Annotated in this window: 104 protein-coding genes; 49 read left to right on the top strand and 55 right to left on the bottom strand. The window is 65.7% G+C overall.

What is annotated here, in order from left to right; all coding sequences use genetic code 11:
* Positions 1-161 precede the first annotated feature (161 nt).
* Together NX774_RS21520 and NX774_RS21525 are read left to right on the top strand one after the other, a co-directional pair.
* Positions 162-674, top strand: a complete 513-nt coding sequence (locus tag NX774_RS21520) for a hypothetical protein (protein WP_258824339.1) — start codon at positions 162-164, stop codon at positions 672-674.
* Between the two features lie 134 nt (positions 675-808).
* Positions 809-1,267 carry a hypothetical protein gene (locus tag NX774_RS21525; RefSeq protein WP_258824340.1) on the top strand — a complete coding sequence of 153 codons (459 nt, stop codon included), beginning with the start codon at positions 809-811 and terminating at the stop codon, positions 1,265-1,267.
* Between the two features lie 64 nt (positions 1,268-1,331).
* Here the strand turns inward: NX774_RS21525 and NX774_RS21530 are convergent, their stop codons facing one another.
* Together NX774_RS21530 and NX774_RS21535 are read right to left on the bottom strand one after the other, a co-directional pair.
* Complete coding sequence (locus NX774_RS21530; RefSeq protein WP_258824341.1) at positions 1,332-2,771, bottom strand: DHA2 family efflux MFS transporter permease subunit; 1,440 nt, start codon at positions 2,769-2,771, stop codon at positions 1,332-1,334.
* Positions 2,772-2,867: 96 nt separating this feature from the next.
* A complete protein-coding gene (locus NX774_RS21535) occupies positions 2,868-3,371 on the bottom strand; it encodes an acyloxyacyl hydrolase (RefSeq protein ID WP_258824342.1) in 504 nt (167 codons plus the stop codon).
* 178 nt (positions 3,372-3,549) lie between these two features.
* On the opposite strand from NX774_RS21535, the gene NX774_RS21540 reads away from it, so the two are divergent.
* Entirely contained in the window at positions 3,550-4,449 is a 900-nt protein-coding gene (locus NX774_RS21540) for an NAD(P)-dependent oxidoreductase (protein ID WP_258824343.1), read from the top strand.
* A 132-nt stretch (positions 4,450-4,581) separates the two neighbouring features.
* Here NX774_RS21540 and NX774_RS21545 read toward each other — a convergent pair whose 3' ends face one another.
* A complete protein-coding gene (locus NX774_RS21545; RefSeq protein WP_258824344.1) occupies positions 4,582-5,775 on the bottom strand; it encodes a M20 aminoacylase family protein in 1,194 nt (397 codons plus the stop codon).
* A 151-nt stretch (positions 5,776-5,926) separates the two neighbouring features.
* On the opposite strand from NX774_RS21545, the gene NX774_RS21550 reads away from it, so the two are divergent.
* From NX774_RS21550 to NX774_RS21565, 4 genes are all read left to right on the top strand, one after another.
* Complete coding sequence (locus tag NX774_RS21550) at positions 5,927-8,008, top strand: molybdopterin-containing oxidoreductase family protein (protein WP_258824345.1); 2,082 nt, start codon at positions 5,927-5,929, stop codon at positions 8,006-8,008.
* 7 nt (positions 8,009-8,015) lie between these two features.
* Complete coding sequence (locus NX774_RS21555; protein ID WP_258824346.1) at positions 8,016-9,128, top strand: aminopeptidase; 1,113 nt, start codon at positions 8,016-8,018, stop codon at positions 9,126-9,128.
* A 170-nt stretch (positions 9,129-9,298) separates the two neighbouring features.
* Positions 9,299-10,981 carry a long-chain-fatty-acid--CoA ligase gene (locus tag NX774_RS21560; RefSeq protein WP_258824347.1) on the top strand — a complete coding sequence of 561 codons (1,683 nt, stop codon included), beginning with the start codon at positions 9,299-9,301 and terminating at the stop codon, positions 10,979-10,981.
* Positions 10,982-11,191: 210 nt separating this feature from the next.
* Positions 11,192-12,889, top strand: a complete 1,698-nt coding sequence (locus tag NX774_RS21565; RefSeq protein ID WP_258824348.1) for a long-chain fatty acid--CoA ligase — start codon at positions 11,192-11,194, stop codon at positions 12,887-12,889.
* A gap of 111 nt (positions 12,890-13,000) precedes the next feature.
* On the opposite strand, the gene NX774_RS21570 is transcribed toward NX774_RS21565, so the two are convergent.
* Entirely contained in the window at positions 13,001-14,575 is a 1,575-nt protein-coding gene (locus NX774_RS21570; RefSeq protein WP_258824349.1) for an alkaline phosphatase D family protein, read from the bottom strand.
* A gap of 5 nt (positions 14,576-14,580) precedes the next feature.
* The gene (locus NX774_RS21575) at positions 14,581-15,015 is read right to left on the bottom strand and encodes an acyl-CoA thioesterase (RefSeq protein ID WP_258824350.1); all 435 of its coding nucleotides are present in this window, start codon (positions 15,013-15,015) and stop codon (positions 14,581-14,583) included.
* Positions 15,016-15,077: 62 nt separating this feature from the next.
* On the opposite strand from NX774_RS21575, the gene NX774_RS21580 reads away from it, so the two are divergent.
* Both NX774_RS21580 and kdoO read left to right on the top strand, forming a co-directional pair.
* The gene (locus tag NX774_RS21580) at positions 15,078-16,919 is read left to right on the top strand and encodes an ABCB family ABC transporter ATP-binding protein/permease (protein ID WP_258824351.1); all 1,842 of its coding nucleotides are present in this window, start codon (positions 15,078-15,080) and stop codon (positions 16,917-16,919) included.
* Between the two features lie 77 nt (positions 16,920-16,996).
* Positions 16,997-17,857, top strand: coding sequence for a Kdo hydroxylase KdoO (gene kdoO / locus NX774_RS21585; RefSeq protein ID WP_258824352.1), 861 nt, complete (start codon positions 16,997-16,999; stop codon positions 17,855-17,857).
* Between the two features lie 230 nt (positions 17,858-18,087).
* On the opposite strand, the gene NX774_RS21590 is transcribed toward kdoO, so the two are convergent.
* The 3 genes from NX774_RS21590 to NX774_RS21600 form a co-directional block, all read right to left on the bottom strand.
* A complete protein-coding gene (locus NX774_RS21590) occupies positions 18,088-19,167 on the bottom strand; it encodes a type II asparaginase (RefSeq protein ID WP_258824353.1) in 1,080 nt (359 codons plus the stop codon).
* Positions 19,168-19,211: 44 nt separating this feature from the next.
* Positions 19,212-20,498 carry a metal-dependent hydrolase family protein gene (locus NX774_RS21595; protein ID WP_258824354.1) on the bottom strand — a complete coding sequence of 429 codons (1,287 nt, stop codon included), beginning with the start codon at positions 20,496-20,498 and terminating at the stop codon, positions 19,212-19,214.
* An 87-nt stretch (positions 20,499-20,585) separates the two neighbouring features.
* Positions 20,586-21,872: a dicarboxylate/amino acid:cation symporter gene (locus tag NX774_RS21600; protein WP_258824355.1), complete on the bottom strand. Its 1,287-nt coding sequence runs from the start codon at positions 21,870-21,872 to the stop codon at positions 20,586-20,588.
* Between the two features lie 227 nt (positions 21,873-22,099).
* Between NX774_RS21600 and NX774_RS21605 the strand changes: the two genes are divergently transcribed.
* Positions 22,100-22,825, top strand: coding sequence for an amino acid ABC transporter ATP-binding protein (locus NX774_RS21605; protein ID WP_258824356.1), 726 nt, complete (start codon positions 22,100-22,102; stop codon positions 22,823-22,825).
* 83 nt (positions 22,826-22,908) lie between these two features.
* Here the strand turns inward: NX774_RS21605 and NX774_RS21610 are convergent, their stop codons facing one another.
* Positions 22,909-23,664: a GntR family transcriptional regulator gene (locus NX774_RS21610; RefSeq protein WP_258824357.1), complete on the bottom strand. Its 756-nt coding sequence runs from the start codon at positions 23,662-23,664 to the stop codon at positions 22,909-22,911.
* A gap of 127 nt (positions 23,665-23,791) precedes the next feature.
* Positions 23,792-24,670, bottom strand: coding sequence for a LysR family transcriptional regulator (locus NX774_RS21615; protein WP_258824358.1), 879 nt, complete (start codon positions 24,668-24,670; stop codon positions 23,792-23,794).
* Between the two features lie 105 nt (positions 24,671-24,775).
* On the opposite strand from NX774_RS21615, the gene NX774_RS21620 reads away from it, so the two are divergent.
* From NX774_RS21620 to dctA, 4 genes are all read left to right on the top strand, one after another.
* Positions 24,776-25,798 (top strand): YeiH family protein, encoded by a 1,023-nt coding sequence (locus tag NX774_RS21620; protein ID WP_258824359.1) that lies wholly within the window; start codon positions 24,776-24,778, stop codon positions 25,796-25,798.
* A gap of 99 nt (positions 25,799-25,897) precedes the next feature.
* A complete protein-coding gene (locus NX774_RS21625) occupies positions 25,898-26,179 on the top strand; it encodes a UxaA family hydrolase (protein ID WP_258824360.1) in 282 nt (93 codons plus the stop codon).
* 36 nt (positions 26,180-26,215) lie between these two features.
* A complete protein-coding gene (locus NX774_RS21630; protein ID WP_258824361.1) occupies positions 26,216-27,385 on the top strand; it encodes a UxaA family hydrolase in 1,170 nt (389 codons plus the stop codon).
* Between the two features lie 265 nt (positions 27,386-27,650).
* Positions 27,651-29,000, top strand: a complete 1,350-nt coding sequence (gene dctA, locus NX774_RS21635) for a C4-dicarboxylate transporter DctA (protein WP_258824362.1) — start codon at positions 27,651-27,653, stop codon at positions 28,998-29,000.
* A 76-nt stretch (positions 29,001-29,076) separates the two neighbouring features.
* Here the strand turns inward: dctA and NX774_RS21640 are convergent, their stop codons facing one another.
* The 14 genes from NX774_RS21640 to NX774_RS21705 form a co-directional block, all read right to left on the bottom strand.
* Entirely contained in the window at positions 29,077-29,379 is a 303-nt protein-coding gene (locus tag NX774_RS21640; RefSeq protein WP_258824363.1) for a type II toxin-antitoxin system RelE family toxin, read from the bottom strand.
* Positions 29,369-29,617, bottom strand: coding sequence for a type II toxin-antitoxin system Phd/YefM family antitoxin (locus NX774_RS21645; RefSeq protein ID WP_258824364.1), 249 nt, complete (start codon positions 29,615-29,617; stop codon positions 29,369-29,371). The genes NX774_RS21640 and NX774_RS21645 overlap by 11 nt, the downstream gene beginning before the upstream one ends.
* 147 nt (positions 29,618-29,764) lie before the next feature.
* Entirely contained in the window at positions 29,765-30,502 is a 738-nt protein-coding gene (locus NX774_RS21650; RefSeq protein ID WP_258824365.1) for a sulfite exporter TauE/SafE family protein, read from the bottom strand.
* Between the two features lie 102 nt (positions 30,503-30,604).
* A complete protein-coding gene (locus tag NX774_RS21655) occupies positions 30,605-31,609 on the bottom strand; it encodes an Ldh family oxidoreductase (RefSeq protein ID WP_258824366.1) in 1,005 nt (334 codons plus the stop codon).
* A complete protein-coding gene (locus NX774_RS21660; RefSeq protein ID WP_258824367.1) occupies positions 31,582-32,553 on the bottom strand; it encodes a hydroxyacid dehydrogenase in 972 nt (323 codons plus the stop codon). Before NX774_RS21660 ends, NX774_RS21655 begins: the two co-directional genes overlap by 28 nt.
* A gap of 13 nt (positions 32,554-32,566) precedes the next feature.
* Positions 32,567-33,442, bottom strand: a complete 876-nt coding sequence (locus NX774_RS21665) for an ABC transporter permease (RefSeq protein WP_258824368.1) — start codon at positions 33,440-33,442, stop codon at positions 32,567-32,569.
* The gene (locus NX774_RS21670; RefSeq protein WP_258824518.1) at positions 33,435-34,238 is read right to left on the bottom strand and encodes an ABC transporter ATP-binding protein; all 804 of its coding nucleotides are present in this window, start codon (positions 34,236-34,238) and stop codon (positions 33,435-33,437) included. Before NX774_RS21670 ends, NX774_RS21665 begins: the two co-directional genes overlap by 8 nt.
* Positions 34,239-34,295: 57 nt before the next feature.
* Positions 34,296-35,306 carry an ABC transporter substrate-binding protein gene (locus NX774_RS21675; RefSeq protein ID WP_258824369.1) on the bottom strand — a complete coding sequence of 337 codons (1,011 nt, stop codon included), beginning with the start codon at positions 35,304-35,306 and terminating at the stop codon, positions 34,296-34,298.
* Positions 35,307-35,494: 188 nt separating this feature from the next.
* Positions 35,495-37,234, bottom strand: coding sequence for an L-aspartate oxidase (locus tag NX774_RS21680; protein ID WP_258824370.1), 1,740 nt, complete (start codon positions 37,232-37,234; stop codon positions 35,495-35,497).
* Entirely contained in the window at positions 37,231-37,842 is a 612-nt protein-coding gene (locus NX774_RS21685; protein ID WP_258824371.1) for a fumarate hydratase C-terminal domain-containing protein, read from the bottom strand. Before NX774_RS21685 ends, NX774_RS21680 begins: the two co-directional genes overlap by 4 nt.
* A 4-nt stretch (positions 37,843-37,846) precedes the next feature.
* Positions 37,847-38,722, bottom strand: a complete 876-nt coding sequence (locus NX774_RS21690) for a fumarate hydratase (protein ID WP_258824372.1) — start codon at positions 38,720-38,722, stop codon at positions 37,847-37,849.
* A 13-nt stretch (positions 38,723-38,735) separates the two neighbouring features.
* Positions 38,736-39,104: a succinate dehydrogenase, cytochrome b556 subunit gene (sdhC, locus tag NX774_RS21695; RefSeq protein ID WP_258824373.1), complete on the bottom strand. Its 369-nt coding sequence runs from the start codon at positions 39,102-39,104 to the stop codon at positions 38,736-38,738.
* Positions 39,101-39,442: a succinate dehydrogenase gene (locus NX774_RS21700; protein WP_258824374.1), complete on the bottom strand. Its 342-nt coding sequence runs from the start codon at positions 39,440-39,442 to the stop codon at positions 39,101-39,103. The genes sdhC and NX774_RS21700 overlap by 4 nt, the downstream gene beginning before the upstream one ends.
* On the bottom strand, positions 39,439-40,152 hold the full coding sequence (locus tag NX774_RS21705) for a succinate dehydrogenase/fumarate reductase iron-sulfur subunit (protein WP_258824375.1): 714 nt from the start codon (positions 40,150-40,152) through the stop codon (positions 39,439-39,441). Before NX774_RS21705 ends, NX774_RS21700 begins: the two co-directional genes overlap by 4 nt.
* A 152-nt stretch (positions 40,153-40,304) precedes the next feature.
* Between NX774_RS21705 and NX774_RS21710 the strand changes: the two genes are divergently transcribed.
* On the top strand, positions 40,305-41,207 hold the full coding sequence (locus NX774_RS21710) for a LysR family transcriptional regulator (RefSeq protein WP_258824376.1): 903 nt from the start codon (positions 40,305-40,307) through the stop codon (positions 41,205-41,207).
* A gap of 197 nt (positions 41,208-41,404) precedes the next feature.
* On the opposite strand, the gene NX774_RS21715 is transcribed toward NX774_RS21710, so the two are convergent.
* A complete protein-coding gene (locus NX774_RS21715; protein ID WP_258824377.1) occupies positions 41,405-42,574 on the bottom strand; it encodes a UxaA family hydrolase in 1,170 nt (389 codons plus the stop codon).
* Positions 42,575-42,629: 55 nt separating this feature from the next.
* On the bottom strand, positions 42,630-42,914 hold the full coding sequence (locus NX774_RS21720) for a UxaA family hydrolase (protein WP_258824378.1): 285 nt from the start codon (positions 42,912-42,914) through the stop codon (positions 42,630-42,632).
* 198 nt (positions 42,915-43,112) lie between these two features.
* Between NX774_RS21720 and pyrC the strand changes: the two genes are divergently transcribed.
* From pyrC to NX774_RS21740, 4 genes are all read left to right on the top strand, one after another.
* On the top strand, positions 43,113-44,162 hold the full coding sequence (gene pyrC / locus NX774_RS21725; protein ID WP_258824379.1) for a dihydroorotase: 1,050 nt from the start codon (positions 43,113-43,115) through the stop codon (positions 44,160-44,162).
* Positions 44,163-44,168: 6 nt separating this feature from the next.
* Positions 44,169-44,960, top strand: coding sequence for a DUF3025 domain-containing protein (locus tag NX774_RS21730; RefSeq protein WP_258824380.1), 792 nt, complete (start codon positions 44,169-44,171; stop codon positions 44,958-44,960).
* 11 nt (positions 44,961-44,971) lie between these two features.
* The gene (locus NX774_RS21735) at positions 44,972-45,970 is read left to right on the top strand and encodes a Gfo/Idh/MocA family protein (RefSeq protein ID WP_258824381.1); all 999 of its coding nucleotides are present in this window, start codon (positions 44,972-44,974) and stop codon (positions 45,968-45,970) included.
* 154 nt (positions 45,971-46,124) lie between these two features.
* Entirely contained in the window at positions 46,125-46,394 is a 270-nt protein-coding gene (locus NX774_RS21740) for a hypothetical protein (protein WP_258824382.1), read from the top strand.
* Positions 46,395-46,623: 229 nt separating this feature from the next.
* On the opposite strand, the gene recG is transcribed toward NX774_RS21740, so the two are convergent.
* Positions 46,624-48,684 carry an ATP-dependent DNA helicase RecG gene (gene recG, locus NX774_RS21745; RefSeq protein ID WP_258824519.1) on the bottom strand — a complete coding sequence of 687 codons (2,061 nt, stop codon included), beginning with the start codon at positions 48,682-48,684 and terminating at the stop codon, positions 46,624-46,626.
* A 218-nt stretch (positions 48,685-48,902) separates the two neighbouring features.
* Here recG and queA point away from each other — a divergent pair, with 218 nt between their 5' ends.
* The 5 genes from queA (at position 48,903) to secF (ending at position 54,680) form a co-directional block, all read left to right on the top strand.
* On the top strand, positions 48,903-49,928 hold the full coding sequence (gene queA / locus NX774_RS21750) for a tRNA preQ1(34) S-adenosylmethionine ribosyltransferase-isomerase QueA (RefSeq protein WP_258824383.1): 1,026 nt from the start codon (positions 48,903-48,905) through the stop codon (positions 49,926-49,928).
* A gap of 2 nt (positions 49,929-49,930) precedes the next feature.
* Positions 49,931-51,070, top strand: a complete 1,140-nt coding sequence (gene tgt, locus NX774_RS21755; protein ID WP_258824384.1) for a tRNA guanosine(34) transglycosylase Tgt — start codon at positions 49,931-49,933, stop codon at positions 51,068-51,070.
* A gap of 304 nt (positions 51,071-51,374) precedes the next feature.
* Positions 51,375-51,707, top strand: a complete 333-nt coding sequence (gene yajC / locus NX774_RS21760; RefSeq protein WP_258824385.1) for a preprotein translocase subunit YajC — start codon at positions 51,375-51,377, stop codon at positions 51,705-51,707.
* Positions 51,708-51,764: 57 nt separating this feature from the next.
* Complete coding sequence (secD, locus tag NX774_RS21765) at positions 51,765-53,645, top strand: protein translocase subunit SecD (protein WP_258824386.1); 1,881 nt, start codon at positions 51,765-51,767, stop codon at positions 53,643-53,645.
* Between the two features lie 18 nt (positions 53,646-53,663).
* Positions 53,664-54,680 (top strand): protein translocase subunit SecF, encoded by a 1,017-nt coding sequence (gene secF, locus NX774_RS21770; RefSeq protein WP_258824387.1) that lies wholly within the window; start codon positions 53,664-53,666, stop codon positions 54,678-54,680.
* 449 nt (positions 54,681-55,129) lie between these two features.
* Here secF and NX774_RS21775 read toward each other — a convergent pair whose 3' ends face one another.
* The 4 genes from NX774_RS21775 to NX774_RS21790 all read right to left on the bottom strand — a co-directional run bounded on the left by NX774_RS21775 (position 55,130) and on the right by NX774_RS21790 (position 57,379).
* Positions 55,130-55,651, bottom strand: coding sequence for a DUF4142 domain-containing protein (locus tag NX774_RS21775; protein WP_258824388.1), 522 nt, complete (start codon positions 55,649-55,651; stop codon positions 55,130-55,132).
* Positions 55,652-55,739: 88 nt separating this feature from the next.
* Positions 55,740-56,573 (bottom strand): HDOD domain-containing protein, encoded by an 834-nt coding sequence (locus NX774_RS21780; RefSeq protein ID WP_258824389.1) that lies wholly within the window; start codon positions 56,571-56,573, stop codon positions 55,740-55,742.
* A gap of 69 nt (positions 56,574-56,642) precedes the next feature.
* Positions 56,643-56,924, bottom strand: coding sequence for a hypothetical protein (locus NX774_RS21785; protein ID WP_258824390.1), 282 nt, complete (start codon positions 56,922-56,924; stop codon positions 56,643-56,645).
* Positions 56,921-57,379: a MarR family winged helix-turn-helix transcriptional regulator gene (locus NX774_RS21790; protein ID WP_258824391.1), complete on the bottom strand. Its 459-nt coding sequence runs from the start codon at positions 57,377-57,379 to the stop codon at positions 56,921-56,923. The genes NX774_RS21785 and NX774_RS21790 overlap by 4 nt, the downstream gene beginning before the upstream one ends.
* Positions 57,380-57,478: 99 nt before the next feature.
* On the opposite strand from NX774_RS21790, the gene NX774_RS21795 reads away from it, so the two are divergent.
* The 11 genes from NX774_RS21795 (at position 57,479) to NX774_RS21845 (ending at position 74,198) form a co-directional block, all read left to right on the top strand.
* Positions 57,479-58,381, top strand: a complete 903-nt coding sequence (locus NX774_RS21795) for a DMT family transporter (protein ID WP_258824392.1) — start codon at positions 57,479-57,481, stop codon at positions 58,379-58,381.
* 21 nt (positions 58,382-58,402) lie between these two features.
* The gene (locus tag NX774_RS21800) at positions 58,403-59,344 is read left to right on the top strand and encodes a GlxA family transcriptional regulator (RefSeq protein WP_258824393.1); all 942 of its coding nucleotides are present in this window, start codon (positions 58,403-58,405) and stop codon (positions 59,342-59,344) included.
* 268 nt (positions 59,345-59,612) lie between these two features.
* Positions 59,613-60,857 carry an acetylornithine/succinyldiaminopimelate transaminase gene (locus NX774_RS21805; RefSeq protein ID WP_258824394.1) on the top strand — a complete coding sequence of 415 codons (1,245 nt, stop codon included), beginning with the start codon at positions 59,613-59,615 and terminating at the stop codon, positions 60,855-60,857.
* Positions 60,858-61,019: 162 nt separating this feature from the next.
* Positions 61,020-62,051, top strand: coding sequence for an arginine N-succinyltransferase (locus tag NX774_RS21810; protein WP_258824395.1), 1,032 nt, complete (start codon positions 61,020-61,022; stop codon positions 62,049-62,051).
* Positions 62,052-62,063: 12 nt separating this feature from the next.
* Positions 62,064-63,098, top strand: coding sequence for an arginine N-succinyltransferase (gene astA, locus NX774_RS21815; protein ID WP_258824396.1), 1,035 nt, complete (start codon positions 62,064-62,066; stop codon positions 63,096-63,098).
* On the top strand, positions 63,091-64,560 hold the full coding sequence (gene astD / locus NX774_RS21820) for a succinylglutamate-semialdehyde dehydrogenase (protein ID WP_258824397.1): 1,470 nt from the start codon (positions 63,091-63,093) through the stop codon (positions 64,558-64,560). Before astA ends, astD begins: the two co-directional genes overlap by 8 nt.
* Positions 64,560-65,903, top strand: a complete 1,344-nt coding sequence (gene astB, locus NX774_RS21825; RefSeq protein ID WP_258824398.1) for an N-succinylarginine dihydrolase — start codon at positions 64,560-64,562, stop codon at positions 65,901-65,903. Before astD ends, astB begins: the two co-directional genes overlap by 1 nt.
* Positions 65,904-66,096: 193 nt before the next feature.
* On the top strand, positions 66,097-70,800 hold the full coding sequence (locus NX774_RS21830; protein WP_258824399.1) for an NAD-glutamate dehydrogenase domain-containing protein: 4,704 nt from the start codon (positions 66,097-66,099) through the stop codon (positions 70,798-70,800).
* Positions 70,800-71,801, top strand: coding sequence for a succinylglutamate desuccinylase (locus NX774_RS21835; protein ID WP_258824400.1), 1,002 nt, complete (start codon positions 70,800-70,802; stop codon positions 71,799-71,801). The genes NX774_RS21830 and NX774_RS21835 overlap by 1 nt, the downstream gene beginning before the upstream one ends.
* A 189-nt stretch (positions 71,802-71,990) precedes the next feature.
* The gene (locus NX774_RS21840) at positions 71,991-73,109 is read left to right on the top strand and encodes an NADH:flavin oxidoreductase/NADH oxidase (protein ID WP_258824401.1); all 1,119 of its coding nucleotides are present in this window, start codon (positions 71,991-71,993) and stop codon (positions 73,107-73,109) included.
* Between the two features lie 228 nt (positions 73,110-73,337).
* Positions 73,338-74,198: a head GIN domain-containing protein gene (locus tag NX774_RS21845; protein WP_258824402.1), complete on the top strand. Its 861-nt coding sequence runs from the start codon at positions 73,338-73,340 to the stop codon at positions 74,196-74,198.
* 47 nt (positions 74,199-74,245) lie between these two features.
* Here the strand turns inward: NX774_RS21845 and hmpA are convergent, their stop codons facing one another.
* Positions 74,246-75,439 (bottom strand): NO-inducible flavohemoprotein, encoded by a 1,194-nt coding sequence (gene hmpA, locus NX774_RS21850; RefSeq protein WP_258824403.1) that lies wholly within the window; start codon positions 75,437-75,439, stop codon positions 74,246-74,248.
* 223 nt (positions 75,440-75,662) lie between these two features.
* Between hmpA and NX774_RS21855 the strand changes: the two genes are divergently transcribed.
* The gene (locus NX774_RS21855) at positions 75,663-77,123 is read left to right on the top strand and encodes an APC family permease (protein ID WP_258824404.1); all 1,461 of its coding nucleotides are present in this window, start codon (positions 75,663-75,665) and stop codon (positions 77,121-77,123) included.
* 6 nt (positions 77,124-77,129) lie between these two features.
* On the opposite strand, the gene NX774_RS21860 is transcribed toward NX774_RS21855, so the two are convergent.
* Positions 77,130-77,771, bottom strand: a complete 642-nt coding sequence (locus NX774_RS21860; RefSeq protein ID WP_258824405.1) for an ArsR/SmtB family transcription factor — start codon at positions 77,769-77,771, stop codon at positions 77,130-77,132.
* A 111-nt stretch (positions 77,772-77,882) separates the two neighbouring features.
* Between NX774_RS21860 and NX774_RS21865 the strand changes: the two genes are divergently transcribed.
* Positions 77,883-79,172: an MFS transporter gene (locus tag NX774_RS21865; protein WP_258824406.1), complete on the top strand. Its 1,290-nt coding sequence runs from the start codon at positions 77,883-77,885 to the stop codon at positions 79,170-79,172.
* A 52-nt stretch (positions 79,173-79,224) separates the two neighbouring features.
* On the opposite strand, the gene NX774_RS21870 is transcribed toward NX774_RS21865, so the two are convergent.
* The 8 genes from NX774_RS21870 to NX774_RS21905 all read right to left on the bottom strand — a co-directional run bounded on the left by NX774_RS21870 (position 79,225) and on the right by NX774_RS21905 (position 90,544).
* The gene (locus NX774_RS21870) at positions 79,225-79,545 is read right to left on the bottom strand and encodes a c-type cytochrome (protein ID WP_258824407.1); all 321 of its coding nucleotides are present in this window, start codon (positions 79,543-79,545) and stop codon (positions 79,225-79,227) included.
* A 365-nt stretch (positions 79,546-79,910) separates the two neighbouring features.
* Positions 79,911-80,912, bottom strand: coding sequence for an FAD:protein FMN transferase (locus NX774_RS21875; RefSeq protein WP_258824408.1), 1,002 nt, complete (start codon positions 80,910-80,912; stop codon positions 79,911-79,913).
* Positions 80,913-80,926: 14 nt separating this feature from the next.
* Positions 80,927-81,739, bottom strand: a complete 813-nt coding sequence (locus tag NX774_RS21880; RefSeq protein ID WP_370660467.1) for an ABC transporter permease — start codon at positions 81,737-81,739, stop codon at positions 80,927-80,929.
* Positions 81,735-82,655, bottom strand: coding sequence for an ABC transporter ATP-binding protein (locus NX774_RS21885; RefSeq protein WP_258824410.1), 921 nt, complete (start codon positions 82,653-82,655; stop codon positions 81,735-81,737). Before NX774_RS21885 ends, NX774_RS21880 begins: the two co-directional genes overlap by 5 nt.
* Positions 82,636-83,895 carry a nitrous oxide reductase family maturation protein NosD gene (locus NX774_RS21890; protein WP_258824411.1) on the bottom strand — a complete coding sequence of 420 codons (1,260 nt, stop codon included), beginning with the start codon at positions 83,893-83,895 and terminating at the stop codon, positions 82,636-82,638. Before NX774_RS21890 ends, NX774_RS21885 begins: the two co-directional genes overlap by 20 nt.
* Complete coding sequence (locus NX774_RS21895) at positions 83,892-86,084, bottom strand: 4Fe-4S binding protein (protein ID WP_258824412.1); 2,193 nt, start codon at positions 86,082-86,084, stop codon at positions 83,892-83,894. The genes NX774_RS21890 and NX774_RS21895 overlap by 4 nt, the downstream gene beginning before the upstream one ends.
* Before the next feature lie 15 nt (positions 86,085-86,099).
* Positions 86,100-88,031 carry a TAT-dependent nitrous-oxide reductase gene (gene nosZ, locus NX774_RS21900; RefSeq protein ID WP_258824413.1) on the bottom strand — a complete coding sequence of 644 codons (1,932 nt, stop codon included), beginning with the start codon at positions 88,029-88,031 and terminating at the stop codon, positions 86,100-86,102.
* Between the two features lie 353 nt (positions 88,032-88,384).
* Positions 88,385-90,544 (bottom strand): S46 family peptidase, encoded by a 2,160-nt coding sequence (locus NX774_RS21905; RefSeq protein ID WP_258824414.1) that lies wholly within the window; start codon positions 90,542-90,544, stop codon positions 88,385-88,387.
* 215 nt (positions 90,545-90,759) lie between these two features.
* On the opposite strand from NX774_RS21905, the gene NX774_RS21910 reads away from it, so the two are divergent.
* Genes NX774_RS21910 through NX774_RS21920 form a run of 3 tightly spaced genes read left to right on the top strand, consistent with a single transcriptional unit; the run spans position 90,760 to position 92,325 of the window.
* Complete coding sequence (locus NX774_RS21910; RefSeq protein ID WP_258824415.1) at positions 90,760-91,251, top strand: Hcp family type VI secretion system effector; 492 nt, start codon at positions 90,760-90,762, stop codon at positions 91,249-91,251.
* A 43-nt stretch (positions 91,252-91,294) separates the two neighbouring features.
* Positions 91,295-91,900, top strand: a complete 606-nt coding sequence (locus NX774_RS21915; protein WP_258824416.1) for a peptidoglycan recognition protein family protein — start codon at positions 91,295-91,297, stop codon at positions 91,898-91,900.
* The gene (locus tag NX774_RS21920; RefSeq protein ID WP_258824417.1) at positions 91,894-92,325 is read left to right on the top strand and encodes a hypothetical protein; all 432 of its coding nucleotides are present in this window, start codon (positions 91,894-91,896) and stop codon (positions 92,323-92,325) included. The genes NX774_RS21915 and NX774_RS21920 overlap by 7 nt, the downstream gene beginning before the upstream one ends.
* A gap of 49 nt (positions 92,326-92,374) precedes the next feature.
* Here NX774_RS21920 and cls read toward each other — a convergent pair whose 3' ends face one another.
* Together cls and NX774_RS21930 are read right to left on the bottom strand one after the other, a co-directional pair.
* Positions 92,375-93,625: a cardiolipin synthase gene (gene cls / locus NX774_RS21925; RefSeq protein ID WP_258824418.1), complete on the bottom strand. Its 1,251-nt coding sequence runs from the start codon at positions 93,623-93,625 to the stop codon at positions 92,375-92,377.
* A gap of 80 nt (positions 93,626-93,705) precedes the next feature.
* Positions 93,706-93,975, bottom strand: coding sequence for a GlsB/YeaQ/YmgE family stress response membrane protein (locus NX774_RS21930; RefSeq protein WP_211526581.1), 270 nt, complete (start codon positions 93,973-93,975; stop codon positions 93,706-93,708).
* Positions 93,976-94,251: 276 nt separating this feature from the next.
* Between NX774_RS21930 and NX774_RS21935 the strand changes: the two genes are divergently transcribed.
* Positions 94,252-95,568: a hypothetical protein gene (locus tag NX774_RS21935; RefSeq protein ID WP_258824419.1), complete on the top strand. Its 1,317-nt coding sequence runs from the start codon at positions 94,252-94,254 to the stop codon at positions 95,566-95,568.
* A gap of 125 nt (positions 95,569-95,693) precedes the next feature.
* On the opposite strand, the gene NX774_RS21940 is transcribed toward NX774_RS21935, so the two are convergent.
* From NX774_RS21940 to NX774_RS21950, 3 genes are read right to left on the bottom strand one after another with little or no spacing between them, the layout of a single operon-like run.
* Positions 95,694-96,260, bottom strand: a complete 567-nt coding sequence (locus NX774_RS21940; protein WP_258824420.1) for a YceI family protein — start codon at positions 96,258-96,260, stop codon at positions 95,694-95,696.
* 25 nt (positions 96,261-96,285) lie between these two features.
* Positions 96,286-96,837, bottom strand: coding sequence for a YceI family protein (locus tag NX774_RS21945; protein ID WP_258824421.1), 552 nt, complete (start codon positions 96,835-96,837; stop codon positions 96,286-96,288).
* The gene (locus tag NX774_RS21950; protein ID WP_258824422.1) at positions 96,834-97,382 is read right to left on the bottom strand and encodes a cytochrome b; all 549 of its coding nucleotides are present in this window, start codon (positions 97,380-97,382) and stop codon (positions 96,834-96,836) included. Before NX774_RS21950 ends, NX774_RS21945 begins: the two co-directional genes overlap by 4 nt.
* A gap of 174 nt (positions 97,383-97,556) precedes the next feature.
* Here NX774_RS21950 and NX774_RS21955 point away from each other — a divergent pair, with 174 nt between their 5' ends.
* Positions 97,557-99,509, top strand: a complete 1,953-nt coding sequence (locus NX774_RS21955; protein WP_258824423.1) for a TOL_0244 family TonB-dependent receptor — start codon at positions 97,557-97,559, stop codon at positions 99,507-99,509.
* 138 nt (positions 99,510-99,647) lie between these two features.
* On the opposite strand, the gene purB is transcribed toward NX774_RS21955, so the two are convergent.
* The gene (purB, locus tag NX774_RS21960; protein WP_258824424.1) at positions 99,648-101,024 is read right to left on the bottom strand and encodes an adenylosuccinate lyase; all 1,377 of its coding nucleotides are present in this window, start codon (positions 101,022-101,024) and stop codon (positions 99,648-99,650) included.
* Positions 101,025-101,170: 146 nt separating this feature from the next.
* Here purB and NX774_RS21965 point away from each other — a divergent pair, with 146 nt between their 5' ends.
* Positions 101,171-101,785, top strand: coding sequence for a glutathione S-transferase N-terminal domain-containing protein (locus NX774_RS21965; RefSeq protein WP_258824425.1), 615 nt, complete (start codon positions 101,171-101,173; stop codon positions 101,783-101,785).
* A complete protein-coding gene (locus NX774_RS21970; RefSeq protein WP_258824426.1) occupies positions 101,782-102,690 on the top strand; it encodes a PfkB family carbohydrate kinase in 909 nt (302 codons plus the stop codon). Before NX774_RS21965 ends, NX774_RS21970 begins: the two co-directional genes overlap by 4 nt.
* Positions 102,691-102,697: 7 nt before the next feature.
* Here NX774_RS21970 and bfr read toward each other — a convergent pair whose 3' ends face one another.
* On the bottom strand, positions 102,698-103,171 hold the full coding sequence (gene bfr, locus NX774_RS21975) for a bacterioferritin (RefSeq protein ID WP_258824427.1): 474 nt from the start codon (positions 103,169-103,171) through the stop codon (positions 102,698-102,700).
* Between the two features lie 248 nt (positions 103,172-103,419).
* Positions 103,420-103,635: a (2Fe-2S)-binding protein gene (locus NX774_RS21980; protein WP_258824428.1), complete on the bottom strand. Its 216-nt coding sequence runs from the start codon at positions 103,633-103,635 to the stop codon at positions 103,420-103,422.
* A gap of 206 nt (positions 103,636-103,841) precedes the next feature.
* Here NX774_RS21980 and NX774_RS21985 point away from each other — a divergent pair, with 206 nt between their 5' ends.
* The 3 genes from NX774_RS21985 to NX774_RS21995 are packed head-to-tail and all read left to right on the top strand — an operon-like array spanning position 103,842 to position 106,275.
* A complete protein-coding gene (locus NX774_RS21985) occupies positions 103,842-104,102 on the top strand; it encodes a FeoA family protein (protein ID WP_258824429.1) in 261 nt (86 codons plus the stop codon).
* 3 nt (positions 104,103-104,105) lie between these two features.
* Complete coding sequence (gene feoB / locus NX774_RS21990) at positions 104,106-105,995, top strand: ferrous iron transporter B (protein ID WP_258824430.1); 1,890 nt, start codon at positions 104,106-104,108, stop codon at positions 105,993-105,995.
* Position 105,996: 1 nt separating this feature from the next.
* Positions 105,997-106,275 (top strand): DUF6587 family protein, encoded by a 279-nt coding sequence (locus NX774_RS21995; RefSeq protein ID WP_258824431.1) that lies wholly within the window; start codon positions 105,997-105,999, stop codon positions 106,273-106,275.
* Positions 106,276-106,358: 83 nt separating this feature from the next.
* Here the strand turns inward: NX774_RS21995 and NX774_RS22000 are convergent, their stop codons facing one another.
* The 3 genes from NX774_RS22000 to NX774_RS22010 all read right to left on the bottom strand — a co-directional run bounded on the left by NX774_RS22000 (position 106,359) and on the right by NX774_RS22010 (position 109,716).
* Positions 106,359-106,715: a COG4315 family predicted lipoprotein gene (locus NX774_RS22000; RefSeq protein WP_258824432.1), complete on the bottom strand. Its 357-nt coding sequence runs from the start codon at positions 106,713-106,715 to the stop codon at positions 106,359-106,361.
* Positions 106,716-106,752: 37 nt separating this feature from the next.
* On the bottom strand, positions 106,753-107,628 hold the full coding sequence (locus NX774_RS22005; RefSeq protein ID WP_258824433.1) for a DUF72 domain-containing protein: 876 nt from the start codon (positions 107,626-107,628) through the stop codon (positions 106,753-106,755).
* 183 nt (positions 107,629-107,811) lie between these two features.
* Positions 107,812-109,716, bottom strand: coding sequence for a CocE/NonD family hydrolase (locus NX774_RS22010; protein ID WP_258824434.1), 1,905 nt, complete (start codon positions 109,714-109,716; stop codon positions 107,812-107,814).
* 170 nt (positions 109,717-109,886) lie between these two features.
* Here NX774_RS22010 and NX774_RS22015 point away from each other — a divergent pair, with 170 nt between their 5' ends.
* Both NX774_RS22015 and NX774_RS22020 read left to right on the top strand, forming a co-directional pair.
* On the top strand, positions 109,887-110,660 hold the full coding sequence (locus tag NX774_RS22015) for a 5'-3' exonuclease (RefSeq protein WP_258824435.1): 774 nt from the start codon (positions 109,887-109,889) through the stop codon (positions 110,658-110,660).
* Between the two features lie 15 nt (positions 110,661-110,675).
* Positions 110,676-111,065, top strand: coding sequence for an ANTAR domain-containing response regulator (locus tag NX774_RS22020; RefSeq protein ID WP_258824436.1), 390 nt, complete (start codon positions 110,676-110,678; stop codon positions 111,063-111,065).
* On the opposite strand, the gene NX774_RS22025 is transcribed toward NX774_RS22020, so the two are convergent.
* The 3 genes from NX774_RS22025 to NX774_RS22035 all read right to left on the bottom strand — a co-directional run bounded on the left by NX774_RS22025 (position 111,062) and on the right by NX774_RS22035 (position 113,410).
* Positions 111,062-111,736, bottom strand: a complete 675-nt coding sequence (locus NX774_RS22025) for a hypothetical protein (RefSeq protein WP_258824437.1) — start codon at positions 111,734-111,736, stop codon at positions 111,062-111,064. The two genes, NX774_RS22020 and NX774_RS22025, sit on opposite strands and share 4 nt — an antisense overlap.
* Positions 111,737-111,806: 70 nt before the next feature.
* Positions 111,807-112,910 (bottom strand): tRNA 2-thiouridine(34) synthase MnmA, encoded by a 1,104-nt coding sequence (gene mnmA, locus NX774_RS22030; protein WP_258824438.1) that lies wholly within the window; start codon positions 112,908-112,910, stop codon positions 111,807-111,809.
* Positions 112,907-113,410: an NUDIX hydrolase gene (locus NX774_RS22035; protein WP_258824439.1), complete on the bottom strand. Its 504-nt coding sequence runs from the start codon at positions 113,408-113,410 to the stop codon at positions 112,907-112,909. Before NX774_RS22035 ends, mnmA begins: the two co-directional genes overlap by 4 nt.
* Between the last annotated feature and the right edge of the window lie 70 nt (positions 113,411-113,480).

A 113,480-nucleotide genomic window follows, 5' to 3' on the forward strand; every position in this document is an offset into this window, starting at 1 on the left:
TGGGCTTTTTCGCTTTTGGAAAAGCCCCGTAGCCTGAACGCGCTCGAGATCGCGTTTGGTACCGACGGGGCTTTTTTGTTTTGGGTTTCTTGAACCAGGTTCGTTCTTTGGCGGACCGCTTGGTGCTAGCATTGATCCATTCTTGTTCGCCATCCCAGACTATGCCGCGCACCAAATCACTCACATTCGCCCTGTTCCTGGCCGTCCCGTTGTTCGCATTCGCTGCCGGCCAGCACGAGCATGAGCACGGCCACGGTCACGATCACGGTGCGATGGGCAAGCCCCAACCCATCAAGGTGGAACTCAAGGACGGCAAGAAGTGGCCAACCGATCTGCCGCTGCGCAAGGGCATGAGCACCATTCGCGAGGTCACGGCTACCACGATGGCCAATGCGCATGCGGGCAAGGAAAGCGACGCCCTCTACGCCGACGCGGCCAAGCGCATCGATCGCGAGCTCGCCAAGATCGTGCAGAACTGCAAGCTGGACCCCGACGCGGATGCGCAGTTGCATGTCGTGATCTCGGAGATGATGGCTGCCAGCGGGGTGATGGCGGGCAAGGCACCGGCCAAGCCGCGCATGGACGGATTGCATCGTATGGCCGAGGCCCTGGACGCATACGGTACCCACTTTGCCCACGCCGGTTGGAAGGGCATGGACATTCCGCAGCAATAAGCACGCGCCGCCCGAACAAAAGTCAGTCCCTTCCTACACGGGATTAGTCCTTAGTCCGATAGTCCATGTGCAGCGCCGCCCTCATGATCGTCCGATAGCGTCATGAGGACGCGCCGTTCAGGGAGGATCAGCACATGAGCTCGAAACAGAAGGGCCAAGGACCCAACAAGGCAGGCACCAAGGAGAAGATCGTTCCGGTTGCGGAAGGCAGCCTGCAGTCGCGCTCGCCTGGTGCCGGGCCGGGCAAGCTGGAGGACCGCGATGCCGGCTTGCTGCACGGCTCGCGGCAATCCGAAAACATGCAGTCCCAGGGCGGACAGTACGGTGGCGCCGGATCCCAGCAGTCTGGCTGGAGCGCGCGCCAGCAGGCGCAGCGCATGCAGGCCCGCGCGGAAGAACAACGGCGCGGGGAGAGCCAGCAATCAGGCTACGGCGGGCTGGAGCAGTACCAGCACGCCGGTGCGCAGGAAAGCCGGCAGGCGGAACCGCAAGCGGGCGCTTCCGGTGCGCACAACCGCAAGCCCGGTCTCGACGAGCCGGCGTCCGATTTCACGAGCAAGCCGCACGCACCGGATAAGCCTTCCCGGCGTTAAGGGAAGCGGCATCAGCCCACCGGTGGGGTGGGCTGATCGAGCGATCAAGCCGGCGTGGGCGTCCTTATTGTGCCGCTGACGTTGACTCCTCGTCGGCGCGGCGCTTGGCCCCCTTGCTGATGCTCTCGCCATCGTTGGGCTTCAGGGCCCAGAACACGGCCGACGAAGCGATCGTCAGCACCGACAGCGCGATGAAGGCGTGATGCAGGGCGCTTTCGACCATGGGCTGGTTTGTCTGCGGCACATTGCCCAGAAACCAGGCAGTGATCAGCGTGCCCGCGGCCAGGCCAAAGCTCATGGACAATTGCTGCAATGAGCTGGAAATGGTGCTCGCCATGCTCGTGTCTTTCTGCCCGACGTCCGCATAGGCCAGCGTGTTCATGCTGGAAAACTGCAGCGAGTTGAAAAAGCCCTGCAGCAGGCCGATGGCGATGATGATCGCCGTGGGCGTGCCCGGCCCGACCAGCGCAAACAGGCCGATGGTCAGCCCGATGCACACCGTGTTCACCACCAGCACCTGCCGGTAGCCGAACCGGCCCAGCACGCGCGGCGCGATCAGCTTCATGCCCATGGCCGCCGCAGCGGTGGGCATCATCAGCAGGCCGGAATGCCATGCCGGCAGGCCCAGGCCCACCTGGTACAGCAGCGGCAGCAGGAAAGGCATGCCGCCTACGCCCAGCCGCGTCAAGAAACCGCCGAGCACGGAAATGCGGAAGGTGCGAATGCGCAGCAGCGACAGGCGCAGCAGCGGGTACTTGCGTTGCGCCGCATGCCAGGCATAGGCGCCGAGCAGGGCAATCGACAGCACCAGCATCAGGCCGGCGGTCATCGGGTCGAGCGTGTGCTCGCCAAAGATCTCGAGCAGCCACGACAGGATGGCTGTGCCGCTGCTGAACAGGATCAGGCCAACCACGTCGAGCGGCCGCCGCTCCTGGCCGTGGTAATCCGGCATGTAGCGGTACACGAGGAACAGCGCGGCCAGCCCGACCGGCACGTTGATGAAGAAGATTGCGCGCCACGACACCAGGTGCACGATCACGCCGCCCACCGTCGGCCCCAGCAGCGGGCCGATCAGCGCCGGGATGATCACGAAGTTCATCGCGCCCAGCAGTTCCGATTTGGGAAAGGTGCGCACGATGGTCAGGCGCCCGACCGGCATCATGAGCGCGCCGCCAATGCCCTGCAGCAGGCGCGCGGCCACCATCATCGGCGCGTTGAGCGACAGCCCGCACAACACGGACGCAAACGTGAACAGGGCGATGGCGCTGCCGAACACGCGGCGCGTGCCGAAGCGGTCCGCAATCCAGCCGCTCACGGGGATGCCGACAGCCAGGCTGAGGATGTAGCTGGTGACCACCGACTTCAGGCTCAGCGGCGTGACGTTGAGGCTGGCCGCGATGCTGGGAACGGCGGTATTGACGATGGTGGCGTCGAGCTGCTCCATGAACAGGGCAGTCGCGACCAGCCACGGCAGGTATTTCTTGGCGGTGCTGGAACTATCCAATCGAGATTCTTCCTGTCGGGTGGGCCCGCCAAGCGCGGGCACCAACCCGATTTTCACACAAACCGGAAGAAGCCGATTTCAACCGGACAGCAGGAATTAGAACGGACGCGCCACGCGCAGCACGGCCCAGTTCACACCGCTGTTCGGGTGCTTGATGCCGCCGTTGGAGTAGTGCTGGATGCGCGCGCTGATGTCCCATTTGTTGTCGAGCACATAGCCCACGCCGATGTGGTCGGCGAACTCGTACGCGGTGGACAGGCGGTTGCCGGCGTTGTTGTACAGCTCCGAGAACAGGCTGGCGCCGATGCCGCCCTCCGCGTACCAGCCCAGCTTGTTGTCGTTCTGGTAGCGGAACACCGGCGTCACGCCGATCACCCACAGGTTCTGGTTCTGGCCCGAGACGTGCCGGTAGTCGGTGCCGCGCCAGAAGGCGATGTTGGCGTCCCAGTAGCCGCCCAGGTGGCGGCCGTTCGACGCGAACCACTGCACGTTCCAGTCCTTCTGGACCGCGGCGCGCACCATGCCTACCTGGTCGCCCGCGCCCAGTTCGAGCGAGTACGAATCCAGCCCGTCGCCTGCGAAGCTTGCGTGGGATACCATCAACGCGGCCAATGCCGCCACCGATTTTGCGACTTTACGAATAGAGACCATGGGTTATTTCTTTTCTCGAGTTGACGCCGATGCTGCTGGCTGTGCCAGTTATTGTACTGGTCACGGCGATTCCGCGCTGCGTTCGGCCGGTTGTTAAAATCGTACAGTGACATCTTGTGAGGACACCATGACTTTGCCAACCCTGGCATTTCTCGGCATCGGCCTGATGGGCGGCCCGATGGCGACCCGGCTGGCGCAGGCCGGCTATCCGCTGCGCGCCTGGAACCGCAGCGCGCACAAGGCCGACGCGCTGCGCGGCGCCGGCGCCGAGCCGCATGCCGACCTGGGCCAGGCCGTGCGCGGTGCGGCTATTGTTATCTCCATGCTCGAGGCCGGACCGGCGGTGCGCGACGTGATCGAGGCGGCGCTGCCGTCGCTGCAGCCGGGCGCGCTGTGGATCGACATGAGCTCGACCAGGCAGGACGAGGCGCTGGCGTTCTCGATGCTGCTGCGCGAGCGGCAGGTGCGTTTCATCGACGCGCCGGTGTCGGGCGGCGTGGGCGGTGCGCAAGCGGCTACCCTCGCGATCATGGCCGGCGCCAGCGAAGAGGACTTCGCCGAGGCCGAGCCGGTGCTGCGCGTGATGGGAACGCCGATGCGTGTGGGGCCGGTTGGCAGCGGACAGGTGGCCAAGCTGTGCAACCAGCTCATCGTGGGCGCGACGATCAACATCGTGGCCGAGGCGCTGCTGCTGGCTGAAGCGGCCGGCGCGGACGCGGCGGCAGTGCGCGAGGCGATCCGCGGCGGCTTTGCCGGCAGCCGCATTCTGGAGGTGCACGGACAGCGCATGCTCGACCGCGACTTCATGCCCGGCGGGCAGGTGAAAAGCCAGGTGAAGGATCACCGCAATGTGCTGGCGGCGGCGCACCAGGCCGGCCTGACGCTGCCGTTTGCCGAGCTGGCCGAGCGGCGCTATGCGGCGATCGAGCACGAGCTGGCAAAGGCGGACCACAGTGCGGCGCTGATCGGGCTGGAGCGGGATAATCCGGGGAAGCGGGTAGGGAAAGGCCCCGACAAGTTGCCTTAACCGTCGTTCCGGCGCAAGCCGGAACCCATGCTGAGCGTGAGTCGATGGGGGCGAGGCCACGGCGCGTGTCGGTGAACTCAGCATGGGTCCCGGCCTTCGCCGGGACGACGGGTTGATGCTAAAGGTGGAGGGTCAAGCTACCGGCAGGCTCATCTCCGTCAGGCGCACCCAGTAGCTGGCGCCGATCGGCAGCAGCTGGTCGTTGAAGTCATAGCTCGCGTTGTGCAGCTGGCACGGCCCCAGGCCATGGCCATGCGCGCGGTGTTCGCCTTCGCCGTTGCCGATGAAGACGTAGCAGCCCGGCTTTGCCTGCAGCATGTAGGCAAAGTCTTCCGCGCCCATCGTCGGCTCGACGTTCGTGTCCACGTTCGCTTCGCCCACCACCGCCTTCATCGCCTCGACCGCGAACGCGGTTTCGCGCGCGTGGTTGACCAGCGGCGGGTAATTACGGTCGAACTCGAAGTCGATGCTCGCGTTAAAGCCGGCCGCCACGCCGCCTGCAATCTCCTGCATCCGCTTTTCGATCAGGTCGAGCACGCCGGTGGTAAAGGTGCGCACCGTGCCCACCATCACCGCTTCGTCGGGGATCACGTTGGTGGCGCTGCCCGCGTGGATCTGCGTGATCGACAGCACGGCCGTATCGAGCGGGTTCTTCTCGCGCGAGACGATCGTCTGCCAGGCTTGCGCGATCTGCACCGCCACCATCACCGGGTCGATGCCGCGGTGCGGCTGGGCCGCGTGCGCACCCTTGCCCTTGACGACCACGCGGAACTCGTTGGACGAGGCCATCTGCGGCCCGGCCACCACGCCGAACTGCCCGACCGGGATGCCCGGCCAGTTGTGCATGCCGTACACCGCCTCCATCGGGTATTTGTCGAACAGCCCGTCTTCGATCATGCGCTTGGCGCCGCCGCCGCCTTCCTCGGCCGGCTGGAAAATCAGGTACACAGTGCCGTCGAAGTGGCGATGCTCGGCCAGGTAGCGCGCCGCGCCCAGCAGCATGGCGGTGTGGCCGTCGTGGCCGCAGGCGTGCATCTTGCCGCTGTGGCGCGACGCGTGCCCAAAGGTGTTCAGTTCCTGCATCGGCAGTGCGTCCATGTCCGCGCGCAGGCCGATCGCGCGCGGCGAGTTGCCGTTTTTGATGATGCCGACCACGCCGGTGACGCCCAGGCCGCGCACCACCGGAATGCCCCATTCGGCCAGCCTGGCGGCCACCACGTCAGCGGTGCGCTGCTCTTCGTAGCACAGCTCCGGATGGGCGTGCAGGTCGCGCCGGATGTGCTGTAGTTCTTGCTGAAACGCGAGGATAGGTTCGACCAGTTTCATCCATTGCCTCCAATCTGTTGCGGGCATGCCATGCCATTTGAAAAACTATTGTAAGCCTTCTGGCCAAATCTCATCTACACCCGCCACAAGCGGGGCCGTCTTCGTATAAAGTATTGGTTTACCGACGTTTTTTTCGCTGGAACCCTCCCTCATGACCACCACCGTAGTCCGGGCCGCCTGCCCCCACGATTGCCCCGACACCTGCGCCCTGCTCGTCACCGTGAAAGACGGCGTGGCGACGGAAGTGAAGGGCGATCCGGACCACCCGACCACGGCTGGCGTGCTGTGCACGAAGGTGTCGCGCTATGTGGAGCGCACCTACCATCCCGACCGGCTGCTGCACCCGCTGCGCCGCGTCGGCAAGAAGGGCGAGGGCAAGTTCGAGCGCATCAGCTGGGACGAGGCGCTCGACGAGATCGCACGGCGCCTGTCCGAAATCGCCGCGCGCGACCCGCAGGCCATCGTCCCGTACAGCTACTGCGGCACCATGGGGCTGGTGCAGGGCGAGGCGATGTCTTCCCGCTTTTTCAACAAGCTTGGCGCGTCGCTGCTCGAGCGTACCATCTGCGCCACGGCGGGCTTCACCGGCTACAAGTACACGATCGGCGGCTCCATCGGCACCGATCTCGAACACTTCCAGGACGCGAAGCTGATCCTGATCTGGGGCGGCAACCCGATCGCGTCGAACCTGCATTTCTGGACGCGCGCGCAGGAAGCCAAGCGGCGCGGCGCCAAGCTGATTGCGATCGACCCGTACCGCTCGCTCACCGCCGAGAAGTGCCACCAGCACATCGCGCTGCTGCCGGGTACGGACGCGGCGCTGGCGCTGGGCATGATGCACGTGCTGATCGCGGAAGACCTGCTCGACCACGACTACATCGAGCGCTACACGCTCGGTTTCGAGGCATTGAAGGAACGCGCGGCCGAGTGGACTCCCGAGCGCACCGCCGCCACCTGCGGCATCAGCGTGGACGAGGTGGTGAACCTGGCGCGCGAATACGGCCTGGCGGCGCGCCGCGGCGAGCCGGTGGCGATCCGCCTGAACTACGGCATCCAGCGCGTGCATGGCGGCGGCATGGCGGTGCGTAACGTGACCTGCCTGCCGGCGCTGGTGGGCGCATGGCGTCACGCTGCCGGCGGCGTGCAGTTGTCGACCTCCGGCTCGTTCCCGGCCAACAAACCGGCGCTGCAGCGCCCGGACCTGCTGGCCGGCCGCAAGCCGCGCTCGGTGAACATGGTGCAGATCGGCGACGCGCTGCTGGCCGACGCATCGCCCGGGTTCGGTCCGAAGATCGAAGCGGTGGTGGTGTACAACTCCAATCCGGTCGCGGTGGCGCCCGAGTCGCCCAAGGTGCAGCAGGGCTTTGCGCGCGAGGACCTGTTCACGGTCGTGCTCGAACACTTCGCCACCGACACTGTCGACTATGCCGACATCGTGCTGCCCGCGACCACACAGCTCGAGCATGTGGACGCGCACCTGGCGTACGGCCACCTGTACATGATGGCCAATAACGCCGCGATCGCGCCACTGGGCCAAGCCAAGTCGAACGCCGAGATCTTCCGCCTGCTCGCCGCGCGCATGGGCTTTGACGATCCGCTGTTCCGCGAAACCGACGACGAGCTCGCGGCCCAGGCCTTCGACAAGAGCCACCCGCGCGCCATCCATTTCGATTGGGAGTCGCTCAAGCGCCGCGGCTGGCAAAAGCTCAACATGCCAGAGGCGCCGTTTGCCGAAGGCGGCTTCCCGACCCCGTCGGGCAAGTGCGAGTTCTATTCGAGCGCCATGGCGGCCGACGGACTGGACCCGGTGCCGGCCTACATTGCGCCGTACGAATCGGTCGCCTCCAATCCGGCGCTGGCGGCCAAGTACCCGCTGTCGATGATTTCGCCACCGGCCCGCAACTTCCTCAACTCCACCTTTGTGAACGTGCAGAGCCTGCGCGCCACCGAAGGCGAGCCGCACCTGGACATCCATCCGAACGATGCTGCCGCGCGCGGGATTGCGCACGGCGACATGGCCCGCATCTTCAACGACCGCGGCTCGTTCGTGGCCCGCGCGCGCGTGACCGACAAGGCGCGCGAAGGCCTGGTGGTGGCGCTGTCGGTCTGGTGGAAGAAGCTCGCCAGCGACGGCAGGAACGCCAACGAAGTAACCAGCCAGCACCTGACCGACATGGGGCGCGGGCCGACCTTCTACGACTTACTGGTGCAGGTAGAAAAAGCCGCGCCCTGAATCGACGATGAAACGCTTCAGAATCACCCGACCGCTGCGCACCCTGCTCGTCGCGGGGGCGGCTGCCGGCCTGCTGGCCAGCTGCTCCACGCTGAACTACTACACCCAGGCGGCGCAGGGCCAGCTTGAACTGCTCTCGGACGCGAAGCCGATCGACGACTGGCTGGCCGACCCGGCCACCAATCCCAAGCTGCGCCATCGCCTCGAGACCGCGCGCCAGATCCGCCGCTTCGCGGTGCAGGAGATGGCGCTGCCGGACAATAACAGCTACAAGAACTACGCTGCCCTCAAGCGCCCGTACGTGCTGTGGAACGTGGTGGCCACGCCCGAACTGTCGCTGCAACCGCTGGAGTGGTGCTTCCCGGTGGCCGGATGCGTGAACTACCGCGGCTACTACAGCAAGGCAGACGCGCAGCAGTATGCCAACGAACTGCGCGCGCAGGGCAACGACGTGGAAGTGGGCGGCGTGCCGGCCTACTCGACGCTGGGCTGGTTCAGCGACCCGCTGGTCTCGACCTTCATCAACTATCCCGACGCGGAGCTGGCGCGCCTGATCTTCCATGAGCTCGCGCACCAGATCGTGTACGTGCCGGGCGACTCGCAGTTCAACGAGTCCTTCGCCAGCACGGTCGAGCAGGCCGGCGTGGAGCGCTGGCTGGACCGCTTCGGCAACCCGGCCATGCGCGAGGCCTACGACAAGTACAGCACGCGCAAGCATGACTTCCTGGAGCTGCTGCTCAAGTACCGCAAGGAGCTCGAGCACACCTACAAGTCGCCGGTCAGCGACGGCGCCAAGCGGCAGGCCAAGGCACAGCTGTTCGCGCGCCTGAAGGACGACTACCAGGACCTGAAGGTGCGCTGGGGCGGCTATGCCGGCTACGACAAGTTCTTCGCCGAGCCGCTCTCCAACGCCCACCTGGCCTCGATCGCCACCTACAACGACTTCGTGCCGGCGTTCCGCCACCTGCTGGCGCGCGAAAAGTCCTTCCCGGCGTTCTACCGTGCAGTGCGCCGCATCGCCGACCTCGAGCGCGACGACCGCAACCGCGTGCTCAAGTCCCTTGGCGCGACCCTTCCGGCGCTGCCCGTGCTGCAGCGCACCATCGACGCCTCGCGCTAGAGGACAAACTCCAAACCGGGCAAAAGCGCTTGCACAGCGGCGCTCTGCCCGATAGCATCACAGCAGCAATGGCAAAGCCACAAGGCATCCGTGCGCGCCGCGCGGCTGTCGCTTTGCCTGGCCTGCGTAGCGGCCCCACACGATAACTACATTCGAGACAGAGGCGCCCGATGGATAAAATTTGGCTCAAGTCGTACCCGCCCGGGGTACCGGCTGACATCAATCCCGACCAATACCACTCGCTGGTGCACTTGTTGGAAGAAGCCTTCCAGAAGTACGCCGGACGCAACGCGTACGTCTGCATGGACAAGTTCCTGACCTACGGCGAGCTGGACGCCTACTCGAAGCGCCTGGCCGCCTGGCTGCAAAGCCGCGGCATGGCCAAGGGCGCGCGCGTGGCGATCATGATGCCCAACGTGCTGCAGTATCCGATTGCGCTGGCCGCGATCCTGCGCGCGGGCTATGTGGTGGTCAACGTCAACCCGCTGTACACCGCGCGCGAACTCGAGCACCAGATCCGCGACTCGGGCGCCGAGGCGATCATCGTGCTGGAGAACTTCGCGCACACGGTCGAAGAGGTGCTGGGCAAGACCCAGCTGCGCCACGTGGTCGTGGCCAGCATGGGCGAGATGCTCGGCGGCGTAAAGGGCATGCTGGTCAACTTCGTGGTGCGCAACGTGAAGAAGATGGTGCCCGAGTTCACGATCCCGAACATGGTGCGCTTCAAGGACGCGCTGGCGCAGGGCGCCAGGATGACGTTCACCGCGCAGGACGTGAAGGCCAGCGACATCGCCTTTTTGCAGTACACCGGCGGCACCACCGGCATCTCGAAAGGCGCCACGCTCACGCACCGCAACGTGACCGCCAACGTGCTGCAGATGGAGGAATGGTCCAAGCCGGTGATGACGCGCGAGCCGATCCTCGAGCAATCCACCATCGTGTGCGCGCTGCCGCTGTACCACATCTTCGCGCTCACCGTCTGCGCGCTGTGGGGCATGCGCGCCGGCGCGCTCAACCTCCTGATCCCGAACCCGCGCGACATCCCGGGCTTCATCAAGGAGCTCTCGAAGTACCAGGTCAACATGTTCCCGGCCGTGAATACGCTGTTCAACGCGCTGGCCAACCATCCCGATTTCGCCAAGGTCGATTTCTCGGGCCTGCGACTTTGCAATGGCGGCGGCATGGCGGTGCAGGCCGCCGTCAACGACAAGTGGAAGCAGGTCACGGGCACCCACATCACCGAAGGCTACGGCCTGTCCGAGACCTCGCCGGTGGCCACCGCCAACCGCTGCGACGTGCCGGTCTACACCGGCACCATCGGCCTGCCGCTGCCGTCCACCGAGATTGCGATCCTCGACGACGACGGCAACGAGGTCGCGCTCGGCCAGCCCGGCGAGATCGCGATCCGCGGCCCGCAGGTGATGGCCGGCTACTGGAACCGCCCGGACGAAACGGCCAAGGTCATGACCGGCGACGGCTACTTCAAGTCGGGCGACGTGGGCGTGATGGACGAGAACGGTTACGTCAAGATCGTCGATCGCAAGAAGGATATGATCCTCGTGTCCGGCTTTAACGTGTACCCGAACGAGCTGGAAGCGGTGATCGCGGCGCATGCCGGCGTGCTCGAATGCGCGGTGGTCGGCGTGCCGGACCAGCACTCGGGCGAGGCGGTCAAGGTGTTCGTGGTGCGGCGTGACCCGAACCTGACGGCGGACCAGCTCATGGAGTACTGCAAGCAGCAGCTCACCGGCTACAAGAAACCGAAGTACATCGAATTCCGCGACGAGCTGCCGAAGACGAACGTCGGCAAGATCCTGCGGCGCGCGCTGCGCGAGGAGGCGCAAGCCGCGTAAGCACGCGCGGGAACGGCGGCGCATGGTTGCGTAGGGTGGGCGGGTTTCCCGCCCACGCGTCCAATTGACGCATGCGCAGCCACGTACGGCAGCGACATGAGCGCTGTGATTTGAACGCGTGGGCGGGAGACCCGCCCACCCTACCGGCACCACGCCAGGTGGTACGGTTTTGCAGTTTGTTGGATAGCACAAGAAGAAGGCGAGGCATGAATGGATAGGTTTTGGCTGAAGTGGTATCAGGAGGGCGTGCCGGCGGAGATCGACTGGACGCAGTACCGCTCCCTGACGCACCTGCTGGAAGAGTCCTTCCGCAAGTATGCCGATCGTCCCGCGTATGCCTGCATGGGCAAGACGCTCACCTACGCCGAGGTGGACCGCATGTCGCAGCAGATGGCGGCATGGCTGCAGAACCGCGGATTGAAGCAGGGCGCGCGCGTGGCGATCATGATGCCCAACGTGCTGCAATACCCGATCGCGATGGCGGCCGTGCTGCGCGCGGGCTGCACCATCGTCAACGTCAATCCGCTGTACACGCCGCGCGAGCTGCAGCACCAGCTGGTGGACTCGGGCGCCGAGGCCATCGTCGTGCTCGAGAACTTTGCGCACACGCTGGAACAGGTGATTGCGCACACCAGCGTCAAGCATGTGGTGGTGGCGTCGATGGGCGACCTGCTCGGCACGCTCAAGGGCGCGCTCGTCAACTTCGTGGTGCGCAATGTGAAGAAGATGGTGCCGCGCTACGAGATCGCGGGCGCGGTCGGATTCAACAAGATGCTGGCCGATGCCGCGCGCATGAAGTTCACGCCGGTGCGACTGGGGCACGACGACATCGCCTTCCTGCAGTACACCGGCGGCACCACCGGCATCTCGAAAGGCGCCGTGCTGCTGCACCGGAACGTGATCGCCAACGTGCTGCAGAACGAGGCCTGGCTCAAGCCGACCATGTCGAAGCAGCCCGAGGGGCAGCAGCTGCAGTTCGTGTGTGCGCTGCCGCTGTACCACATCTACGCGCTCACGATCTGCGCGCTGATGGGACAGCGTACCGGCGGCCTGAACCTGCTGATCCCGAACCCGCGCGACATTCCGGGCTTCGTCAAGGAGCTCTCGAAGTACCGCATCAACATCTTCCCGGCCGTGAATACGCTGTACAACGGGCTGCTCCACAATCCGGACTTCGCCAAGCTCGATTTCTCCAGCTTCCTGGTCTGTAACGGCGGCGGCATGGCGGTGCAGAAGGCGGTCGCTGACAAATGGCTGGCGATGACCGGCACGCCGATCGTCGAAGGCTACGGCCTGTCCGAGACCTCGCCGGTGGTCACCGCGAACCGCTGCGACATCAAGGACTTCACCGGCACCATCGGGCTGCCGCTGCCGTCCACCGAAGTGGAGATCCTCGATGACGACGGCAAGGTGCTCCCGTTCGGCCAGGCTGGCGAGATCGCCGTGCGCGGGCCGCAGGTGATGGCGGGGTACTGGCAGCGCGACGACGAAACGGCCAAGGTCATGACTGCGGACGGCTTCTTCAAGACCGGCGACATCGGCGTGATGGACCAGCGCGGCTACACGCGCATCGTCGACCGCAAGAAGGACATGATCCTCGTTTCGGGCTTTAACGTGTACCCGAACGAAGTCGAGGAGGTGGTCGCGGCGCATCCGGGCGTGTTCGAGGTGGCCTGCGTGGGCGTGCCGGACGAGCACTCGGGCGAGGCGGTCAAGCTGTACGTGGTGCGGCGCGATCCGAACCTGACGGCGGAAGAGCTCATGGCATGGTGCAAGCAGGAGCTGACCGGCTACAAGCGGCCCAAGCACATCGAGTTCCGCGATGCGCTGCCGAAGACGAACGTGGGCAAGATCCTGCGGCGCGAGCTGCGCGATGAAAAGCCGGCGGTGCCTGCCGCGAGCCATTAACACCAACCCGTCGTCCCCGCGCAGGCGGGGACCCATAGACCGCGTGACTGGACGCTCAGCATGGGTCCCCGCCTGCGCGGGGACGACGTGCGGGAGTTTGTAGTTGGGTCGTCAGCCAGTCTGCACAAGCCCAGGCCGGCCATCATCGACGCGGAACGTAGCAAGCGGCGCCGCGCCCGACTGCACGTTGCGCACGTCATCCAGCCCCAAGAAGCGCGCATTGGTGGCGCTGGGCGTCACCTCCAGCATCATGTAGCCGCGCTTGTCGCTGCGCCCGTACTTGATGTGCGGGTTGCGCGTCAGGTATTCCAGCGTGCGCGCCTGCGGCCGTGAATTCGACGTCACCGAGGTGCCGCAGAACTCGGTGGCCAGCACCCGGTTCTGCGCCGATTCCGGCCGGCTGAAATCCGCGCGCAGCTCGGTCGCGTAGAACGTGTGCACGTCCCCACCCAGCACCAGCGGATTGGTGGCGCCGCTTTTCACCAGGCTGTCGAGCAGCCGGCGTCGCGCCAGCGGGTAGCCGTCCCAGCCATCGGTCCAGAAGCGCCCGTCCTCGGGCGTGACGATGGGCGCGTAAGTGGTCTGCGCCATCAGCGTTTGCTGCGCCAGGATGTTCCAGCGCGCGCGCGACGTGGCCAGTCCCTGCGCGAGCCAGTCCTCCTGCTCGCCGCCCAGCATCGTGCGCGCGGGATCGCGCAGCTCGGCGCAGGCGCGCGCGTTGACCACGTTCGAGCCGCCACGGCCAGGCTTGGCGCAGGCTTGCGGCGTGCGGTACTGGCGATCGTCCAGCACGTGGAAGCGCGCCAGCCGGCCCCAGTCGTAGCGCTGGTACATGCGCACGCTGGCAAAGCTGCGCGGATCGGGCAGGCGCACCGGCATGTGTTCGTAAAACGCCTGGTAGGCCGCAGCACGGCGGTCCGGGAAGTCAGGCGCCAGCCGCTCGTCGCGCAGGCCGCCGTAATCGTTCGCCACCTCGTGGTCGTCCCAGGTCACGATCCATGGCGCTGCCAAGTGCGCGGCCTGCAGGTCCGGGTCGCTCTTGTACTGCGCGTAGCGCGCCCGGTACTGCTCCAGCGTGAACGATTCGTTGACGCGCTGCGGCTTGTCCGGGTGGCGCAGCTGGAACGGCCCCCATTCGTAAATATAGTCGCCCAAGAACGCCACCAGGTCGGGCGCTTCGCGCACGATGTGCCGGTGCGCGGCATAGCTGCCGTATTCCCAATGCTGGCACGATGCAACCGCGAGCCTGAGCATCGACGGTAGCGCGTCGCGCGCGGGCGCGGTGCGCGTGCGGCCGACCGGGCTGACGGCGTCGCCGTACATGAACCGGTACCAGTACCAGCGGCCGGGTTCGAGACCGCGCGCGTCCACATGCACGCTGTGGGCCAGCTCGGGCGCCGCCACCGCCGTACCCCTGGCCGCGATGCGGCGGAAGTGCTCGTCCTCGGCCACCTCCCAGCGCACCGTGAGCGCGACCGGCGGCATCGACGCCGCGTCAAGCGGGTCGGCCAGCAGGCGCGTCCACAACATCACCGCATTGGGCAGCGGCGAGCCGGAGGCCACGCCAAGGCTGAACGGGTTGGTCCTGGCGGCATCTGCTGGCGCTGCTCGCCCAACGAGGGGCACGGCGAGCGCAGCCGACAGCCGCGCCGACCCCAGCAGCAGAAGGCGCCTGCGCGCGTCCATCGCGCTTACTGCGACATCAGCGATTCGAGCGGCGGCAGCTGGCGCGGCTTGCGGTCCGGCCCGGTGGCGACGTAGGTGAGGGTGGCTTCCGTCACTTTGACCACGTGCGTCTGCAGGCGATTGCGCTCGGCGTACACTTCGACATAGACGGTGATCGAGGTGTTGCCGACCTTGACGATGTCCGCGTAGAACGACAGCAGGTCGCCCACGAACACCGGATGCTTGAACAGGAACGAGTTGACCGCAATGGTGGCGACGCGGCCGTTGGCGCGCCGGGTGGCCGGCAGCGAACCGGCGATGTCGACCTGGGCCATGATCCAGCCGCCGAACACGTCGCCATAGACGTTCGCGTCCGACGGCGCCGGCATCACCCGCAGCACCGGCATTTTGCCCTCCGGCAGTGCATTGACAGGGGCATTCGTATTTTCTGGCGTGGTCATCTTGAATTTCTCTGAAAGGCTACAATCCTTCCGAATTGAACCATAAATCCCAGACACCTGCCATGCGCCGCCATTCCGCACGTTCCGATACCCCGCCGCCGCCAGGCGGTCCGCGCAACGATTGGGCCACCCTCAAGACCTTGTTCCCCTACCTGTGGGTGTACAAGTGGCGCGTGCTGGCCGCGCTCGCCTGCCTGGTCGGCGCCAAGCTGGCCAACGTGGGCGTGCCGCTGGTGCTCAAGAGGCTGATCGATTCGCTCACCATCAGCCCGAACAACCCGCAGGCGCTGCTGGTGCTGCCGCTGGGCGCGCTGGTGGCGTATGGCGCGCTGCGCTTTGCCACCACCTTGTTCACCGAGCTGCGCGAGTTCCTGTTCGCGCGCGTCACCCAGCGCGCGGTGCGCACCATTGCGCTCAAGGTGTTCCGGCACCTGCACTCGCTGTCGCTGCGCTTTCACCTGAACCGCCAGACCGGCGGCATGACGCGCGATATCGAACGCGGCACCCGCGGCGTCAGTTCGCTGGTTTCGTATTCGCTGTTCTCGATCCTGCCAACGCTGGTGGAGATCGCGCTGGTGCTCGGCTACCTGGCCCTGCACTACGACGTCTGGTTCACCGTCATCACGGCGGTGGCGCTGGTGGTGTACATCGCGTTCACGGTCACCGTCACCGAGTGGCGCACGCACTTCAGGCGCACGATGAACGACCTGGACTCGAAGGCGAACACGCGCGCGATCGATTCGCTGATCAACTACGAGACGGTCAAGTACTTCAGCAACGAGGACTACGAGGCGCGGCGCTACGACCAGGGCCTGCAGAAGTACGAGAGCGCCGCCGTACGCTCGCAGACCTCGCTGTCGCTGCTCAACAGCGGCCAGTCGCTCATCATCGCCACCGCCGTCACGCTGATCCTGTGGCGCGCCACGCAGGGCGTGATCGACGGGAAGATGACGCTGGGCGACCTGGTGCTGGTGAACTCGTTCATGATCCAGTTGTACATTCCGCTCAACTTCCTCGGCGTGATCTACCGCGAGATCAAGCAGAGCCTGGCCGACATGGAGCGCCTGTTCTCGCTGCTCGAGCAGAACCGCGAGGTGGCTGACTCGCCCGGCGCCCAGCCGCTGCGCACGCATGGCGCGCGGGTCGCGTTCTCGCACGTCGAGTTCAGCTACGACCCCAAGCGGCAGATCCTGTTCGATGTCGATTTCGCCATCCCGGCCGGCACCACCACCGCCGTGGTCGGCCACAGCGGCTCGGGCAAATCCACGCTGGCGCGGCTGCTGTTCCGCTTTTACGACGTGAACAAGGGCGCCATCAGCATCGACGGCCAGGACATTCGCAGCGTGACGCAGGCATCGCTGCGCGAGCACATCGGCATCGTGCCGCAGGATACGGTGCTGTTCAACGACACGATCGAATACAACATCGCGTACGGCCGCCCGGGCGCCAGCCGCGAAGACATCATCGCGGCGGCGCGGGCCGCGTCGATCCACGATTTCATCGAGACCCTGCCGGACGGCTACGCGACCATGGTGGGCGAACGCGGGCTCAAGCTCTCCGGCGGCGAAAAGCAGCGCGTGGCGATCGCGCGCACGCTGCTCAAGAACCCGGACATCCTGATCTTCGACGAAGCCACCTCGGCGCTCGATTCGAAGTCGGAGCAGGCGATCCAGGAACAGCTCAAGGAGATCGCGAAGAACCGCACCACCCTGGTCATCGCGCACCGGCTGTCCACCGTGGCCGACGCACAGCAGATCATCGTGCTCGACCACGGCCGGATCGTCGAGCGCGGCACGCACCAGTCGCTGCTGGCCGAAGATGGGCTGTACAAGCAGATGTGGGAGCGCCAGCAGGCCCGCAAGGAGGAAGAGCTGGGCTCAGCGCTGGAAGTGGAAGAAGAGTAAAATCTCGTTTGATCGAGATTAACAAATGACCCGGTGGCCTGACCGCGCGGCACCGGGTCCCTGAATAATGGTCTTCCATGGAAAATCAAATTCTAGAGATAGCGGAGCGTCCGCGCGCGGGTGATCCATCGCTGGTCACGGCGCTCGAAGCCGGCAAGGTGCTGTACTTCCCCAACCTGGCCTTTGAGCCTACCGCGGACGAGCTCAAGCTGTTCACCCCGGCCATTCGCGACCCCAAGAGCCGCAACATCAGCCAGGACGCTACCGGCCGGCTGAAAGGCGCCGCCGGCGACGAGGCCACCCAGCAGAGGCTGGCGGCAATGATGCAGCGCTTTCGCGAGCAGGCCGAGGGCCTGTTGGCCACCATGGCGCCGCGCTACATGGAGCACGTACGGCGCGGGCCGGTGAGCTTTCGCCCGTCGGTGGTGGAAACGCGCGAGCAGTCGTGGCGCGCGGACGACCGCAGGCTGCACGTTGACGCGTTCCCGTCGCGCCCCAACCGTGGCGAGCGGCTGCTGCGCGTGTTCGCCAACGTGAACCCCGAGGGTGTGCCGCGGGTGTGGCGCGTGGGCGAGCCGTTCGAGACGGTGGCGCAGCGCTTCCTGCCTCGCGTAAAGCCGTATTCGGCATGGCAGGCGCGGGCGCTCAAGGCGTTCAAGGTGACCAAGTCGCTGCGCAGCGAGTATGACCACCTGATGCTGCAGCTGCATGACGCGATGAAGTCGGACATGGAGTACCAGAAGAACGGGCCGCAGCTGACCATGCCGTTCCCGGCCGGGTCCACCTGGGTGTGCTTCTCGGACCAAACCCCGCATGCGGCCATGTCGGGGCAGTACATGATGGAGCTGACGGCGCAGTTGCCGCCGTCGGAGCAGTACGATCCGGATGCCAGCCCGCTGGCCATCCTCACGCGCATGATGGGGCACGCGCTGGTTTAATCCGGCATCTTCAACCCGTCGTCCCGACGGAAGTCGGGACCCATGCCGAGGTCGATCGCATTGCGGCCTGGTCGCGAACGAAGCAAGCAGTCACTGGCCCAAAAACGTCGTCCCCGCGGAGGCGGGGACCCATAGACCGTATGCGGCAGAGTCGCCATCAACTCTCCTGCCCGCTCAGCATGGGTCCCCGCCTCCGCGGGGACGACGTTCATGCGCTGCCGATTGATCGATCAGTAGGTGTAGAACATCCGCTGGATCTCTTTGGTGTCATGCGTCCTGGTCAGCGCCAGCATCAGCAGGATGCGCGCCTTCTGCGGATTGAGCGTGTCGGACACCACGAAATCGAGCTCGTCGTCATTCGCCTCGCCGTTGCGCGCCACGATGCCCTGGCCCACGCGGCTCGAGCGCACAATGATCACGCCTTTCTTGCGCGCCGCAACCAGCGCCGGCTTGGTGCGCGCCGGCAGGCTGCCGTCGCCGGTGCCCGCGTGGACGATGCCCACGTCGCCCTGCGCCACGAACGCATCCACTGCCGCCGTGCCCACGTTCGCATACGAATACGCCACGTCCACCGCCGGCAGCGCGTTCAGGCTGCCCACGTCGAACTCGGTATCGACCGTGTGCTTGTGGGTCGAGGTGCGATAGAAGTGCGCCTTGCCGCCCACGATGTAGCCCAGCATGCCCAGCTCGGTCGCCTTGAAGGTATCCGCGGTCACGGTATTGGTCTTGGTGACGTCGCGCGCGCCGTTGATCTGGTCGTTCAGCGCGACCAGCACGCCCTTGCCGACCGCTTCCTGGCTGCCGGCCAGTACCACCGCGTTGTACAGGTTGATCGGGCCGTCGGCCGAGATCGCGGTGGACGGGCGCATCGAGCCCACCAGCACCACCGGCTTCTTGCTCTTGACGACCAGGTTCAGGAAGTACGCGGTCTCTTCCAGCGTGTCGGTGCCGTGGGTGATGACGATGCCGTCCACGTTCGGCTGCGCCAGCAGGGCGTTGACGCGCTTGGCAAGCGTGAGCCAGTGCTCGTTGGTCATGCTCTCGCTGGCGATCTGGAACACCTGCTCGCCGCTCACGTTGGCCACCTTCGACAGCTCCGGCACCGCCTTGATCAGCGCCTCGACCCCGACCTTGGCGGCGGTGTAGCCCACGGTGGTGGTGCTGGTGGCGCCGGTGCCCGCGATGGTGCCGCCGGTCGCAAGGATCATCACGTTCGGCAGCTTGGCGTTCTGCGCCTGCGCGCTGGCCGACAGCAGGGCCAGGCACGCGAACAGCACCCACAGGAAGCGGGCGGTTTTTTGGTACAGCATGGGTTTCTCCTTATTTCAGCGGCCGGCCTTGTGGGCCGGCCTGGTTACGGCTTCTTGTAGACGACGCCTTCCTTCATCACGAACTTCACGTGCTGCAGCAGCGCGATGTCGCGCAGCGGGTCGCCCGAGACGGCCACGATATCGGCCGCGTAGCCCGGTTCGACGGCGCCAAGGCGGCCTGCCTGGTTCAGCAGCATGGCGGCGTTCACGGTCGCGGTGCGGATCGCGTCGATCGGCGTGAGGCCGGCTTCCACCAGGTAGGCGAACTCCTTGGCGTTTTCGCCGTGCGGGAACACGCCGGCATCGGTGCCGAACGCCATCTTCACGCCGGCCTTGTAGGCGCGCCCTGCGGTAGCCTGGATCAGCGGGCCGATCGCGGCTGCCTTGGGCTGCACCAGCGGCGAGTAGTAGCCGGGCAGCTTGGCCTTGTCCGCCACATAGCGGCCGGCCGAGATGGTGGGCACGTACCACGCGCCGGTTTTCTTGAACAGTTCGATGGCCTCGTCGTCGATGTAGGTGCCGTGCTCGATCGAGGTGACCCCGGCCCGCAGCGCGCGCTTGATGCCTTCGGCGCCGTGCGCGTGCGCGGCCACGCGAAAGCCGTAGTCCTTGGCCGTGGCGACCACGGCGCGCAGCTCGTCTTCGGTGAACTGGGCGTTTTCGCCGCTGGTCTCTTCCGAGAGCACGCCGCCGGTGGCGGTCACCTTGATCAGGTCCGCGCCTTCCTTGTAGCGTGCGCGTACGGCCTGGCGCGCTTCGTCCGGGCCCGAGATGACGCCGTCGGCCGGGCCGGGCTGGCCGAGCGCGCGCGAGAGCTTGTGCGAGTAGTCGTTGGTCGGGTCGCCGTGGCCGCCCAACGTCGAGATAATGGTGCCGGCGGTGAACATGCGCGGGCCGGGCACATCGCCCTCGGCAATCGCGCGCTTGAGCGAGACGTTCAGGCTATCTTCGCCGCCCACGTCGCGCACGGTGGTAAAGCCGGCCAGCAGCGTGCGCTCGGCGTACTTGACCGAGCGGTAGGCGGAGTCGGCCGGGTTGGCGCTGATCTCGTCGTGCAGGGCCGCCACGCGCGGGCGCGTTTCGTGCGACAGGTGCACGTGCGCGTCGATGAAGCCGGGCAGGCAGGAGTAGCCGGACAAATCGACGTGGCCGGCGCCGCCCGCCATCGGGCCCACCGACTTGACGCTGCCGTTCTCGATCACGATCGACACCTTCTCGCGCCAGGTTCCGCTCTTCACGTCGAGCAGGCGGCCGCAGTCCACGACCGTCTGCGGCGCGGCCTGCGCGCTACCGAAAGCAAGCAGCGCGCTTGCGAGGTACAGCTTCTTCATCCGAATCTCCTTTTATCGTTCTTCTGGTCGTGAAAAAAGGCCTCCCATCGCTGGAAGGCCTTCGTGTACTTCAGCGGCAGCCGCCCTTTAGCGCAGCGGGGCCGTGGCAATGTCCTTGTTGGCGCCCACGCCCTCGGTCAGCTCGCCCTCCCACTTGGCGACCACCGCGGTGGCGATGCCGTTGCCGATCACGTTGGTGGCCGAACGCGCCATGTCGAGGAAGTGGTCGATGCCGAGCAGGAGCACCAGGCCCGCCTCGGGAATGTGGAACTGGCCCAGCGTGGCGGCGATCACCACCAGCGAAGCGCGCGGCACGCCGGCCATGCCCTTGGAGGTCAGCATCAGCACCAGCATCATCACCAGCTGGTCCGACAGCGGAATGTGGATGCCGTAGGCCTGGGCGATGAACACGGTCGCGAAGGTGCAGTACATCATCGAGCCGTCGAGATTGAACGAGTAACCGATCGGCAGCACGAACGCGGCCAGGCGGTTCTTCACGCCCCAGCGCTCCAGGCCTTCCAGGGTTTTCGGGAACGCCGCTTCCGACGACGCGCACGAGAACGCGATCAGGGTCGGCTCGCGCAGCTCGGCCAGCAGCTTGAGGATGCGCGGGCCGACGAACAAAATGCCGGCCAGCGTCAGCAGCACCCACAAGAGGCCGATGCCGAGGTAGAACTCGCCCATGAACACGCCGTAGGTCGAGAGCACCTTGACGCCGCTCTTGGCGATCACGCCGGCCACCGCCGCGAACACGGCCACCGGGGCGAAGTTCATCACGTAGCCGGTCACCTTGAGCATGACGTGTGCGACACCGTCGATTGCGTCGATCAGCGCGTTGGCGCGCGCGCCAACAGCGGCGGCGCCGGTGCCGAAGAAGATCGAGAAGATCACGATCTGCAGGATCTCGTTCTTGGCCATGCCGTCCGCGATCGAGGTCGGCACCAGGTGGGTGACGAACTCCTTGAGCGTGAGGCCGGACGCCGAAATGCCCGACGAGGCCGTGGACGCCGGCAGCACATCGGCTGCCTGCTGCGCCGCCATATGCAACGCATCGCCCGGGCGGAAGATGTTCACCAGGATCAGGCCGAGCGTGAGCGAGATGATCGAGGCGATGATGAACCAGCCCAGCGCCTTCACGCCGATGCGACCCACTTCCTTGGCGTCGCCCATCTTGGCGATGCCGACCACCAGCGTGGCGAACACCAGCGGCGCGATGATCATCTTGATCAGGCGGAGGAACAGGGTGGTCACCAGCGACATCGCGTCGGCAAAGCCGTTCGGGTTCGCGACATTGGTATTGACGCCGTAACCGACGGCGATACCGAGGACGAGGCCGACTAGGATGTAGGTGGTCAGGCGGTTTCGATTATTCATATGCTGCTTCCTGTAAGAGCCGGCCGATGGTGTCTCCACTGCCGGGTTTTCGTCCTGCACCGCTCGTTTATCGTGCAAAATAGCAGTGTTTATATCAGCGAGTTGCCAGTATTAGTTCTGATTGTATTGGCAAGTTCCGCAGTATCCTTGGCGCAGATGGTGCTGTCAAGCATGCCCGCCGGGTATGCGACAACAGGCCGCGGGCGCTTTGCCGCAGACGGAAAAACATGATCGAAATTGACAGTGTGAGCAAGTGGTACGGGGCTTTCCAGGTGCTCAGCGAGTGCAGCACGCACGTTGCGCGCGGTGACGTGGTGGTGGTGTGCGGCCCGTCCGGCTCCGGCAAGTCCACGCTGATCAAGACGGTCAACGGGCTCGAGCCGTTCCAGCAGGGTTCGTTGCGGGTGGATGGCATTTCGGTCGGCGACCCGAAGACCGACCTGCCCCGGTTGCGCGCCAGGATCGGCATGGTGTTCCAGAACTTCGAGCTGTTCCCGCACCTGTCGGTACGCGAGAACCTGACGCTCGCGCAGGTGAAGGTACTGGGCCGCAGCATGGACGAAGCGACCGCCAGCGGGCTCAAATACCTCGACCGCGTTGGCCTGCTCAAGCACCAGGACAAATTTCCGAGCCAGCTGTCGGGTGGGCAGCAGCAGCGCGTGGCGATTGCGCGCGCGCTGGCGATGGACCCGATCGCGATGCTGTTCGACGAGCCGACCTCCGCGCTCGACCCCGAGATGATCAACGAGGTGCTCGACGTGATGGTGGGCCTGGCGCAGGAAGGCATGACCATGATGGTGGTGACGCACGAGATGGGCTTTGCGCGCAAGGTGGCGGACCGGATCGTGTTCATGGACCACGGCCGGATTGTCGAGGACACGCCAAAGGACGAGTTTTTCAGTACGCCCCGGTCGGAGCGCGCGCGCGACTTCCTGGCGCGGATCATCCACTAGTAGCGCCCGTAGGGTGGGCTCTTGAGCCCACGCGTGACGCGCCGCGTGATTGACCGCGTGGGCACAAGTGCCCACCCTACACGTTATTCGCTCGCTTGACCGCGCTCGCCCGCGAAGTATTCGTGGTCGGTGGTCAGCACCCACGAATGCCGCAGCTCGACCACCTCGTCGCGGAACGAGAGCGCGCGGCGCACGATGTGCAGGAGCGGCGTGCCCTGGTCGAGCGACAGCAGTTCGGCCACCTCGGCGTTGGCGCCTTCCGCGTCCAGCCGCTCTTCGGTGCGCAGCACGGCCACGCCAAAGCTGTCCTGGTAGAGCTGGTACAAGGTGGTGCGGCGCTCGCGCAGCTGGAATTCGGTCAGGCCGGGGAAGAAGCGCTCGGGCAGCACGATCTGGTCCACGATCACCGGCCGTCCCGAAAGGCTCAGGCGGTTCACGATGCGCAGCACTTTGGAGCCCTTGCCGATGCCGAGCCGGCGCGCGCTGTCGGCGTCCGCCTTTTCCCTGGACAGGCTGATGAACTCGACCTTCGGATATTCCTTCTGCCCGGTCTTGGGGCAGATGTGGAAGAATCCGAACATGTAGCGGTCCTGGCTGTGCGAGGCGACGAAGGTGCCGCGCCCCTGGTGCCGGATCAGGATGTTCTCGGCGGTCAGTTCGTCCACCGCCTTGCGCAAGGTGCCCACCGAGACGCCGTAGCGCTCGCACAGGCGTTTTTCGGCCGGGATCATGTCGCCGGCCTTCCATTCGCCGTCGCGCAGGGATTCCATCAGCTTGTGCTTGACTTCGCGGTACAAGGGCAGGCCCAGGGCGACGTCCGAACGAAAAAGTTGTTGCATGAGATGTTTGCCGGCAGGTAGATAAGGTCAGTTGACCGCATCATAGCAAATACACGCCCGTCCGGGGGTTAATTCATGCAGATCACCTAGTTGAATTGCTGGCGCTGTGGGCCGGCGTACACAAGCGCTACGCCTGGCAGAACGCCAGCAGGGTCTGGACGGCTTCGGTCCGGTACTTCTGCCTGTGCAGCAGGATGTGGAACGAGCGCGTGAGCGTGAGGTAGGGCGTGTCGAGCATGACCAGGTTGCCGCGCTCGATTGCCCCCTGCAGCGCGAGCTTGGGCAGGCAGGAGATGCCGATCCCGGCCTCCACCGCGCGCTTGATCGCTTCGCTGCCGCCCAGGTCCATGGCCAGCTTGATGTCGCCCAGCTGGCTGGTCAAGAGCTGCTCGACCACCTCGCGCGTGCCCGAGCCGCGCTCGCGCAGGATCCACCCGGCTTCGCGCAGCGCCTCGGGCGTCGCGGCGCCGGGCCGGGCGAGCGGGCTGTCCGGGCGCGCGCAGATCGCCAGCTCGTCGGCGCGCCAGAAGATGGCCTCGATGTCGGCATCCATGCACGGCCCTTCGACAAAGCCGACGTCCACCTCGAACGCGAGCACCTTCTGCATCACGTGCCGCGTGTTGCCCACGTCGAGCTCGATCCGGCTGCCGGGGCGCTGCTCGCGAAAGCGCCCGATCAGCTGCGGCAGCAGGTAGTTGCCGATGGTGGAGCTGGCGGCCAGCCGCAGGTCCACCGAGCGGCCGTCCTTGCGGAACAGCTGCTCCATCTCGTGCGCGCGTTCGATCATCTCCACCGCCTGCGCGTAGAGCGCGCGCCCGTCGTCGTTGAGCGAAAGGCGCTTGCCCACGCGGTCGAACAGGCGGGTGCCGAGCTGGCTTTCGAAATCGGCCAGCGCCATGCTCGCCGCCGATTGCGTCATGCCGATCGCGGCCGCGGCCTGGGTCACGCTGCCCTTTTGCGCGGTGGCGACGAACACTTCGATCTGCCTGAGAGTGGTGCGCAGCATCCTCTATATCACTTATGCTGATTAATCATATCAATATTACTCGTTTTTATAATAAAAGGCAGCGGCGTACTGTTGGTGCTCGGTTTCATCACGGAGAGCACAACAATGACAACTTCGCCCATTCGTCCCGCCCCGTTCGCCCTCGGGCTGGCGCTGGCCGGCGCCATTGCCGCCGCCAGCATCTGGGGCGCGGGGCTGCCGGCCGTGCAGCACCTTGGCATTTCGGCACTCACGCTGGCCATCGTGATCGGCATTGCGTTGGGCAACACGGTGTTCCCGCGCGTGGCGCCGTTCAGCGCGGACGGCGTGGAGTTCGCCAAGGCCAAACTGCTGCGCCTGGGGATCATCCTGTACGGCTTTCGCATCACCTTCCAGGAGATCGGGCACATCGGCTGGGCTGGCATCCTGATCGACCTGTTGATCATCGCTACCACCTTCACGCTGGCGGTGCAGCTGGGCACCCGCGTGTTCGGGCTGGACAAGCAGACCGCCATGCTGATCGGCGCCGGCAGCTCGATCTGCGGCGCGGCAGCCGTGATGGCAACCGAGCCGGTGGTGCGCGGCCAGGCGCACAAGGTGTCGGTGGCGGTGGCCACCGTGGTCATCTTCGGTACGCTGGGCATGTTCGTGTATCCGCTGCTGTACCCGCACCTGGGCCTGTCCGAGACTGCGTACGGCCTGTATGCCGGTTCCACCATCCACGAGGTGGCACAGGTGGTGGTGGCCGGGCGCTCGGTGAGCGAGCAGGCGGCCTCGTTCGCCGTGATCGAAAAAATGCTGCGGGTGATGATGCTGGCCCCGTTCCTGGTCATCCTGAGCAGCCGCATCGGCAACGAAGGCGGCGCCGGCGCGGCCAAGCGCAAGATCACGATCCCCTGGTTTGCCGTGCTGTTCATCGTGGCCGCCGGCGTGAACTCGCTGCACCTGCTGCCGGCCGGGCTGGTGGCCGCCATCCTGCAGGTCGATACCGTGCTGCTGGCGATGGCGATGGCCGCGCTGGGCCTGCGTACCCATGTGGGCGCGGTGCAGCAAGCGGGCGCCAAGCCTATCCTGTTGGCAAGTATCCTGTTCCTGTTCCTGATGACCGGCGGGTATGTGATCAATCGCTTCATTACCGCCATTGTTTGAGCCTGAAATCATCTAGATGATATGGTTGACAGCACGCGAAACGCTGCGCTAGGATGGTCTTGAGCTAGTCGTGTTGGACCTGAAAACGAGGAGACAAAAATGATTCACTTTGTGGTGCACGAAGATGGAGATTCCGTGGGGACCGTGGTGGTCGAGGGCGTCACTGCCGGCACGCCGCTGAACGGCTGGGTGATGGAGCCGGACCACGTGATCGAGATGCGTACGGTGAGCGATATCCCGATCGGTCACAAGATCGCGCTCAAGGACCTGCAGCCGGGCGACACCGTCATCAAGTACGGCGTGGACATCGGCAAGGTGATCGCGCCGATCAAGGCCGGCGAACACCTGCACGTCCACAACGTCAAGACCAAGCGCTGGTAAGCCGCGGGGCCGCACAAACGCATCAAGGAGACAGACATGATCAACAAGGACACCACCTTCCTCGGCTACCGCCGCGAAAACGGCCGCGTTGGCGTGCGCAACCACGTCATCATCCTGCCGGTGGATGACATCTCGAACGCCGCCGCCGAGGCGGTGGCCAACAACATCAAGGGCACGATGGCGCTGCCGCACCCGTACGGCCGCCTGCAATTCGGCGCCGACCTGGAGCTGCACTTCCGCACCCTGATAGGCACGGGCGCCAACCCGAACGTGGCCGCCGTGGTCGTGATCGGTATCGAGCCGCAATGGACCCAGCTGATCGTCGATGGCATCGCCAAGACCGGCAAGCCGGTGCAGGGCTTCGCCATCGAGCACCATGGCGACCACGACACGATCATGCGTGCGTCGAAAGCGGCGCGCGAGCTGGTGCAGTTCGCGTCCGAAAAGCAGCGCGAAGTGTGCAGCATCAGCGAGCTGTGGGTTTCGACCAAGTGCGGCGAATCGGACACCACCTCCGGCTGCGGCGCCAACCCGACGGTGGGCAATGCGTTCGACAAGCTGTATGGGCTGGGCGCGACCCTGGTGTTCGGCGAAACGACCGAGCTGACCGGTGGCGAGCACCTGGTGGCCGAGCGCTGCGCAACCCCCGAGGTCAGGGAAAAGTTCATGGCCTTCTTCAACCGCTACCAGGATGTCATCAACCGCCACAAGACCAGCGACCTGTCGGACTCGCAGCCGACCAAGGGCAACATCGCCGGCGGCCTGACCACCATCGAGGAAAAGGCGCTGGGCAACATCCAGAAGATCGGCAAGAAGTGCAAGATCGACGGCGTGCTGGACAAGGCAGAAACGCCGACCGGTTCCGGCCTGTGGTTCATGGATTCGTCGTCGGCCGCGGCCGAGATGGTCACGCTGTGCGCCGCGTCCGGCTACGTGGTGCACTTCTTCCCGACCGGCCAGGGCAACGTGATCGGCAACCCGATCGTCCCGGTGATCAAGATCTGCGCCAACCCGAAGACGGTGCGCACCATGGCCGAGCACATCGACGTGGACACGTCCGGTTTGCTGCAGCGCGAGCTGAACATGGATGGTGCGGGTGATAAGCTGCTCGAGTGCATGCTGCGCACCGCCAACGGCCGCCTGACCGCCGCCGAGGCGCTGGGGCATCGCGAGTTTGTGCTGACCCGTCTCTACGAGTCGGCTTAAGTCAGCCTGAAAGCACGTCGTCCCCGCGGAGGCGGGGACCCATAGAACGCTTGCAAGTGGCGCTGTTCGAAGCTCCCTGAACGCAAGCTCAGCATGGGTCCCCGCCTCCGCGGGGACGACGGACAGAATGGTGAGGTAAAGATGAAGTAACCGGCCGGCCGTCCTTTAACGGCCAACGCAAATCGTCCCCGTGTCCGACAAAGAGCGGATCTGTAGATGGCATCAGCCGCACGGGACAAATTCCATGAAGCGGTAGGAGGAGTAAATGAGGAGCACGCTTTTTCGCAGTCTGTACTTCCAAGTGGTTGTGGCGCTGGTCGCTGGCGTCGCGGTCGGGCATTTTTATCCCGCCATTGCAACCGATCTCAAACCCCTTGGTGACGTGTTCATCAACGGCATCAAGATGGTGATCACCCCGGTCATCTTCTGCACTATCGTTTCCGGCATCGCCGGGATGGAAAACCTCAAGAAGGTCGGCCGCGTCGGTGGCAAAGCGGTGCTCTATTTCGAACTGGTGACCACGCTGGCGCTGGTCATCGGCATGATCGTCGCGAACATCGTGCAGCCTGGCGCCGGCATCAATGCGGACATCGCCTCGCTCGACAAGGGCGCGGTGGCGGCCATCGCCGACAAGGCGCACCCGCAAACGACCCTGCAGTTCATCACCTCGATCGTCCCCAGCTCGGTCGTCGATTCCTTCGCCAAGGGCAACCTGCTGCAGGTGCTGCTGTTCTCGGCGCTGTTCGGCGTGAGCCTGTCGGTGCTGGGCGAGCGCGGCCGCAAGGCGCGCGAAGTCATCGATGAATTCGGCAAGGCGCTCCTGGGCGTGGTGGGCCTGGTGATGAAGCTGGCCCCGATCGGTGCCTTCGGCGCAATGGCCTTCACCGTCGGCAAATTCGGCATCGGCACGCTGCAGCAGCTGGCCACGCTGATCGGCGCGTACTACCTGACCACGCTGCTGTTCGTGTTCGTGGTGCTGGGAACGATTGCCAAGGTGGCCGGCGTGTCGCTGTGGAAGCTGATCAAGTACCTGAAGGAAGAGATGTTCATCGTGCTCGGCACGGCGAGCACCGAGTCCGTGCTGCCGCAGCTGATGCAAAAGCTCGAGGCCATGGGCGTCAAGCGCACCGTGGTGGGCATGGTGGTCCCGACCGGCTACTCGTTCAACCTGGACGGCGCGGCGATCTACCTGACCATGACCTCGCTCTTCATCGCCCAGGCGCTGAACATCGACCTGTCGCTGTGGCAGCAGCTGGGTCTGCTGGCGATCCTGCTGCTGACCTCCAAGGGCGGCGCCGGCGTGGCCGGTGCGGCACTGGTGGCCCTGGCAGCAACGCTCGGTTCGACCCACATTTTGCCGGTGGCCGGCATTGCGCTCGTGATCGGCGTGGACCGCCTGATGAACGAAATCCGCGCGCTGACCAACCTGGTGGGCAATGCGGTCGCCGCGATCGTCGTGGCGCGCTGGGAAGGCGAACTTGACCTGCAGCGGGCGCGTGCCGTGCTCAACGGCGACATCGTGCCGGTGCTGGACGTGGAATGCGAGCCGCAGGTGGACCAGGAGCTGCAGCCGCGGCCCGTGGTTGTGCCGGTGACCAAGCCGGCGATCGCCTGACCTGATCAGGTACTAAAAACTCCCGGTGCAATGCCCCCAGAACGGAGGGGTATGCACCGGGAGTTTTCTATTGAACTTAACGCTTTTTGGCGATGCGCAGTTCAGCCATGCGGTAGGCCGAGTTTCGTTCCCGTTTTCCGACTGATAAGAGAACCACGGTGACGCTTTGCTCATTCACTTCGTAGACCAAGCGGTACCCAAGTTCACGTAGCTTTATCTTGTAGGTGTTTGCCATGCCGGGGCCACGAAGACGTGCTGACGGCACATGGGGAGCAGCAAGACGCCTTGCCAGATGTTTTTTAAATTGCTCCTTCACTGAGGCGTCGAGCTTGTTCCATTCTTTTAAAGCGTCTTCGTGAAACTCGAGCTCATAGTTCATCCAGGGAGACTTTCCTGGTGGGGCCGCCTCGCCGCTCTTTCACGATTTTGGCAAGTTCCATGTCCTCCAGCGCTTCAAGCATTTCTTCGAACAGGTCTGCCGGAACCAGGTAGGCCACGGTTCCGCTATCGTCGGTCACCGCTATCGGTGCGGTTTTCGCTGCATCAACCACCGCCTTCGTGCTGTGCCCGAGCTCGGTGATGCTCAAAGTCTTCTTCGCTGAGAATGGTTTGTTCATGGCAATAAGCAAGCTGTTTGGGAGCGCGAGCCATGTTAGCACCGTGTATGGTTGATTCGTCTGAGGTGGCTCCAAAGCGCGCTATTACGCCCCGCGGACGCGTGAGCCGTGGTCGCACGTGCACTCGTTCGACGACGGGGCTTGCGCTTACCAGTTGCGCAGAATGAGGCTGGTGCCGCCCAGGATCAGGATGCCCCAGATGACCTGGACGACGCGCTGCGCCGGCAGTCTGCTGTGCAGGCGGTTGCCGAGGAAAAGGCCGAGCAGTGAGCACGGCAGCAAAATGGCGGCGAGCCACAGCAGCGAGTCCTGCTTGTAGAAGCCGGCGGTGGAGAACAGCACCAGGCGCGAAAAGCCGGTCACGAAGATCAGCGCGCTGATGGTGGCGCGCAGCACAGCCTTGTCGTCCAGCCGGCGCGCGAGGTAAATCGTATAAATCGGACCGCCCGTGCCGAACAGCGCGGTGAACACCCCGCCGGCCATGCCGAGCGGAGCCGACCAGCGCGGGCTGAGCGGCGTGGGTTCCTTCTTGAGCAGCAGGCTCCACGCCGAATACGCGAGGATGAAGGCGCCGAGCAGCAGCAGCAGCAGCCGTTCCGGCACCTTGACCAGCGCGATCACGCCGATGGCCATCCCGACCAGCATGAACGGGATCAGGCGCAGCAGCTCCTTGCGGTCCACCACTTTGCGGTTGCGCATGCCCAGCAGCAGGCCAGAGGTGAGATCGAAGATGAGCATCAGCGGCACGGCCATCTTCAGCGGGATCACCTGCACCAGCATCGGCATGGCCGTGATCGAGGAACCAAAGCCGGTGAGGCCGAATACCGTGTAGGCCAACATGACGATCAGTGCCAGCAGCACGACCGTCTCGATCCCGAATGCCATTCAAATAACTCCTGGGTTACAGCTTGCGAGTAGGGTGGGCACTTGTGCCCACGCGGTCAACCATGCCGGCAGCCGCGTGGGCTCGAGAGCCCACCCTACGTGTCATGGCCTGGCCAGCGCTGTCAGCTGATCGATCATGGCCTGCGGGACCTCGATGCCTTCGGCCTGGGCCTTCTGCGCCAGTGCTTCGCGGCGCTGGCCCGGCAGGCGTACGTCCGGATCGACCAGCATGGCCGACACCAGCGTCTCGAGGCGTTCGTTGAACACGTCGGTGCCCGCAAGCGCCGCCGGGTCGATGACCATGAACACCTGGCCGATGCGCGGCCGGTTGCCTTCCTCGTTGAAGAACGAGTCGGCTTCGAAACCGAACGACGCGCCCGTCAACGCGCAGCATAATAACTCAACCACCAGCGCGAGCATCGCACCTTTCACGCCGCCGGCCGGCATCATCATGCCTTCCAGCCCGGCTTTCGGGTCGGTGGTGGGGTTGCCGTCCTTGTCCAGTGCCCAGCCGAGCGGGATCGATTCGCCCTTCTTGGCCGCGACCATCAGCTTGCCGCGCGCGACCTCGGACAGCGACAGGTCGATGACCAGCGGCGGCGCATCGCGGCGCGGGAACACGGCCGCGATCGGGTTGGTGCCGAACAGCGCGCGCTTGCCGCCCCACGCCGGCATGCCGGCCGGCGAGTTGGAAAACGCAAGGCCCACCATGCCAGCCTGCGCAACGCTCTCCAGGTGATAAGCCGCCGTGCCGAAGTGGTGGCTGCGCGTGACGCCGGCAAACGCCGCGCCGCATTCGCGTGCCGAGCGGATCGCCTCGTGCACGGCGAGCGCGCAGGCGGGAAAGGCCAGGCCTTCCTGCGCGTCCACCAGCAGCGCGGCCGGACGGCTTTGCTGCACGCGCGGCTGCGCATCGCCGTTCACGCGCCCGGCCCGCAGGTGGCCGGCGTATTGCGGGATGCGCGACAGGCCGTGCGAGGCCAGTCCCTGCGCCTCGGCGGCGACCAGTGCTGCGGCGGTGGCCGTCGCCATCTCGCCGCTGGCGCCTGCGCGCCGCAGCGCGTCGGCCGCCAGTTGGGTTAAGTCTGTAATGCTAAGTGTTGGCATGACTGCTCCGTGGTTGTGGCGCCGAGCAGGTGCTCGGCAACCCGCTCGGCAATCATTGCGCTCACGCGCTCGTTCGATTCTTTGGTGACGCCGCCGATGTGTGGGGTCAGGATCAGGTTGGGCACGCCGGCCAGTACCGAGCCCGCAGGGAGCGGCTCGTCCTCGAACACGTCGAGCGCGGCGCCGGCCAGCCGGCCGTCGCGCAGCGCCTGTGCCAGCGCGGCTTCGTCCACGATGCCGCCGCGCGCCGTGTTGATGAGCACCGCGCCCGGCTTCATGCGGCCGATGCGCTCGGCGTTCATGAGGCCGCGCGTGGCATCGGTGAGCGGCACGTGCAGCGAAACCACGTCGGCTTCGGCGACCAGCTGGTCGAGGCTGGCGCAGCGCGCCCCCGTCGCGGTCCACACCGGCGAACCGGCATCGAGCATCGGGTCGTAGGCGACCACCTGCATGCCGAGCGCTTTCGCCAATTGCGCGGTCAGGCGGCCGATGCCCCCAAAGCCGACCAGGCCGAGCGTCTTGCCCGCGCTCTCGCGCCCTTCGGACAGCTGCGAGCGCGGCCACTCGCCCGCCGCCACCGAGGCGGAGGACAGGTAGGACCCGCGCAGCAGCACCATGGCGCTGGCGATCACGTATTCGGCCACCGCCAGCGCGTTGGCGCCGGTGGCCGGGATCACGCCGATGCCGCGCGCCTCGCAGGCTGGCACGTCGATGTTGTCCAGCCCGACGCCGAGGCGACCGACCACGCGCAGCTGCGGCGCGCAAGCCAGCAGCTCGGGCCTGACCTGGGTGCGGTTGCGCACCACCAGGGCTTGCGCGTCGCCCAGCTGGCGCTGCAGTTCCTCGCGCTTGTCCACCAGCTTGGGGTCGTACACCACGTCAAAGCGCTGGCGCAGCTCGTCCACGGACTGCTCGTCCATGAATTCGGAGATGACGATCTTCATGTGCTCCTCCTGGTCAAGCCTGCATGCCCCACTTGCGCACGGTATGGGTTTCGATGGTGCGGAAGACGAGGTTTTCGACGATCAGGCCGATCAGGATGACGGTCAACAGGCCCGCGAACACGTTCGGGATCTCGAGCTGGTTCTTGTTCTCGTAGATGAACCAGCCAAGGCCGCCGGAGCCCGAGCTCACGCCGAACACCAGCTCGGACGCGATCAGGGTACGCCATGCGAATGCCCAGCCGATCTTCAGGCCCGTGAGGATGCTCGGGAAGGCCGCCGGGATCAAAATCTTGGATACGTACTTGAACCCGCCCAGGCCGTAGTTGCGGCCGACCATGCGCAGCGTGTTGGAAACCGCCAGGAAGCCCGAGTGGGTGTTGAGCGCCACCGCCCACAGCACCGAGTGCACCAGCACGAACACCAGGCTGCCGTTACCCAGGCCAAACCAGATCAGCGCGATCGGCAGCAGGGCGATGGCAGGCAGCGGGTTGAACATCGACGTCAGCGTCTCGAGGAAGTCGGTGCCGATCCTGGACGAGATGCCGATCGCGGTCAGCACGCCGGCCAGCGCAATGCCGATCCCATAACCCATCAGCAGCACCTTGAGCGATGCCCAGATCTTGAGCAGCAGGTCGCCGCTGGCCAGTCCGTTGAACAGGGCGTCCACGGTGGCGACGAAGGTCGGGAACAGCAGCTCGTTGTTCAGCACGCGCGCGCCCACTTCCCACGCCACCACCAGCACGATGAGGATGAAGGTCTTGCGCAGCGCGCTGTAGTTGTACAGCTTTTCGAACGGCGACAGCGGCTTTTCCACCACCCCGAACTTGGATGAATCGAGCGGCTCGCGATGGATCGGCGGCCGCGACCACAGGATGGCGTCCTTAGACATGCTGCACCTCCTTCTCTTCGATTTCGTCTGCAAAAAGCATCTTGTGGATCTCGTGTTCGAGTTCCTTGGCCACCTTCGGGTCGCTGCAGTCGCGCGGCGCGCTGGCCAGTTCGGCCTTGACCTGGCCCGGGTGCGGCGAGAGCAGCAGGATGCGGCTGCCGCACTTGATGGCCTCGGGGATCGAGTGGGTCACGAACAGCACAGTGAAATGGGTCTCATCCCACAGCTGCAGGAGCTCGTCCTGCATCTTGCGGCGCGTGAGGGCGTCCAGCGCCGCGTACGGCTCGTCCATCAGCAGCACGTCCGGCTCCATGGCCATGCCGCGCGCAATCGCCACGCGCTGCTTCATGCCGCCAGAGAGCATGTGCGGGTGGTGGTTGGCGAACTTGGCCAGGTTGACCTTCTCGATGTACTGCATGGCCTTTTCCTCGCAGGCCTTGCCGGTCAGCTTGCCCGAGGCGCACAGCGGGAACATGACGTTTTCCTTCACCGTCTTCCACGGCAGCAGCTGGTCGAACTCCTGGAACACCATCATCCGGTCCGGGCCCGGCCGCGTGACCAGCTTGTCCTTGAGCCGGATCTCGCCCTCGGTGGGGGTGAGGTAGCCGCCCACCGCCTTGAGCAGCGTCGATTTGCCGCAGCCCGAAGGGCCGAGCAGCACGTAGCGGTCCGATTTGAACACCTGGAAGTTGACGCGGTAGGTTGCGGTCACCAGGTGGGCCTTCGTCTTGTATTGCAGCGTTACGTCGCGCACGTCCAGAAGCGGGCGGGGATCGGGCTGCTGGTTCTGACTCATATCCATGACTTTCCATCCTTATGCTGGCAAGCGATCTGCTGGTAGTCCCTGATGGGATCAGCTGCCCGGCAGGTTCTGCACGTTGTCGAAGAAGAGTTCCTTCCAGGATGCCGGCTTGACTTTGATGGAACCGGTCTTGTGCATGAAGTCCACGTACTTCATCACGTTTTGCGGCGTGGTCGTGAATTTCACCTGCGGATCGTCGAGCATCTTCATGATGTCCTCGACGGTGTCCTTGTCCTTGGAGATGCGCAGGTAGGTTTCGGCTGCCCAGCGCTTGTCCTTGTTGATCATCGCGATCGCATCGTCGAGCGCCATCGTGAAGGCCGCGTACACGCGCGGGTTCTCCTTGCGGAACTTGGTGGTCGTCCAGATCAGGTTGAAGGTAGCGGGGCCGCCCAGCACTTCGTACGAGTTCAGCACGGTGTGGATGCCCGGTTTTTCGAGCTGCTGGTACTGGAACGGCGGCGAGCTGAAATGCGCGTCCACTTCGCTGGTGCCCGACAGCAGGGCGGCCTGGCCGTCCGGGTGGCTCATCGACACCGTCAGGCGGTCCAGCTTGTTCTGCTGGCCCGGCCCGAATGCCTTCTCGGCCGCCATCTGCAGCGTTACCGCCTGGATCGACACCTTGACCGCGGGCAGCGCGATCTTGTCCTTGTCGGTGAAATCCTTGATCGTCTTGACGTTCGGGTTGCGCGTGTTCAGGAACAGCGGCATCGAGTTGAGCGCGGCCACGGCCTTGACGTCATAGTTGCCGCGCGTCTTGGCCCACAGCGTGACCAGCGGCGCCACACCCCCGGCCGCGATGTGCAGGCTCTCCGACAGCAGCGCGTCGTTCATCACGTTGCCCCCGGCGAACTTTGCCCAGGTGACCTTCAGGCCGCCCGCACCTGCCTCGCTCGAGTATTTTTCGACCAGGTGCTGGTCTTCCATGATCATCAGGGGCAGGTAGCTGATGCCGTACTGCTCGGCAATCTTCAGTTCCTTCACCTCGGCGGCGTGCGTGGTGAGCGAGGTGCCAAACAAAACAGCGCTGGCGGCGCAGGCCAGGATGGATTTGAGTTGCATTGGATGTCTCCTCCAATAGTTGGTGAGAGGGGCAGCGCTTGTGCGCCTGTTTGTTGTGTCTCTTCCCCTTTGGATGGTACTTCTGTCTAGCTCTGAATCCTTGTCTCTGTTGGACAGCCCATGGTAGTCCAGTGTTCAGGTAAATTCAACTAGATCACTTAAATGATTTGTTTGCGGTCGCAGCATTTTCAGTGCGCTGCCGCAGGTTCCTCCTTCAGAATCGTCTCGCCCGGGCGCACGCGCTCGAAACGCACGGGTTCGCGCGTCAGGGACAAGCGGTCGTGTTCCATGCGCGCCACGGTGAAACTGGACGTGTGCAAATCGCCCGCCTGCGGGAAATCCTCGCGGAAATGCGCGCCGCGCGAATCCTCGCGCTGCAGCGCCGCCGCGGCGATCACCTGGCTCACCTGGATCAGGCTGCGCAGGTTCATCCAGTCGTGCCAGCTCAGGTTGTAGGCGCGGTCGCCCGCCGGGATGCCGGTGCGCGCCAGCTGGGCGTCGAGCTCCTCCAGCCGGCGCTGGGCGCGCCGGATGCCTTCGGCCGTGCGCAGGATGCCCACGTCGGTCCACATGCATTCGTACAGCGCCTCGCGAATCGCCTCCAGGTCGCCCGGCTCGCGCTCGAACGGCAGCTCGTGTTCGAGCATGCTGCGCGCGATCGCCGCTTCGTTCGGCGCGCGGAACTGGGGATTGCGCGCGGTCCACTCGGCCATCGTCTCGCCGGAGATGCCGCCAAAGACCGTGGAGTTGGCCACGCCGTTGCCGCCCAGCCGGTTGGCGCCGTGCACGCCGCCGGTGTCCTCGCCGGCCGCAAACAGGCCGGTGAGCTCGGTGGTGCAGTCGGGCTTGAACACCACGCCGCCCATCATGTAGTGGGCCGTGGGCACCACTTCGACGCGCCCGCCCGCCAGGTCAAAGCCGCAATCGCCGCAGCGCTCGACCATGCCCTTGAACTGCTTGCGTACCTTGTCCGGGCCCAGGTGCGACATCTGGATGTACACGCCGCCGTTGGGCGTGGTGCGGCCGGCCCGCATTTCGGCGTAGATCCCGCGCGAGACGATGTCGCGCGTGGCCCGTTCGCCGCGCGGGTCGTAATTGGTCATGAAGCGCTCGCCCTCGCCGTTGAGCAGGTAGCCGCCGGCGCCGCGCAGGCCTTCCTCGAGCACGGTGCCGGTCATGCGCGTGTGCGTGCCGGCCAGCAGGCCCGTGGGGTGGAACTGCACCATTTCCATGTCGCGCAGCGGCAGGCCGGCGCGCAGCGCCATGGCCAGGCCGTCGCAGCTCTTGTCGCCCGACGGCGTGTGGAACTTGTACATGGTCGGGCCGCCGCCGGTGGCCAGCAGTACCGCCTTGGCCTGCACGAACACGAACTCGCCGGTGCGCATGTCGATCATCAGCACGCCCGCCAGCGCCTTGCCGTCGTCCGTCTTGATCAGTTCGACGGCGCGATGTTCCTCGAGCCGGTGGATGCCGCGCGCCCACACCTGTTCGGACAGGCGGTTGATGATCTCGATGCCGGTCAGGTCGCCCTTGTGCACGGTGCGGTCGAAGGTCTGGCCGGCGAACGCCTTCTGGTGCACGGTGCCGTCCGGGTTGCGGTCGAAGAAGCAGCCCAGTTCGTTCTCCAGCTCGTGGATGCGCTCGACGGCCTTGGTCACCAGCGTCCACGCCAGCTCCTGGTTCGACAGCCACTTGCTGCCCTCGATCGTGTCCATGAAGTGGCGCTCGACCGAGTCGCCCTGGGCCAGCGCCACGTTGTAGCCGCCCTGGACCATGCGGGTGCAGCCGCACTTGCCGAGCAGGCCCTTGACCGCGACGGTGATCGACAGGCTGGGGTCGGCCTGGTGCGCGTGCAGGGCCGCGAACAGCCCGGCGCCGCCGGAGCCCAGGATCAGGATGTCGGTCTGGATGCGTTTGATGGCGTTCATTGCTGTACTCCCAGGCTGGCAAGCACTTCGGCGCGGCGCTTGTTCACGTCGGCCTTGATGTCGGTGTACAGGCTGTTGCCGTGGCTGTCCATCGCCACCAGCAGCGGGCCAAAATTGAGGATCCTGAACTTCCACAGCGATTCCGGGTTCAGGTCGTCCAGGTCCACGTCCTCGATCTGCTCGATCCAGGTGGTTTCCAGGGCCGCGGTGCCGCCCACGATGGCCAGGTAGGCCCCGCCCAGTTCGCGGAAGGCGTCGAGCGAACCCTGGCGCAGGCCGCCCTTGCCGACGATCAGGCGCACGCCGTACTGCTCCATCAGCGGGCGGGTGAAGCGCTCCATCCGGTCCGAGGTGGTGGTGCCGATGCAGATCGGCTGGTAGCCGGCCGGGTAGTGCGGGCTTTTCTCGACCTTGCGCACGTTGGGCGCGGTGTGGATGACGGCGTGGCCGTGCAGGTCGAAGCGGGTGGTGCGGCCGCGGTCGAGCATGTGGATCTGGGTCGCGTCGCGAATGCCGAACAGCGTCTGCTGCAAGGTGACGGTGTCGTTGACGCGCAGCTGCCGCACCTGCTCTTCGGTGACCGGCATGGTGAGTTCGTAGTGGGCCATGATGTCAGAATCCGTAGGTGACGCCTTCGGGCGTGAGGGTCGCGGTGGCCCTGCGCGCCGAATGGCACTGCATGTTGACGGCAATCGGGTTCATCGTGATGTGGGTCGAGGCCAGCTCGATATGCACCGCGAACGCGGTCGAGTCGCCGCCCAGACCCTGCGGGCCGACGCCGAGCTTGTTCACGGCGGCGGACAGCTCCTGCTCCAGCTTCGCGCCTTCGGGGTCGGCGCAGTGGCTGCCCAGCGGCCGCGTGGCGGCGCGCTTTGCCAGGTGCACGCACAGGTCGGAAGTGCCGCCCAGGCCCACGCCAACGATGGTCGGCGGGCAGGTCTTGCCACCGGCGTTGATCACGCAGTCGATGACGAATTCCTTGATCGCGTCGATGCCCTCGGCGGGAATGGCCATCTTCAGGAACGAGTTGTTCTCCGAGCCGCTGCCCTTGGGGATCATTTGGATCGACAGCTGGTCCGGCACATCGGAGAAGTCGATATGGATCACCGGGACCTCGATGCCGCACGAGGTGTGCTCGTTCTGGCGCGTGAGCGGGTGCACCACCGACGAGCGCAGCGGGTGTTCGCGGGTGGCGCGCTCGCAGCCCTTGCGGATCGCCTGCTTCAGGTCGTAGCCGTCGATCTGGACGTTGCGGCCGATCGTCACGTTATAGATCGGCACGCCGGTGTCCTGGCACAGCAGGTTCTCGTTGTCCTCGGCCACGTGGATGTTCTGCACCATCGTGGCCAGGATGTTCTGCGCGCGCGGCACCGTCTCGGTTTCGGTCAGGCGTGCGAACCCGCCCTTGATATCGGGCGGCAGTACCTTCAGTGCCCGGATGTACAGCTGTTTTGCGGCCTCTTCGACATTGGCCAAATCGATCTTCATTCTCCAGCTCCTTTCAGAACACCAGCGCGAGGGCGAACGCCATGCCGGTCATGGCGGCAAAGCCGGCGGTCACGGCGATCAGGTTCTTGCGCAACCCGCTCCACTTGCCAAACTCGATCAGCAGCAGGCGCACGCCGCCGGCCATGTGCGCGGCCAGCAGGATCACCAGGCCCCACTCGCCGAACTTGAACAGCGGCTGGTCGGTCACGCGGATGAACCCGTTGAGGGAAGCGGCGCCGTTGATGGCGTGGCCCAGCGCCCAGAAGTGCACCGGCAGGAACAGCGCCAGCGCCAGGCCCGAGAAGCGGTGCACCAGGAAGGCCCAGTACGCCGGGTGGTTGCGGGCGCGGAAGTCGTTGGTGCGCATCTTTGTCTTGTTCATGCCAGCACCACTCCATAGACAGCGCGCAGGCCCAGCACGAGCAGCAGCAGCGCGAACAGGCTTGACACGACGTTCGCCGCGCGATCGCTCATCACCGTCTCGCGCAGGATGCGGGCCAGGCCCAGCGGCACGTGTACGGTGCACGCGATGACGAACGCCGCGTAGAACAGGCCGAACGCGAGGTTGCCGTGGGTGCGCTCCAGGATCTCGGTCCCGGTCAGCCCGCCGCGCACGGCGTAGATGATGACCGCCAGGTGCACGAACACGAAAAAGGTGAGCGCCATGGCGCTGATGCGGCCCCAGTACCAGAGCCTGACCTCGGTCACGGTGTCGGTCATGCTTTCCTCCCGAGCGTTTTGGCGGACAGGCGCTTCAGGCCCGAGATGGATGCGGTCGGCTCCAGGTGCTTGGGGCAGCGCTCGGTGCACGAGCCTTGCGTGTGGCAGGCGTGGCAGCCGGCGTCGCCCGCAACCGCCAGCAGGCGCTCGCGGTTGCGCACGTCGCGCACGTCGTTAATCAGCGTCCAGGCCCGGTTCAGGGCGGCCGGGCCCAGGTAGTCGGGGCGCCAGCTCACCACGTCGCACGAGGCGTAACACACGCCGCAGCCGATGCATTCGATGCCGGCGTCGGCCGCCAGCCGCATGGTCGATTGCGGCTCGACCAGCGCGAACTCGTCCTCGCGGGTCTTGGCGCCCTTGAAGCTGCCCTTGGCGCGTGCCCACTTGTCGAAGAACCCGGTCATGTCGGTGACCAGGTCCTTGATGACTGGCAGGTTGGACAGGGGGGCGAGTTCGAGCTTGCCGTCGGCAGCCACGTTGGCCACATGGGTCCGACAGGTCCAGCGCGCCTTGCCGTTGACGGTCATGGCGCACGAGCCGCACATGCCGACACGGCAGGCATAGCGATAGGACAGGCCGGGGTCGATGCGGCGCTGGATATGGGTCACCACATCCAGCACGGTCTGGCTCTCGAGGCGGGGCACCTCGTAGGTGACGAACTCGCCGTCTTCCTTGCCGCGCCAGACCTTCACTTCAAGATTGGTCGTCATGTCGATCCTAACTTGGAGATGCGCTGAAATGATTCAGCTGACAAGTCCATTCTGGACCAATGCATAGGCAAACGAAAGCTAAACTTTATTTGTTCGACATAAAGAAATTCTTTATTATTTGGGTGTCGTTTTCCCTCTCGCAGGAGACCAGCGTGGCATCGATCCGAACCTTCAAGACCTTCCTCGCCGTCGCCAAGTACGGCACCTTTGCCGCGGCCGGCAAGGAGATCGGGCTGACCCCGGCTGCGGTCGGGCTGCAGATCCGCGCGCTGGAAGAAGAGCTTAACCAGGTGTTGTTTGACCGCGGACCACGGTCGGTCGTTCTGAACACCGCCGGGCGCAAGGCGGTGCCGCAGGTCGAGGAACTGCTGGTGCGCTTCGAGGCGCTGGCCAATGCCGACGAGAGCGGCGAGCTGTCGGGCAGGGTGATGATGGGTGCGCTGGTATCAACGCTGATGGGATCGTTCGCGGACGCGCTCTGGCGCCTCAAGCGCGAGCACCCGCGGCTGAAGATTCAGCTGTTCGTGGGGCTGTCGAGCGACTTTGCCTACCAGGTCGAGCATGGCGAGCTGGATGCGGCCATCGTCACCAAGCCGCCGCGGGCGCTGGCCTCGACGCTGGTGTGGACGCCGCTGTACAACGAGCCGATGGTGCTGATCGTGCCGCGCCGGCCGCACTTCAAGCTGCCGGATCTGCCGCTGGACATCCTGCAGCAGGCGCCGTTCATCCGCTTTGACCGGGATACGTGGACCGGGCTGCTGGTGAAGGACGTGCTCAGCCAGGTGGGTGTGACCACGCGCGACGAGCTGGAGCTGAACTCGGTGGAGGCGATGATCGAGATCGTGCGGCAGGGATTTGGGGTGTCGATCGTGCCGCAGCTGGCGAACGTTCAGTGGGACAAGGACAAGGCGCTGCGGGTGATTCCGCTGCCCGGGGTAACGACCGAGCGCTGCGTGGGGCTGCTGGAACGCACGCGCCACAGCAGGATGGCGTTCACGGAGGCGGTGAAGGAGTGCTTTCCGGATGCGAAGGTGGCGACGGCGAAGCGCGCGTAGCGTGGGCTCCTGAGCCCACGCGGTGATACGCGCCGCTTGCAACGGCGTGGGCTCGAGAGCCCACCCTACAAAAACGTCGTCCCCGCGCCAGGCGGGGACCCATGCTGAGCTTGCACTTCGGCGGCTTCAAACCATGCCGCCGTGCGAGCGTTCCATGGGTCCCCGCCTGCGCGGGGACGACGTGCTTTCAGGCTGGGTTAAGCCGACTCGTACAGGCGGGTCAGCACGAACTCGCGGTGACCCAGCGCCTCGGCGGCGGTCAGGCGGCCGTTGGCGGTGCGCAGCAGGCATTCGAGCAGCTTGTCACCGGCGCCATCCATGTTCAGCTCGCGCTGCAGCAGGCCCGAGGTGTCCACGTCGATGTGCTCTTCCATCGTGCGTACCGTCTTCGGATTGGCGCAGATCTTGATCACCGGGAGGATCGGGTTGCCGATCACGTTGCCCTGGCCGGTCGGGAAGAAGTGCACCGCATAGCCCGACGCCGCGCACAGCGTCACCATCTCGGCCGCGGCCGACGACGAATCCATGAACCACAGGCCCGGTCCGGTCGGGGTTTCGGCCTTGTCCAGCACGCCATCCACCTTGCACTTTTTGCCGATCTTCTGGATGTTGCCCAGCGCTTTTTCCTCGATCGTGGTCAGGCCGCCAGCGATGTTGCCCTTGGTCGGCTGCGAGTCCGACAGGTCGCTGGTCTTGTGGCGGTTGACGACGTCCTGGTAGCGGTTGAAGAAGGCCATGAACTTTTCCTTGACGTCCGGGGTAGCGCAGCGCGCGGCCACCAGGTGTTCGCCGCCGGTCAGCTCGGTCGTTTCGCCGAACACCAGCGTTGCACCCACGTCGTACAGCTTGTCGAACGCGTTGCCCACAGTCGGGTTGGCGCCGCAGCCGGAGGTGGTGTCCGATTCGCCGCACTTGGTCGAGACCCACAGCTCGCTGATATTGCACTCTTCGCGCTGCTTTTCGGAGGCGAACTGCACCATTTCGCGTGCTGCCTTCGATGCGCGGTAGATCGTGTCGTGGTCGCCGTGGTGCTCGATGGCGAAGCCCTGCACCGGCTTGCCGGTGGCGGCGATGCCGTCCACGATCAGCTTGGTCCACTGCGGCTCGATGCCGATCACAACCACCGCGGCCACGTTCGGGTTCGCGCCAGTGCCGATAAGGGTGCGGAAGTGCAGCTCCAGGTCGGCGCCGAACTGCAGGCGGCCGTACGGGTGCGGCAGCGCCATCGTGCCCTTGATGTTGTTGGCCACTGCCTCGGCGGCGGCGTTCGAGATGTCGTCCACCGGCAGGATGATGACGTGATTGCGCACGCCAACGCGGCCGTTTTCGCGGCGGTAGCCGAGGAAGGTGGTGTCCTTGTTAATCATTTCTGTCTCCGATTCCGAATTCGTTTGCTAGGGCTCTGCCTGGGTGCCGCTCGGCTTACCAGCGCTTGGTCTTGACGTTGTGCACGTGCAGGTGCTCGCCGGCCTTGATGGGCGAGACGACCTTGCCGATGTCCACGCCGTACTTGATCACGGTGTCGCCCACGTTCAGGTCCTTCAGCGCGATCTTGTGGCCGACGGGGATGTCGCTGCCGGTGCGCATCTCAACGATCTTGTCCTGCTCCATGACCCAGCCGCTCAGCGAGGAACCAGCCTTGACGCCGTCCACGACCACCACCGTGCCCACCGAATCACCCTCTTCATGCACCACAAAATGAATCATTTCTGTCTCCTTGTCCGGTCAGTTCGTGTTTGAACCGTGAAGCCATCGTACTCCGCGAATTCATACGTGTCAACTGCATCATCTATATGAATTGTGTCTGTGTCTGGATGACCTCGCCCCGTCAATACGGGCCCGGCGCGCAGGACGTGGGTGGCAGCAGGTAAAATAGCGGGCAGTCCGCTCTACGAAAGCCGCCTCATGTCCTCCATCGAAACCCCGCAAACGATCACCATCACCCGCCCAGACGACTGGCACCTGCACCTGCGCGACGGCGCGCACCTGGCCAGCGTGGTGCAGCACAGCGCGCGCCAGTTCGCCCGCGCCATCGTGATGCCGAACCTGAAGCCGCCCGTCACCACCGTGGCCGCCGCCACCGCCTACCGCGAGCGCATCGTGGCCGCGCTGCCGCCGGGGCTCAAGTTCGAGCCCTTGATGACGCTGTACCTGACCGATAACACCGATCCGGACGAGATCCGCCGCGCGCAGGACACCGACTTCATCCACGCGGTGAAGCTGTACCCGGCGGGTGCGACCACCAACTCGGCCGCCGGGGTGACCGACCTGAAGAAGTGCTACAAGACGCTCGAAGCGATGCAGGAAGTGGAAATGCCGCTGCTGGTGCATGGCGAGGTGACCGACGGCGACATCGACCTGTTCGACCGCGAGGCCGTGTTCATCGAGCGCGTGATGCGCCCGCTGCGACGCGACCTGCCGGAACTGAAGATCGTGTTCGAACACATCACCACCAAGGACGCGGCGCAGTACGTGGCTGAGGCCGAAGGCCCGATCGGCGCGACCATCACCGCCCACCACCTGCTCTACAACCGCAACGAGATTTTCCGCGGCGGCATTCGCCCGCACTACTACTGCCTGCCCGTGCTCAAGCGCGAAGAGCACCGCCTGGCGCTGCTCACGGCCGCCACCAGCGGCGACGAGCGCTTCTTCCTTGGCACCGACTCGGCGCCGCACGCAATCGGCGCGAAGGAAACCTCGTGCGGCTGCGCCGGCTGCTACACCGCATTGCATGCGATGGAGCTGTACGCCACCGCGTTCGAGCAGGCGGGCGCGCTCGACAAGCTCGAAGCGTTCGCCAGCCTGAACGGCCCGGCCTTCTACGGCCTGCCGGTCAATGAAGGCACGATGACGCTCAAGCGCGAGCCGTGGACGCTGCCCGCCACCGTGCCGTTCGGCGAATCGCAGCTGGTGCCGCTGAACGCCGGCGAGCAGGTCAACTGGAAGATGCTGTAACGGGCCATGCTGTCGCAAATCGACTGGTCGCGGCCGTGGCTCGATTCGGTGCGGCCGGCGTTCGCGCAGGTGCACTTGGCGGGCGACGAGTTCATTGAAGCGTTCAACGCCAGCGCTGCGGCGCTGGGGCTCGTCAACCACCGCGGCCAGCCGATCCGTTTCGTGCCGCAGGCCGCGCTGCCGGAAGGGACGGCTTACGAGGAGCACATCGGCGCCACCGGCTGCGTGCCCACGCGCGACAACCTGCATGACTTCTTCAACGCCCTGGTGTGGCAGACCTTCCCGCTCATCAAGCGCGAGCTCAACGCGCTGCAGGCGGCGCAGATCGCGCAGGCCGGCGTGGGCAAATCGCGCGGCCCGGCGCGCGACGCGGCCACCATCTTCGACGAGAACGCGGCGCTGCTCGTGGTGCGCGATTCGGACGAGGGCAGGGAGCTGGTCGGGCTGCTGCGTGCGCACCAGTGGCATGCAGCACTGTTCGAGCGCCGTGCCATGTTCGGGCGCGACGCGCAGGTATGGTCGTTCGGCCACGCGCTGATGGAAAAGCTGGTGGCGCCACGCAAGGCGATCACGGCGCATACTCGCGTCGTGGTGGCGGACGATGCCTATTTCGCGCTGCCCGCACACGAGCAGCGCGGCTGGATCGACTTGCGTGTCGCGGCCGAACTCAGGGAAGATGGGCTGGACAATTCCTGCTTCACGCCGCTGCCGGTCCTCGGCGTGCCGCGCTGGTGGCCGGACCAGGATGAGGCGTTCTACGCGGACGCGAGCGTGTTCCGGCCCAAGCGGAACATTTGATGGGAGAGCCCATGAGCGACAAGGTACGCTGGGGGATTATCGGCACCGGCAAGATCGCGCGCGCGTTCGCCAGCGCGCTCAAGGATACGCCCGGCGCGGTGCTCACTGCCGTCGCATCGCGCACGCTGGAGTCGGCGCAGCGCTTTGCGGCCGAATTCGAGATTGAATGGGCATACGGCGCATACCAGGACCTGGCTGATTCGACGGACGTGGACCTGGTGTACATCGCCACGCCCCACACCATGCACGCCCAAAACGCACTGATGGCGCTTAACGGCGGCAAGGGCGTATTGTGCGAGAAGCCGTTTGCGATGAACCTGCGCGAAGCGGAGCAGGTGGTGGCGCTGGCGCGTTCGAAGAAGCTGTTTTTGATGGAAGCGATGTGGACGCGCTTCTTGCCCGCGATGGCCGAGGTGCGGCGCATTATCGCGTCCGGCGAGATCGGCGCCCCGCACCAGGTCTTTGCCGATTTTGGCTTCAAGGCCGACTTCGGCCCCGAGCACCGCGCCTTCAATCCGGCGCTGGGCGGCGGCGCGCTGCTGGACCTTGGCATTTATCCGCTGTCGGTGGCGGCTGCGCTGCTGGGGCCAGTCGAGTCGGTACGGGCGCAGGCCGAGTTCGGCGCCACCGGCGTCGATGTGCAGACCGGATTCACGCTCAGGCACCGGGGCGGCGGCATGTCCGTATGCGCCTGCTCGCTGCTGGCGCGCGCGCCCGGTGAGCTGACGGTGGCGGGGGAACGCGGGCACGTGCGCATGAACACCATGTTCTACAAGGCGCAATCGCTGAGCGTCGTGCTCGATGACGGCAGTGCGCGCACCGTGCACACGCCGTTCATCGGCAACGGCTACGTACACGAGGCGATCGAGGCACAGCGCTGCTTTCTGGCCGGGCAGATCGAAAGCCCGGGCATGACGCATGATGAGACGCTGTCGCTGATGGCGGTCATGGACGAGATCCGGCGCCAGATCGGGTTGTCCTATTCGTCCGACCAGCCGGAATCACCGTAGGGTGGGCGGGAAACCCGCCCACCCTACGGATGTAACCGTTTGCATGCAACGTAAGCAAATGTAAATCGCGTCAACAGCCGAGGCAGGCGATCCGTTTTTGGCTCAGTAGCACGCAAATCGTGCACTACCTGATAAACCACAAAGGACCACCGCCATGAAAAAAGTTATCGCTACCCTGATCGCCGGCCTGTTCGCAACCGCTGCATTCGCGCAGACCCCGGCTGCCGCTCCGGCCGCACCGGTGCAGAAGACCGAAGCCGCCGCACCGGCAACGGATGCGAAAGCGACGACCGACACCACCAAGGTCGCCAAGGCCGAGCCGAAGCACAAGAAAGCCAAGGCTCACAAAAAGGTGGCCAAGAAGGCTGAAGCAGCAACCGACACCGGCGCTGCCAAGACCGAGCCGGCTGCCGCTGCCAAGTAATCGGTAGCGCGGCGATCCAACGGAAACGTTCGGATCGTCTGCGCCAAGTGTTGAGTCTTGAACCGTCGTCCCCGCGCAGGCGGGGACCCATAGACAGCGTGTAAGCACGCTCAGCATGGGTCCCCGCCTGCGCGGGGACGACGTGCTCATGTCAACGCTCGAAATTCACAGCTCCACTCGGCGAGCCCCGCGTTCGAGCACGTCTTATCGCAGCCCGCGGCGGTCGACACTAAACCTTCAGGAATTCCTCGCGCCCGCCGAGCCAGCGCTCGAGGTGCGCGTCCACGGTAAAGCGGTACGGTCCGTGCTCTTCCTGCAGCAGGTGCTGCGCCACGTCGCGCGCCTGTTCGACGATCCACTGGTCTGTCTCCAGGTTCGCAAAGCGCAGCATCGCCTGCCCGGACTGGCGCGCGCCAAGGAACTCACCGGGGCCGCGGATCTCCAGGTCGCGCCGCGCGATCTCGAAGCCGTCGGTGGTCTCGCGCATCGTCATCAGGCGTTCCTTGGCCACCGGGCCAAGCGGGCTTTGGTAAAGCAGCAGGCACACGCTGGCCGCTGACCCGCGACCCACGCGCCCGCGCAGTTGGTGCAGCTGCGACAGGCCAAAGCGTTCCGCGTGCTCGATCACCATCAACGAGGCGTTCGGCACGTCCACGCCCACCTCGATGACGGTGGTGGCCACCAGCACATGCACCTGGCCCGCCGCGAAGGCGTCCATCACCTCCTGCTTTTCGGCGGGCTTGAGCCGTCCGTGGACCAGGCCCACCTTCAGGTCGGGCAGGGCTTCGGCCAGCGTCTCGTAGGTTTCGGTCGCAGTCTGCAGTTGCAGCGCTTCCGATTCCTCGATCAGCGGGCAGACCCAGTACACCTGCCGGCCTTCCAGCGCGGCCGCGTGCACGCGCTCGATCACTTCGTCGCGCCGGTTCTGGTCGATGGCACGCGTGACAATGGGGCTGCGGCCGGGCGGGAGCTCGTCGATCACCGATACCTCAAGGTCGGCGTAATAGGTCATCGCCAGCGTGCGCGGGATCGGGGTGGCGGACATCATCAACTGGTGCGGCACCTCGCTGCCCGCGCCCTTGTTGCGCAAGGTGAGGCGCTGGCCCACGCCAAACCGGTGCTGCTCGTCCACGATGACCAGGCCCAGTTTGGCGAAATTGACCGTGTCCTGGATCAGCGCATGCGTGCCGATGGCCAGCTGCGCCTCGCCCGACTCCACCATTGCGACCGCCGCTTCCTTTTCCTTTTTCTTCAGGCTGCCGGTCAGCCACGCAACCTTCACGCCGAGCGGCTCCATCCACGCCGCGATCTTGCGGAAGTGCTGCTCGGCCAGGATCTCGGTCGGTGCCATCAGCGCGGCCTGGTAACCGCTGTCGATGGCCTGCGCCGCGGCCAGCGCTGCCACCACGGTCTTGCCGCTGCCGACGTCGCCCTGCAGCAGCCGCTGCATGGGAAAGCCTTCGCGCAGGTCGGCGCGGATCTCGCGCACCACGCGCTGCTGGGCACCGGTAAGTTGGAACGACAGGGCCGCCAGGAACGCGTCGGACAGCGCGCCCACCGCGCGCAGCTGGGGTGCGCCCTTGTCGCGCCGCGCGCGCTGGGCGCGCTTGAGCGAGAGCTGCTGCGCCAGCAGCTCGTCGAACTTCATCCGTACCCACGCGGGATGGGTGCGCTCGGTCAGCGCGTGCTCGTCCACGTCGGTGGGCGGGTAGTGCAGCAGCTTGATCGACGGTTCAAAATCGGACAGCTGCAGCTGCGCCCTGAGCGCCTGCGGCAGCGTGTCGCGCCAGTCCACGCGCTTCATCGCGTCGGCAATCGCGCGGCGCAGGATGGCCTGCGACAGCCCTTCACCCGAGGGGTACACGGGCGTGAGCGATGTGGGCAGCGGCGCGCCTTCGTTGACCACCTTGTAGGCCGGGTGCACCATCTCGGCGCCAAAGAAGCCGTGCTTGAGGTCGCCGCGCGCACGCACGCGCGTGCCCTCGGCCAGCTGCTTGACCTGGCTGCCGTAGAAGTTCATGAAACGCAGGAGCACTTCGCCGGTGTCGTCCGAGATCGTCACCAGCAGCTGGCGCCGCGGCTTGAACGCGATTTCGTTCTTGACCACCACGCCCTCGACCTGCCAGGTCTGGCCGCCGCGCATGCAGGCTTCGCGGATCGTGACGACTTTCGTTTCGTCCTCGTAGCGCATGGGCAGGTGCAGTACCAGGTCCATGTCCGAGCGCAGCCCCAGCTTGGCGAGCTTGGCTTCGATCTGGGCCGTGGTGGCTTTCGGTTTGGGTGCGGGCATATGTTGCGGGTTCAAGTTGCCGCCCGCCTGCGCCGTCATCCCGGCGAAGGCCGGGATCCATACGTCGCGTGCGCGGACGCTCAGCATGGGTCCCGGCTTCCGCCGGGATGACGGTGCGGCGATTTGGCGTGCGCTGGCGTAGAATAGAGGGTTCGCCCGAAACGCTACAGGCCCGTATTGTACGGGTGTCAGCGCTGATTGTTCCAGAAATGACCAGAATGTACACGCTCTCCGATTTCGATTTCAACCTGCCGCCCGAGCGGATCGCGCAGTTCCCGCTGCCCGACCGTAGCGCCTCGCGCCTGCTGCAGCTCGATGGCGAGCAGATCACCGACCGCCATTTCGCCGACATCGTCGACCAACTCCAGCCGGGCGACCTGCTGGTGATGAACAACACGCGCGTGCTCAAGGCGCGTTTTTTCGGCGTCAAGGAAACCGGCGGCCAGGTCGAGGTGCTGGTCGAGCGCGTAGTGGACCCGCGCACGGTGCTGGCGCAAGTGCGCGCGTCCAAGTCGCCCAAGCCGGGGACGAAGATCCGCCTGGCGGACGCATTCGACGTCACCACCGGCGAGCGCTCCGGCGAGTTCTTCACCCTGATTTTCGATGCCGACGTGTTCGACCTGATCGAGGCGCATGGCAGCCTGCCGCTGCCGCCCTACATCGACCACAGCGCGAGCGAGTTCGACGAGCAGCGTTACCAGACCGTCTATTCCAAGGAGCCGGGCGCGGTCGCGGCCCCGACCGCCGGCCTGCACTTCGACCAGCCGCTGCTGGACAAGCTGGCCGCCAAGGGCGTCAAGCTGGCCTACGTAACGCTGCACGTGGGCGCGGGCACCTTCCAGCCGGTGCGGGTGGAGAACCTCTCCGAGCACAAGATGCACAGCGAGTGGTACACGATCCCGCAAGAGACCGTGGACGCGGTGCGCGCCGCCAAAGCGGCAGGGCGCGACGTGGTTGCCGTGGGCACCACCAGCCTGCGCGCGCTGGAGTCGGCATCGCAGTCCGGCGAGCTCAAGGCCGGCAGCGACGACACGGCCCTGTTCATCACCCCCGGCTACAAGTTCAGGACCGTCACGCGCCTGATCACCAACTTCCACCTGCCAAAGTCCACGTTGATGATGCTGGTGTCGGCCTTTGCCGGATATGAAGAGATCCGCAAGGCCTACGCGCACGCCATCGACCACGAATACCGGTTCTTCAGCTACGGCGACGCCATGCTGCTGACCACCCAATCCCGATTTTAAGCATGCTCGAATTTACCCTTCTCAAGAAAGACACCAGCGGCCTGTCGCACGCGCGCCGCGGTCGCCTCAAGCTCAACCACGGCACGATCGAAACGCCGATCTTCATGCCGGTCGGGACCTATGGCTCGGTCAAGGCGATGTCGCCCGTCGAGCTGAAGGAAGTGGGCTCGCAGATCATCCTGGGTAACACCTTCCACCTGTGGCTGCGCCCGGGCACCGAGGTGCTGGACAAGTTCGGCGGCCTGCATGGCTTCATGGGCTGGAACGGACCGATCCTGACCGACTCGGGCGGCTTCCAGGTGTTTTCGCTGGGCGCGATGCGCAAGATTACGGAAGAAGGCGTCAAGTTCGCGTCGCCCATCGACGGCTCGCGCCAGTTCCTGTCGCCGGAAGTGTCGATGCAGATCCAGCGCTCGCTGAACTCCGACATCGTGATGCAGTTCGACGAGTGCACGCCGTACGAAATCGACGGCCGCCCGGCCACGGCCGAGGAAGCGGCGAAGTCGATGCGCATGTCGCTGCGCTGGGCCCAGCGCTCGATGAACGAGTTCAATCGCGGCGAGAACCCGAACGCGCTGTTCGGCATCGTCCAGGGCGGCATGTACGAGCGCCTGCGCGACGAATCGCTGGCCGGGCTGGAAGAGATCGACTTCCCGGGCCTGGCCATCGGCGGCCTGTCGGTGGGCGAGCCGAAGGAGGATATGCAGCGCATCCTGTCCCACGTCGGCCCGCGCCTGCCGGCGGACAAGCCACACTACCTGATGGGCGTGGGCACGCCGGAAGACCTGGTCGAAGGCGTGGCCAATGGCGTGGACATGTTCGACTGCGTGATGCCAACCCGCAATGCGCGCAACGGCTGGCTGTTCACCCGCTTTGGCGACCTGAAGATCAAGAACGCGCGCTACAAGGACGACACGGCGCCGCTGGACGAGTCCTGCGATTGCTACACCTGCAAGAACTTCTCGCGGGCGTATTTGCATCACCTGCACCGTTCGAAGGAGATCCTGGGGGCGCGGCTGAACACGATCCACAACCTGCACTATTACCTCAAGCTGATGCAGGAGATTCGCGACGCGATTGACGAGGATCGGTTCCATGCGTTCCGGTTGCAGTTCAATGCGGACCGGGCACGGGGTGTTTGAACAACCCGTACCATTAACCAACGTCGTCCCGGCGCAGGCCGGGACCCATGCTGAGTATGCGGGCCTGCGGCGCTCCTCTTCCATTACACACGCTGTCTATGGATCCCGGCCTGCGCCGGGATGACGTTGGTTTGTGTTGAGGGCGATCCAGGCTACCAAGTTCCTGTCCCGCCTGTAGTTTTTAAGTCAACATCTTGCAATAGAGCATCTCCACCCCATATGGCCGGGAATGGCCCGCGCGCAAATGGCCGGTGCTAGAATACAGCGCTATTTTTTCAATCTAACTATCACAATCGGAGTCCTTGTGTTCATTTCCAACGCTTACGCGCAAACCACGGCAGCGGCCGAACCCGGCCTGATGGGCAACCTCACCACCTTCCTGCCGCTGATCCTGATGTTCGTGGTCATGTACTTCCTCATGATCCGTCCCCAGCAAAAGCGCCAGAAAGAACTCAAGGCCATGATGGACGCGCTGGCCAAAGGCGATGAAGTCGTCACCGCCGGCGGCATCATCGGCAAGGTCAGCAAGGTCAACGAAACCTACGTGACCATCGAAGTGGCGCCGAACACCGAAGTCGTCGTGCAGAAGAACGCGATCACGACGCTGCTGCCGAAAGGCACCCTGAAGTCCCTGTAAGCGTCCCTGGCGGCCCGCGCGGCCGCCCGGCAGCCCAACATAGAACGCTGGAACACCATGAATCGCTATCCCGTCTGGAAATACATACTGATCGTTGTGACGGTCCTGCTGGGCCTGCTGTACACGGCGCCCAACTACTTCGGCGAGTCGCCGGCGCTGCAGGTCACGGCCGGCAAGTCCACGACCAAGGTCACCAGCGACCTGGCCACCACGGTGGCCGAGTCGCTCAAGCGTGATGGCCTGGCCGCGACCGCGGTCAGCGTGGAAGGCGTGGGCGACGCCGCCTCGGTGCGGGCGCGCTTCACCAGCACCGACGCCCAGTTCAAGGCCAAGCTGGCGCTGGAGCGCGACCTGAACCGCGACCCGACCGATCCGGACTACATCGTCACCGTCAACCTGGCCAAGAACGTCCCGCACTGGATGGAGTCGCTCGGCGCCAAGCCGATGAACCTGGGCCTGGACCTGCGCGGCGGTGTGCACTTCCTGCTGCAGGTGGACGCCAAGGCGACGCTGGAGACCAAGATCAAGGGCATCCAGGCGAGCGCGCGCAGCATCCTGCGTGACAAGAACGTGCGCCACGCCGGCATCGAGCGCAATGGCGACCAGCTGGTGATCCACTTCCGCGACGACGCCACCCGCGCCCAGGCGCGCGACGCGCTTGGCCAGAACCAGGACCTGGCGTTTGCCGACGCCGCTGACGGCAGCGACCTGCGCCTCTTGGTCTCGCTCAAGCCGCAGGCGCTGCAGCGCACGGTGGAAGAAGGCGTCAAGCAGAACATCTCGACCCTGTCCAAGCGCATCAACGAGCTGGGCGTGTCCGAGCCGGTGATCCAGCAGCAGGGCGCCGACCGCATCGTGGTGCAGCTGCCGGGCGTGCAGGACGTGGCCCGCGCCAAGGACATCATCGGCCGCACCGCCACGCTGGAACTGCGCATGGTGGACCCGAGCATCACCCCGGGTACCGAAACGACCGCCCAGATCCCGCTGAACGACGAGCTGTTCACCACCGGTCCGGCGGCCCCGATCGTGGTGTCGAAGGACGTGATCCTGACCGGTGATTACATTTCCAGCGCCACCCCGAGCTTCGACGAGAACCAGCAGCCGGCCGTGTCGATCGACCTGAACGGCGACGGCGGCCGCAAGATGCGCCAGGCTACCCGCGAAAACGTGGGCAAGCGCATGGCCGTGCTGCTGAAGGAAAAAGGCAAGTACCAGGTGCTGACCGCGCCGGTGATCCAGAGCGAACTGGGCTCGACCTTCCGCATCACCGGCATGGGCACGCCGGAGAAAGCGGCCGAGCTGGCCCTGCTGCTGCGCTCCGGCGCGCTGTCCGCGCCGATGGAATTCATCGAAGAGCGCGTGGTCGGCCCGCAGCTGGGCGCCGAGAACATCGCCAAGGGCCTGCACTCGACCCTGTGGGGCTTTGTGGCGATCGCGATCTTCATGATCATCTACTACCAGCTGTTCGGTTTCTTCAGCGTGCTGGCGCTGGCCTGCAACCTGCTGTTCCTGCTGGCCCTGCTGTCGATGATGCAGGCGACGCTGACGCTGCCGGGTATCGCCGCAATCGCGCTGGCGCTCGGTATGGCAATTGACGCCAACGTGCTGATCAACGAGCGCATCCGCGAGGAGCTGCGTAACGGGAACAGTCCGCAAGCGGCGATCTCGGCCGGCTTCCAGCATGCGTGGGCCACGATCCTGGACTCGAACGTGACCACCCTGATCGTCGGCCTGGCGCTGCTGGTGTTCGGTTCCGGCCCGGTGCGCGGCTTCGCGGTGGTGCACTGCCTGGGCATCCTGACCTCGATGTTCTCGGCCGTGTTCGTCTCGCGCGGCGTGGTCAACCTCTGGTACGGCCGCAAGAAGAAGCTGGGCAAGATCGCCATCGGCACCGTGTGGACGGCCGGCATTCCGGCCGCCGGCGCAGCGAAGAAATAACCTCAACCGGGAAAGAAGATGGAATTTTTCAAAATCAAACGGGACATCCCGTTCATGCGCCACGCGTTGATTTTCAACGTGATCTCGGCGCTGACCTTCGTCGCCGCCGTGGTGTTCCTGGCGACCAAGGGCCTGCATCTCTCGGTCGAGTTCACGGGCGGTACCGTGATGGAGCTGCGCTATCCGCACGCGGCCGACCAGGAAAAGATCCGCCGCAACCTGGAAAAGATCGGCTATGAACAGCCCGAGGTGTCCAGTTTCGGCACCGCGCAGGACGTGCTGCTGCGCCTGCCGAAAGGCCAGGCGGGCTCGAATACCTCGGCCAAAGTCTTCGGTGCGTTGTGCGCGGCCGAAAACGGCACGCCCAAGCAGATCCAGGCGACCACCGAAAAAGGCGAGGCGGTCAGCCGCACCGGCTGCTTTGACGCGGCCGGCAAGGAGGTGGTGAGCCTGCAGCGCGTCGAATTCGTCGGCCCGCAGGTGGGCGAGGAACTGGCCCAGAACGGCATGAATGCGCTGGTGATGGTGGTGATCGGCGTGATGATTTACCTGGCCGTGCGCTTCGAATGGAAATTCGCGGTGGCGGCGATCGTCGCAAACCTGCACGACGTGGTCATCATCCTCGGCTTCTTTGCGTTCTTCCAGTGGGAGTTTTCGCTGACCGTGCTGGCCGCGGTGCTGGCGGTGCTGGGCTATTCGGTCAACGAATCGGTCGTGATTTTCGACCGGATCCGCGAGACCTTCCGCAAGCAGCGCAAGATGGGCGTGACCGAAGTCATCGACCACGCGATCACCAGCACCATTTCGCGTACCATCATCACCCACGGCTGTACCCAGATGATGGTGCTGTCGATGCTGTTCTTCGGCGGCCAGACCCTGCATTACTTCGCGGTGGCGCTGACGATCGGTATTCTCTTCGGTATTTACTCGTCGGTGTTCGTGGCCGCGGCCATCGCCATGTGGCTGGGCGTGAAGCGCGAAGACCTGATCAAACCGGTCAAGCAGCGCGACGAGACCGATGGCGCCGTCGTTTGATGTGGCTTTTTTGAATTGTGTTAGTTATCGCACAGAGTGCTCAATCCTCTGTGCGTAATATGGGAACTGTCTCTTTCAGGACATCCCTAGTTTTGGACTTCACCCGCTCCCTGTGAGCGGGTTTTTTTTGTCCCAATCGCCGGGAGGAGGGGACTTTTTCTTTTGTGTGAGTCATCGCACAGAGTGCGCAAGGCCCGGGAACTAATATGGAACCGTCTCTTTCAGGACATCCCTAGTTTTGGACTTTGCCCGCTCCCAGGAGCGGGCATTTTTTTTGCGCTGTCCGCGTTAAGTGTGGACGTCGTTCCCGCGAAGGCGGGAACCCATAGACCATTTGCACCGCCGCACAGCCGCGCCGCAGGCCCTGTAGCTCAGCATGGGTCCCCGCCTGCGCGGGGACGACGTCCACACTTAACGCAGTCAGCGCCTTTTTCTTTCCGCCCCAATCTTTACTTCAGGGTGGCCTGCAGCGACTTGGCGTGCTCCAGGTGCGAGACGAAGGCGGGGCGCACGCCGACCAGCAGGTTCCTCAGCTCGGCGTTCTTCGCGTTCGGGATCAGGGACTTGTCCAGCGCGTCGATGACGGACTGGTGGTAGGTCACCTCACGGTCCACGTAGGCCTTGTCGAAGCTCTTGCCCGACAGCTTCTTGAGCGTGGCCACGTTCTCGTCCCCGCTCTTCTTCAGGCTCTTGCTGGTGTCGTTCTCCTCGGGTGTGACCTTCAGCTTTTTCACGAGGTCCATCGCCTGCTTGTTCACGCCCCCGTGGTCGAACACCATCTGGTGCGCGAATGCCTTGACCTGGGCATCGCTGGTTTTTTTCTCGGCCAGCTTGCCGGCCTCGATATCGGCGTTGTTGGCGGCCACCACGATGGCGGCGATTTGCGGGTCGGTCGGTGCGCTGGCCTGGGCCATGGCGGCGGCGCTGGCGCCGAACAGGCTGGCGGCAATAATGGTGTGGAACATCTTCATGGCAGTACCTTTCAAGTAGTTGAACAGGAAAACTGCTGCATTAGATGAAGGCCGGCGTCGCCGCGTTCCTGCGGGAAGCGGCCGGGTGTCAGAGCAGGGCGGCTGCCAGGCTGCGGACCTCGTCCGCGGATTCCGCCAGCACGCGGGCCAGCGTCCCTTCGCCGGAGGTCAGGTCGATGGTGGTGGCGCCCTGGGCCGTGGTGGCGCCGGGCCGCTCATGCAGTGGCGAGGCGACCGGGGCCAGGTCGTTGGCCAGCAGCAGGGTGTCGCCCAGCGTTTCGGGCGGCAGCGCGCGCATGCCGTTCCACAGCGCTTCGATCGCGCCCGTCACCGGCGCCGGCACGCCGAGTTTGAGCAGCACCGCGCGGCCGATCGGCACCTCGCCATGATCGAGCCAGTCGTCGGTGCAATCGTCCAGCAGTCCCGGGAATTCGGCGGCGCGCGAGAGCAAGTAGAAACCGCCGACCTCGTGCACAATGCCGGCAAACAGGGCGGTATCGGAATCGACGCGCGAGACGCGCCGCGCCAGCACCTGCGCCAGCGCGGCCACGTGGGCGCTGTGCTGCCACAGCTGGTCGGCCTTGGCGCGCAGCAGCGGATCGGTCAGCTCGCCGGCCAGCTGGCGCACGATCACCGACGAAGCGAGCGCGCCCAGCGTGCGAAAGCCGACCCGCTGCACCGCCGCGTTGACGTTGGTGACGTCGTGGCCGGTGTGGTTGTAGGCGGCGGAGTTGGCGATGGCCACGGTGCGCGCGGCCAGCACCGGCTCGGCCTGGACCAGCCTGGCCGCCGCCTCGAGATGACAGTCCGGGTCCGCCAGCGCGCGCTGCAGCTTGAGCGTCGCGTCCACACTGGTGGGGAACGCGAGCTCTCCGCGCTGGGCCTGGCCGGCGATAGCCTTGAGAGCGTCGATTCTGTCCATCGGGAAATTATACTCCCGGTAAATCACAACCCTCGGGAAATGTTGCCGGAGGGAATTTTTCGGAAAGGGTCAGGGTTCGCTGAAGATCGCGTCGCAGCCATCGCGCGTTTCCTCGGTGTCTTCCAGCTCGTCCACCAGGCCCAGGTCGAACAGCTCCTCGACCGCGTTCATGAAGCTGTTGTGCTTGGTCGCGCCGATCAGGCGGTAGATCTCGCCGGCCTCGTTGCGCACGCCGATCAGGAGCTTTTCCTGGCGCACTTCCTCCACCGGCGCGACGTCCAGCAGCAGGTTGCCGATGATGTGTTTGTCGAAATGGGCGGGCTTTTTGCCCTCGAGCAGGGTCGTTTTCAAGATGGCTCCTTTGTTTCGTGGTTGGTCGCAGCGTCCGCCATGCGTTGCCGCAGGGTTAAGAGCGCCTCGTCCAGCTGGTCGAAATCGGCCGCGCCGTAGTTGGCGAACAGCTTCTTGCCGTGCTCGACGACTTGGGGGAACACCTCGCCAAACAGGGCCTGGCCCTGCGGCGTGAGGCGTACGAAGAACGAACGCTTGTCGCCGCTGCTGCGTTCACGCTCGACCAGGTGTTTCTGCTCCAGGCGCTCGATCACGCCCGTCAGCGTGCCTTTGGTGATCAGGGTGCGCTCGCCCAGTTCCTTGTAGCTCATCCCGGCGGTGTTGCCAAGCGTGGCCAGGATGTCGAACTGGGCGTGCGTCAGCCCACAGGCGCGCACGGATTCCCCGGTGTGGCGTTCGAAGCCCTGCAGGCATTCGGCCAGCAGGCGAATGCTGCGTAAGTATCGTTCCCCCATGGATTGATTATAGCTTCCCGCCGCAGGTTGATGCCCGGCCGTTCGCGTTTTGCGAGCGGGACGGTTACCATAGACCCTTTATCAATAGCACCAAGTCTCATGAACCGCCAGCTTTCCGGCATCCTTGCCCTGTTCGTCGTCACCATGGTCTGGGGCACGACTTTCCCTGCCATGAAGGAATTGACGGCGAATTTCTCGCCGGTGTGGATCATCCTGGTCCGCTTTGCGCTGGCCGCGGTGCTGCTGGCGCCGTTCTTGTGGAAGGCGCGCCGCGACGACTTGTGGTCGGGCATGATCCTCGGCTTCCTGTTGTTTTTCTGCTTCATTTTCCAGGTTGAAGGGCTGACGCTGACCACCTCCAACCGCAACGCCTTCATCTGCGGCCTGAACGTGCTGGTGGTGCCCCTGCTGGGCGTGATCGGCGGGCGCCTGCCCGAGCGGCGCATCGTGCTGGCGCTGCTGCTGGCCATCGGCGGCCTGACCGCGCTGTGCTGGGATGGCGGCGGCTGGGGCCGGGGCGACACGCTGGCGCTGCTGTCGGCCCTGTCGTTCGGCGCCTACGTCAAGGTGATGGAAGTGCGCACGCAGCGCGCCACCCGGCTGCTGTCGGTGACGGCCAGCCAGATCACGACCGTGGCCGTGTTCGCGGCGCTCTGGCTGTTCGCGCGCGAAGTGCCGCGCGGCGCGGACGACGTGGCCAATTACTGGGCCTACCTGGGCCAGACCACCGGCCGCTACTGGATCAATTTCGCCTACCTGGGCGTGGTGGCTACCGCGGCCATCATCTCGCTGCAGTCGTGGGGGCAGTCGCGCACCACGGCCAACGAGGCGGCGGTCGTGTATGCCTTCGAGCCGGGCGCGGCGGCGGTGTTCGGTTTCTTCTGGCTGGGCGAGGAACTGACGGCCCGCGGCTGGCTCGGCGCGGCCTTGTTGATCTCCGGTATGATAGTCAGCCAATGGAATTCCGAGAGCCGTCCCGCGGGCGCGCTCGCCCCCGAGTAATGACCCTGTCCCCGCGCTTTCATGCAGCACGCTGACCTGTCCCGCCTTGCGCAGGAAAGGCCGCTGCGCGTGTTGCTGCTGAACGCGGGCGCGCCCGACGCGCTGACGTGGTCGGGACTGGTGCAGCCGCTGCGGCTGGCAGCCAAGAGCGTCGGCCCGGAGCGGCTGCACGTGGACATCCGCAGCCCCGACAAATTCACCGCCGACGCCGCCCGGCCCTGGCACATCGTGCTGCTGGTGGCGGACGAATCCGAAAGCGGGCTCAAGCCCGCCAACATGCGCGCCCTGGTGCAGCGCTGCCGGGCCGCGCCGTTCTGGGGCGGGGTCGGGGCGGGCGTGCTGTGGCTGGCCGACGCGGGCGCGCTGGATGGCGTGCGCGCGGCGCTGCCGTGGTCGCTGTACGCGGAAGCCGGCGACATCGCCGACCAGGCCGTGTTCACGCCCCACCTGTACGAGGTCGATGGCGCCAAGCTGACCTGCTGCGGCGGCGCGGCCAGCATCGATTTTGCGCTCACCCTGGTCGAGACGCTGTTCGGCTCATCGGTGCAGGCGCAGGTGAAAGAAGTGCTGTGCGTGGACCGCGTGCGCGGCCCGGAAGAGCGCCAACGGGTGGCGCTGCAGGCGCGCTTCGGGGCGCTGCAGCCCAAGCTGACCGAGGCGGTTACGCTGATGGAAGCCAATATCGAGGAGCCGCTGTCCACCGACGAGATCGCCCAACTGGCGGGCATCTCGCGGCGGCAGCTGGAACGGCTGTTCAAGCAGTACCTGGGGACATTGCCGTCGCGTTATTACCTGGAGCTACGGCTCAAGCGCGCAAGGCAGCTGCTGCTCGACACCAACCACTCCATCGTGCAGGTGGGGCTGATGTGCGGTTTCTCGTCCGGGTCGCACTTTTCGACGGCTTTCGGGGCCCTGTTCGGCAATACCCCACGCGAAGAGCGCCAGCGCAAACTCGCCCAGTAGCTCCAACGTCGTTCCCGCGGAGGCGGGAACCTATAGACCGCTTGCTTGCCGGAAGAACAACGCCGCGGGCCCGCACAATCAGCATGGGTCCCGGCCTTCGCCGGGACGGCGGCTTTAAGCTAACTCAAATAACCTTGTTGTTCGACTAAATATGAAAATGCCTGTCGCAGATTGAAAAGAATCTGCGTAGTTGCGTTCCTATAATGGCCTGACTGCGCGGCGGAGGAGTCCGCGCATCCCTTTTGATCAGATTGGATGAGGAATAGCCATGAACGCAAAGCTTGATTCGGGTGTCACCACACGGCCTGTCACTCGGCAGACCTTCGACGAGGTCCTCGTCCCGACCTACGCCCCGGCCAATTTCGTGCCGGTGCGCGCCTCGGGCCTGGACGTGTGGGACCAGGAAGGCAAGCATTACCTCGACTTCACCTCGGGCATTGCGGTCTGCAGCCTCGGCCACGCCAACCCGCAGCTGACCGAAGCGCTCACCGCCCAGCTCAAGACCGTCTGGCACCTGTCCAATGCTTACACCAACGAGCCCGTGCTGCGCCTGGGCCTGGCGCTGACCGAAGCGACCTTCGCCGACCGCGCGTTCTTCTGCAACTCGGGCGCCGAGGCCAACGAAGCGGCGCTCAAGCTGGCACGCAAGTACGCGCACGGCAAATTCGGCCCGCACAAATCGCGCATCGTGTCCTGCCTGTCCTCGTTCCACGGCCGCACCCTGTTCACCGTCTCGGTGGGCGGCCAGGCCAAGTACACCGAAGGCTTCGAGCCGCTGCCGCCGGAAATCAACCACATCAAATACAACGACATCGAGTCGGCACGCGCCGCCATTACCGATGACGTGGCGTGCGTGATCGTCGAGCCGATCCAGGGCGAAGGCGGCGTGATCCCGGGCGACATCGAGTTCCTCAAGACCTTGCGCGAGCTGTGCGACAAGACCGGCGCGCTGCTGATTTTCGACGAAGTGCAGTCCGGCGTGGGCCGCACCGGCGCCCTGTACGACTACATGAACGTGGGCGTGACCCCGGACATCCTGACCTCGGCCAAGGCGCTGGGCAACGGCTTCCCGATCGGCGCCATGCTGACCACCAACGAGATCGCCCAGTACTTCAACGTCGGCGCGCACGGCACCACCTACGGCGGCAACCCGCTGGCCTCGACCGTGGCGCTGAACGTGATCGAGACGATCAACCAGCCGGCCTTCCTGGCGCGTGTGAAGGAAGCCAGCGCCAAGATCTTCGCCAACCTGGAAAAGCTGGCCGCCGACTACCCGCAGCTGTTCGGCAAGGTGCGCGGCAAGGGCCTGTTGATCGGCCTGCCGATGGCCGAAGGCTACAAGGGCAAGGCCAAGGACTACACCAAGACCGCCGAAAAGCTGGGCCTGATGCTGCTGGTGGCCGGTCCCGACGTGATCCGCCTGGCGCCGGCGCTGATCGTGTCCGACGCGCAGATCGCCGATGCCGACCGCATCATGCGCAAGGCGGCCGACGAATTCCTGGCCGCGGCCTGAGCCACTACGCACGTCGTCCCGACGCAAGTCGGGACCCATGCTGAGTTTGCGGCCAGTTGCCGCGGGCGTCCCGGCTCTGCTCAGCATGGGTGCCGGCTTTCGCCGGTACGACGAGCGAGAGCTGGCGGCGCCGGCCTTTCGCACGCACATTTGGGAGTTCACATGTTTGTAGTCCGTCCGGTGGAACTAGCGGATGTCGGCGCCCTGGAGACCCTGGCCGCGCTGCCGATGCCGGGAGTGCACACCCTGCCGCGCACGCGCGAAAAGCTGACCGCGTCGGTCGAGCGCTCGATCGCGTCGTTCGGCGCGCACGTCGATATCCCGAGCGAAGAGTCGTATATGTTCGTGCTGGAGGATACGGCCAGTGGCGAGATCGTCGGCACCGCCGCGATCCACGCCTCGGCCGGGTCGAACGGCACCTATTTCGCCTTCCGCAACGACGTCATCCAGCAGGTCTCGCGCGACCTCAACATCAGCCACAGCGTGCATGCGCTGACCCTGTGCTCCGAGCTGACCGCGTATTCGCAGCTGTCCGGCTTTTACGTGCGCGAGGGCGACAACGCCGGCGCCGAGGCCGCGCTGCTGTCGCGCGCGCGCCTGCTGTTCGCCGTGCTGGCGCCGCACCGCTTCGGCGACCGCTTCTTCGTGCCGCTGGCCGGCGTCACCGATTCAGACGGCCAGGCGCCGTTCTGGAATGCGCTGGGCCGCAAGTTCTTCAAGATGGACTTCCTCGATGCCGAGCGCGTCACCGGCGGCACCCGCAACCGCACCTTGATCGTCGAGCTCATGCCGCACTATCCGGTGTATGTGCCGCTGCTGCCTGGCGACGCGCAGGCGGCGATGGGACAGATCCACCCCAGCGGCCAGCTCGCGTTCAACTTGCTGGCCGAAGAGGGCTTCGAGTCGGACGAATACATCGACATCTTCGACGGCGGCCCGATCCTGCTGGCGCACAAGAACGCGCTGCGCTCGTTCGCCGGCTCGATGATGCGCCGCGTGGCGACCTGCGAAGAGACCGCCAGTGCGCCCGATGCGCTGGTCAACTACGCGGTGGCCAGCAGCGAAAACCATTTCCGCGCCGTGACCGTGGCCTGCCCCTCGGCCGACACGGGCGAGACGATCTGCCTGCCGCTGGAAGCGCAACGCGCGCTGAAGGTGGAACCGGGCGAGAACGTCATCTGCGTGCGAATCTGAAAGAGGAAGCCCATGCTCCTTATCCGTGCCATCCAAGCCGATGACCTGGACGCCCTGATCGACCTGGCGCGCCAGGTGGGCAGCGGCATGACCACCCTGAAGCCCGACCGCGAAATGCTGGGCGCGCGCGTGACCTGCGCCGTCGCCTCGTTCGCGCAGGCGATCCCGCCGGAAGAGCGCGACTACATGTTCGTGCTCGAAGACACCAGCGCCGGCCGCATTGCCGGCGTGTGCGCGATCAAGGGCGCCGTCGGCCTGACCGAGCCGTTCTACAACTACCGCATCGGCACCCTGGTGCACTCCAGCCGCGAGCTCGGCGTGTTCACCCGCATGGACACGCTGTACCTGTCCAACGACCTGACCGGATCGTCGGAACTGTGCTCGCTGTTCCTGCTGCCCGAGTACCGTGCGGGCTTCAACGGCAAATGGCTGTCCAAGAGCCGCTTCCTGTTCATCGCCCAGTTCGCGCACCTGTTCACCGAAAAGATCATCGCCGAAATGCGCGGTTTCCAGGCCGATGATGGCACCTCGCCGTTCTACGAAGGACTGGGGCGCCACTTCTTCAAGATGGATTTCAACCACGTGGATGGCCTGACCGCGCTCGGCAAGAAGTCGTTCATCGCCGAGCTGATGCCGCGCCAGCCGCTGTACGTGGCCTACCTGCCGCAGGAGGCGCAGGACGCGATCGGCCAGGTGCACCGCTCCACGCTCCCGGCGCGCAAGCTGCTGGAGCACGAGGGCATGCACTACGAGGGCTACATCGACATCTTCGATGCCGGCCCGGTGCTGCAGGGCCGCGTGTCCGAGCTGCGCGCGGTGCGCGACAGCGTGCTGGCCGTGGCCGAAGAAGGCCGGCCGGAGGGCGAGACCGACCACGTGCTGGTATCGAACACGAAGCTGGACGACTTTCGCATGGTGCTGACCCAGGCTTGCCCGGGCGAGCCGCGCATTGCGCTGACCGCGCAAGAGCTGTCGCAGCTGCATTGCCAGGCGGGCGACCAGGTGCGCACGCTGTCACTCAACGTAAGGAAGAACACCAATGGCTAACCTGTCGAATTACATCAACGGCGAATGGCAAGCCGGCAGTGGTCCCTTGCTGGCGACGATCGACCCGTCCACCGGGCGCCAGACCTGGACCAGCAACGAATCGACCGCGGATGACGTGGCCCGTGCGGCGCAAGCCGCGCATGACAAGTTCGAGGACTGGGCGCTCACGCCTTTGGAAGAGCGCATCGCGATCTGCCAGCGCTTTCGCGACCTGCTGAAGGAAAACGCCGAGACTCTCGCCGCCACCATCGCCGAGGAAGTGGGCAAGCCCTTGTGGGAAGCGCGCACCGAAGTGGCCACCATGGCCAACAAGATCGACATCTCGGTGGCCTCGTATAACGCGCGCACCGGCGAGACCGCCGCCAAGGTCGCGGACGGCAATGCCGTGCTGCGCCACCGCCCGCACGGCGTGTTCGCCGTGTTCGGCCCGTACAACTTCCCGGGCCACCTGCCCAACGGTCACATTGTCCCGGCCCTCATCGCGGGCAACACGCTGGTGTTCAAGCCCAGCGAATACGCGCCGCGCACCGCCGTGAAAACCGTGCAGCTGTGGGAGAAGGCCGGCCTGCCCGCGGGCGTGCTCAACCTCGTCAACGGCGGCCGCGACACCGGCGTGGCGCTGGGCCAGAACCCGCTGATCGACGGCGTGCTGTTCACCGGCAGCAGCCAGACCGGCGCCGCGCTGCACAAGCAGTTCGCCGGCCAGACCAGCAAGATGCTGGCGCTGGAGATGGGCGGGAACAACCCGCTGGTGGTGTGGGACGTGAAGGACATCGACGCGGCCGTGCACCACGCGGTGATGTCGGCCTTCATTTCGGCCGGCCAGCGCTGCACCTGCGCGCGCCGCCTGATCGTGCACGATACGCCCGAAGGCCAGGCTTTCATCGACCGCCTGGTCGAGGTGGCGGCCAAGCTTGCCGTCGGGCCTTCCAACGCGGACCCGCAGCCGTTCATGGGCCCGGTGGTATCCGCCGCCGTCGCTGCGCGCCTGGTGAAGGCGCAGGCCGACATGGCAGAGAAGGGCGGCAAGGTGCTCTTGCAGATGCGCCAGCTGAACCCGGACGCGGGCTTTGTCACCGCCGGCATCGTGGACGTGACCGATGCCAAGGGCATCCCCGACGAGGAGTGGTTCGGCCCGCTGCTGCAGGTGATCCGCGTGAAGGACTTCGACCAGGCGATCAAGGTCGCCAACGCCACCGAATTCGGTCTCGCCGCGGCGCTCTTGTCGCCGTCGGAAGAGCTGTGGAAGCGCTTTGCCGTCAAGGCGCGCGCCGGCATCGTCAACTGGAACCGCCCGACCACGGGCGCCGCCAGCTCGGCGCCGTTCGGCGGCGTCGGCAAGTCGGGCAACCACCGCCCGAGTGCCTACTACGCCGCCGACTATTGCGCCTACCCGGTCGCTTCGATCGAGGCGGCCGAACTCGAGATGCCGGCCAAGCTGTCGCCGGGGCTGGTGATCTGATGCTGGGCGCGCGCGAATTCAACTTCGACGGGCTGGTCGGGCCGTCGCACAACTATGCGGGGCTCTCGTTCGGTAACGTGGCCTCGTTCAGCAACGTGCGCAGCATGTCCAATCCGCGCCAGGCCGCGCTGCAGGGGCTGGCCAAGATGCGCGCGCTGGCCCAGCGCGGCTTTGCGCAGGCACTGCTGCCGCCGCAGGCGCGTCCCAACTTTCGCATGCTGCGCGCGATCGGGTTTTCCGGTACCGACGCCGACGTGCTGGCCCAGGCGTGGCGCGATGCGCCGGTGATCCTGGCCTGTGCCTACTCGGCCGCCCCGATGTGGACCGCCAATGCCGCCACCGTCAGCCCCTCGGCCGACACGCTGGATGGCCGCGTCCACTTCACCGCGGCGAACCTGAACAACAAGCTGCACCGCTCGGAAGAGCACCTGCAGGCCACGCGCTCGCTGCGCGCGATCTTCGCCGACCAGGAGCGCTTCGTGGTGCACGATGCGCTGCCGCCCACGCCGGCGTTCGGCGACGAGGGTGCGGCCAACCACACGCGCCTGGCGCGCGAGCATGGCAGCGCGGGCGTGGAGTTCTTCGTGTATGGCCGCGTCGAGTTCGACCCGTCCGCCCCGTTCCCGAAAAAATACCCGGCACGCCAGACGCTCGAAGCATCGCAGGCGGTCGCGCGGTTGCACGGGCTGAACCCGGCGCAGGTCGTGTTCGCCCAGCAGAGCCCGGCGGTGATCGACCAGGGCGTGTTCCACAACGACGTGATCGCGGTTGGCAACGGCAACGTGCTGTTCTACCACGAGCAGGCCTTCGCCGACGAGCAGGACACGCTGGCCGCGCTGCGCGTCGCCATGGAAAACGTGGGCGCCGGGCTCACCGCAATCCGCGTGGACAGCGCCGACGTGCCGGTGGCCGACGCGGTGGCGAGCTACCTGTTCAACAGCCAGCTGCTGTCCAAGCCGGACGGGAAGATGGCGCTGGTGGTGCCGCACGAGTGCCACGAGAACCCTGCGGTGGCGCGCTACCTGGCCCAGTTGACCGCCAGCGGCGGCCCTGTCGACGAGCTGGTCGAGTTCGACCTGCGCCAGAGCATGCGCAACGGCGGCGGCCCGGCGTGCCTGCGCCTGCGCGTCGTCCTCACCGACGAAGAAGCGCGCGCGATGCACCAGGGCGTGATCATGACCGAGGCGCTGTATGCGCGCCTGGTGCCATGGGTGGAAAAGCACTACCGCGACCGGATCGAGCCCAAGGACCTGGCCGACCCGCAGCTGGCGACCGAATGCATGGCCGCGCTGGCGGAACTGGAGACGATCCTGGGCCTGCCTGGTCTTTACGACTTGTCGTGAATTTGAAAAAAGATGGCCGTGTTCAAGGTGATTCCACCCGCACGGCATGTTCTAATAGCACGCTAATGATGCTCCCAGGATAAGGGAGCCGATGGATTCGGACGGGCCAACCCCGTCCCCAACAAAGCCGACAGGGCAAAGGCCACAAGCCCGCGCCCGACCGGCAACAATATCTACGCTTTGGAGAAGCAACATGAAAGACATGCCTCAAGATTTGCGTGCCCAGACACTGGCTCTGGTGAGCGCAAGCCAGGGCGCTGCCGGTGCCACCCAGGAGGTGCGCACCCTGATCAGCGCCTGGATCGAATCGCTCGACGAAGAAGACCTGGCCGGCACCGCGCCCGAGAGCCTCGCGCCGGTGCTGTGGGACGGCTTCACCCAGGTCGCCCAGCGCCAGGGCAGCAGCTGCCAGATCGCGAAAATGCGCTATTCGGACGGCCGCGGAGGCATGGCGACCGCCCTGCTGATCCTGAATGACGACATGCCCTACCTGGTGGACTCGTTCGTGATGGCCCTGCGCCGCGAGCGCATCGCCGCCGCCGGCGTGATGAACGCCGTGCTGGCCGTGCGCCGCGACGCGAACGGCATGGTGCAGTCGGTGGGCGAAACCGGCGCGCCGCTCGAGTCCTACGTGCTGTGCCTGCTGGCAGAGGACCTGTCTTTCGACGAACTGGACAAACTGACCGCACGCATCCGCATGGTGGCCAATGACGCGTCCATCGTGCACCGCGACGCCGTCGCCATGGCCGACCGCATGACCGCGGTGGCAGCCGCCGCTGCCGCCAGCGGCACGCCCGCAGGCCAGGAAGTGGCCGCATTCCTGGAATGGGCCAAGAACGAAGGCTTCGAGGCGTTCGGCTACGCCTACTACGTGGCCAAGCCGGGCGCCAAGGAACTGGAGCGCGACATCCCCAGCCGCACCGGCGTGCTGCAGGATACGGCGCACCCGGTGTACGGCACCTGCATCGCCAACATCCCGGGCGACGTCGAGACGCTCGCCAAATTCAACGAATCGCTGTCGATCGTGAAGGCCGACGCCGAGGGCACGCTGCACCGCGACCAGCCGCTGGACTTCATCGGCGTGCGCAACGCCGACTCGCAGGGCAACATCCTCGGCCTGCACTGCTTCGTGGGCCTGTTCACCCGCGCCGCCACCTCCACCCCGCTGGCGCGCCTGCCGTTCGCGCGCGGCCGCGTGGCCAAGGTGCTGTCGATCGCCGGCGTGCGCCAGGAAGGCTTCCGCGCCGAGAAGTTCGTCGAGATCCTCGAATCGCTGCCGCGCACCGAGGCGCTGGAAGCCGATCCGGAATGGCTGGCACAGGTGTGCAGCTCGGTGGTGTCGCTGTACAAGCAGCCGCGCGCCAAGGTGTTCGCGCGCCGCGACGTGTACGGCCGCCACCTGAACGTGCTGGTGTACCTGCCGCGCGAGCGCTTCTCCAGCGCAGTGGCCGCATCGCTGGCCGAAGCACTCAAGGCCAGCTCGGGCGCGCGTGAAGTGCGTTCGCAAACCCTGGTGGCCGATGGCCCGCTGGCCCGCGTGTACCTGACCGCGCACGCCGCGCGCTACCCGCTGGACCTGGAAACCGACATCCAGAAGCCGCTGCTGTCGGTGCTGGACGGCTGGCACGACCGCTTTGCGACCCTGGTCAACACGCTGGACGACGCCGGCCCGCGCAACGCGCTCAAGAAGCTGGTGCCGACCCTGCCGGTCAACTACGTGACCGCGACCCCGCCGGAAGTGGCCTTCCGCGACCTGCAGGCCGTGCTCAAGAACGGCCAGTCGAACCACGTGACCGTGCGCGTCGAGACCGACGGCACCAACGCGTCGGTGCGCCTGTACACCGGCGACACCGTGCCTTCGCTGTCGCGCATCCTGCCGGCGCTGCACAATGCCGGCGTGGCAATCGACCGCGAGCAGACCTTCGCGATCACCACCTCCGACGGCGCACGCCACTACGTGACCAGCCTGGCCGCCGATCTTGATTCTGCCGCCAACCTGGCCAAGCCGGGCATCGCGCCGGTGGCCGAGGAGCTGTTCACGGCGCTGTTCAACGACGAAGCCGAGGACGGCCGCCTGAACGGGCTGGCGATCCTGGGCGGCCTGTCGCTGCGCCAGGTGCAGCTGGTGCGCGCGTACATCAGCTACTGGCGCCAGGCCGGCAGCAAGTTCACCGTGCGCTACATGGCCGAGACCCTGCGCTCGCGCCCGGATCTGGCCAAGGAATTGGTCAATGGCGTGCTGCAGCGCTTCAACCCGGCCCTCTCCGAACAGGAACGTGCCGCCGGCACCGACAAGCTGCAGGCATTGAAGGCTGGCCTGGCATCGGTCAACCACGCCGACACCGAAGAGATCTTCGCCGCGCTGGTGGACCTGGCGCTGGCCACCGTGCGCACCAACTACTTCCAGGCCGAGGCAGCGGGCAGCGACAAGATCATCTTCAAGTTCGACACCAGCCACCTGGCGCTGGTGCCGGAACCGCGCCCGTTCCGCGAAATCTACGTGTTCTCGCGCCGCTTCGAAGGCGTGCACCTGCGCGGCGGCCCGGTGGCCCGCGGCGGCTTGCGCTGGTCGGACCGCATGGAAGACTACCGCACCGAGGTGCTGGGCCTGGTGAAGGCGCAGATGGTCAAGAACGCCGTCATCGTGCCGGCCGGTTCCAAGGGTGGTTTCATCTGCAAGATGATGCCCAAGGACGCCGCGCGCGAAGTGGTGGCGGCGGAAGGCGAGGCAGTGTACCGCCTGTTCATCTCGAGCCTGCTCGAAGTGACCGACAACCGCGTGCGCGGCGCGATCGTGCCGCCCGCTGATACCGTGCGCTACGACCAGGACGACCCGTACCTGGTGGTTGCCGCCGACAAGGGCACTGCAACGTTCTCGGACATCGCCAACAGCATCGCGGTCAAGCGCGGCTTCTGGCTGGGCGACGCGTTCGCTTCCGGCGGCTCGAACGGCTACGACCATAAGAAGATGGGCATCACCGCCAAGGGCGCATTCGAAGCGGTCAAGCGCCACTTCTACGAGATGGGCCACGACATGAACACCACCCCGGTGACCGTGGTGGGCGTGGGCGACATGTCGGGCGACGTGTTCGGCAACGGCGTGCTCCTGTCGCGCAAGCTCAAGCTGCTCGCCGCGTTCGACCACCGCCACATCTTCCTTGACCCGAACCCGGACTGCGAAGCGTCGTTCAAGGAGCGCCAGCGCATGTTCGCGCTGCCGCGCTCGTCGTGGGAAGACTACGACAAGTCGCTGATCTCGGCCGGCGGCGGCGTGTTCCCGAGGAGCGCGCGCCATATCGAGCTCTCGCCGCAGGTGCGCGAGGCGCTGGATATCGAAGAGACCACGCTCACGCCGGAAGAGCTGATGCACCGCATCCTGCTGGCGCCGGTGGACCTGTTCTACAACGGCGGCATCGGCACCTACATCAAGGCCTCGACCGAGACCAACGCGCAGGTGAAGGACCGCGCCAACGACAACATCCGCGTCAGCGGCAATGAGCTGCGCTGCAAGGTGGTGGCCGAGGGCGGTAACCTGGGCGCGACCCAGGCCGGCCGTATCGAGTTCGCGCTGGCGGGCGGCCGCATCTTCACCGATGCGATCGACAACTCGGCCGGCGTGGACTGCTCGGACCACGAGGTCAACGTCAAGATCTGGCTCGACACCGAGGTGAACGCCGGCGAGCTGTCCGAAGCGGACCGCAACCACCTGTTGACCGCCATGACCGGCGACATCGAGGACCTGGTCCTGCGCGACAACAAGCTGCAGACCCACCTGCTGGTGCGCGAAGTGCAGGCGCAGTCGAACGCCTCGGTGGTCGATGGCTACGCCGCGCTGATCGCCAGCCTGGAGAGCGAAGGCGCCGTATCGCGCGACCTGGAGCAGCTGCCGACCGACGCCGAGCTGGCACGCCGCAAGGCGCTGGGCCTGGGCCTGACCGCGCCGGAACTGGCGGTGGTGATCGCCAACGTCAAGAACCGCTTCAAGCGCATCCTGGCGACCCTGCCGCTGACCGAGCTGCCGTGGGCGCGCACCGTGCTGCTCCCATACTTCCCGGCGCAGCTGGTGGCCAAGCGCGATCCGCTGGCGCACCCGCTGGCCAACGCCATCCTGGCGACCGTGCTGGCCAATGAATCGGTCAACCGCTGCGGCCCGCTGATGTTGCGCGACCTGGCCACCGAGCACCACGTGGACGAAGCCGAGGTGATCAAGGGCTTCGGCCGTGCCTGGGCCGCGCTGCACCTGGAGCCGGTGTTCCACGCGCTCGACGCCGACGCGCTGAACGTGCCGCGCGACGTCTCGGTGATCGTGGACATGCGCACCCGCGCCATGCTGCGCGCCGTGATCGAAGGCGTGCTGTCGCTGCCGGGCGGCGCCGACGGCATGCAGGAGCTGTCCAACCTGTTCGCGCAAGCGGACCAGGTGCGCCAGCTGATGCCGGCCAAGCTGGAGGCCGACGGCCACGCCGGCCTGCCGCAGGACTTCGTGCAGGCATGGAAGGAGGTCGATACCATCGACTCGCTGTCGACCTTCCTGTTCGCGGCGGTGTCTGTACAGCGTGCGGTTGGCATGTCGCTGCCGCAGTTCCTGCAGGTTGGCATGGCCCTGCGCCAGGCCGCCGGCATCGACAACCTGGAGCGCGGCCTGAAGCTGCCGGCGACCAGCAAGTCGCAGGAACAGCTGCGCAACTACGCGATGCAGGCCCTGCGCCGCGCCCAGCAACGCCTGCTGATGCAGGTGCTGGAGCGCGCCAAGGGCGGCGACGCGATGGCTGCCGTGCGCGCCGTGATGCAGGAGCGTGGCCTGGCCGGCTACACCCTGCCGACGGACCTGGAGCAGGCCATGCTCGACGTGTGGGCGCTGTCCGAGGGCACCAGCCCGGATCGCATCGCCGCCTGATGCTGAGCTCCCAGCCAAGCAACGCGCTGCCGGAAGCGGTGCGCGCACTGGCCGAAGCGGATTTCGGCACGGTCGCGCAGCGCTTTCGCGACGCCGGCTTTGCGGTCGCGCTGCCCGCCAGGGGCATCATGACCGTCAAGTCGGCCGATGCCGGCACACGTCCCGCCGTGCTGCTGTCGGTGGGCGTGCACGGCGACGAGACCGGGCCGATCGAAATGGTCGCGCACGCGGTCGAGGCGCTGTCGCGCGCGCCGCAGCAGCTGGCGGTGGACCTGATGCTGTGTGTCGGGAACATCGACGCGATCCGCGCGGGCAAGCGTTTCATCGACGCCGACCTCAATCGCATGTTCCGGGCGCAGCGCGGCGCGCTGGCTGGCACCGCCGAGGCATCGCGGGCGGACGCGATGATTGCGGCCTCCGCCGCGTTCTTCGACGGGGCAGGGCCGGTGCGCTGGCACCTGGACCTGCACACGGCGATCCGCGCCTCGCACTACCCGACGTTTGCGGTGGTGCCCGAGCTGATTGAACAGGACCGCAAGCAGGCGCTGGTCGGCTGGCTTGGAGAAGCGGCCATCGGCGCGGTCATCATGAACCCGAAGTCCTCCGGCACCTACAGCTACCACTGCGCCGAGCACCACGGCGCGGCAGCCAGCACGGTGGAGCTGGGGCGCATCGGCACGCTGGGGCAGAACGACCTGTCGCAGTTTGCCGGCGTTGCGGCCGCGCTGGAGCGGCTGCTGCGCGGCGAGCCGCAGCGGCAGGCGGAGAAGATGCCGCACGTGTTCAAGCAGGTGCAGGAAATCGTCAAGCATTCCGACGCTTTCCGCATGAGCGTTGGACGCGAGACGCAGAACTTCACGGCGCTCAAGCGTGGCGAGGTGATCGCCACCGACGGCAATACTGTTTATACCGTTCAGCACGACGAAGAACTGGTCGTGTTCCCCAATCCGGACGTGCGGGTCGGCCTGCGGGCCGGCCTGATGGTCGTTCGCGTCGCCTGAGTCCCTCGTAACCGTAACACGTCGTTCCCGCGCAGGCGGGAACCCATAGATCGCGTGCCAATTCGCTCAGCATGGGTTCCCGCCTGCGCGGGAACGACGGGTTTTACACTATTGGTGCATTCCGGTGCACCCACAGCAGACTTCTCCCGTGCGCGCTAGACTAGCTGTTTCGCAAACACGGGAGTCTTCATGAGCAAGCTTTTCACGCCCATCGCACTCGGCCCGCTGCAACTGGAAAACCGCATCGCGATCGCGCCGATGTGCCAGTACTCGGCCGACGGCAACGGCATGGCCACCGACTGGCACACCATCCATCTCGGCCACTTGGCGCTGTCGGGCGCGGGGCTGTTGATCATCGAGGCGACCGCCGTCACGCAGGAAGGCCGTATCTCGCCGGATGACCTGGGCCTGTGGTCGGACGCGCATGCACAGGCGCTCAAGCCTGCCATCGAATCGATGCGCCGCTATTCGCCGATCAAGATCGCCATCCAGCTTGGCCATGCCGGGCGCAAGGCGTCGAGCGAAGTACCGTGGCAGGGCGGCGCCAACCTGCCGGTGGATAATCCGCGCGGCTGGCAGACCGTTGCGCCGTCCGCGCTCCCGCATGCCGAAGGCGACACCGTGCCGGTGGCGCTGGACAAGGAAGGGCTGGCGCGCATCAAGGAAGGCTTTGCCGCCGCGGCCCGGCGCGCCCATGTGCTGGGACTGGACGCCATCGAGCTGCACGGCGCCCACGGCTACCTGCTGCACCAGTTCATGTCGCCGCTGTCGAACCGGCGCACCGACGAATACGGCGGATCGCTGGAAAACCGCATCCGCTTCCCGCTGGAGGTGTTCAAGGCCGTGCGCGACGCCGTGCCGGCGCCGATGGTGGTCGGCATGCGCATTTCGGCCACCGACTGGGTCGAGGGCGGCTGGGACCTGGAGCAGAGCCTCGTGTTGACCAGGGAGCTGGAAAAACTGGGCTGCCAGTTCATCCACGTATCCAGCGGCGGCCTGTCGCCGCAGCAGAAGATTCCGCTCGGCCCGGGCTACCAGATCGACTTCGCGGCCCGCGTCAAGGCCGAGACCAGCATGCCGACCATCGGCGTGGGCCTGATCACCGAGCCGTTGCAGGCCGAGACGATCATCCAGTCGGGCCAGGCCGACATGGTGGCGCTGGCGCGCGCGATCCTGTACGACCCGCGCTGGCCGTGGCACGCCGCCGCGGAGCTGGGCGCGCAGGTGTCGGCGCCGCCGCAGTACTGGCGTTCGCAGCCGCACCAGCTCAAGAACCTGTTCGGGCCGACCAAGCTGGGGCAGCGCTGACAGGTAGGGTGGGCACTCGTGCCCACGCGGCCGATCACGCGCCGCATGTGCCGCGTGGGCTCGAGAGCCCACCCTACGTGGGTCATCTCCACTGGTCCGCACTTTTGACGCTTCAGCACGCAAATCCTGCAGCTCGTCGCAACGACGATGCGGCGTGACGGGGGGCTGGTTAAAGTGACAGCATGGTCCTTGAGGCCAGCTGATACAAATAACGAAAAAGGCCCCCTCATGCGCAAACTGATTTCCATCGCCTGCCTCGCTGTCCTGGGCGGGTGCGCCATCATCGTCAGCCCCAACGATGGCGACGTTCACGTCCGTACTGCCTTCAGCAGCGACCCCGCTGTCGAAGGCAACGGCATTTCTGCGCGCGACGAGCGCGTGATCGGCAGCTTCCAGCACCTGCGCGTGAACGGCGCGATGGTGGTCGACGTGCGCGTCGGCCCCGCGCCTTCGCTGGTGGTGGAGGCCGATTCGAACCTGCTGCCGCTGATCCATACCGACAGCAGCGGCGACACCCTGAACATCTACGCCGACCGCATCCGCAGCCGCAATCCGGTCCACATCACCTACACGGTGCCGCGCCTGACCGAGCTGCATTCGAACGGATCGGGCCGCGTTACCGTGCTGGGCCTGAACGGCGCGCCGCTGAGCGTGCAATTGAACGGCTCCGGTGCGGTGGAGCTGGCCGGCGACGTCGACCAGTTCGATGCGCGCCTGAACGGGTCGGGCCGGCTGGATGCAAGCCGCCTGCGCTCGGCCGGCGCGGAACTGAAGGTGAATGGGTCGGGCAGCCTGATCGCCGGCGAACTGCGTGGTGACCATGCGACGATCGGCATCCACGGCTCGGGCCAGGTGCAGGCACGCGGCATGGTGCGTGTGCTGAACGTGCGCACCACCGGATCGGGTAACGCGGAACTGGAAGGCTTGACGAGCGATCGCGCCGACCTGTCCACCAGCGGCTCGGGCGGCATTTACGCCAACGTGCGCCAAACGCTGCTGGCACAGACCACCGGCTCGGGGCCGATCCGCGTGCGCGGCAATCCGGCGGAGCGCAATATCAGCGGCAAGTCGGTGCGGCTGGTCGACTGAACGGCTTTGGTTGGCCGCGTGGGCAGGAGGACCTGCCCACCCTACATTTACAGCAGGTTGTCGAGCAGGTCCGGCCCGAACACTTCGCGGTGCAGGCGTGCGGCCGGGGCGCCGGCGGCCAGCAGCGCGTTCCACTGCTCCTGCATGAACGGCAGCGGACCGCACATGTACACGTTGGTCTCCGACAGCGGCCACCCGGGCAGCCGGGCCAGGTCCATCCGTCCCGGCAGCGCCGTGGCGTCGCTGCCCACCTCTTCATAGAACGTCACCACGTGCAGGTAGGGCATGCGCGCCTTGGCCGCCGCGATGTCGGCCTGGTGCGCGTGATGCGCCGCATCGACGGCTGCGTGCGCAAAGATCACGCGGCGCTCGGGGTTCACCTGGGCGATGCGGTCGAGCGCCGCGATCATCGGCGTGATGCCCACGCCGGCCGACAGCAGCACCACCGGGTCGATCGACTCGGTGTCCGGAGTGAATTCGCCAAACGGGTGGGTCACCTGCAGTACGCTGCCAGGCTTGACGTTCGCGTGGATCCAGTTCGACACCGCGCCGGCCGGCACGCCGCCGGCGCCGTCCTCGCGCTTGACCGAAATGCGCAGGCTGTCCTGGCCCGGTGCGTCCGACAGGCTGTATTGGCGCAGCTGGCGGCGCCCGTCGCCGAAGTCCACGGCCACGCTCACGTACTGGCCGGCGGCGAACGGTGGCAGTGGTGCGCCATCTTCCGGCACCAGGCGGATCGACAGCACGGTTTCGCTCTCGCGGGTGACGCCGGTGACGCGCATGGCGCGGGTTTCGCCCGCCGCGACGCCTGCTTCGTCGTACATCGCGCGCTCGGCGTCCACCAGCAGCGTGGCCAGCGACCCGTAGGCCTCGGCCCAGGCGGCGATCAGTTCGGGCGTGGCCGCTTCGCCCAGCACTTCCTTGATCGCGCCCAGCAGGTGGTGGCCCACGATCGGATAGTGTTCGGCCTTGATGCCGACCGAGGCGTGCTTGTGCACGATGCGCTTGACCACCGGCCCGAGGGCGGCGGCATTGTCGATGTTGGCCGCGTAGGCAAACACGGCCGAGGCGAGCGATTGCTGCTGCTTCCCGGCAGCCTGGTTGCCCATATTGAACAGGTTGGTCAGTTCAGGATGGGCGGCAAACATGTTGCGGTAGAAGGTGGTCGTGATGGCCAGGCCGTGCTCTCGCAGGACCGGCACGCTGGCGTCGATGTACGGACGCGATGCGGCGGAGATCATTCGAATTCCTCGATACGTTCATGCAATATGCATGTTTTTGGACTGAAAAAATGCCCGCTGGTCATGGGCGAGCAGGGCAGGGGCAGGATTGTATCGCAAAAGATGCAGAACTTATGAATGTTTAAGGAAAGTTTTTTCTTTCGCATGCGCATTACCCCTATAATCCGGGCTTTGGGCCGCGGAGATCCCGTTGCCTGCGACCAGCGCGACAAAAGGACACGCCTTGACGACGACACTGAGCCAAAAGCTGACCCGCACCAAAACCGCAGAGCGCACACTGGACGAGGGCCATGGCCACGACGGCAACCGGCTCGGTCGCACGCTGGGTTTGTTTCCGCTGACCATGATCGGTGTCGGGGCGACCATCGGCACCGGCATTTTCTTCACCATGGTGGAGGCGGTGCCCAAGGCCGGGCCGTCGGTCGTACTGTCGTTCTTGCTGGCCGCGCTCACCGCCGGCCTGACGGCGCTGTGCTACGCCGAGCTGGCCGATCGCGTGCCCGCGTCCGGTTCCTCGTATTCGTTTGCCTACGCCACGGTGGGCGAATTCGGCGCCTTCGTGGTGGCGGCCTGCCTGCTGCTCGAATACGGCCTGGCGGCGTCGGCCACGGCGATCGGCTGGTCCGACTATTTGAACAATTTCCTGCACAACGCGGCGGGCTGGCAGATCCCCGAAGCGCTGCGCTCGCCGATGATCGTTTCCGGCAAGGCGGGCACGGAATTCCATTTCGGCCACATCAACCTGCCGCCCATCCTGCTGGTGGTGCTGTGCTGCGTGCTGCTGATCCGCGGCACGCGCGAGTCGGCCACCACCAACGCGATCATGGTGCTGATCAAGCTGGCGATCCTGGTGTTCTTCTCGGTGATCGCCTTCAGCGGCTTTAACATCAACAACTTCCATCCGTTCTTCGCGGGCACCAAGGGGCTGGGCGACATGGCAGGCGTGACGGCGGCCGCCGGCACCGTGTTCTTTTCGTTCATCGGCCTGGACACCATTGCCACGGCGGGCGAGGAAACCAGGAACCCGACCCGCGACGTTCCGATCGGCATTCTGCTGGCGCTGGGCATCGTGACGGTGTTCTATATGCTGGTGGCGGTGGCAGCGCTCGGCGCCCAGCCGGCCGCCCTGTTCGAAGGGCAGGAGGCGGGACTGTCGGTGATCCTGCAGAACGTGACCGGCCAGGCCTGGCCGGCGCTGATTCTGTCGGCAGGCGCGGTGATCTCGGTGTTTTCGGTGACGCTGGTGACGATCTACGGCCAGACCCGCATCCTGTACGCGATCAGCCGCGATGGCCTGATCCCCAAGACCTTCCAGACCGTCAACCCGCGCACGCTGGCGCCGGTGAGCAACACCGTGATCGTGTCGGTCGTGGTCGGCATCGTGGCCGGCCTGGTCGATTCGACCTTCCTGTGGGACATGGTAAGCATGGGCACGCTGACCGCGTTCATCGTGGTCTCGATCGCGGTGCCGGTGATCCGCAAGAAGCAGGGCGAGGGCGTACGCAAGGGCTTCCGCGTGCCGTTCGGGCCCTATGTCGTGCCCGGGCTGTCGATCCTGGCCTGCCTGTACATCATGAAGGACCTGTCGCACACCACCTTCCGCGTGTTCGCGATCTGGATGACGGTGGCGATCATTACCTACTTCGTGTATGGCGTGCGCAACAGCCGGCTGAACCACCGCTAAGCGGCGTCAGGCCGCCCACTCGGCCACGCCTTCCTGCAGCTGGACGGCGTCGATGCCGTGCCGGCGCAGCAGGCGCACGGCGTCGGCCGACATCAGGCAAAACGGCCCGCGGCAATAGGCGATCACCGGCTTGTCCCGGGGCAGCTCGGACAGCCGCGTTTTCAGCTCCGCGACGGGCATCGAGCGCGCAAACGGCAAGTGGCCTGCCTCGAATTCTTCGGCGGGCCGCACGTCGATCACCACCACGTCGCCACGCCGTGCCTTGGCCAGCAGGTCGTCGCGGCTGTTGCCTTCCCATTCATGCGTGGCCGCGCGCAGGCCGCGCAGCGCTTCCTGCAATTCGAACAGGCGGTCTTCGGCCAGCAGCCTGATCGCCACCCAGAAGCGGGCGACATCTTCGCTTGCCAGGCGGTAGAGGACAAAGCGTCCCTGGCGCTCGGCATCGACCAGGCGCGCCGCCTTCAGTTCCTTCAGGTGCGCACTGGCCAGCTTGACGCTGATGCCCGCGTCCTGCGCCAGCACTTCCACCGTCTTGGGCGACTGGCACAGCAGTTCGAGCAGCTCCAGCCGCTTTGGACTGGCCGCCGCCTTGCCGATGCGCGCCACTTGCTCGTAGAGCGCGTCCTTGATGCTTCGATTCGTTGTCATGCGAGTAGTCTCGGCAATGCCGGGCACGGGGTCAAGTGCCGGCCGGGTTGACGTGCCGTACAGGGGTGGCTTACATTATATTCTAATAATCGTTGGAATATAGGAGAGGCCATGTCCGAGGCAGTCCCGCGCAATCTCGCGCCCCGGCCAGTCAAGCACGCGCTGCAACTGGGGCTGAAGGCCAACTGGCGCCAGTTCGCGCTGCTGGTCCTGGTCAACGCCTTTGTCGGCGCCATGGTGGGGATGGAGCGCGCCATCCTGCCGGCCATCGCGGAACAGGAATTCCGGCTGGTCGCGCATTCCGCGATCCTCGCCTTCATCGTCGTGTTTGGCGTTTCGAAGGCGCTCACCAACTATGTTGCCGGGCGCTTTTCGGACGCGTTCGGCCGCAAGGCGATCCTGGTTGCCGGCTGGCTGTGCGCGGTGCCGGTGCCGTTCATGCTGATGTGGGCGCCGTCGTGGAACTGGATCCTGGCCGCCAATGCGCTGCTGGGCATCAGCCAGGGCCTGACGTGGTCCACCACCGTGATCATGAAGATCGACCTGGCCGGGCCCGCGAACCGCGGCACGGCGATGGGAATCAACGAGTTCGCCGGCTATTTCGCGGTGGGCGCCGCGGCGCTGGCCAGCGGCTGGCTGGCGGCGCGCTACGGCTTGCGGCCCGCACCGTTCTATCTGGGCGTGGCGTACGTCGTGCTTGGACTCGTGCTGTCGGTGGCGGCGGTGCGCGAGACGCGCGACTACGCGCACCACGAGGCCGGCGCGGCGGCGCCGGCGGCGCTGCCCTCGCAACGCGAGATCTTTGCGCGCACCACCTGGCGCGACCCCGACCTGTCCTCGATCAGCCAGGCCGGCCTGGTGAACAATCTTAACGACGGCATGGCGTGGGGACTGTTCCCCCTCATCTTCGCGGCGGCCGGGTTGTCGCTGCCGCAGATCGGGGTACTGGCGGCGATCTATCCGGCGGTGTGGGGCGTATGCCAGCTGTTCACCGGGGCGCTTTCCGACCGCATCGGGCGCAAGGGCCTGATCGTCGCCGGCATGTGGGTGCAAGCGCTGGGTATTGGGCTGATCGCCTTGGCCACGGCGTTCGCGTGGTTCGCTTCCGGCGCGGTGCTGCTTGGCGTTGGCACGGCCATGGTCTATCCAACCTTGCTGGCCGCGATCGGCGACGTAGTGAACCCGGCCTGGCGCGCCTCCACCGTCGGTGTCTATCGGCTCTGGCGCGACCTCGGTTATGCGGTCGGCGCCTTGCTGTCGGGCCTGGTGGCGGACCGATTCGGCGTTCCCGTCGCGGTGTGGGTGGTGGCGGCTTTGACCTTCCTGTCCGGCCTGGTGGTGGCGGTGCGCATGCGTGAGACGCGGCACGCCGGAAAGGAGCGCGCCACTGCCAGGCGCTGAAAGAAAAAGGCCGGGACATGCCCGGCCTTGTGCGGTGCGTGCGTCGCGCCGATCAGCTCGACTTCGACACCATGAAGTCGATCGCTGCCTGCACTTCGGCGTCTTTCAGCGCCGGGTTGCCGCCTTTGGACGGCATCATCTTGAAGCCTTCCAGCGCATGCTTGTACAGGGTCGGTTTGCCTTGCTTGATGCGCGGTGCCCAGCCGGCCTTGTCGCCGAGCTTGGGGGCGTTCAGCACGCCGCTGCCGTGGCACGAGACGCAGGTCGCGTTGTAGGTTTTTTCGCCGAGAGCGAGGTCGGGTTTGCCTGCGGCTTGGGCGCCGAATGCGGCCAGGCTGGCCACAGCCAGGATCACGAGCTTCGATACTTTCATGAAACGTTCCTTTTGATGCGGTTTTGGTTGCGGGATTCTGCAACTGTACATTGTCCCGGCGAATTGCCGCAAAAAAAATGAACCAAATCATGAAAAATGGAGGGACGGGTGTGGCCTTGCGTGTACGCCACACGTCCGCCGCGCTGCCGCCAGGCAGGACCACCAGCCCGCCGCGCGGCAGCGCGTTGACGCCTTCTTGTTTGAGTGGCATGCGTCTTCATCTTTGCACGCGATTCGCGCCGGTCCCTGTTTGAACGCAAGCGAATGCATTCAGCAGGGTAGGGTGGGCAGCTTTGCTGCCCACGCGTTCAAGCGGCGCGCGCTCTGGCTGGACGCGTGGGCAGCACAGCTGCCCACCCTACGCGTCAACGTTTGTCCAGCCGCGCCTGCATCGCCGGCGTCATCACGACATTGCGGTTGGCGTCCACCAGCAGCACTTCGTTCAGGCCCAGGCGTTCGGCCATTTCTTTCCAGTGCTGCGGCCCGGAAACGAACAGCGGCTTGGAGTGGCCGTCCGAGCGCAGGCCCACGTGCTCGCCGCCGCTGGCGATGATCGTCACCGAGGCCACCGTGTCGGTGGTGTCGCCGGTGCGCGGGTCGATGATGTGCGGGTGGCGCTTGCCGTCCTTCATGAAGTAGCGCTCGTAGTCGCCGCTGGTGCCGATCGCTTCGTTGTCGTGCAGCTCGACGCTGGCCAGCGCGCCGTCGCCGCGTGGGTCCTTGATGCCCACGCGCCACGGGCGTTCGCCCGGCTGGCCGATGGCGATCATGTTGCCGCCGGTGTTGACCAGCGCGGCCTTGACGTGCGCGGCGCGCAGGATCTCCACGGCGCGGTCCAGCGCGTAGCCCTTGGCGTAGCCGCCCAGGTCGATCATCACGGCCGGGTTCACGCTGCGGATCCGCGTGCCCTGGTAGCGCAGGTCGGACAGGCGCGGATTGGCCTTCACCCATTTGTCGATCTCGGCCTGCGATGGCCCTTGCGCGTGGATGTCGCTGCTCTGGAATCCCCACAGCCGGATCAGGTGGCCGATCGCGGGGTTGAACAGGTTGTCCGATTGTGCGGACAGCAGCGCGGCCGATTGCAGCAGGCTCACCATTTCGGCGTCGGCCTGGAAGGTCTCGCCGCGCGCGATCGCGTCGTTCAGCGCCGTGAGCTGGCTTGGCTGCCACGCGTGGAACTTGTGGTGCAGGCGGTCGAATTCGCGCAGCACCTCGTCGCCCAGCTGCCGGGCGCGCTCTTCGCTTTCGCCGTAGATGCTCACCTCGACCTGGGTGCCGAACACGTGCCCCTGCACGCGCACCACCTGGTCGTGCCGGGCGCAGCCGGCCAAGAGCAGCATCAGCCAGCCAATGAACAGGACTCTCATCGCAAGCTCCTTTTTCAGCGGAAGCGCCAGGCCGACAGCGCGAGCGGCACGCCGATCCACGCAGCCATCGCGCCCACCAGCAGCAGCGGCGAGGTCAGCACGCCGGGCACGGCGGTGGCCAAGCCATACATGTCCTGCACGTCACCGGAACCGAAGATGTTCAGCATGCGGAACACGTCGGCGGGATTGAGCATCAGGAGCGCGCCGAACACGCCGCTGCCGAGCGCGCCGTTGCTGGCGACCAGCGCGCCGGTCAGGCCCAGGTCGAAGGCCAGCACGAACAGGAACCACAGGCCGATGGCGGCGCCGCTGGCGCGGATGCGGTCGCGCGAGAGCACCGACACCAGCATCGCCATGCTCAGGAAGGCCATCCCCATCAGCACGCTGCTGGCGGCGAAGCCGACGTAGTGCCAGGCGTCGTGACCAGAGAAGTGCGGCGCCAGCGGCAGCGCTGCCAGCACCAGGCCGCCCGCGGTGGCGCAGGCCAGCGCCGCCGACAGGCCGGCGAATTTGCCAAGCAAGATCTCGAAGCGCGTGATCGGCATCGATACCAAAAGGTCGAGCGAGCCGCGTTCGCGCTCGCCCACGATGGCGTCGTAGCCGAGCATGAGCGCGATCAGCGGCACCAGGTACACGGCCAGGCTGGTCAGGCTGGCGACCGTCACCTCGATGCCGCGAAAGCCGACCTGGCCCTGCTGGGCGCTGCCGGCATAGGCGATGGCCAGCGCGAGCAGCGCCAGCACTAGCGCCACGGCCAGCACCCAGCGGTTGCGCAGGCGGTCGCGGAATTCCTGGCGCGCGATCACGCCTGCCTGGCGCCATTCAATGCGTGCCATGCTTGCCTCCAAATCCAAGGAAGAGTTGTTCGAGCGATGCTTCCTGCACCGACAGGTCGAGCACCGCGTCGCCCAGCGCGGCCACGCGCGCGATCAGCGCCATTTTCTGGTGCGGCGCGCAGGCGATGCGCACGCGGTCGGCCAGCACCTCGATGGCATGCTCGCCGGCCAGGCTGGCTTCGATCCGCATCGCGTCGCCTTCGCGCACGCGCACCTCGATGCGCGCGTGCTGGGAGGTGGACGCGCGCAGCTCGGCCAGCGTGCCGCGCGCGGCCACGCGGCCGGCGCGCATGATCACCAGCTGGTCCACGCGGTCCTGGATGTCGGCCAGGATGTGCGAGGTGATCACCACCGTGGTGCCACCGTCCTGCACTTCGCGCAGCACCTGGTAGAAGTCGTGGATGCCTTCCGGGTCCAGGCCGTTGGTGGGCTCGTCGAGGAACACCAGGTCCGGCTCGCCCAGCAGCACTTGGGCAAAGCCGAGGCGCTGGCGCATGCCCTTCGAGTAGCCGCCCACGCGGCGCCCGGCGGCGCGCGCCAGGCCCACGCGTTCGAGCACGCCGATGCACTCCTTGCGCGGCACGCCCTTCAGGTCGGCGAACAGGCGCAGCACCTCGCCGCCGGTCAGGTTGTCGTAGGTGGCGAAAGTCTCGGGCAGGTAGCCGATGCGGCGGCGCGCCTGGCGAAAGCGCTCGCCGCTGACCGGGGCGCCGTCCAGCAGCACGTCGCCGCTGGTTGGGGGAATCAGGCCGAGCATTACCTTGAACAGGGTGCTCTTGCCGGCGCCGTTGTGGCCGATCAGGCCGACCATCTGGCCGCTGCCGATGGCCAGGCTCACGCCGTCGAGCGCCTGCACCTCGCCAAAGCGACAGCTCACGTTGCGTACTTCAATGCGGTAGTCCGCCATTCCATTTGCTCCAATTGGTGTGCCACGGCTTCATGCGCGGGTGCTGCTCGGTCACGCTGGGCGCACGCAGCACCGGGAACTGGCGCGCGGCAAAGCGCAGCGCCTGCAGCGCGGGGCTGGACAGCATCAGCTTGGCCAGCGGGTACTGCCAGCTGATGCGGTCCACGATGTCGTTCGCTTCGTAGCGCAGGTCGCCACGGCCGTCGCCGTCCTGGTCCCAGCCGCGATAGTTGCTCCAGTAGTTGGGCTGCTTGCGGCCCCACTCGACGTCCTTGGACGCGACGAATTCGACCTGCTCCTGGTTGTTGATGAAGTCGTTGCCGTCCACCTGGTTGTTGCTGGAGCCCGCGGTCAGCTGCACGCCGTTGCGGTTGCCGACCACCAGGTTGCCGCGGATCGTGTTGAACTCGGCGTCGTAGATGAAGAAGCCGCGGTCGTTGCCGGCCACGATGTTGTCCTCGATGAGCGAGTCCTGGATCGTGCGCAGCATGATGCCATGCTCTTCGTTGCCCCAGGCGCGGTTGCGGCGCACCACCAGGTGGCGCACCTCCATCAGCGCCAGCCCGCCGCGGTTGTGCCAGGTCTCGTTGTCTTCCCAGGTGCTGTCGTTGGTGTTCATGTAGTGGGTACCGTAGCGCACGTCGTGCAGGCGGTTGCCGCGAAACAGCGCGTGCTGCGAGTAGTCCACGTAGATGCCGTCGCGGGTGTGGCTGACGGTGTTGCCGATCACCTGCGAGTTGATGGTGTTGTACACCTGGATGCCGTTGCCGCGGTCGGCCGAGAACAGGTCGGCGCGGCCGACGATGGTGTTGCGCTCGATGGTGGAATCGGCCGACTGCTCCAGCCATACGCCGAACAGGTTGGCGGTGAGCTCGCAATCGGCCACGCGCGCGCGGTCCGAGCCGGGCTGGATGTAGATGCCGGCGTTCTGCGCGTCCAGGTTGATGCCGCTGCCCTGCACGGCCAGGCCGCGGATGGTCACGTCCTGGGCGCGCACCCGGATCACGTCGCCCTTGCCGCCGCCGTGCACCAGCGGCTTGCCCACGCCTTCGAGCGTGAGCGGCTTGTCGATCACCAGGTTCTCGCGGTAGGTGCCGGCGGCCACCTGCACGGTGTCGCCGACGCGTGCCGCGCGCAGCGCGGCCGCAATCGACTGGCCGCTTTCCACCCGCAGCACGGCGGCGTGGGCGCTGGCCGCAGCTGCAAGCAGCGCGGCCAGCAGGCCTATGTGCCCCTTCATTTGCCGGTCCCCTGCTGCTGGCCGGCCTTGGTTGCCAGTTCCGCGCGCACTCTCTCGAGCGGGATGAAGTAGCCGCGCGCGTCGATCGGCGTGAGCGGCTGTCCTGCCTTGTCGCGTGCCTTGCGCTCCTTGACCAGCGGCGGGCAGGCATGGTCGTCGTAGTACATCACCATGCAGTCCAGGCAGGCCAGGCATTCGCGCTGGTCGATGTTGCCCTGGGCGTCGATTGCGTGCGAGCCGCAGCCGGCGGCGCAGGCGTGGCAGGTGGTGCATTCCTGCTTGCGCTTCAGGCCGAACAGGCGGAACGTGGACGGCACCGCGAGCGATGCGCCCAGCGGGCACAGGTACTTGCAGTAGGGCCGTTCGGACAGGATCGAGATGCCCAGGATGACCGCCACGAACAGCGTGTACGGCCACGGGCGGTTCCACGGACCGACCAGGAAGGTGGTCTTGAACGGCTCGATCTCGGCCAGCGTCTCGGCCGCTTCCATCGACCACAGCGACACCGCCAAGAGGACCGCAAACACCACGTACTTGGTCCATTTGAGCTTGTCGTGCACGCGCTTGGGCAGCAGGCGTTGGTATCTTCCCAGGCCGATCACCTGGCCGAGCCGGTATGCCAGATGCTGCAGTGAACCCATCGGGCACAGCCACCCACAAAACAGGCCGCGTCCCCACAGCAGCACGGTGACGGCCAGGAAGATCCAGAACAGGAAGATGAACGGGTCCGACAGGAACAGTTCCCACTTCCACTGGTGGATCAGCGAGTGGAACCAGGTCAGCACCTGGGTCACGCTCGGCTGGGCTTTCAGCATCCAGCCAAGGTACACCACGCTCGCGATCCACAGCAGGTGCCGCGGCACCGAAATCCAGGGCTTGTGCTTGCGGCTGGACGCGCGCACCAGCTTGTCGCGCTGCGCGTACAGCACGCCGGCGGTCAGCAGCACCAGCACGAACAGGGCGATCTCCAGCTTCTTGCCGCTCCAGGCCTTGTGCCAGGCCGGCTCGGGGCGCTCCACGCGCGGGCGGCCGCCTTCGAGGTAGCGCGCCGGAACCCAGTATTCTTCGTCGAAGTGCGCGAAGACCTTGGCGCCGGTCTGCTTGTCGGTGCGGTTGGCCAAAAAGCTCAGCTGCCACGGCCAGGCCGGATTGAAGTTCTTCGAGCGGATGATGAAGATGCCGGACTCGCGGTAGGCCGGCTTGCCCTGGGCCTCGACGCCATACAGGTTCAGGTAATCGGTGTCGCGGAAGGTGAAGCTGGCGCTGTCCTGGCGTACCTGGATGCGGTCATAGATGCCGCCACGGACAAAGCCGGAACCCTTGAACGAGACCTGGCCGTTGGCCACCACGAACAGCGCGTGCTCGTCGGGCTTGAGGTCCTGCATCAGGCGCTTGTAGCCATGCTCGCCCAGCACGCTGGTGCCGACCGTCGGCGCGTTCAGGTAGCCGAAGTACAGGTCCATGTACGGGCCCTTGGCCGGGTCGGCGCCGACGTCCTCGGCCGGCACCACCAGGTGGCCGACCGAACCTTCCTTGGCCAGCGCGTCCCACGACAGCTGCTCGGCGAGCGGCTTGAAGTGTGCGGGCGGGCGCTCCTTGCGCTTGAAGATGCCGACCTGGCTGCCGATGATGAAGGCGCTTTGTGCGATGACCTGGTTCTCGGCGATCGCGGTCACGGTGGCGCCGCTGATGCCGTCGAAATTCAGTCCGCCATCGGCCTGCCCGGCGCCGATTTCCATCTTGGCGTCGCCGCGTTTGCCGAGGTACTGCTTGACGAAGTTGGTCAGCACCGTCTCGGGCAAACCGGCCAGCAGGATCGGCTCGGAGTGCTTGAGGATGCGCACACCGGTGATCACGCCGGTGGTATCCATGCCGATCAGGGTGACGACCGGTTTGCCGGAGTAGGCGGGGATGTCGACCACGTCGGTGGACAGGAACACGTAGCCGACCACGCGCTTGTCGGCGCCGTAGCCTTCCACGTAGAACGGAGAGCCCTTGCGCGGCGAAAACGACTGCGCGGCAGGCAGCACGTCGCGGCACGGGGCCGCGGCGCAGAGGTTGGGGCCGCTCACGACTTCGGGCGGCAGCTCGGTGCTGTAGAGCGATGCTGCCGCCAGTTGCGGCAGCAGCATGCACAGCGCGAGCCACATGGCTTGCGCCATGTGGCCCGCGAAGAGGCGCTTGAACATTGCCTTAACCTGCTATCAGGCCTCCACCAGGAAGCGGCTGCGCATTTCCAGGTGCAGCGCGTGGCAGAAGTGAGTGCAGTAGATCCAGTAGGCGCCCGGCTTGTCAGCCTTGAAGGTCACCGACTTCGTCTCCTGCGGGTTGACGATGAAGTTGATGTTGTAGTTCGGGATCGCGCAACCGTGCGTCAGGTCTTCGACCTTGTCGTAGTTGGTCAGCGTGAGCGTCACTTCGTCACCCTTCTTCACCTTGATCACCGGCAGCGAGTACTGCGGTGCCTGCGACATCATGCGCACGTGGACCTTGTTGCCCTTGCGTTCGATGCCGGCGTTCTCGGACGTGACCTTGTTCGGGAAGTCATCCAGGTTGTAGATCTGGCGCGTCTTGATGATGTCGCGGCGCACGATGATCGCGTCGTGCGGTTCCGGATACGCGGTGTGGTCGGACACGATGCGCATCTTGTCGCCCGAGATATCGATCAGCTGTTCGGTCTCGCTGTGCAGCGGGCCGACCGGCAGGAAACGGTCCTTCGAGAACTTGTTGCCCGAGTTGAAGTACTTGCCGTCGGCTTCCTTGGTCTCGCCCATCGAGATGTAGCCGTGGCCCGGCTGGTAGTGCACGTCCACGCGGTCGCGCACCGGCTTGACGGTCTTGTCGCCCTTGTACTGCTTGATCGCGTCATCGACGTTCCACTTGACGATCTGGCTGTCCAGGAACAGGGTGGTGAAGGCGTTGCCTTTGCCGTCGAAGGCGGTGTGCAAGGGGCCCAGGCCGATTTCCGGCTCGGCCACCACGGCGTCGCGCTCGGTCTTCAGTTCGCCGTTGAACCACTTGGTCACCAGCGACAGGTCGATCACGGTGGCGGTCGGCGACAGCTTGCCGGAGCAGACGAAGTACTTGCCGTCCGGGCTGGCGTTCACGCCGTGCGGATTCTTGGCGACCGGCACGTAGCAGGTGAGGGCGGTCTTCGGATCGCCGTTCGACACCTTGCGGCCGTCCACGACCGGCACTTTGGAATTGCCGATGTGGGTGAACTTGCCGGCCTTGACGGCAGCTTCGATGCGCGCGATGTTGAAGAACACGCAGGCGTCACGCTCGGCGGCCATCATGCCGGCCTGGTCGGCGGCGTTCTCGGTGTTGTACTGGTTCGAGCCGGCCAGGGTGCCGTCGTACGAGGTGGCCACCAGGTCCATGTTGCCGTCCACGCGGCACTGCCAGCGCACTTCCATCGTCTCGGCGTCCAGGCACGAGAACAGGGCGTACCACTTGGACGGATCGTCCAGGTCGCGGCCGTCGTTCGGCTGCGGCAGGTGGAACTCGGAACCGGCGAACACGCGGGTGGTGTAGTTGATCTTCTTGTCGACCGGGTCGCACTTGTCCGGGAACAGGCCGTGCATGCCCATCACGTTGGGGATCTCGGTGATCTTGTCGCATTCCATGGTATCCAGGCGGATACGGGCCATGCGCGAGTTGATCTTGTCGTTGATCCAGGCGTACTTGCCGTCGTAGGTGCCGTCCTTGTAGCTGGCGTGCACGTGGTGGGTGTCGCCGGTCAGGTACTTGAGCTGGCCGTCCGGACGGGTGCCGAGGATGGCCTTGGACTCGTTGGTGATGCCCCAGCCGACCATCGGGTCGATGTTGAACACCGGGATGCGGCGCAGGGTGCGGCCGGACGGAATGCCGATCACGCGCGCTTCGCCCGAGTGGCCGCCGCTGGACAGCAGGTAGTAGTCGTCGAGCTGGCCCGGGGCCACTTCGTGGAAGGCGCCGCCGGTGTTGGGGACGGCTGCCGCGGTGGGCGCGCTCTTGCCCGGGGCTTCTTCCTTGCAGCCGCTCAGTGCGGCCACGCCGGCGCCGGCCAGGCCCAGCATGGCGCTGCGGCCGAGGAAGCGACGACGGCTATCCTGCGTCGTTTCATTGACAATCTTTTCGTTCTTGTCGCGATCCATCGAGATCTCTCCTAAAAAAAGGCGTTTGTGCTGGTGCACATTCTCGCGATTGGTGCCGAAAAGAAACATGATCGAGATTATGGTTTTTCCGCTTGGTCAAAAGAGGCACTTGATTTGCATCAAATTGTCCTCAATCAAGTCTAAAAGCCGTGCCGCTTGCGCAATACCCTAGTATTTTGCTAGGAAAAATCGCCGGCTCTGGCAGTGCTGTTTCTGGCCCCGGAGTCCAGGGCTGGCCCGGCATCGCACGCATTCTTCCGCCAAGGATGCGAATGCTGCGATGCGGCATTTTCGCTAACAAAAAAGCCACGCGGCCTTGCGGCGGCGTGGCTCGTTGCCCCAGCGGGCGGCGATTACTCGGCCTTCATTTCCTTGAGCAGGTTATCCGCGTGGTCCACATGCTTCATGTTCCACAGGATGTAGCGCACGTCCACCTGGATGTCGCGCGTGTTGGCCTTGTTGAAGTCCCAGTCCGAGATGATCGAATCGAGCGTGCCGTCGAACGCCAGGCCGATCAGCTCGCCTTTCGCATTCAGCGCGGCCGAGCCCGAATTGCCGCCGGTGATGTCCAGCGTGGCCAGGTAGTCAACCGGCACGGTCTTGAGCTTCGGATCGGCATACTTGCCAAAGTCCTTGGCGCGGATCGCGGCCAGTTGGCGCTCCGGTGCATTGAACTCGCCTTCGCCGGTGTGCTTGGCCAGCACGCCCTTGACCGTGGTGAACGCGGTCCACGAGCCGGTGCCATCGGCGCCGTGGTCGCGGCCGGCGATCTTGCCGAAGGTCACGCGCAGGGTGCTGTTGGCGTCCGGGTACACGGCCTGGCCCTTGCTGTGCATGTAGGCGATCTTGGCCTTCATGTAGTTGGCATAGGCTTGCTGGATCTTGCCGGCGAGCTCTTCCTCTTCAGCCTCGTGCTTCAGGCCCGGCTCGTACATCGTCACCGCCGCCTTGATGAAGGCGTCGTTGCTGGCCTTGAACTCCTCCGGCGACTTCTTCATCCAGGCCAGGCGCTCGGCCTTGTCCTGCAGTTTGGAGCCGGCGTACAGCGTGTCCAGCTGCGCCTTGAGCTCGGCGTCGCTCATGCCCGCATGCACGCCCAGCGCCGCGTCGAAGGCGGCGTTGTGCTCGGCCTGCGGCTGGGCCAGGTATTGCTTCAGGAAGTTCAGCACCAGCGCCTTGTCGACCTTCTCGTCATAGGTGCGGTCCTGGCCGGCGATGACCGAGGTCAGGCGTGGCAGGTCGCGGTCCTGGAAGCCGGTCTTGCGCTCGGCGTCGGGCTTGGCGCGCTCGTTGGCCAGGCGGTACAGCGTGCGTGCCGAGCCCAGGAAGCGCGGGGTCGCGTAGCTGACGAAGAAGCCCTTCTTCACTTCCTGGTCGCGCTGGGCGATCAGCTTTTCGGCCTCCTCGATGCTCGAGCCGAACTCGGCCTTGCGCGCCGGGCTGGCGTTCACCCAGCTCTTGAGCGCATTGTGCTCGGCCGTCTTGCGCGCGAGGATGTCGCTGTCCTGGTAGGACGCGATCATGCCCTTGCGGTTCTTGTAGTAGTTGTTCACGCCCGCGATTTGGCCCGCGTACTTCAGGCGCGCGGCCGGATCGTTTTTGGTCTGCTCGTCGATGATCGAGAGGATCTCGCCGGAGGCCTTCACGAACGCCGGGTAGTTCCAGTCGAAGGTCCAGGCGATTTCGTTCGGCAGGCGGTGGCGGTTGGTGCGGCCAGGGTAGCCCACCACCATGATGAAGTCGCCTTCCTTCACGCCCTGCTGGGCGATTGAAAGAATGTGCTTCGGCACGTAGGGGACGTTGTCCTTCGAGAAGTCGGCGGCCTTGCCGTCCTTGCTGACATACGCGCGGTAGAAGCCGTAGTCGCCGGTGTGGCGCGGCCACATCCAGTTGTCGGTGTCGCCGCCGAACTTGCCGATGCCCGAGGCCGGCGCGTGCACCAGGCGCACGTCGCGGATCTCGAGCTGCTTGATCAGGTAAAACTCCAGCCCGCCGTAGTAGCTAGCCACGGTGCAGCGGTGGCCCGGGTCCTTCTCGCACTGCGCAACCATCTGCTTTTCGTTCTTCTCGATCGCATCGATGCGCGCCTTGCCGGTGAGCTTGGCGGTGGCGCCGTCGATGATCTTGTCCGAAACGTTGGTCACTTCCTCGGTCACGAACACGCGGCTGCCCGGCGCGGCCGGCAATTCTTCGGCCTTGGTTTTCGCCAAAAAGCCGTTGGCCAGCAGGTCGTTCTGCGGCGTCGAGTTGACCGCCACGCTGTTGTACACGCAATGGTGGTTGGTGACGATCAGGCCTTCCGGCGACACGAACGAGGCCGAGCATCCGCCCAGGCTCACGACGGCGCCCATCGGGAACTCGGTCAGCTTGGTCAGGTTGTTCGGATCCAGCTTCAGGCCGGCGGCTTTCAGTTGCTTGGCTACTTGTGGCAGCTGCTGCGGCATCCACATGCCTTCGTCGGCGTGCGCGGCGAAGCTGGTCAGGATGGCGAGCGAGAGAAGGGATTTTTTCATTGCTTGGCTGTCTCGTGATGGGTGGGAAAACACATCCGCTCCACATAGGGGAGTGCCCGTCAGTATGGGAAGCCGCATGCATATAGTCAACCCTAAGCGCGAATCGACGCGCCGCGCTTGCGCTTTCACGCTAGCACTGCAATGCCTTGCGTGTCGCCAAATGGCATTGCTCCACGCAGGGCCAAAATGGCCTCTCCACTCATCAGGAGAAGTGCATGGCATCCGATGTCTATTTGCAGATTGATGGCGTCAACGGTGAATCCAATGACGACAAGCACAAGGGATGGATCGAGGTCCAGGCCGTCGACTGGGGAGTGGTCCAGCCAACTGCCGGCACGATGTCAACCGCGGGTGGCCACACGATCGGGCGTGCCGCCTTCGATGCGATTCGCATTACGAAGGCAGCCGATCTCGCTTCTCCAAAGCTGATGGAGCTAGCGGCCCAAGGCAAGACAATTCCAAAAGCCAAGCTCGAATTCTTCCGCGCGGACGGCGGAGGCCCGGTCAAGTATTACGAGGTAACGCTGGAAAACGTGCTGGTGTCGAGCAACAGAAAATCTTATGGCGGCTCCGGGCTCTTGGTCGACCAGTTTACGCTGAATTTTTCGAGGATTAGCGAGAAGTACACCCAGCAGAAAATTGGCGGCGGCGTTAGCGGGAGCACGGCCGGTGGTTGGGATTTGGCAACGAACAAGACGGCAAGCTGAATTCAGGCGGCGTCAATTTACCCGGGTCGGAAGAGGTGATCGGATGCTCCATGTGGACACTCAAGGGTACGTTCTCAATCCGCGCGTTCAGCGGGCGCCACGCCCTCTGATCGAGCGCGGACTGCTACAGCGGATAAGTGGGATCATCGTTCATCAAACTGGTGGCGCGTCCGGGGCCTCAAGCTTGAGTAACTACACGACGCAAAACGCGACTGGCGCGCATTTCCTGATCGACAAGGACGGGGCGATTTATCAGACCGCGTCGTTGTTCCGGCAGACCTGGCACGTAGGTAGACTGCGCGCGCGGTGTCTCGCTGAGTACCGTTGCACCCCAACCGAGCTCGAGGCGCTGAAGCGCTTCAGCCCCAAGACCGAACACCGGATGGAAATGGCGAAGCAAGTGCCTCAACGTTACCCCTCGAACGAGGACAGCCTTGGGATTGAAATTGTTGGTGCCGTGGTAGCTGGCAAAGGCCAGAACCCGGCAGAGCAGGGCGTCTATGAAGCGGTGAATGAGCAGCAAAACGCGTCGCTTCGCTGGCTGATTGCTGAGCTCACCTCGACCTTTGGAATTCCGATGACGGAGGTATTCAGGCACCCGGTCGTCTCCCGCAAGAACCCGACTGAAGCCGAAAGCGCATTATGGTAATTGCTTCACTCATCTTTGCGGTGACGGCAAGCACGACCGCTGCGATGGACGATGGTTCAGGCACTGAACCGAAAATGCGCAAGACACATCTTCCTCCAATTAGTACGGTCACAATTCGGAACAGCGGCGAGACGTCCCCGTCTTCGCGCGAGCCGGGGGAGCAGTGTGCGAATTTCAGGCTCAGCTATCAGGAAATCCGTGAGTACATCAACCGCGCTGCCGAAGTCACGGAACACGACTACTTTCACATGCTCGACTGGTCGCCTTGCTATGCGAGCGGGGATATTGCCTTCCAGGATGGCGTTACGGGAAGTTGGTCAATCCAGCAGTATCGTGCCGGTTCCCTCAGGCTGAGCAATGGCCGAATTTTGTACCTGTATTGCCCGCAATGCCAAGCGAAAGCCTTCCCGCCTTCGGACAATTGATGGCCACCGCCGGAATTGCGTCAGATGCCCCGCAATCAGCGAGCGATTGTCAGAGCTGCGCGCCCAGCAGCGAGGCGAACTCGCCCGACAGCTTTTCCAGCCACGGCCGGTCCTGCCAGCGCGTCAGGCTGATGGGCCGGGCACGGCGCCAGTCATCCTCGAACACGGCCACCTGCTCGCGCGCGAAATCGGGGTCGAGCACGTTCAGGTTGGCCTCGTCGTTGATCGAGAACGAACGGTTGTCGAAGTTGGTCGAGCCCACCGACACCAGGCGCGCATCGACGATCAGCGCTTTGACGTGGTACATGGTCGGCTGGAACTCGGCGATGCGCACGCCGGCCGCCAGCAGGTCGCCCCAGCGGTCGCGCGAGGCGATGCGCACCACGTCCGAATCGATGATCTTGCCCGGCGTGATGATGCGCACCTTGACGCCGCGCCGGGCCGCCGCGGCCAGCGCCTTCACCGCCAGTTCGTCCGGCACAAAGTAGGACGAGGACAGTTCGATCGTCTTGCGCGCGGCGGTGATCGCCATCAGGTACATCAGGTGCATGCTCTCGCTGCCGCCGGTCGGCGAGCTGGAAAACATCTGGGCCGGCAGGTCGCCCGCCTTGTCCAGCGGCGGGAAATACTCCTCGCCGTCGAGCACCACGCCGGTCGCCTTGGTCCAGTTGTCCATGAACACGGCCTGCATCTGGCCGACCACCGGGCCCTCCACCCGGAAATGCGTGTCGCGCCAATGCTCCGCGTCCTGCGCGTTGCCGCGCCACTTGTCCGCGATGCCGACGCCGCCGGTGAAGCCGACCTTGCCGTCCACGATGAGCAGCTTGCGGTGGGTCCGGTTGTTCAGCCGCGCGAGCTTCCACCACACCGGCTTGTGGTAGCGCTGCACCTGCACCCCGGCCGCGCGCATCGCCTCGATCTGCTGGCGGTCCAGCTTCATGCTGCCGATGTAGTCGAGCATCAGGTGCACCTTCACGCCGGCGCGCGCGCGCTCGGCCAGCGCCTCGGTGAATTCCTGCCCGATCGTGCCCGACCAGTAGATGTAGGTCTCGAACGTGATCGTCTTTTGCGCATGGCGGATCGCGTCGAGCATCGCCGGGAAGATCTGGTCGCCGTTGCGCAGCACGTCGACCTTGTTGCCTTCGACGATGGGCGGCCCCAGCAGCACGCCGAGCGAGCGCCGGAATTGCGGGTCGGCGGTGTCGTATTGGCGTGCCAGCTGGGTCTCGATTTTCTTCTCGCTCGGCATGAAATTGAGCGCGAGGAAACCCACGAACAGCGAGAGGATGCTGCTCGTCATTGCCACGACTACAGTTTTGGTCTGCACGGGTACAAAAAAACCAACGCATGTGAGCGTTGGTTTTCAAGAAATTGGATGACTTAGCGCACCCGGCCGCGACGCAGCAGGTTGACGATGGCCAGCAGGATCACGGCGCCGAGGAAGGAAACCAGCAGCGACGACACGCTGAAGTCGTCCGAATTGATCGTGCCCGAGCCAAACAGCGGCGAGAGCAGCCAGCCGCCGAGGAAGGCGCCGACGATACCGACCACGATGTTGAGGATCATGCCCTGCTCGGCATCGGTTTTCATGACCATGCTGGCGAGCCAGCCCAAGATGCCACCAACGACAATCCAGATGATGAATAACATGTTGATTCCTCCTCTCAATGGATGAACATACCCCAGGCCAATTGATTGCCGTGGCCATGTGAAAAAGTCTAGAGGGCCGACTCTCCTCAGGTCGGTGCGGCAACGAACGTTAGATTGCGATTCCTCCGCCGCGTTCTTTTACAGCGCGACAATGTCGGCGACTGGGTGCGTCAGCGAACAGAAGAGTGGGCGGCCGCGTCCTATCGTTGGCCGGAAGGCAGCACGCCTCCCGGCTTGCGCGGCAAGCCCCCACCCTCAGACAAGGAAGGATTCGACATGAGCAACTACGACACGACGACGCAGCAGAATCAGCGCATGGTGACCGGCCTGTTCCCCGACCGTGCCAGCGCCGAACGCGCCTATGGCGCAATCTCCACCCGCGGCTACGGCAAGGACGACGTCAACCTGATGATGTCCGACAGCACCCGCAAGACCCACTTCGGCGACACCGAGACCGAACTGGGCAGCAAGGCCGCGGAAGGCGCTGGCGTGGGTGCCGGTATCGGCGGCACCATCGGCGCCGTGCTGGCGGGCGTGGCCGCTGTGGGCACCACGCTGGTGATGCCGGGCTTCGGCCTGGTGGTGGCCGGCCCGCTGGCAGCCGCGCTGGCCGGTGCAGGCGCCGGCGGCATCGCGGGCGGCCTGATCGGCGCGCTGATCGGCGCCGGGATTCCCGAAGAACGCGTCAAGCACTATGAGGAAGGCATCAAGAACGGCGGCATCCTGATGGGCGTGCATGCGCGTTCGGACGAAGACGTCGAGCACATCCAGCGCGCCTGGACCGACAACGGCGGCTCGCACGTGATCGGCACGGGCCTGGGCGCTGGCGCCGGCGCGCTGGCCGGTGCGGGCATCGGCGCGGCCGCGGGCCCGGTGGGCTCGGCCGCTGGTGCGGTCATCGGCGGCATCGCCGGCGGCCTGGCCGGCAAGGGTGCCGGTGAAGTGGTGAACCCGAAAGGCGGCGATGACCTGTCGCAGCACTACCTGGCCAAGGGCATGGGCGCGGGCGCCGGCGCGGCGGCCGGTGCCGCTGCGGGCACGGTGGCCGGCCCGGTCGGCATGGCGGCAGGCGCCGTGATCGGCGGCCTGGCGGGTGGCGCGGCCGGCCGTGGCGCGGGCGAAGTGGTCAACCCCAAAACCGACGACCAGCTGCATGAGCACAATCTGGCGCAAGGCGTGGGCGCCGGCGGCGGCGCGGCGGCCGGTGCGGCGCTGGGCGCGGTGGGCGGCCCGGTGGGCATGGCGGCCGGTGCGGCCGTGGGTGCGCTGGCCGGCGGCGCGGTCGGCAAGGCGGCTGGCCGTGCGGTCAACCCGCAGGCGGAAGATACCTACTGGAGCACCAACTACCAGACCCAGCCCTACTACACGCCGGGCTACACCTACGACGACTACCAGCCGGCCTACGCGCTGGGCTACAACAGCGCGGCGCGCTACCCGAGCTACGACCTGGCCGAGCGCCACATGGCCGACGACTGGGACCGCGTGAAGGGCAAGTCGCGCCTGACCTGGGACCAGGCCAAGATGGCCAGCCGCGCGGCCTGGGACAAGGTCGAGCGCGCCATGCCGGGCGACTTTGACGGCGACGGCCGTTGATGTGACAACGGGGTTACCGCTCGCGCGGCAACCCCGTTTGTTTTGCGTAGGGTGGGCACTTGTGCCCACGCGGTCACACGCTACCTGTCACCGCGTGGGCACGATGTGCCCACCCTACGAAAGCTTTACTGCTTGATGGCTTCCACCTGAATCTGCAAGCGCACCTCCGGCTGGAACTTCGGCAGCCCGTACGACACGCCAAAGTCGCCGCGGTTGAACGAGCCCGATGCGTCGGCGCCGCACACCTCGCGCTTGAGCATCGGGTGCTGGATGCACTTGAAGCTGTTGATCGCCAGCTTGACCGGCTTGGTCACGCCATGCAGCGTCAGCTCGCCATTGATCTCGGCCGGCACGTCGCCCTTGAACACGACCGGGCCCTTGTAGGTCGCGGTCGGGTACTTGGCCACGTCGAGCATGTCGGCGCCTTTGACGTGGTCGTCCAGCGCCACCAGGCCGAACTGGATGCTGGCCGGGTCGATCGCGATGTCCACCGAACCGGTCTTGGCCGCGCGGTCGAGCACCACGGTGCCGCTGGTCTTGGTGAACTTGCCGCGCCACACCGAGATGCCCATGTGGTCGGTCTCGAAGCTGGGGAAGGTGTGCTTCGGCTCGATCGTGTAGGTGTCGGCCGCGAATGCCGCGCTGGCGCACGCGCCGATCACCAGGGCCATCAGGGGTTTGCTTGCTTTCATTTGGACTTTCCCTCGTCGGTTGAAATTACTTGGCCGCGCTCACGCGGAACTTGATCACCACTTCGTCGGCGACGATGCTCGTGTCCTTCCACTCGCCTTCGCCCACATTGAACGCCAGGCGCCGGATCGGCAGCTGGCCCTCGAACACCTGCTTGTTGCCCTCGGTTTTGGCGACCACCGGAAAGCTCACGTCGAGCACGCGGCCCTTGATGGTCAGCTTGCCCGACACCGTCAGCTTGCCCGCGCTCGCCGGCTTGATGCCGGTGGAGACGAAGGTCGCCTTCGGGAACTGCGCCGAGTTGAACCATTCCTTCTTCGCCACCTCGCCGCTGTATTCCGGGTCCCCCAGGTCCAGGCTGGCGGTGTCCACCGCCACCTGTGCGCGCGCCTTCTCGGGGTGCGCCGGGTCGTAGTCGAGCTGCGCGTCGAAGCGCTTGAACTTGGCATCGACCGGCACGTTCATCTGCTTGAACACGGCGCTGATGCTGCTGGTGGCCGGATCGGCCTTGTACGGCGCGGCGCCGGCGACCGATACCGCGAACAGCGGTGCGAGCATCAGCAGGCGGAATGACTTCATGGGTTCTCCTTGGTTGGGGCAAACGGCAGCATGCGTGCAAGCAGGCCGTCGCGGTCGACGAACTGGTGCTTGAGCGCGGCGGCCAGGTGCAGCGCCACGGCTGCGGCCAGCGACATGTCGAGCCAGTAGTGCACCGCGCGCAGCACGGGTTTCAGGGCCGGGTCGGGCCCGAACAGCACCGGCAGCTCGAACACGCCCAGGTACACCACCTTCACGCCTGCCGCCAGCGAAAACGCGTAGCCGGACAGCGGCACCGCGAAGATCAGCACATACAGCAGCGCGTGCAGCCCGTGCGCGGCGCCTTGCTGCCAGGCCGGCGTCGAGGCGGGCAGGGCAGGCGGCCGGTGGCCCAGGCGCCACAGCAGGCGCAGCACCGCCAGCCCCAGCACCGTCACGCCCAGCCATTTGTGCCACGACACATAGCGCAGCTTGGCCGGCGTGAGGCCCGGGATGTCGGTCATTACCAGCCCGAGCACAAAGGCGGCCACGATCAGCAGGGCAATCAGCCAGTGCAGGACGATGGCGGGAATGGTGTAGCGTTGCATCGTTAGAATTAGTACGTATTAGAACAAAATAGTATCAAGAAACTACAGCGCCTGCTCGCGACGCGCGAACCCTGCACACAGCGGACAGAAACGCCACAAGATGCGGAAGGAATGTAAAATCTGCGATTATCGGTTTAGCAAAAATAACCTCAAGCTACGTTGTCCGCACGACGCATGAGCATTATGCACGAGACCGGCTCACCCGCCCGACGCCTGCTGGCCCTGCTTGCCGGCCTGGCGCTGGTGCTGCCTGCGCGCGCGGCGCCGCAAGGGCCGGGCGAGCTGGCCGACATGACGATCGAGGAGCTGGCCAACATCCAGGTCACCTCGGTGTCCAAGAAGCCGGAGCGCCTGATCGACGCGCCGGCGTCGGTGTACGTGATCACGGCCGAGGACATCCGGCGCTCGGGCGCGGCTACGCTGCCCGAGGTGCTGCGGCTGGCGCCGAACCTGCAGGTGGCGCAGACCAGCAACGAAACCTATTCGATCACCGCGCGCGGCATGAACGGCAGCAGCAACAGCCCGCCCAACAAGCTCCTGGTGCTGGTGGACGGGCGCTCGGTGTACACGCCGCTGTTCTCGGGCGTGTTCTGGGACGCGCAGGACGTGCTGCTCGAGGACGTCGAGCGCATCGAGGTGATCAGCGGGCCGGGCGGCACGCTGTGGGGTGTCAACGCGGTCAATGGCGTCATCAACATCACCACGCGCTCGGCGCACCAGACCGGCGGCACGCTGGCGCTGGCGCGCGCGGCCAGCGATGGCGCCGATGCCGCGCTGCGCTATGGCGCCACCAGCGGCACGGCCAGCTGGCGCGTGTTCGCAAAGACCTTGGTCCGCTCGCACAACGAGCTGGCGTCGGGCGCACCAGTCAACGACGGCTGGCACCAGTCGCAGCTGGGCTTTCGTGCCGACTGGGACCGCGGGGCCGACCGTTTCAGCGTGAACGCCAACGCCTATCGCGGCAAGCAGGAGCAGCCGGAGCCGGGCCTGATCAACGTGTCCGGCGCAAACCAGCGGCTCGGCACCATCGGCACCGAGGGCGCAAACTTCACCGCGCATTGGCAACGCCTGCTCGACGACGGCGGCACGCTCGGCGTGCAGGCCTATCTCGACTACACCCGGCGCGAAGTGCCGCCCAGCTTTACCGAATCGCTCGATATCGCCGACCTGCAGGTCCAGCACTCGCTGCCGGCGCATGGCGCGCACAGCGTGGTGTGGGGCGTGAACTACCGCCACAGCCGGGATCGGGTCACCAACAGCGACATCATCGCCTTCCTGCCGGCCGACGACAGGCAGGCGTGGTCCAGCGTGTTCGCGCAGGACGAGATCGGCCTGTCGGACAAGCTGCGGCTGACCGTCGGCGCGCGCGTCGAGCGCAACCCCTACACCGGCAGCGAATGGCTGCCGACCGCGCGGCTGGCGTTCAAGCCTGCGGCCGGGCACGCGCTGTGGGCCAGCGCCTCGCGCACGGTGCGCGCGCCTTCGCGCATCGATGCCGATACTTTCGTGCCCGGCAGGCCGCCCTACATCGTGGCCGGCGGGCCGCTGGTGCGTTCGGAGGTGGCCAGGGTTTATGAGCTGGGTTACCGCGGCCAGCCTGCGCCGGGGCTGTCGTATTCGCTGGCGCTGTTCCACAACGACTACGACCACCTGCGCACGGTCGAACTGCTGCCCAGCCGCACGGCTGTCGCCTTCGCCAGCCTGATGGAAGGCGCGGCCGATGGGGTGGAGGCGTGGGGCAGCTACCAGGCGACGGAAAAGTGGCGCCTGTCGGCCGGGTTCACGGCGCTGCGCGAACGGTTCCGGCTCAAGCCCGGCAGTAACAGCGTGGGTGGGCTGGCCACGACCGGGTTCGATCCGGCGCACACGGCGCAGCTCAGATCGAGCTACAGCTTCGATGACAGGCGCGAGCTGGAGGTTGCGGTGCGAAACGTGGGCGCGCTGGCGATCGGGCCGGTGCCGGGTTACACGGCGGTGGATGCGCGCTTTGGATGGTGGCTGTCGCGCGACCTGGAGCTGTCGGTCAGCGGACAGAACCTGAACGGATCACACGCCGAGTTCGGGCCGGCGAGCACGCGGATGGAGGTGCCGCGCAGGATTGCGGTCAAGCTGGTGTGGCGGCGGTGAGGGCTGCACCGTACAAGATCGTTAGCCCCAAAAACGTCGTTCCCGCGGAGGCGGGAACCCATAGGCCGCGTGCATGGACGCTCAGCATGGGTTCCCGCCTCCGCGGGAACGACGGGTAATGCGGATGCAGCCGAATCGTTAGATCGCGGCAGCCAGCTGCGCAGCCAGGCCGGTGTAATTCGCCGGCGTCATCTGCAGCAGCACGTCCTTCGCCTCCTGCGGAATGGCCAGCGTGCCGATGAACTCGCGCAGCGCTTCCTTGGTGATGCCCTTGCCGCGGGTGAGCTCCTTGAGCTGCTCGTACGGGTTGGCGATGCCATAGCGGCGCATCACGGTCTGCACCGGCTCGGCCAGCACTTCCCAGTTCGCGTCCAGGTCCTGTTCCAGGCGCGCCGGGTTCACTTCCAGCTTGTTCAGGCCGCGCAGGCAGCTGTCGTACGCCAGCAGCGTGTAGCCGAAGCCCACGCCGATGTTGCGCAGCACGGTCGAGTCGGTCAGGTCACGCTGCATGCGCGAGACCGGCAGCTTGTCGGCCATGTGGCGCAGCACCGCGTTGGCCAGGCCCAGGTTGCCCTCCGAGTTCTCGAAGTCGATCGGGTTGACCTTGTGCGGCATGGTGGACGAGCCGATCTCGCCGGCCTTGAGCTTCTGCTTGAAGTAGCCCAGCGACACGTAGGTCCAGATGTCGCGGTTCAGGTCGAGCAGGATGGTGTTGGCGCGCGAGATGGCGTCGAACAGCTCGGCCATGTAGTCGTGCGGCTCGATCTGGATGGTGTACGGGTTGAAGGTCAGGCCCAGGCGCTGCTCGATGACGTTCTTCGAGAACGCCGGCCAGTCGAAGCCCGGATAGGCCGACAGGTGCGCGTTGTAGTTGCCCACCGCGCCGTTCATCTTGCCCAGGATTTCGACCTCGCCGATGCGCTTGGCCGCACGCGACAGGCGCGCCACGACGTTGGCGAATTCCTTGCCCAGCGTGGTCGGGCTGGCGGTCTGGCCGTGGGTGCGCGAGAGCATCGGCAGGCTGGCGTTGACGTGCGCGATTTCGGTCAGCTTGGCGATGATGCCTTGCAGGGCCGGCAGCATCACGTTGTCGCGCGCGTTCTTGAGCATCATGCCGTGCGAGGTGTTGTTGATGTCCTCGGAGGTGCAGGCGAAGTGGATGAATTCGGAAGCTGCGACCAGCTCCGGAATGTCCTTGACCTTCTCCTTGAGCCAGTACTCGACCGCCTTCACGTCGTGGTTGGTGACGGCCTCGATTTCCTTGATGCGCGCCGCGTCCTGCTCGGTGAAGCCGGCGGCCAGCTGGTCGAGGAAACCAGCGGCTTGCGGCGAGAATGGCTTGATCTCGGCAAAGCCGGCTTGCGACAGCGCCTGCAGCCAGGCGATCTCGACCTTCACGCGGTGGTGCATGAAGCCGGCCTCGGACAGGATCGGGCGCAGCTTGTCGGTCTTGGCGGCGTAGCGGCCGTCGAGCGGCGACAGGGCCGACAGGGTGGAGAGGGTGTTAGCGGTCATGGCAGGCGGTCCGTGCAAAAACGCGGATTTTACCACCGACGGGGTGGCGCAGCCTTGTTGTGGACACACCGCAGGCCGGTGCTCGCGCCACTTTGTGCACGGGGGCCAATGCTATACTGTCATCCAATCCTCTTACCTGAGCATTTATGAAACTCATCGGTTCTGTCACCAGTCCCTACGTGCGCAAAGTCCGTGTCGTCATGGCGGAGAAAAAGATCGATTATTCGCTCGAGCTGGACAACGTCTGGGGCGCGGAGACCAGGATCCACCAGTCCAATCCGCTGGGCAAGGTGCCTTGCCTGGTCATGGAAGACGGCAGCGCGATGTACGACTCGCGCGTGATCGCGGAATACCTCGACACGCTCACCCCGGTGTGCAAGCTCCTGCCGCCCAACGGGCGCGACCGGGCCGACGTCAAGGTCTGGGAGGCGCTGGCCGACGGCGTGCTCGATGCGGCCGTGCTGGTGCGCCTGGAGCGCACGCTGCGCCCGCGCGAGCAGCAGAGCGAGGCATGGATCGAGCGCCAGATGGTCAAGGTGGGCACCGGCCTGCACGTCATGTCGCAGAACCTGGGCGACTCGCCGTTTTGCATGGGTAACCACTACACGCTGGCGGACGTGGCGGTCGGCTGCTGCCTCGGCTGGCTCAGCTTCCGCTTCCCCGAAATCGGCTGGCGCGACGAGTACCCCAACCTGGCGCGCCTGTTCGACAAGCTGTCCGAACGCCCGTCGTTCAAAGACACCGTTCCCTACGAGCCGTGAGCGGGCAGCGTCCCGCGCCGGTCCTGTTCGGCGAGGCGCTGGTCGATGATTTCGGCGACCACCAGGTGGTCGGCGGCGCGCCGTTCAATGTCGCCCGCCACCTGGCTGCGTTCGGCGAACGGCCTTTGCTGGTCACCCGCATCGGCAACGATGCCAACGGCGAGCTGGTGCGGGCCGAATTCGAACGGTTCGGCATGTCCACGGCAGGCCTGCAAACCGATCCGGATCTGCCGACCGGCCGAGTCGTCGTCCAGACCTTCGGGCACAGCCATCGATTCGAGATCCTGCCCGGCCAGGCCTATGACGCGATCGACGCCTCGCTCGCCGTGCAGGCCTTGTCGGAGGCGACCCCGTCCGCGCTGTATTTCGGCACGCTCGCCCAGCGCGATGCGCGCTCGCACGCAGCCCTGGCAGCACTGGTGTCCGCCTGCCCGGGGCCGCGCTTTCTCGACCTGAACCTGCGCGGCGACGAGCCGGACGACGCCTGTATCGATGAATCGCTGCAGCTGGCCAATGTCGTCAAGCTGAGCGAGGACGAACTGGCCGAGCTGGTGGTGCGGCGCGACCTGTACTACTCGTCGTTCGAAGACAGCTGCCGCGAGCTGATCGACCTGTTCGAGCTGGAAGCCGTGCTGCTGACGCTGGGAGAGGGCGGCGCACGCTATGTGGACTGCGAAAGCCGGCTGAAGGAAAAAGCGGCGCGGGTGCAGGTGCGCGACACGGTGGGCGCGGGCGACGCCTTTTCGGCGGTATGGCTGTATGGAATGTCGCGTGGCTGGTCCAGCATCGAGATGCTGGAGCAGGCCACCGCGTTCGCCGGGGCGATCTGCACCATCCGTGGCGCCGTGCCGCAGGACCTCGGCTTTTATGAACCCTGGCTGCGGCGCTGGGAGCAGATCGACTGAGCCGCGTTCACTCGTCGATCATCTGTGCCTGCAGGTAGTTCTGCAAGCCGATCTTCACGATCAGGTCGAGCTGCGTCTCGAGCCAGTCGATGTGTTCCTCGGTGTCCTCGAGGATGGACAGCAGGATGTCGCGCGAGACGTAGTCGGCCGCCACCTCGCAGGCGGCAATGCCTTCCTTGACCGTCTGCTGGGCCGCGCGCTCGAGCTTGAGGTCGCATTCCAGCATTTCCTGGGCCGATTCGCCCACCAGCAGCTTGTGCAGCGCCTGCAGGTTGGGCAGGCCGTCGAGCGTGAGGATGCGTTCGATGAGCTTGTCGGCATGCTTCATTTCGCCAATCGACTCGTCGTATTCCTTCTTGCCCAGCTTGACGAGGCCCCAGTGCCGGTACATGCGCGCGTGCAGGAAGTACTGGTTGGTCGCGGTCAGCTCGTTGGTCAGCTGCGCGTTGAGCAGCCGGATGATGTTCGGATCGCCCTTCATGTGTCGCCCTTGCGTGGTGTTGTGCAAACACTCTAGCGCAGGCGATCCGGACGCGGCGCGCGGTCGGATTTGCTGCCGTGCGCGCCGCCACATCCCCAAACCACGTCGTCCCCGCGGAGGCGGGGACCCATGCTGAGCATGCGTCGTGGTCAGCCCCCGAGTCGTGGCGACGCAAGCGGTCTATGGGTCCCCGCCTCCGCGGGGACGACGGATTTCAGGCTAGTGGGAGTTATTTACTGCCGGGACGGTCAAGCGGACGTGGTGCTCTTCTTGAAATGCAGCTCCGTCACCTGCGCCTTGCCGTCCAGATGCTCATTGAGAACCTCCCGCGCATAGCTGACGCACTTGCCGCAGCAGGTGCCCACGCCCAGTTCCCGGTGCAGTTCGGGCATCGACGAAATCCCGAGGTCCACCGCCTGGCGGATTTCGCGGTCGGAGATGTTATTGCAGACACAGACGATCATCGCGTTTCTTTCCTTGCCGTTTCGACTAGAAGAATGAGAATCATTCTCATTTGTGGTATATTCTCGCCAAACACGACTGCGGACGCAAGCATTTTGTTGCGGAATTGAGGCAGAGCAGCCCATCGTGTACAAATCGCAAATAGAAATTATTCGCATTTAGGTTTATGATGTTCTCATCTGTCCATCCGGCTTACGCGCACCACACCATGACCCTGGCATCGACCCTGACCACCCTGGACGCCCTGAAAGCGGGGCAGAGCGGCATTGTGATCCACCTGGCACCCTCCGGTGGGGCAGACGGGATCGACGTGCCGCGCCGGCTGATGGAGCTGGGCTTCGTTCCGGGCGAGCGTATCCGCATGCTCAAGCGCGGCCTGCCCGGCGGCCCGCTGGCAGTGAAGGTCGGCCAGTCCACCTTCGCCCTGCGCCGCTTCGAGGCGGCGCTGGTCTCGATCAAGCCCGAGTAAGCCATGGGCGCTTTGGAACAGCAGGTGCGCGCGGCGACCAGGACGCCGCTGATAGCGCTGCTCGGCAATCCCAACTGTGGCAAGACGGCGCTGTTCAACCGCCTGACCGGCGCGCGCCAGAAGGTCGCCAACTACGCCGGCGTCACCATCGAGCGCAAGGAAGGCTCGTTCACCTCGCCCGGTGGACGCGCGTTCCGTGTGCTCGACCTGCCGGGCGCCTACAGCCTGTCCGCCCAAACGCCGGACGAAGCGATCACGCGCGACGTGGTGGCCGGCTTGCGCAAGGGCGAACAGGCGCCTGACGCCGTCGTCTGCGTGGTCAACGCCACCAACCTGCGCCTGAACCTGCGCCTGGTGCTGGAGATCCGCCGCCTGGGCCTGCCGATGGTGCTGGCGCTGAACATGGTGGACGTGGCCCAAAAACGCGGCATCCTGATCGACACCGCCAAGCTGGAAGCGGAGCTGGGCTTCCCGGTCGTCGAGACGGTGGCGATCCAGGCCGGCGGCGAAAAGGCGCTGCTGGCGCTGCTCGACCGCATGCCGTTCGATACCAAGGTATCCCCCAACCCGCTCGCGGCGATCGACGCCGTGCCGGTCGAGGAGACCCAGCGCGAGGTGCGCCGCATCCTGGACGAGTGCACCAGTTATGCCAACGACACCGGCAACCTGACCGAGCAGATCGACCACGTGGTGCTGCACCCGGTGGTGGGCCCGGTCATCCTGGCTGCGCTGATGTTCCTGGTGTTCCAGGCCGTGTTCAGCTGGGCCCAGCCGCCCATGGAGCTGATCAAGAGCGGCGTGGAGGCGACCGGCGCATTCGTCGGCAACCTGCTGCCGGAAGGGCCGCTGCGCAGCCTGCTGGTGGAGGGCATCTTCGGCGGCGTCGGCACGGTGCTGCAGTTCCTGCCGCAGATCCTGATCCTGTTCTTCTTCATCCTCGTGCTCGAGGACTGCGGCTACCTGCCGCGCGCGGCCTTCCTGCTCGACCGGCTGATGGGCGGGGTCGGGCTGTCGGGGCGCGCCTTCATTCCGCTGCTGTCTTCGTTCGCCTGCGCGATCCCCGGCATCATGGCCGCGCGCACGATCCAGAACCCGCGTGACCGGCTGGTCACGATCATGATCGCGCCGCTGATGACCTGCTCGGCGCGCCTGCCGGTGTATGCCCTGATCATCGCGGCCTTCATCCCCGACCGCAAGGTGTGGGGCATGGTCAACCTGCAGGGCCTGGTGCTGTTCCTGCTGTACTTTGCCGGCGTGGCCAGCGCCATGGCGGTGGCCTGGTTCATCAAGCGCACCATGGGCGCAAACCGCCAGCAGCCGCTGATGCTGGAACTGCCGGCCTACCACTGGCCGCACCTGCAAAACCTGGCGCTCGGGCTGTGGGAGCGCGCGCGCATCTTCCTGACCCGCGTGGGCACGGTCATCCTGACGCTGATGGTGCTGGTGTGGTTCCTGTCGAGCTTCCCCGGCGCGCCCGAAGGCGCGACCCAGCCGCCGATCTACTACAGCATCGCCGGCATGCTGGGCCGCGCGCTGGCGGTGGTCTTCGAGCCGATCGGTTTCGGCTGGCAGATCTGCATTGCGCTGGTGCCAGGCATGGCCGCGCGCGAAGTGGCGGTGGGCGCGCTGGGCACGGTGTACGCGCTGGCCGGTGGCGGCGACGACATCGCCGACGCGCTGGCGCCGGTGCTGGCGCATTCGTGGTCGCTGGCCACGGCGCTGTCGCTGCTGGCGTGGTACGTGTTCGCGCCGCAGTGCATGTCCACGCTGTCGGTGGTGCGCCGCGAGACGGGCAGCGTGCGCTATTCGTTCATCATGGCCGGGTACATGTTCGCGTTGGCGTACACGGCGTCGTTCATCACCTACCGCGTCGCGCTGGCGCTGGGGGCCTGAGATGGTGCAGCAGCTGATTGTCGCCGTCATCGTGGTGGTTGCCGCTGCGTTTGCGGCGCGCAAGTACCTGCCGGCCGCGCTCAAGCGCCGGATCGTGTACCTGCTCAACGGGCGCGGCACCAGGCAGTCGCGGCTGGCGCGCTGGTTCGATACCGATGCCAGTTGCGGCAGCGGCAGCGGCAGCGGCAGCGATTGCAGCAGCTGCCATGCCTGCGATACCAGCGAGCCGGAGCCGCCCGCAGGCAAGCACCGCGTCATCAAGCTCCACGTCGACCGGTAGCGTGGGCTCTCGAGCCCACGCGGCGGCACGCGCCACGTGACAAAACGCGTGGGCTCGAGAGCCCACCCTACGCGCGGTTCTCGCTAATCGCTTACGACGTGCCACATATCCTTGACCTTGTCACCCTTCTTGTCGCCCGGGCTCTTGTCCTTTGAGAACGTGTACAGCGGCTTGCCCTTGTAGGTGAGCTGCTTGGTGCCGTCCTCGCGCGTGATCGACGAGTAAGGCGATTCGAGCCTGGTGCTGCCGGCCGCAACTGGTGGCCAGTTCTCGGCGCACTGCCCGGTACAAGAACTCTTGCCGCCCTTGTCCTGGTCGAAGGTGTACACCGTCATGCCCTTGGCATCGACCAGCATGCCGTCGGACTTGTGCACCGGCGCGTCGGCCGCCAGCACGGGCGTGGCCAGCAGCGCGGCGAGGATGAAGCTGACTGATCTCATGGCAATCTCCTGAAAACATCAACTCTGCCAGCAGATTCTAGCGCAGGCCCAGTTTTTCCATCAGCTTGCGTGCGTCAAACGGAGCGTGCACCTTGATGTCGTTGTCGAAGTAGCAGAACAGGTCGCGTTTGGCGCGCTTGGGCGGCGCCTTGCTCGAAGCCAGCTGCGCATCCTCGGGCTGGCCGCCGCTGGTCCAGGCACGGATGCGCGCGGCCCAGCGCTCCAGCGCTTCCTCGCTGTAGCCGCTGGCGTACAGTTCCTTGTCGCCGTGCAGGCGCAGGTACATGAAGTCGGCCGTCACGTCCTCCATGTACGGCCACTTGCCGGCGGTGTCCGCGACGACGAGCGCGATCTTGTACTTGCGCAGCAGCGCGATGAAGTCCGGGTCGCGAAAGCTCTCGTGGCGCACTTCGACCGCGTGCCGCATCGGCCGCTTCGGCCCCGCGTCGAGCGAGGTGCGGCCTTCCATGCGTGGCTCGTAGTGGCGGGCGCGCGCCAGCGCCTCGTCGGTGTCGTGCGGCAGCAGGGCGAGGAAGCGCTCCATGCGCTCGCGTTCGTACTGGAAGTTGGGCGGGAACTGCCACAGGAACGGGCCGAGCTTCTCGCGCAGTTCGAACACGCCCGAAGACAGCACGTTGGCCACCGGTCCCTCCGGGTCGCGCAGGCGCAGGATGTGGGTCAGGAAGCGGTTGCCCTTGACCGAGAACACGAAGCCGGGCGGGGTGGCGGCGTACCAGGCGGCGTAGCTTTCGGGCCGCTGCAGCGAATAGAACGAGCCGTTGATCTCGATGGTTGGCAGCTGGCGCGAAGCGTATTCGAGCTCGCGGTGCTGGGCCAGGCCCTCGGGATAGAACACCCCGCGCCAGGGCTCGTAACGCCAGCCGGAAATGCCGATGTAGATTGCGCCGCCCATGATGGCAAAGGATAGCCGGGCGGGGATGTTAGTTCCGTGTGGTGCCGAACGGAGCGGAATTGTTGGCTTACGAACGTCGTTCCCGCGGAGGCGGGAACCCATGCTGAGCTTGCGTAGTTGCTAGATTCGAGCTTGCCACCGAACAAGCGTTCCATGGGTCCCCGCCTCCGCGGGGACGACGGGTTACTTCACAACAGGCAGCTCGATGGCCGATTCCATCCCCGGCGCGTGGTAGATGCGCTGGGTCGCCTTCTTGTAATCCTGCGGCTTGGCGTAGAAGATGTTCGGCACGTAGGTCTGCGGGTTGCGGTCGTACAGCGGGAACCAGCTCGACTGAATCTGCACCATCAGCCGGTGGCCCGGCTGGATCACGTGGTCCACGTTCGGCAGCGCAAAGCGGTAGCGCTCGACCTTGTTGGCAGGGATCGCATGCGGCTTGTCGAAGCCATCCTTGTAGCGCCCGCGGAAGATGTCCATCGCGATCGCCAGCTGGTAGCCGCCCATCTCGGGCTGGCGCGCCACCTCGTCCGGGTACACGTCGATCAGCTTGACCACCCAGTCCACGTCGCTGCCGCTGGTGGCGGCAAACAGGTTCACCATCGGCTGGCCCGCCAGCTGCAGCGGCGCCTTGAGCGGCTCGCTCACGTAGGTCAGCACGTCCGGACGGTCCGAGTACGGGCGCTGGTCGGCCACCAGCCACGGACGCCAGACGTTGCCGTCGCCCATGCGCACCGGGCGCTGCACGAACGGCACCGGCTTGGCCGGGTCGGACACGTATTCGTCGAACTGCTGCTGGCCGGCCGGCTTGTCGAACGACAGGTGCAGGCCCGGCTCCAGGTACAGCGGCGTGGACGACGGCGCCAGCGGCCACTTGTCCAGGCGGCGCCAGCGGTTCGGGCCGGTCTGGTACGACAGCACCGGCGGGGTGTCGAACTTCGGCGCGCCGTCGCGCAGGTACTGGTCGAAGAACGGCAGCATATAGTCGCGGCGGAATTCGGCGGCAGTGTCGCCGGTCCACTTGAGCGCGCCCAGGGTCGAGCCGTCGCCGTTGACCTGGCTGTGGCGCCACGGCCCCACCACCAGGAAGTTCATGTTGTTGGCCTTGTCCTTCGGCTCCAGCGCCGCATAGGTGGCATAGGCGCCATAGATGTCTTCCTGGTCCCAGCGCCCCACCAGCGTCATGGTCGGCACCTTCAGGTCGCGCTTGCCCAGGATCTTGTCCAGCGCCTGCTCCTGCCAGTAAGTGTCGTATGCCGGGTGCTCGAAGATCTTCTTGGTGAAGTTCAGCTGGTCCAGCCCGTACTGGTGCGCAAAGTCGGCGGTCGAGCCGGCGCGCAGGAAGGCGTCGTAGTCGTCGTAAATGCCGGTGGCGATCTCCACGCCCTTGCCGCGCGCGGCGTTCTGGCTGGCGATGTAGCCCAGGTTCGACTGGCGGAACGCGCCGTTGTGGAACCAGTCGTCGCCGCGCCAGCCGTCCACCATGGGGCTCATCGGTACGGCGGCCTTCAGCGCCGGGTGCGGGTCCACCAGCGCCATCAGCACCGTGAAGCCTTCGTACGACGAGCCGACCATGCCCACCTTGCCGTTGGACTGCGGCAGGTTCTTGACCAGCCAGTCGATCGTGTCATAGGCATCGGTCGAGTGGTCCACCGCCGTGTTGTTCAGCGCGCCGCGCAGCGGGCGGGTCATCACGTAGTCGCCTTCCGAGCCGTACTTGCCGCGCACGTCCTGGTACACGCGGATGTAGCCGTGCTCGATGAAGGCGTCGTCGGCGTCGCCCAGCAGCGAGGCGATGTGCGGGCTCTCCATGCGCTCGGCGCGCTTGGAGGCGTTGTACGGGGTGCGGGTCAGCATGATCGGCGCGTGCTGCGCGCCCTTCGGGATCACGATCACGGTATGCAGCTTGACGCCGTCGCGCATCGGGATCATTACTTCCTGCTTCACATAGTCGGCCTCGGGCAGCGTCGCCGTGAACTTGGTGGCCGGAATGTCCGGCGCCATGTACGGGGTCTGGGCGAGTGCGGGCTGGAACAGGGCAGCGAGCAGGAAGGGGAGGGCGGACAGCTTCAGCGTGCTTCGGCGGGGCATCGGGTTCTCCACATATTCGTTTGAATGTTGATGCAACTTTGCAAAAAGTTGCCGTTGCGCATAGTACACCGAACCCAAAAAGCATGGGTAGCGCACGCGAGCGCTGTCTTTGCACGGGAGCACTGACGAGTGATAATGCAAAACTGCATCCACCACATCCACCACACCACATGGGCAAGCTGCTTGCGATCGACGGGCTGAACATCGTGCGCCGCGTGTACGAGGCGAGTCCCGAGCCGGACTCGGACCTGAAGGCGGGGATCGCGCTGCGCCATGCGTTTTCGTCGTTCCGCAATCTGCTCGAGGCGCACCAGCCCACCCACGTGCTGGCCGCATTCGACTATGGCGGGCCGACCTGGCGGCACGCGCTCTATCCGCGCTACCGCGAGCACCGCGCGCCGATGCCGTCGTACCTGCGCGACGCGCTGCCCGAGTTCCACCAGTCGCTGGCGCGCGTGGGCGTGCGGGCGGTGACGGTGCCCCAGGTCGAGGCCGACGACGTGATCGGCACCGGCGTGCTGCGCTGGCTGGCCGAGGGTCGCGGCGAAGCGGTAGTGGCCACTACCGACAAGGACCTGCACGCGCTGATCGCGCATGGCGCGCTGGTGTGGGACCATTTCAAGGGCGAGTGGCACGACGACGCCTGGGTGCGCCAGCGTTTTGGCGTGGCCAGCGAGCGCCTGCACGACCTGCTGGCGCTGATGGGCGACGCCACCGACGGCGTGCCCGGCGTGTCCAAGGTCGGCATGAAGACCGCCGCGCGGCTGCTCAACGCCTATGGCGACTTGGACGCGGTGATGGCCGGCGCCGGCATCCTGAAAACCCCACTTGGAGAGAGGTTAAGGGCCGAGCGTGAGATACTCTACCTTTCGCGCCAGCTGGTCGAGCTCAAGACCGACGTCAGGCTGGGCGTGACGTGGAACATGCTGGCATACGAAGCGTAACGACAGGGGAGGCAGATGCTCAAGGCGGTGATTGTGGACTCGAACGCGATTTCGCGCGGGTTGTTGAATACGGTGCTGACCGACGGCAGCTACAACGTGGTCGGCCAGACCCATACCGGGCCGCAGGGGCTGGCGCTGGCGATCAAGCACCAGGCGCACTTCGTCTGCATCGCCCGCGAGCAGGTGGAGGACGGCAGCCAGGTGGTCGAGCAGTTGCGCGAGCAGCTGCCCAAGGCGCTTATTTTCATGGTGTCCGGCACGCTGGATGCGCCCACCATCCAGGCCTCGGTGGCGCGTGGCGTGCACGGCTTCATTGTCAAGCCGTTCAAGGCCGACGCGGTGCTGCGCACGATCCGCAATACCGTGATCGCGGTCGTCAAGAAGCACCAGGCCGCGGCGGGCTAGGGCCGGGCGACCGGCTTCGGCGGGTTCACCTGCTGCGGCGGGCCCCAGCTGTCGATCTCGCGTTGCGTCAACGGCTCGGGCCTGGTCATGCTGACCTGGCCCGCCACCTTCGGGGACTGTGCATTGCCAGCCAGCCGGTATTGCACCACTCCGGTCCCGGGCGCGTTCCAGGCGGAGATCGTGGCAGTATCCCGGCCAATCTTGATTGGGTGTTCCGCCGGCGTCGGCAGCAGACTCGCCGAACCGCCCGGAAAGCCCGAGTGCAGGGCGAAAAGTGGAATCGCCGCACCTTCGAGGAACATGAAGAATGGGTTGCGGCCGAAGTCCAGTTCTTGCTCGGACAAGCCGAAGTACAGCGGTGACAGCTGCGGGCCGGTCATCAGCAGCCGCTTGACCTTCCCGGCCACCTCGATTTCGCCGAGATAGTCGCCGTTGCTGTACCGCGTGAGCCGGCTCACCTTGCCGTCCGCGCGCATCTCGATCATGCCATAGCGGCCCCATTCGCCCACCGACCCGGCCCACATGGCGTTAGCCTGGTCGCGCGGCGACGTGGCAGGCTGGGCGCCGACGGGCGCGCACAACAGCGTGGCCAGAACGAGCATCAGCGCTGCAGGCGGCGCCACAAGCGCGGCGAACGAGGGGCAGGCAGCGGAAAGATGATGGCGCAGCATGGAACCTCCGGACAGCGCGGGACACCCCGCGTCGCCGAATGGTAGCACGCTGCGCGTTACCGGAAGGCGATCAGGCGGCCGTGGCGCCGTCGATGATGCCGCCGCCCAGGCACACGTCGCCGTCGTACAGCACGGCCGACTGGCCGGGCGTGACGGCCCACTGCGGCTCGTCGAAATCGAGCACGAAGCGCTCCATGCCTTCCGACGTCACGGTGCAGGCCACGTCGGCCTGGCGGTAGCGGGTCTTGGCCGACAGCTTGCGCTGGCCCGGCGGCTCGCCCAGCACCCAGCTGGCCTGGCCCGCCGCAAGGCGCGACGACAGCAGCCACGGGTGGTCATGCCCCTGCACGATGTACAGCGTGTTGTTGGCGATGTCCTTGCGTGCCACGAACCACGGCTCGCTGGTGCCGTCCGCGTTCTTGTGCGACTTCAGCCCGCCGATCCCGATGCCCTTGCGCTGGCCCAGCGTGTAGAACGACAGGCCCACGTGCTCGCCCACCAAAGTGCCGTCGTCGAGCCGGATCGGGCCCGGCTTGTGCGACAGGTAGCGCGACAGGAACTCGCGGAACGGGCGCTCGCCGATGAAGCAGATGCCGGTCGAGTCCTTCTTGGCCGCGTTGGGCAGGCCGATCTTTTCGGCGATCTTGCGCACCTCGGTCTTGGCAATCTCGCCCAGCGGGAACAGCGACTTGGACAGCTGCGCCTGGTTCAGGCGGTGCAGGAAGTAGCTCTGGTCCTTGGTGCTGTCGAGTGCCTTGAGCAGCTCGAATTTGCCATTGTTCTCGCGCACGCGGGCATAGTGGCCGGTCGCGATCAGGTCGGCGCCCAGCTTCATTGCGTGGTCGAGGAAGGCCTTGAACTTGATCTCGGCGTTGCACAGCACGTCCGGGTTGGGCGTGCGCCCGGCCTGGTACTCGCGCAGGAATTCGGCGAACACGCGGTCCTTGTACTCGGCGGCGAAGTTGACCGCCTCGATATCGACCCCGACCACGTCGGCCACGCTGGCCGCGTCGATCCAGTCCTGGCGCGACGAGCAGTACTCGGAATCGTCGTCGTCTTCCCAGTTCTTCATGAACAGGCCCACGACCTCGTAGCCCTGCTCCTTCAGCATCCAGGCCGCAACCGAGGAGTCGACTCCGCCCGACATCCCGATCACGACTTTTTTCTTGCTCATGTAACGTCCGTCTTGAGGGTGAGCGCACGGTCGTACACCGACTCGTGCGTGTGCAGCAACGCCAGCGGCGTGCGCTTGCCGGCCAGGTAATCGTCCACGCACTGCAGCACGATCGGGCTGCGGTGGCGTTCGCGGCAGGTGGCCATTTCTTCGCGTGTCATCCAGAGGGTGCGAATGATACCGTGATCGAGCGGCCGGTCAAGCTCGCGCCCGGGCCGCCCGCAGAAGGTGAAACGCAGGTAGGTGACGTCGGTGCCGCGCGATTTGGACATGTAGCGCGACATGTACATGCCTACCAGCGCTTCGGGCACGAACTCGTGCGCGGTCTCTTCCATCGCCTCGCGCACCACCGCCTCTTCCAGCGACTCGTGCGGGTCGAGGTGGCCGGCCGGCTGGTTCAGCCGAATCCCTTCGCTGGTTTCCTCTTCGATCAGCAGAAAGCGGCCATCGCGCTCGATGATGGCGGCAACGGTGACTGACGGTTTCCAGATATGGGGCATGCGGGTCCTCGACGATGAGCCGACATTTTACATGGTGTGTCACAGGCCCGCTCATCCATACGTGCGCGCC

It is taken from the genome of Massilia agilis, assembly GCF_024756255.1.
GTDB lineage: Bacteria > Pseudomonadota > Gammaproteobacteria > Burkholderiales > Burkholderiaceae_D > Telluria > Telluria agilis.

Coding starts and splice junctions, on each gene's coding strand:
- NX774_RS21555 (WP_258824346.1), top strand. CDS start 8,016: ATGAAACGCTTCAGAATCACCCGACCGCTGCGCACCCTGCTCGTCGCG.
- NX774_RS21890 (WP_258824411.1), bottom strand. CDS start 83,895: ATGAAGGGGCACATAGGCCTGCTGGCCGCGCTGCTTGCAGCTGCGGCC.
- NX774_RS22000 (WP_258824432.1), bottom strand. CDS start 106,715: ATGAGATCAGTCAGCTTCATCCTCGCCGCGCTGCTGGCCACGCCCGTG.
- NX774_RS21985 (WP_258824429.1), top strand. CDS start 103,842: ATGACCCTGGCATCGACCCTGACCACCCTGGACGCCCTGAAAGCGGGG.
- NX774_RS21700 (WP_258824374.1), bottom strand. CDS start 39,442: ATGACCGACACCGTGACCGAGGTCAGGCTCTGGTACTGGGGCCGCATC.
- pyrC (WP_258824379.1), top strand. CDS start 43,113: ATGTCCTCCATCGAAACCCCGCAAACGATCACCATCACCCGCCCAGAC.
- NX774_RS21795 (WP_258824392.1), top strand. CDS start 57,479: ATGAACCGCCAGCTTTCCGGCATCCTTGCCCTGTTCGTCGTCACCATG.
- NX774_RS21895 (WP_258824412.1), bottom strand. CDS start 86,084: ATGTTCAAGCGCCTCTTCGCGGGCCACATGGCGCAAGCCATGTGGCTC.
- NX774_RS21685 (WP_258824371.1), bottom strand. CDS start 37,842: ATGGCCCACTACGAACTCACCATGCCGGTCACCGAAGAGCAGGTGCGG.
- NX774_RS21865 (WP_258824406.1), top strand. CDS start 77,883: ATGTCCGAGGCAGTCCCGCGCAATCTCGCGCCCCGGCCAGTCAAGCAC.
- NX774_RS21675 (WP_258824369.1), bottom strand. CDS start 35,306: ATGCAACTCAAATCCATCCTGGCCTGCGCCGCCAGCGCTGTTTTGTTT.
- NX774_RS21540 (WP_258824343.1), top strand. CDS start 3,550: ATGACTTTGCCAACCCTGGCATTTCTCGGCATCGGCCTGATGGGCGGC.
- NX774_RS21730 (WP_258824380.1), top strand. CDS start 44,169: ATGCTGTCGCAAATCGACTGGTCGCGGCCGTGGCTCGATTCGGTGCGG.
- NX774_RS21875 (WP_258824408.1), bottom strand. CDS start 80,912: ATGAGAGTCCTGTTCATTGGCTGGCTGATGCTGCTCTTGGCCGGCTGC.
- NX774_RS21780 (WP_258824389.1), bottom strand. CDS start 56,573: ATGGACAGAATCGACGCTCTCAAGGCTATCGCCGGCCAGGCCCAGCGC.
- secD (WP_258824386.1), top strand. CDS start 51,765: ATGAATCGCTATCCCGTCTGGAAATACATACTGATCGTTGTGACGGTC.
- NX774_RS21645 (WP_258824364.1), bottom strand. CDS start 29,617: ATGAACAAACCATTCTCAGCGAAGAAGACTTTGAGCATCACCGAGCTC.
- kdoO (WP_258824352.1), top strand. CDS start 16,997: ATGGAAAATCAAATTCTAGAGATAGCGGAGCGTCCGCGCGCGGGTGAT.
- NX774_RS21550 (WP_258824345.1), top strand. CDS start 5,927: ATGACCACCACCGTAGTCCGGGCCGCCTGCCCCCACGATTGCCCCGAC.
- NX774_RS22020 (WP_258824436.1), top strand. CDS start 110,676: ATGCTCAAGGCGGTGATTGTGGACTCGAACGCGATTTCGCGCGGGTTG.
- NX774_RS21905 (WP_258824414.1), bottom strand. CDS start 90,544: ATGAAAAAATCCCTTCTCTCGCTCGCCATCCTGACCAGCTTCGCCGCG.
- NX774_RS21965 (WP_258824425.1), top strand. CDS start 101,171: ATGAAACTCATCGGTTCTGTCACCAGTCCCTACGTGCGCAAAGTCCGT.
- NX774_RS21655 (WP_258824366.1), bottom strand. CDS start 31,609: ATGCCAACACTTAGCATTACAGACTTAACCCAACTGGCGGCCGACGCG.
- NX774_RS22005 (WP_258824433.1), bottom strand. CDS start 107,628: ATGGGCGGCGCAATCTACATCGGCATTTCCGGCTGGCGTTACGAGCCC.
- dctA (WP_258824362.1), top strand. CDS start 27,651: ATGAGGAGCACGCTTTTTCGCAGTCTGTACTTCCAAGTGGTTGTGGCG.
- NX774_RS21595 (WP_258824354.1), bottom strand. CDS start 20,498: ATGAAGAAGCTGTACCTCGCAAGCGCGCTGCTTGCTTTCGGTAGCGCG.
- NX774_RS21600 (WP_258824355.1), bottom strand. CDS start 21,872: ATGAATAATCGAAACCGCCTGACCACCTACATCCTAGTCGGCCTCGTC.
- sdhC (WP_258824373.1), bottom strand. CDS start 39,104: ATGAACAAGACAAAGATGCGCACCAACGACTTCCGCGCCCGCAACCAC.
- purB (WP_258824424.1), bottom strand. CDS start 101,024: ATGACCGCTAACACCCTCTCCACCCTGTCGGCCCTGTCGCCGCTCGAC.
- NX774_RS21885 (WP_258824410.1), bottom strand. CDS start 82,655: ATGGCGGACTACCGCATTGAAGTACGCAACGTGAGCTGTCGCTTTGGC.
- NX774_RS21955 (WP_258824423.1), top strand. CDS start 97,557: ATGAGCATTATGCACGAGACCGGCTCACCCGCCCGACGCCTGCTGGCC.
- NX774_RS21690 (WP_258824372.1), bottom strand. CDS start 38,722: ATGAAGATCGATTTGGCCAATGTCGAAGAGGCCGCAAAACAGCTGTAC.
- NX774_RS21835 (WP_258824400.1), top strand. CDS start 70,800: ATGCTGAGCTCCCAGCCAAGCAACGCGCTGCCGGAAGCGGTGCGCGCA.
- NX774_RS21620 (WP_258824359.1), top strand. CDS start 24,776: ATGACAACTTCGCCCATTCGTCCCGCCCCGTTCGCCCTCGGGCTGGCG.
- NX774_RS21870 (WP_258824407.1), bottom strand. CDS start 79,545: ATGAAAGTATCGAAGCTCGTGATCCTGGCTGTGGCCAGCCTGGCCGCA.
- NX774_RS22025 (WP_258824437.1), bottom strand. CDS start 111,736: ATGCTGCGCCATCATCTTTCCGCTGCCTGCCCCTCGTTCGCCGCGCTT.
- NX774_RS21615 (WP_258824358.1), bottom strand. CDS start 24,670: ATGCTGCGCACCACTCTCAGGCAGATCGAAGTGTTCGTCGCCACCGCG.
- NX774_RS21640 (WP_258824363.1), bottom strand. CDS start 29,379: ATGAACTATGAGCTCGAGTTTCACGAAGACGCTTTAAAAGAATGGAAC.
- NX774_RS21910 (WP_258824415.1), top strand. CDS start 90,760: ATGGCATCCGATGTCTATTTGCAGATTGATGGCGTCAACGGTGAATCC.
- NX774_RS22035 (WP_258824439.1), bottom strand. CDS start 113,410: ATGCCCCATATCTGGAAACCGTCAGTCACCGTTGCCGCCATCATCGAG.
- NX774_RS21930 (WP_211526581.1), bottom strand. CDS start 93,975: ATGTTATTCATCATCTGGATTGTCGTTGGTGGCATCTTGGGCTGGCTC.
- NX774_RS21740 (WP_258824382.1), top strand. CDS start 46,125: ATGAAAAAAGTTATCGCTACCCTGATCGCCGGCCTGTTCGCAACCGCT.
- nosZ (WP_258824413.1), bottom strand. CDS start 88,031: ATGGATCGCGACAAGAACGAAAAGATTGTCAATGAAACGACGCAGGAT.
- queA (WP_258824383.1), top strand. CDS start 48,903: ATGTACACGCTCTCCGATTTCGATTTCAACCTGCCGCCCGAGCGGATC.
- NX774_RS21665 (WP_258824368.1), bottom strand. CDS start 33,442: ATGTCTAAGGACGCCATCCTGTGGTCGCGGCCGCCGATCCATCGCGAG.
- NX774_RS21840 (WP_258824401.1), top strand. CDS start 71,991: ATGAGCAAGCTTTTCACGCCCATCGCACTCGGCCCGCTGCAACTGGAA.
- NX774_RS21605 (WP_258824356.1), top strand. CDS start 22,100: ATGATCGAAATTGACAGTGTGAGCAAGTGGTACGGGGCTTTCCAGGTG.
- NX774_RS21650 (WP_258824365.1), bottom strand. CDS start 30,502: ATGGCATTCGGGATCGAGACGGTCGTGCTGCTGGCACTGATCGTCATG.
- NX774_RS21935 (WP_258824419.1), top strand. CDS start 94,252: ATGAGCAACTACGACACGACGACGCAGCAGAATCAGCGCATGGTGACC.
- bfr (WP_258824427.1), bottom strand. CDS start 103,171: ATGAAGGGCGATCCGAACATCATCCGGCTGCTCAACGCGCAGCTGACC.
- NX774_RS21575 (WP_258824350.1), bottom strand. CDS start 15,015: ATGACCACGCCAGAAAATACGAATGCCCCTGTCAATGCACTGCCGGAG.
- NX774_RS21800 (WP_258824393.1), top strand. CDS start 58,403: ATGCAGCACGCTGACCTGTCCCGCCTTGCGCAGGAAAGGCCGCTGCGC.
- NX774_RS21560 (WP_258824347.1), top strand. CDS start 9,299: ATGGATAAAATTTGGCTCAAGTCGTACCCGCCCGGGGTACCGGCTGAC.
- hmpA (WP_258824403.1), bottom strand. CDS start 75,439: ATGATCTCCGCCGCATCGCGTCCGTACATCGACGCCAGCGTGCCGGTC.
- NX774_RS21920 (WP_258824417.1), top strand. CDS start 91,894: ATGGTAATTGCTTCACTCATCTTTGCGGTGACGGCAAGCACGACCGCT.
- NX774_RS21630 (WP_258824361.1), top strand. CDS start 26,216: ATGATCAACAAGGACACCACCTTCCTCGGCTACCGCCGCGAAAACGGC.
- NX774_RS21945 (WP_258824421.1), bottom strand. CDS start 96,837: ATGAAGTCATTCCGCCTGCTGATGCTCGCACCGCTGTTCGCGGTATCG.
- astD (WP_258824397.1), top strand. CDS start 63,091: ATGGCTAACCTGTCGAATTACATCAACGGCGAATGGCAAGCCGGCAGT.
- NX774_RS21590 (WP_258824353.1), bottom strand. CDS start 19,167: ATGCTGTACCAAAAAACCGCCCGCTTCCTGTGGGTGCTGTTCGCGTGC.
- NX774_RS21580 (WP_258824351.1), top strand. CDS start 15,078: ATGCGCCGCCATTCCGCACGTTCCGATACCCCGCCGCCGCCAGGCGGT.
- NX774_RS21995 (WP_258824431.1), top strand. CDS start 105,997: ATGGTGCAGCAGCTGATTGTCGCCGTCATCGTGGTGGTTGCCGCTGCG.
- NX774_RS21915 (WP_258824416.1), top strand. CDS start 91,295: ATGCTCCATGTGGACACTCAAGGGTACGTTCTCAATCCGCGCGTTCAG.
- NX774_RS21720 (WP_258824378.1), bottom strand. CDS start 42,914: ATGATTCATTTTGTGGTGCATGAAGAGGGTGATTCGGTGGGCACGGTG.
- NX774_RS22015 (WP_258824435.1), top strand. CDS start 109,887: ATGGGCAAGCTGCTTGCGATCGACGGGCTGAACATCGTGCGCCGCGTG.
- NX774_RS21570 (WP_258824349.1), bottom strand. CDS start 14,575: ATGGACGCGCGCAGGCGCCTTCTGCTGCTGGGGTCGGCGCGGCTGTCG.
- NX774_RS21705 (WP_258824375.1), bottom strand. CDS start 40,152: ATGACGACCAATCTTGAAGTGAAGGTCTGGCGCGGCAAGGAAGACGGC.
- NX774_RS21625 (WP_258824360.1), top strand. CDS start 25,898: ATGATTCACTTTGTGGTGCACGAAGATGGAGATTCCGTGGGGACCGTG.
- NX774_RS22010 (WP_258824434.1), bottom strand. CDS start 109,716: ATGCCCCGCCGAAGCACGCTGAAGCTGTCCGCCCTCCCCTTCCTGCTC.
- NX774_RS21610 (WP_258824357.1), bottom strand. CDS start 23,664: ATGCAACAACTTTTTCGTTCGGACGTCGCCCTGGGCCTGCCCTTGTAC.
- NX774_RS21735 (WP_258824381.1), top strand. CDS start 44,972: ATGAGCGACAAGGTACGCTGGGGGATTATCGGCACCGGCAAGATCGCG.
- NX774_RS21950 (WP_258824422.1), bottom strand. CDS start 97,382: ATGCAACGCTACACCATTCCCGCCATCGTCCTGCACTGGCTGATTGCC.
- NX774_RS21670 (WP_258824518.1), bottom strand. CDS start 34,238: ATGAGTCAGAACCAGCAGCCCGATCCCCGCCCGCTTCTGGACGTGCGC.
- NX774_RS21940 (WP_258824420.1), bottom strand. CDS start 96,260: ATGAAAGCAAGCAAACCCCTGATGGCCCTGGTGATCGGCGCGTGCGCC.
- NX774_RS21660 (WP_258824367.1), bottom strand. CDS start 32,553: ATGAAGATCGTCATCTCCGAATTCATGGACGAGCAGTCCGTGGACGAG.
- NX774_RS21805 (WP_258824394.1), top strand. CDS start 59,613: ATGAACGCAAAGCTTGATTCGGGTGTCACCACACGGCCTGTCACTCGG.
- NX774_RS21810 (WP_258824395.1), top strand. CDS start 61,020: ATGTTTGTAGTCCGTCCGGTGGAACTAGCGGATGTCGGCGCCCTGGAG.
- astA (WP_258824396.1), top strand. CDS start 62,064: ATGCTCCTTATCCGTGCCATCCAAGCCGATGACCTGGACGCCCTGATC.
- feoB (WP_258824430.1), top strand. CDS start 104,106: ATGGGCGCTTTGGAACAGCAGGTGCGCGCGGCGACCAGGACGCCGCTG.
- NX774_RS21520 (WP_258824339.1), top strand. CDS start 162: ATGCCGCGCACCAAATCACTCACATTCGCCCTGTTCCTGGCCGTCCCG.
- cls (WP_258824418.1), bottom strand. CDS start 93,625: ATGACGAGCAGCATCCTCTCGCTGTTCGTGGGTTTCCTCGCGCTCAAT.
- NX774_RS21790 (WP_258824391.1), bottom strand. CDS start 57,379: ATGGGGGAACGATACTTACGCAGCATTCGCCTGCTGGCCGAATGCCTG.
- recG (WP_258824519.1), bottom strand. CDS start 48,684: ATGCCCGCACCCAAACCGAAAGCCACCACGGCCCAGATCGAAGCCAAG.
- NX774_RS21715 (WP_258824377.1), bottom strand. CDS start 42,574: ATGATTAACAAGGACACCACCTTCCTCGGCTACCGCCGCGAAAACGGC.
- astB (WP_258824398.1), top strand. CDS start 64,560: ATGCTGGGCGCGCGCGAATTCAACTTCGACGGGCTGGTCGGGCCGTCG.
- tgt (WP_258824384.1), top strand. CDS start 49,931: ATGCTCGAATTTACCCTTCTCAAGAAAGACACCAGCGGCCTGTCGCAC.
- NX774_RS21525 (WP_258824340.1), top strand. CDS start 809: ATGAGCTCGAAACAGAAGGGCCAAGGACCCAACAAGGCAGGCACCAAG.
- NX774_RS21535 (WP_258824342.1), bottom strand. CDS start 3,371: ATGGTATCCCACGCAAGCTTCGCAGGCGACGGGCTGGATTCGTACTCG.
- NX774_RS21845 (WP_258824402.1), top strand. CDS start 73,338: ATGCGCAAACTGATTTCCATCGCCTGCCTCGCTGTCCTGGGCGGGTGC.
- NX774_RS21775 (WP_258824388.1), bottom strand. CDS start 55,651: ATGAAGATGTTCCACACCATTATTGCCGCCAGCCTGTTCGGCGCCAGC.
- NX774_RS21830 (WP_258824399.1), top strand. CDS start 66,097: ATGAAAGACATGCCTCAAGATTTGCGTGCCCAGACACTGGCTCTGGTG.
- NX774_RS21680 (WP_258824370.1), bottom strand. CDS start 37,234: ATGAACGCCATCAAACGCATCCAGACCGACATCCTGATCCTGGGCTCC.
- mnmA (WP_258824438.1), bottom strand. CDS start 112,910: ATGAGCAAGAAAAAAGTCGTGATCGGGATGTCGGGCGGAGTCGACTCC.
- NX774_RS21860 (WP_258824405.1), bottom strand. CDS start 77,771: ATGACAACGAATCGAAGCATCAAGGACGCGCTCTACGAGCAAGTGGCG.
- NX774_RS21565 (WP_258824348.1), top strand. CDS start 11,192: ATGGATAGGTTTTGGCTGAAGTGGTATCAGGAGGGCGTGCCGGCGGAG.
- secF (WP_258824387.1), top strand. CDS start 53,664: ATGGAATTTTTCAAAATCAAACGGGACATCCCGTTCATGCGCCACGCG.
- NX774_RS21980 (WP_258824428.1), bottom strand. CDS start 103,635: ATGATCGTCTGTGTCTGCAATAACATCTCCGACCGCGAAATCCGCCAG.
- NX774_RS21545 (WP_258824344.1), bottom strand. CDS start 5,775: ATGAAACTGGTCGAACCTATCCTCGCGTTTCAGCAAGAACTACAGCAC.